This window comes from Dyadobacter subterraneus (genome assembly GCF_015221875.1).
In the GTDB taxonomy this organism is placed as follows: Bacteria; Bacteroidota; Bacteroidia; order Cytophagales; family Spirosomataceae; genus Dyadobacter; species Dyadobacter subterraneus.
The window spans coordinates 4,254,969-4,370,311 of sequence record NZ_JACYGY010000001.1 but is presented as its reverse complement, the minus strand read 5'-3'; the positions used below and the strand labels follow the sequence as shown (position 1 = coordinate 4,370,311).

Annotated in this window: 94 protein-coding genes; 45 read left to right on the top strand and 49 right to left on the bottom strand. The window is 42.7% G+C overall.

The window, feature by feature from the left end:
• The first annotated feature begins 332 nt into the window (after window positions 1–332).
• The 3 genes from IEE83_RS18220 (at window position 333) to IEE83_RS18210 (ending at window position 1,393) form a co-directional block, all read left to right on the top strand.
• Window positions 333–494, top strand: a complete 162-nt coding sequence (locus IEE83_RS18220; protein ID WP_194121950.1) for a TetR/AcrR family transcriptional regulator — start codon at window positions 333–335, stop codon at window positions 492–494.
• A gap of 159 nt (window positions 495–653) precedes the next feature.
• The gene (locus tag IEE83_RS18215; protein ID WP_194121949.1) at window positions 654–881 is read left to right on the top strand and encodes a hypothetical protein; all 228 of its coding nucleotides are present in this window, start codon (window positions 654–656) and stop codon (window positions 879–881) included.
• 326 nt (window positions 882–1,207) lie between these two features.
• The gene (locus IEE83_RS18210; RefSeq protein ID WP_194121948.1) at window positions 1,208–1,393 is read left to right on the top strand and encodes a hypothetical protein; all 186 of its coding nucleotides are present in this window, start codon (window positions 1,208–1,210) and stop codon (window positions 1,391–1,393) included.
• Between the two features lie 49 nt (window positions 1,394–1,442).
• On the opposite strand, the gene IEE83_RS18205 is transcribed toward IEE83_RS18210, so the two are convergent.
• From IEE83_RS18205 to bla, 4 genes are all read right to left on the bottom strand, one after another.
• Window positions 1,443–2,075, bottom strand: a complete 633-nt coding sequence (locus tag IEE83_RS18205) for a hypothetical protein (protein WP_194121947.1) — start codon at window positions 2,073–2,075, stop codon at window positions 1,443–1,445.
• A gap of 126 nt (window positions 2,076–2,201) precedes the next feature.
• The gene (locus IEE83_RS18200) at window positions 2,202–2,912 is read right to left on the bottom strand and encodes a LytR/AlgR family response regulator transcription factor (protein ID WP_194121946.1); all 711 of its coding nucleotides are present in this window, start codon (window positions 2,910–2,912) and stop codon (window positions 2,202–2,204) included.
• Window positions 2,902–3,993, bottom strand: coding sequence for a sensor histidine kinase (locus tag IEE83_RS18195; protein WP_194121945.1), 1,092 nt, complete (start codon window positions 3,991–3,993; stop codon window positions 2,902–2,904). The genes IEE83_RS18200 and IEE83_RS18195 overlap by 11 nt, the downstream gene beginning before the upstream one ends.
• 209 nt (window positions 3,994–4,202) lie before the next feature.
• Complete coding sequence (bla, locus tag IEE83_RS18190) at window positions 4,203–4,928, bottom strand: BlaB/IND/MUS family subclass B1 metallo-beta-lactamase (protein WP_379992196.1); 726 nt, start codon at window positions 4,926–4,928, stop codon at window positions 4,203–4,205.
• Window positions 4,929–5,294: 366 nt separating this feature from the next.
• Between bla and IEE83_RS18185 the strand changes: the two genes are divergently transcribed.
• Window positions 5,295–6,512 (top strand): serine hydrolase domain-containing protein, encoded by a 1,218-nt coding sequence (locus IEE83_RS18185; protein ID WP_194121943.1) that lies wholly within the window; start codon window positions 5,295–5,297, stop codon window positions 6,510–6,512.
• 69 nt (window positions 6,513–6,581) lie between these two features.
• On the opposite strand, the gene IEE83_RS18180 is transcribed toward IEE83_RS18185, so the two are convergent.
• On the bottom strand, window positions 6,582–7,007 hold the full coding sequence (locus IEE83_RS18180) for a hypothetical protein (RefSeq protein ID WP_194121942.1): 426 nt from the start codon (window positions 7,005–7,007) through the stop codon (window positions 6,582–6,584).
• On the bottom strand, window positions 6,988–7,578 hold the full coding sequence (locus IEE83_RS18175) for an RNA polymerase sigma factor (RefSeq protein WP_194121941.1): 591 nt from the start codon (window positions 7,576–7,578) through the stop codon (window positions 6,988–6,990). The genes IEE83_RS18180 and IEE83_RS18175 overlap by 20 nt, the downstream gene beginning before the upstream one ends.
• Before the next feature lie 157 nt (window positions 7,579–7,735).
• On the opposite strand from IEE83_RS18175, the gene IEE83_RS18170 reads away from it, so the two are divergent.
• The 5 genes from IEE83_RS18170 to IEE83_RS18150 all read left to right on the top strand — a co-directional run bounded on the left by IEE83_RS18170 (window position 7,736) and on the right by IEE83_RS18150 (window position 11,156).
• A complete protein-coding gene (locus IEE83_RS18170; RefSeq protein ID WP_194121940.1) occupies window positions 7,736–8,095 on the top strand; it encodes a DUF6249 domain-containing protein in 360 nt (119 codons plus the stop codon).
• An 11-nt stretch (window positions 8,096–8,106) separates the two neighbouring features.
• Window positions 8,107–9,243, top strand: a complete 1,137-nt coding sequence (locus IEE83_RS18165; protein WP_194121939.1) for a serine hydrolase domain-containing protein — start codon at window positions 8,107–8,109, stop codon at window positions 9,241–9,243.
• Window positions 9,244–9,394: 151 nt separating this feature from the next.
• Window positions 9,395–9,883: a RidA family protein gene (locus IEE83_RS18160; protein WP_194121938.1), complete on the top strand. Its 489-nt coding sequence runs from the start codon at window positions 9,395–9,397 to the stop codon at window positions 9,881–9,883.
• Window positions 9,884–9,938: 55 nt separating this feature from the next.
• Complete coding sequence (locus IEE83_RS18155; protein WP_194121937.1) at window positions 9,939–10,538, top strand: DUF6624 domain-containing protein; 600 nt, start codon at window positions 9,939–9,941, stop codon at window positions 10,536–10,538.
• A gap of 201 nt (window positions 10,539–10,739) precedes the next feature.
• Window positions 10,740–11,156: a BLUF domain-containing protein gene (locus tag IEE83_RS18150; RefSeq protein ID WP_194121936.1), complete on the top strand. Its 417-nt coding sequence runs from the start codon at window positions 10,740–10,742 to the stop codon at window positions 11,154–11,156.
• A 114-nt stretch (window positions 11,157–11,270) separates the two neighbouring features.
• Here IEE83_RS18150 and IEE83_RS18145 read toward each other — a convergent pair whose 3' ends face one another.
• Complete coding sequence (locus IEE83_RS18145) at window positions 11,271–11,975, bottom strand: LytR/AlgR family response regulator transcription factor (RefSeq protein ID WP_194121935.1); 705 nt, start codon at window positions 11,973–11,975, stop codon at window positions 11,271–11,273.
• Window positions 11,972–12,994, bottom strand: coding sequence for a sensor histidine kinase (locus IEE83_RS18140; RefSeq protein WP_194121934.1), 1,023 nt, complete (start codon window positions 12,992–12,994; stop codon window positions 11,972–11,974). Before IEE83_RS18140 ends, IEE83_RS18145 begins: the two co-directional genes overlap by 4 nt.
• 177 nt (window positions 12,995–13,171) lie before the next feature.
• Here IEE83_RS18140 and IEE83_RS18135 point away from each other — a divergent pair, with 177 nt between their 5' ends.
• Window positions 13,172–14,461 carry a vWA domain-containing protein gene (locus IEE83_RS18135; RefSeq protein ID WP_194121933.1) on the top strand — a complete coding sequence of 430 codons (1,290 nt, stop codon included), beginning with the start codon at window positions 13,172–13,174 and terminating at the stop codon, window positions 14,459–14,461.
• A gap of 237 nt (window positions 14,462–14,698) precedes the next feature.
• Here IEE83_RS18135 and IEE83_RS18130 read toward each other — a convergent pair whose 3' ends face one another.
• The 5 genes from IEE83_RS18130 to IEE83_RS18110 form a co-directional block, all read right to left on the bottom strand.
• Window positions 14,699–17,062 carry an outer membrane beta-barrel family protein gene (locus IEE83_RS18130; RefSeq protein WP_194121932.1) on the bottom strand — a complete coding sequence of 788 codons (2,364 nt, stop codon included), beginning with the start codon at window positions 17,060–17,062 and terminating at the stop codon, window positions 14,699–14,701.
• Window positions 17,063–18,361: 1,299 nt separating this feature from the next.
• A complete protein-coding gene (locus IEE83_RS18125; protein ID WP_194121931.1) occupies window positions 18,362–18,976 on the bottom strand; it encodes a DUF2306 domain-containing protein in 615 nt (204 codons plus the stop codon).
• A gap of 120 nt (window positions 18,977–19,096) precedes the next feature.
• Window positions 19,097–20,224, bottom strand: coding sequence for a helix-turn-helix domain-containing protein (locus tag IEE83_RS18120; protein ID WP_194121930.1), 1,128 nt, complete (start codon window positions 20,222–20,224; stop codon window positions 19,097–19,099).
• 483 nt (window positions 20,225–20,707) lie between these two features.
• The gene (locus tag IEE83_RS18115) at window positions 20,708–21,070 is read right to left on the bottom strand and encodes a nuclear transport factor 2 family protein (protein ID WP_194121929.1); all 363 of its coding nucleotides are present in this window, start codon (window positions 21,068–21,070) and stop codon (window positions 20,708–20,710) included.
• Between the two features lie 318 nt (window positions 21,071–21,388).
• On the bottom strand, window positions 21,389–21,997 hold the full coding sequence (locus tag IEE83_RS18110) for an NADPH-dependent F420 reductase (protein WP_194121928.1): 609 nt from the start codon (window positions 21,995–21,997) through the stop codon (window positions 21,389–21,391).
• A 211-nt stretch (window positions 21,998–22,208) separates the two neighbouring features.
• Here IEE83_RS18110 and IEE83_RS18105 point away from each other — a divergent pair, with 211 nt between their 5' ends.
• The 9 genes from IEE83_RS18105 to IEE83_RS18065 all read left to right on the top strand — a co-directional run bounded on the left by IEE83_RS18105 (window position 22,209) and on the right by IEE83_RS18065 (window position 29,469).
• Window positions 22,209–22,796 carry a Crp/Fnr family transcriptional regulator gene (locus tag IEE83_RS18105; RefSeq protein WP_194121927.1) on the top strand — a complete coding sequence of 196 codons (588 nt, stop codon included), beginning with the start codon at window positions 22,209–22,211 and terminating at the stop codon, window positions 22,794–22,796.
• 258 nt (window positions 22,797–23,054) lie between these two features.
• Window positions 23,055–23,633 (top strand): TetR/AcrR family transcriptional regulator, encoded by a 579-nt coding sequence (locus IEE83_RS18100; protein WP_194121926.1) that lies wholly within the window; start codon window positions 23,055–23,057, stop codon window positions 23,631–23,633.
• 37 nt (window positions 23,634–23,670) lie between these two features.
• Entirely contained in the window at window positions 23,671–24,288 is a 618-nt protein-coding gene (locus IEE83_RS18095) for a hypothetical protein (RefSeq protein ID WP_194121925.1), read from the top strand.
• A 46-nt stretch (window positions 24,289–24,334) separates the two neighbouring features.
• Window positions 24,335–25,120 (top strand): SDR family oxidoreductase, encoded by a 786-nt coding sequence (locus tag IEE83_RS18090; protein ID WP_194121924.1) that lies wholly within the window; start codon window positions 24,335–24,337, stop codon window positions 25,118–25,120.
• Window positions 25,121–25,383: 263 nt separating this feature from the next.
• Window positions 25,384–25,710: a nucleoside triphosphate pyrophosphohydrolase family protein gene (locus tag IEE83_RS18085; protein WP_194121923.1), complete on the top strand. Its 327-nt coding sequence runs from the start codon at window positions 25,384–25,386 to the stop codon at window positions 25,708–25,710.
• A gap of 1 nt (window position 25,711) precedes the next feature.
• The gene (locus IEE83_RS18080) at window positions 25,712–26,710 is read left to right on the top strand and encodes a saccharopine dehydrogenase family protein (RefSeq protein ID WP_228101860.1); all 999 of its coding nucleotides are present in this window, start codon (window positions 25,712–25,714) and stop codon (window positions 26,708–26,710) included.
• Window positions 26,711–26,833: 123 nt separating this feature from the next.
• Entirely contained in the window at window positions 26,834–27,739 is a 906-nt protein-coding gene (locus IEE83_RS18075; RefSeq protein WP_194121922.1) for a helix-turn-helix domain-containing protein, read from the top strand.
• A gap of 118 nt (window positions 27,740–27,857) precedes the next feature.
• Entirely contained in the window at window positions 27,858–28,454 is a 597-nt protein-coding gene (locus tag IEE83_RS18070; protein WP_194121921.1) for an FMN-dependent NADH-azoreductase, read from the top strand.
• 430 nt (window positions 28,455–28,884) lie between these two features.
• Window positions 28,885–29,469 (top strand): TetR/AcrR family transcriptional regulator, encoded by a 585-nt coding sequence (locus IEE83_RS18065; RefSeq protein ID WP_194121920.1) that lies wholly within the window; start codon window positions 28,885–28,887, stop codon window positions 29,467–29,469.
• Window positions 29,470–29,865: 396 nt separating this feature from the next.
• On the opposite strand, the gene IEE83_RS18060 is transcribed toward IEE83_RS18065, so the two are convergent.
• The 5 genes from IEE83_RS18060 to IEE83_RS18040 all read right to left on the bottom strand — a co-directional run bounded on the left by IEE83_RS18060 (window position 29,866) and on the right by IEE83_RS18040 (window position 34,864).
• On the bottom strand, window positions 29,866–30,621 hold the full coding sequence (locus IEE83_RS18060; RefSeq protein WP_194121919.1) for an SDR family NAD(P)-dependent oxidoreductase: 756 nt from the start codon (window positions 30,619–30,621) through the stop codon (window positions 29,866–29,868).
• 103 nt (window positions 30,622–30,724) lie between these two features.
• Window positions 30,725–31,453, bottom strand: a complete 729-nt coding sequence (locus IEE83_RS18055) for an SDR family oxidoreductase (protein ID WP_194121918.1) — start codon at window positions 31,451–31,453, stop codon at window positions 30,725–30,727.
• The gene (locus IEE83_RS18050; protein ID WP_194121917.1) at window positions 31,446–31,931 is read right to left on the bottom strand and encodes a nuclear transport factor 2 family protein; all 486 of its coding nucleotides are present in this window, start codon (window positions 31,929–31,931) and stop codon (window positions 31,446–31,448) included. The genes IEE83_RS18055 and IEE83_RS18050 overlap by 8 nt, the downstream gene beginning before the upstream one ends.
• Before the next feature lie 40 nt (window positions 31,932–31,971).
• Window positions 31,972–32,766: an SDR family oxidoreductase gene (locus tag IEE83_RS18045; RefSeq protein WP_194121916.1), complete on the bottom strand. Its 795-nt coding sequence runs from the start codon at window positions 32,764–32,766 to the stop codon at window positions 31,972–31,974.
• 1,357 nt (window positions 32,767–34,123) lie between these two features.
• Window positions 34,124–34,864: an SDR family NAD(P)-dependent oxidoreductase gene (locus tag IEE83_RS18040; RefSeq protein ID WP_194121915.1), complete on the bottom strand. Its 741-nt coding sequence runs from the start codon at window positions 34,862–34,864 to the stop codon at window positions 34,124–34,126.
• Window positions 34,865–34,963: 99 nt separating this feature from the next.
• On the opposite strand from IEE83_RS18040, the gene IEE83_RS18035 reads away from it, so the two are divergent.
• Window positions 34,964–35,332: a winged helix-turn-helix transcriptional regulator gene (locus IEE83_RS18035; protein WP_194121914.1), complete on the top strand. Its 369-nt coding sequence runs from the start codon at window positions 34,964–34,966 to the stop codon at window positions 35,330–35,332.
• A gap of 893 nt (window positions 35,333–36,225) precedes the next feature.
• Here the strand turns inward: IEE83_RS18035 and IEE83_RS18030 are convergent.
• From IEE83_RS18030 to IEE83_RS18020, 3 genes are all read right to left on the bottom strand, one after another.
• Window positions 36,226–36,693, bottom strand: a complete 468-nt coding sequence (locus IEE83_RS18030; RefSeq protein ID WP_194121913.1) for a response regulator — start codon at window positions 36,691–36,693, stop codon at window positions 36,226–36,228.
• A 468-nt stretch (window positions 36,694–37,161) separates the two neighbouring features.
• Complete coding sequence (locus IEE83_RS18025) at window positions 37,162–37,593, bottom strand: response regulator (RefSeq protein WP_194121912.1); 432 nt, start codon at window positions 37,591–37,593, stop codon at window positions 37,162–37,164.
• A gap of 392 nt (window positions 37,594–37,985) precedes the next feature.
• Window positions 37,986–38,951, bottom strand: a complete 966-nt coding sequence (locus IEE83_RS18020) for a helix-turn-helix transcriptional regulator (protein WP_194121911.1) — start codon at window positions 38,949–38,951, stop codon at window positions 37,986–37,988.
• A 105-nt stretch (window positions 38,952–39,056) separates the two neighbouring features.
• On the opposite strand from IEE83_RS18020, the gene IEE83_RS18015 reads away from it, so the two are divergent.
• The 5 genes from IEE83_RS18015 to IEE83_RS17995 all read left to right on the top strand — a co-directional run bounded on the left by IEE83_RS18015 (window position 39,057) and on the right by IEE83_RS17995 (window position 42,532).
• Entirely contained in the window at window positions 39,057–39,914 is an 858-nt protein-coding gene (locus IEE83_RS18015; protein WP_194121910.1) for an NAD(P)H-binding protein, read from the top strand.
• Window positions 39,915–39,925: 11 nt separating this feature from the next.
• Entirely contained in the window at window positions 39,926–40,351 is a 426-nt protein-coding gene (locus IEE83_RS18010) for a DUF6640 family protein (protein WP_194121909.1), read from the top strand.
• A 52-nt stretch (window positions 40,352–40,403) separates the two neighbouring features.
• A complete protein-coding gene (locus IEE83_RS18005) occupies window positions 40,404–40,631 on the top strand; it encodes a hypothetical protein (RefSeq protein ID WP_498070389.1) in 228 nt (75 codons plus the stop codon).
• 330 nt (window positions 40,632–40,961) lie between these two features.
• Window positions 40,962–41,585, top strand: a complete 624-nt coding sequence (locus tag IEE83_RS18000; RefSeq protein ID WP_194121907.1) for a DUF429 domain-containing protein — start codon at window positions 40,962–40,964, stop codon at window positions 41,583–41,585.
• A 362-nt stretch (window positions 41,586–41,947) separates the two neighbouring features.
• On the top strand, window positions 41,948–42,532 hold the full coding sequence (locus tag IEE83_RS17995) for a DUF4142 domain-containing protein (protein WP_194121906.1): 585 nt from the start codon (window positions 41,948–41,950) through the stop codon (window positions 42,530–42,532).
• Window positions 42,533–42,673: 141 nt separating this feature from the next.
• On the opposite strand, the gene IEE83_RS17990 is transcribed toward IEE83_RS17995, so the two are convergent.
• The 3 genes from IEE83_RS17990 to IEE83_RS17980 all read right to left on the bottom strand — a co-directional run bounded on the left by IEE83_RS17990 (window position 42,674) and on the right by IEE83_RS17980 (window position 44,679).
• Entirely contained in the window at window positions 42,674–43,456 is a 783-nt protein-coding gene (locus IEE83_RS17990; RefSeq protein WP_194121905.1) for a helix-turn-helix domain-containing protein, read from the bottom strand.
• 144 nt (window positions 43,457–43,600) lie between these two features.
• The gene (locus IEE83_RS17985; protein ID WP_194121904.1) at window positions 43,601–43,750 is read right to left on the bottom strand and encodes a hypothetical protein; all 150 of its coding nucleotides are present in this window, start codon (window positions 43,748–43,750) and stop codon (window positions 43,601–43,603) included.
• Between the two features lie 155 nt (window positions 43,751–43,905).
• Entirely contained in the window at window positions 43,906–44,679 is a 774-nt protein-coding gene (locus IEE83_RS17980) for an SDR family oxidoreductase (protein WP_194121903.1), read from the bottom strand.
• Between the two features lie 699 nt (window positions 44,680–45,378).
• On the opposite strand from IEE83_RS17980, the gene IEE83_RS17975 reads away from it, so the two are divergent.
• Window positions 45,379–48,687 (top strand): glycosyl hydrolase, encoded by a 3,309-nt coding sequence (locus tag IEE83_RS17975; protein ID WP_194121902.1) that lies wholly within the window; start codon window positions 45,379–45,381, stop codon window positions 48,685–48,687.
• 217 nt (window positions 48,688–48,904) lie between these two features.
• On the opposite strand, the gene IEE83_RS17970 is transcribed toward IEE83_RS17975, so the two are convergent.
• Window positions 48,905–49,648 (bottom strand): SDR family oxidoreductase, encoded by a 744-nt coding sequence (locus IEE83_RS17970; RefSeq protein ID WP_194121901.1) that lies wholly within the window; start codon window positions 49,646–49,648, stop codon window positions 48,905–48,907.
• A gap of 89 nt (window positions 49,649–49,737) precedes the next feature.
• Between IEE83_RS17970 and IEE83_RS17965 the strand changes: the two genes are divergently transcribed.
• Window positions 49,738–50,169, top strand: coding sequence for a winged helix-turn-helix transcriptional regulator (locus IEE83_RS17965; protein ID WP_228101859.1), 432 nt, complete (start codon window positions 49,738–49,740; stop codon window positions 50,167–50,169).
• Between the two features lie 519 nt (window positions 50,170–50,688).
• Here the strand turns inward: IEE83_RS17965 and IEE83_RS17960 are convergent.
• Window positions 50,689–51,522 (bottom strand): IS3 family transposase, encoded by an 834-nt coding sequence (locus IEE83_RS17960; protein ID WP_310588578.1) that lies wholly within the window; start codon window positions 51,520–51,522, stop codon window positions 50,689–50,691.
• Complete coding sequence (locus IEE83_RS17955) at window positions 51,519–51,818, bottom strand: transposase (RefSeq protein ID WP_138485262.1); 300 nt, start codon at window positions 51,816–51,818, stop codon at window positions 51,519–51,521. The genes IEE83_RS17960 and IEE83_RS17955 overlap by 4 nt, the downstream gene beginning before the upstream one ends.
• A gap of 116 nt (window positions 51,819–51,934) precedes the next feature.
• Here IEE83_RS17955 and acnA point away from each other — a divergent pair, with 116 nt between their 5' ends.
• Window positions 51,935–54,694, top strand: a complete 2,760-nt coding sequence (gene acnA, locus IEE83_RS17950; protein ID WP_194121900.1) for an aconitate hydratase AcnA — start codon at window positions 51,935–51,937, stop codon at window positions 54,692–54,694.
• 397 nt (window positions 54,695–55,091) lie between these two features.
• Here the strand turns inward: acnA and IEE83_RS17945 are convergent, their stop codons facing one another.
• Window positions 55,092–57,797 (bottom strand): PQQ-dependent sugar dehydrogenase, encoded by a 2,706-nt coding sequence (locus tag IEE83_RS17945; protein ID WP_228101858.1) that lies wholly within the window; start codon window positions 57,795–57,797, stop codon window positions 55,092–55,094.
• A 593-nt stretch (window positions 57,798–58,390) separates the two neighbouring features.
• Between IEE83_RS17945 and IEE83_RS17940 the strand changes: the two genes are divergently transcribed.
• The 7 genes from IEE83_RS17940 (at window position 58,391) to IEE83_RS17910 (ending at window position 70,590) form a co-directional block, all read left to right on the top strand.
• Entirely contained in the window at window positions 58,391–59,596 is a 1,206-nt protein-coding gene (locus IEE83_RS17940; RefSeq protein ID WP_194121899.1) for a n-acyl-d-glucosamine 2-epimerase, read from the top strand.
• A 1-nt stretch (window position 59,597) separates the two neighbouring features.
• Window positions 59,598–60,848, top strand: a complete 1,251-nt coding sequence (locus IEE83_RS17935; RefSeq protein ID WP_194121898.1) for a sugar MFS transporter — start codon at window positions 59,598–59,600, stop codon at window positions 60,846–60,848.
• The gene (locus IEE83_RS17930; RefSeq protein WP_194121897.1) at window positions 60,845–62,449 is read left to right on the top strand and encodes a DUF4127 family protein; all 1,605 of its coding nucleotides are present in this window, start codon (window positions 60,845–60,847) and stop codon (window positions 62,447–62,449) included. The genes IEE83_RS17935 and IEE83_RS17930 overlap by 4 nt, the downstream gene beginning before the upstream one ends.
• Before the next feature lie 120 nt (window positions 62,450–62,569).
• A complete protein-coding gene (locus tag IEE83_RS17925) occupies window positions 62,570–65,650 on the top strand; it encodes a SusC/RagA family TonB-linked outer membrane protein (RefSeq protein ID WP_194121896.1) in 3,081 nt (1,026 codons plus the stop codon).
• 4 nt (window positions 65,651–65,654) lie between these two features.
• Entirely contained in the window at window positions 65,655–67,349 is a 1,695-nt protein-coding gene (locus IEE83_RS17920; RefSeq protein ID WP_194121895.1) for a RagB/SusD family nutrient uptake outer membrane protein, read from the top strand.
• A gap of 154 nt (window positions 67,350–67,503) precedes the next feature.
• A complete protein-coding gene (locus tag IEE83_RS17915) occupies window positions 67,504–69,216 on the top strand; it encodes an FAD-dependent oxidoreductase (protein ID WP_194121894.1) in 1,713 nt (570 codons plus the stop codon).
• A gap of 165 nt (window positions 69,217–69,381) precedes the next feature.
• Window positions 69,382–70,590, top strand: a complete 1,209-nt coding sequence (locus IEE83_RS17910; RefSeq protein ID WP_194121893.1) for an ROK family transcriptional regulator — start codon at window positions 69,382–69,384, stop codon at window positions 70,588–70,590.
• Window positions 70,591–70,900: 310 nt separating this feature from the next.
• Here the strand turns inward: IEE83_RS17910 and IEE83_RS17905 are convergent, their stop codons facing one another.
• The 5 genes from IEE83_RS17905 to IEE83_RS17885 all read right to left on the bottom strand — a co-directional run bounded on the left by IEE83_RS17905 (window position 70,901) and on the right by IEE83_RS17885 (window position 75,880).
• Window positions 70,901–73,303 (bottom strand): S41 family peptidase, encoded by a 2,403-nt coding sequence (locus IEE83_RS17905; protein ID WP_194121892.1) that lies wholly within the window; start codon window positions 73,301–73,303, stop codon window positions 70,901–70,903.
• Between the two features lie 93 nt (window positions 73,304–73,396).
• Window positions 73,397–73,903, bottom strand: coding sequence for a DUF4252 domain-containing protein (locus tag IEE83_RS17900; RefSeq protein ID WP_194121891.1), 507 nt, complete (start codon window positions 73,901–73,903; stop codon window positions 73,397–73,399).
• 5 nt (window positions 73,904–73,908) lie between these two features.
• Entirely contained in the window at window positions 73,909–74,355 is a 447-nt protein-coding gene (locus tag IEE83_RS17895; RefSeq protein ID WP_194121890.1) for a PG0215 family putative anti-sigma factor, read from the bottom strand.
• Window positions 74,342–74,836 carry a GFO_1088 family ECF-type sigma factor gene (locus tag IEE83_RS17890; RefSeq protein ID WP_194121889.1) on the bottom strand — a complete coding sequence of 165 codons (495 nt, stop codon included), beginning with the start codon at window positions 74,834–74,836 and terminating at the stop codon, window positions 74,342–74,344. Before IEE83_RS17890 ends, IEE83_RS17895 begins: the two co-directional genes overlap by 14 nt.
• 618 nt (window positions 74,837–75,454) lie before the next feature.
• A complete protein-coding gene (locus IEE83_RS17885) occupies window positions 75,455–75,880 on the bottom strand; it encodes a VOC family protein (protein ID WP_228101857.1) in 426 nt (141 codons plus the stop codon).
• Between the two features lie 542 nt (window positions 75,881–76,422).
• Between IEE83_RS17885 and IEE83_RS17880 the strand changes: the two genes are divergently transcribed.
• The 6 genes from IEE83_RS17880 (at window position 76,423) to IEE83_RS17855 (ending at window position 86,188) form a co-directional block, all read left to right on the top strand.
• Complete coding sequence (locus IEE83_RS17880) at window positions 76,423–76,713, top strand: hypothetical protein (RefSeq protein WP_194121888.1); 291 nt, start codon at window positions 76,423–76,425, stop codon at window positions 76,711–76,713.
• A complete protein-coding gene (locus IEE83_RS17875) occupies window positions 76,694–77,035 on the top strand; it encodes a hypothetical protein (RefSeq protein ID WP_194121887.1) in 342 nt (113 codons plus the stop codon). Before IEE83_RS17880 ends, IEE83_RS17875 begins: the two co-directional genes overlap by 20 nt.
• Before the next feature lie 418 nt (window positions 77,036–77,453).
• Window positions 77,454–80,687, top strand: coding sequence for a TonB-dependent receptor (locus tag IEE83_RS17870; protein ID WP_194121886.1), 3,234 nt, complete (start codon window positions 77,454–77,456; stop codon window positions 80,685–80,687).
• A gap of 229 nt (window positions 80,688–80,916) precedes the next feature.
• Window positions 80,917–81,642, top strand: coding sequence for a hypothetical protein (locus IEE83_RS17865; RefSeq protein ID WP_194121885.1), 726 nt, complete (start codon window positions 80,917–80,919; stop codon window positions 81,640–81,642).
• Window positions 81,643–81,982: 340 nt separating this feature from the next.
• Entirely contained in the window at window positions 81,983–84,799 is a 2,817-nt protein-coding gene (locus tag IEE83_RS17860; RefSeq protein ID WP_194121884.1) for a TonB-dependent receptor, read from the top strand.
• Window positions 84,800–84,847: 48 nt separating this feature from the next.
• The gene (locus IEE83_RS17855; protein WP_194121883.1) at window positions 84,848–86,188 is read left to right on the top strand and encodes a beta-helix domain-containing protein; all 1,341 of its coding nucleotides are present in this window, start codon (window positions 84,848–84,850) and stop codon (window positions 86,186–86,188) included.
• Between the two features lie 326 nt (window positions 86,189–86,514).
• Here the strand turns inward: IEE83_RS17855 and IEE83_RS17850 are convergent, their stop codons facing one another.
• The 9 genes from IEE83_RS17850 to IEE83_RS17810 all read right to left on the bottom strand — a co-directional run bounded on the left by IEE83_RS17850 (window position 86,515) and on the right by IEE83_RS17810 (window position 105,276).
• Window positions 86,515–88,179, bottom strand: a complete 1,665-nt coding sequence (locus IEE83_RS17850) for a DUF8693 domain-containing protein (RefSeq protein ID WP_194121882.1) — start codon at window positions 88,177–88,179, stop codon at window positions 86,515–86,517.
• A 121-nt stretch (window positions 88,180–88,300) separates the two neighbouring features.
• Window positions 88,301–91,267, bottom strand: coding sequence for a hybrid sensor histidine kinase/response regulator transcription factor (locus IEE83_RS17845; protein ID WP_194121881.1), 2,967 nt, complete (start codon window positions 91,265–91,267; stop codon window positions 88,301–88,303).
• An 89-nt stretch (window positions 91,268–91,356) separates the two neighbouring features.
• Window positions 91,357–92,334 carry a ligand-binding sensor domain-containing protein gene (locus IEE83_RS17840; protein ID WP_194121880.1) on the bottom strand — a complete coding sequence of 326 codons (978 nt, stop codon included), beginning with the start codon at window positions 92,332–92,334 and terminating at the stop codon, window positions 91,357–91,359.
• Between the two features lie 640 nt (window positions 92,335–92,974).
• Entirely contained in the window at window positions 92,975–94,480 is a 1,506-nt protein-coding gene (locus IEE83_RS17835; RefSeq protein WP_194121879.1) for a RagB/SusD family nutrient uptake outer membrane protein, read from the bottom strand.
• 14 nt (window positions 94,481–94,494) lie between these two features.
• Window positions 94,495–97,464 (bottom strand): SusC/RagA family TonB-linked outer membrane protein, encoded by a 2,970-nt coding sequence (locus IEE83_RS17830; protein ID WP_228102040.1) that lies wholly within the window; start codon window positions 97,462–97,464, stop codon window positions 94,495–94,497.
• A 1,187-nt stretch (window positions 97,465–98,651) separates the two neighbouring features.
• Window positions 98,652–99,998: an alkaline phosphatase family protein gene (locus IEE83_RS17825; protein WP_228101856.1), complete on the bottom strand. Its 1,347-nt coding sequence runs from the start codon at window positions 99,996–99,998 to the stop codon at window positions 98,652–98,654.
• A 76-nt stretch (window positions 99,999–100,074) separates the two neighbouring features.
• The gene (locus tag IEE83_RS17820) at window positions 100,075–103,230 is read right to left on the bottom strand and encodes a TonB-dependent receptor (protein WP_194121877.1); all 3,156 of its coding nucleotides are present in this window, start codon (window positions 103,228–103,230) and stop codon (window positions 100,075–100,077) included.
• A 494-nt stretch (window positions 103,231–103,724) separates the two neighbouring features.
• Entirely contained in the window at window positions 103,725–104,459 is a 735-nt protein-coding gene (locus IEE83_RS17815) for an AAA family ATPase (RefSeq protein ID WP_194121876.1), read from the bottom strand.
• A 424-nt stretch (window positions 104,460–104,883) separates the two neighbouring features.
• Window positions 104,884–105,276, bottom strand: coding sequence for a winged helix-turn-helix transcriptional regulator (locus IEE83_RS17810; RefSeq protein ID WP_310588524.1), 393 nt, complete (start codon window positions 105,274–105,276; stop codon window positions 104,884–104,886).
• 110 nt (window positions 105,277–105,386) lie between these two features.
• On the opposite strand from IEE83_RS17810, the gene IEE83_RS17805 reads away from it, so the two are divergent.
• Entirely contained in the window at window positions 105,387–106,364 is a 978-nt protein-coding gene (locus IEE83_RS17805) for an NmrA/HSCARG family protein (RefSeq protein WP_228101855.1), read from the top strand.
• A gap of 208 nt (window positions 106,365–106,572) precedes the next feature.
• Here IEE83_RS17805 and IEE83_RS17800 read toward each other — a convergent pair whose 3' ends face one another.
• The 3 genes from IEE83_RS17800 to IEE83_RS17790 form a co-directional block, all read right to left on the bottom strand.
• Window positions 106,573–107,112 carry a DUF4833 domain-containing protein gene (locus IEE83_RS17800; protein ID WP_194121875.1) on the bottom strand — a complete coding sequence of 180 codons (540 nt, stop codon included), beginning with the start codon at window positions 107,110–107,112 and terminating at the stop codon, window positions 106,573–106,575.
• A 605-nt stretch (window positions 107,113–107,717) separates the two neighbouring features.
• Window positions 107,718–108,170 carry a response regulator gene (locus tag IEE83_RS17795; protein ID WP_194121874.1) on the bottom strand — a complete coding sequence of 151 codons (453 nt, stop codon included), beginning with the start codon at window positions 108,168–108,170 and terminating at the stop codon, window positions 107,718–107,720.
• A 482-nt stretch (window positions 108,171–108,652) separates the two neighbouring features.
• Window positions 108,653–110,416: a response regulator gene (locus tag IEE83_RS17790; protein WP_194121873.1), complete on the bottom strand. Its 1,764-nt coding sequence runs from the start codon at window positions 110,414–110,416 to the stop codon at window positions 108,653–108,655.
• 456 nt (window positions 110,417–110,872) lie between these two features.
• Here IEE83_RS17790 and IEE83_RS17785 point away from each other — a divergent pair, with 456 nt between their 5' ends.
• Window positions 110,873–111,208, top strand: a complete 336-nt coding sequence (locus IEE83_RS17785) for a hypothetical protein (RefSeq protein WP_194121872.1) — start codon at window positions 110,873–110,875, stop codon at window positions 111,206–111,208.
• Between the two features lie 75 nt (window positions 111,209–111,283).
• Here the strand turns inward: IEE83_RS17785 and IEE83_RS33780 are convergent, their stop codons facing one another.
• From IEE83_RS33780 to IEE83_RS17775, 3 genes are all read right to left on the bottom strand, one after another.
• Window positions 111,284–111,676: an AAA-type ATPase lid domain-containing protein gene (locus IEE83_RS33780; protein WP_452124550.1), complete on the bottom strand. Its 393-nt coding sequence runs from the start codon at window positions 111,674–111,676 to the stop codon at window positions 111,284–111,286.
• A 540-nt stretch (window positions 111,677–112,216) separates the two neighbouring features.
• Window positions 112,217–113,308, bottom strand: a complete 1,092-nt coding sequence (locus IEE83_RS17780) for a hypothetical protein (protein ID WP_194121871.1) — start codon at window positions 113,306–113,308, stop codon at window positions 112,217–112,219.
• An 11-nt stretch (window positions 113,309–113,319) separates the two neighbouring features.
• Window positions 113,320–114,135 (bottom strand): sigma-70 family RNA polymerase sigma factor, encoded by an 816-nt coding sequence (locus tag IEE83_RS17775; RefSeq protein ID WP_194121870.1) that lies wholly within the window; start codon window positions 114,133–114,135, stop codon window positions 113,320–113,322.
• Between the two features lie 89 nt (window positions 114,136–114,224).
• On the opposite strand from IEE83_RS17775, the gene IEE83_RS17770 reads away from it, so the two are divergent.
• The gene (locus IEE83_RS17770) at window positions 114,225–114,500 is read left to right on the top strand and encodes a helix-turn-helix domain-containing protein (protein WP_194121869.1); all 276 of its coding nucleotides are present in this window, start codon (window positions 114,225–114,227) and stop codon (window positions 114,498–114,500) included.
• 145 nt (window positions 114,501–114,645) lie between these two features.
• Here the strand turns inward: IEE83_RS17770 and IEE83_RS17765 are convergent, their stop codons facing one another.
• Complete coding sequence (locus IEE83_RS17765; RefSeq protein ID WP_194121868.1) at window positions 114,646–114,870, bottom strand: hypothetical protein; 225 nt, start codon at window positions 114,868–114,870, stop codon at window positions 114,646–114,648.
• 159 nt (window positions 114,871–115,029) lie between these two features.
• On the opposite strand from IEE83_RS17765, the gene IEE83_RS17760 reads away from it, so the two are divergent.
• Window positions 115,030–115,254 carry a helix-turn-helix domain-containing protein gene (locus IEE83_RS17760; protein ID WP_194121867.1) on the top strand — a complete coding sequence of 75 codons (225 nt, stop codon included), beginning with the start codon at window positions 115,030–115,032 and terminating at the stop codon, window positions 115,252–115,254.
• The last annotated feature ends 89 nt before the right edge of the window (window positions 115,255–115,343 follow it).

The window sequence follows — 115,343 nt, the reverse complement described above, 5'->3', positions numbered from 1 at the left end:
TTTTTTCACATTTCTTGTTTGCTGCAAAGAGGCTAACGAGGCTGTAGACCTATTAATCTCAAAACCATCGCCTTTTGCGGCGCTCAGTTGACAAAAGCTTAATTAGACCGGATGTATATTTAATCAATGAGATTGCAGGATCTTTGTCAATACTAGCTGGAAATGAGCATGATTTAGAAGCGAAAACGCATGCAGGCCATCGCTTAGATTGAACTAATTTTTTTATGGACGAAACCTATCAGTGAATGAGATGATTTATAAAATGTGCGTTATTTTCGCTGGAAATGAATTTAAATAAATAACCCGGAGGTAACAATCACTTTTTGACAAAAATGAGAAATAAAGAAAGAGTCCGTGACCGCCAGCGGACAGAGCAAAAAATCATCGTGGCAGTAGGTGAGATCATTAAGAAGCATGGTGTCGACCAGATAGGTATCAATGCAATTACAAAGACAGCCGGGGTAAATAAAGTATTGATATATCGACATTCATAACGGTCGATTCGCTAATCATCACTTATACCCAGTCACTGCTTGAGAACCGGAACGATTTTAAGGAAACTTTTTCAGGAAATATTGACCCAGCCAAAAAGGTAATTAGTATACTGCTGAATCTCACAGGAGCTACGCACAAATGACCACCTGCTGGATCTGATGCTATGGGAAATCCAGCACGGAAAAACATTTTTACTACCCGCATTGCTGCTGGTGGTCCAGCCCGAACTGGACTTGTTAAGGCAGTCCGGTGAAAATACCGACCGGAAGGCTCTGATTGCACTGCTGAGCACCGGCGTTTGCATGCTGAGTTTTGTAGCAAATATTCATTACCCGGTTTTGGGTATTAAAGTTCCCTGGCAGATCCGCCCGAAACGAACATTCTGATCATTTTTTGCTTGAACTCAGCGTCGTAGCTCCGACGACTTTTTTCAGATTTTGGGTCTTTCATTTTGCATCATGTCGTGCAAAAATATGTGCCGATTTTCGGAGCCAGCTCACTCACATTCAACGCTGTGTTACAAAATATATTAACTATCCGCAAGAGCAGTTGAAGCCAAGGTATATACACGATCAATTATATACGCCCATTTTTTTTAGACAAATGACAATGAGATAAAATCAAGCAGAGGATATATCCTTGTAATTCGAATTGCCTTGTTAGTCGAGGTGTTACTTTATCTGATTTATCAACAAAAAAACATTACATAGATTTGGAGACTATCCGGAATTTGAAAAATCAGGCAGTCTGGTTAAGAAGGGAAAATCTGCTGCTGATAGATCCATACCGGGTGCACATTATGTCCTTGCTTCAAACTGTACGCCGGGAAAGCGGTCTTGTTCAGGTAAATGATAAGTATTCAATCTGTGCCGTTAGTAACAATATGCCGGTGGGTTGATTTAATGATGAATCCGCCCACCGGACATCTGGCATTTCAGAACTGCTGATTATTTTTTGGTCTTGGGCAACTGAAGGATCTGGATTGAACCTCCCGAACTATATCCTGACAGCTGCACAAATATGTGGTCACCCTCTTTTCTTCGGATTGCGTAAACTTTCACCAAAGTGTTGGTATAATCAATCGATCCCTCCTCACCGAAGTAGGTGGCCTCGTCTTTAATACGGTCTAGTTCCTTCTGTGATACTTTTCCTTGAAATATCAGTGCGCCTCCGGCGGCCAAGATCAGGTCTTTATAACTTTTTTCAAAATAGGGCAAAGACCATTCTTTACCAGTGACATTCGTTAAAAATGCTTTATATACCTTTCCTTCCAAAGGTATCATCCCTTTTTGCGTTGGAAAAAAAAGCCGGTCGAAATCGCGCGTAAGTGGTTTATTAAGAGGAATTATATCAGCCGGAGGATTAAAAATGGGAAAGGCAGTCAACTCTTTTTCACTGAAAGGCAGTTTGCTCAAATCGATAGAATCAGAGAGCACAATTTTGGCTGTTTGCTGTGCCGGGGAGGCAGTGTCAGCTTGTATTATGGACTTTTCATGAAGGCTATCTGCCTTGCCAGACTTATTGCAGGAAAAAAACAAACCAGTCAGAAATAGGGACATTAGAACAGTTTTACTTTTCATTTCAATGAATTTTATGCGTTGGGTAATAGATAAAAATTTATTGCAAATAAAAATTCAGGCCAATTATGCTTTGGTGAGTTATAGCGCTACTACTTGGTCTGTATAACAAAGTGGCAGGTTCACTTTCTATTTATTGAGCCTTGTGTTTTCCAGCATCTTGAATACATATTCTTTATAACTGGCTCCGATCGGGATTTCGGTTCCCATAATTTGAATGCCTGTCGATGTAAAGGAGCCAATCTTATTGGTATTAACCAGAAACGACCGGTGAACACGCAGAAAAGAGTTGTCTGTAATCTCTGACTGCAAATCTGAAATTTTGTATTTCGCCTTGATCTTCTGATTTTGCAGGTGAAAGACAAGATAGTCTTTTACACTCTCTATATAACTGATCTGATCCACTTGTAGCCGGTGAACCCTGCCATCTGCACGGATGTGCAAAAACTGCGGGGAGGAAACAGGCTGTATAGCACTGGGCCCGGTTGAACGTGACAGATAACGCTCAACCGCTTTGAAGAACCTTTCAAACGTGATGGGTTTTAACAGATAATCAACCAAATCCAGATCGTATCCGTCCAGCGCGTATTCCCGGTAAGCCGTTGTAATAATGACAGCAGGAGGATTTTTTAGTGCCCGAAGAAACTCTAAACCGGTAATTTTCGGCATTTTTATATCCAGAAACAAAAGGTCCACTTGCGTTGACCGGAGTACTTCCAATGCTTTTATGGCATTCGCGCAGCTTGCCACAACCTGAAAGTTTTCGAGGTGTTCCAGATGATTTTTCAGTAGCGCAATGGCCAGCGGCTCATCATCAACTAAAAGGCATTTAATTTTCATGATGTTGGATTTTTTGCCTCAGATCAATTTGCAGCGTAACCATAAAACTGTTTTGCTCTGATGAAACTAAAAAAGAATGATCATCTCCATAAACCAGCTGCAACTGTTTTCGGATATTGGCAAGCCCAATTCTCTCACCTGGCACCTTTCCTGTCTCGTCTACAAAATCATTCGAAATTTTGAATTGAAAAATCTGCGTATTAAGTTCCAACACGATATCAATCACAGGGCTTCCCATATTTTCTCCTAACCCGTGTTTGAATGCATTTTCTACCAATGATAACAGGATCAGCGGTGCGATTTCAGCGTCCTGGTCGATGCTGTGCGTAAAACTTACCCGTAGCCGCTCGTCATATCTTAATCTTTCAAGGGTCAGATAATTTTCGATGAGTGCGATCTCTGAGCTTATACTGACAAATGGCTGACTGCACCGGTAGAGCACATGGTCCAGTATCTGCGACAAGCCTGCAATGGACTCAGAAGTCACTGGCGAATTAATCAGTGATAGACAGTAGATGTTGTTGAGGGTATTAAACAAAAAATGCGGATTAAGCTGCGCTTTCAGCGCATGAAGCTCTGTCTGTGCCTTTTGTTTTTCCAAAAGCAAGCTGTGCTTTTGAACCACATACTGATCTTTAATCAGCTTAGCCAGTGCGAAAAGCCAGGCCATTGAAAAAGATAGTGCAAAGTAGTGGGTAATTAGCTTTGGGATATCGGTCATAATTTCCCGGACGGATTCCTGTCCGAATGGCGGTGTTCTGATCAGGGGTTCGAGAAAATAAATCACCGCAATTCTTGAAACTACCGATATAAAATAACTTCCTGCAACAAATATGACTGAGACCACCAAGTAATGCTCTGGTCTGAGAAGTCTGGGAATAATCAGGTAAGCCAGAAAATAGGAAGATATCATTGTAATGGCCATATAAAAAAAATGCCTGTATAGCACTTTGTCAAGCGCTTCAAATTCTACCATATCGTACCGGTTCAGAAATATCAGTGTGACAACAAGCCAAAACAACACATGACTTAGCAGTCTGTGGGAAACGTTGAGATAAATTATTTTTTCAAGCAGCGGCATTAAACAATATTTGATTAGTACTTTATAGGCACACCGGCCGGAAGTTCCTATGGCATGTCATCACCTGCAGAAGGATATTTTTACCGAATTGATCTAACCTGTTGATCACCTGTTAGATACTGATCTGTCCCATTGAAAAAGAACAGGCTGATAATTTTGGAAAGTTATTCAGCAGTAATTAAACTTCTCGCCCTTTATTTACGGGAACCCTATTTATTAAGCTGCTGTGCCATAAATAAGGTATGTGCCAGTGCCTTGACATTGCTCCAATCCCCGTGACCCGGAATTACATATTTGGGCGCCGGACATTTCTTCTTAACATTTTCTACCGTGGCAGCATATTTTTTCACGTTTGCATCCCCCAGATAACCTAGGTCCTGATCTTGCATGCTTTTGATCAGACAGCCTCCGTAAAGAATCTTCTGCTTTCCGAACCATATGATAATATTGTCAGCCGTGTGTCCTTCCCCTGGAAAATAAGTCTGAAAGCTATACTGGCCTACGGTAAAAGAAGTATCGTTTTCCATAATAAGTTCGGCTCTTTTCATCCCTCTTTTTATGCTGGTCTGATCGATTCGTATGGTTGTAAAAGTTTTGATTCCTTTCTTTTTATAATACTCAAGTCCGGCAGTTCTGTCAGAATGGAAATCTGTGGCAATACACAGCGTGGCGGTTTTCTTGTGTTTTACCTTTATGCTATCAAGTAGTGGCTGAAACTGTGTTGTATCCCAGGGCGTATCAAAGATAACAACCTGCTTGCTGGTCACAAGATACATTCCATTTGCCGAAACCTGTTCTCCCTTGTAGGTATTATAAGTTGTATAGATGTAAAAGCCGCCTGTCAAATGAGAGATTTTAAGTTTTTTGTTTCCTGTTTGTCCGAAAACATTGCTTAGGCAAAAAAGAAATGTTGTGGCAAAAATAATTGTTCGCATCATGTTTGTGTAGGTTGTTGGTTCAGCTGTGAAATGTATGTTGGCTTTAGGTTCTGATGTCCGGGCCGAAATCTGATTGCAACGCCAAACAGACCACAAAAGTAGACAATTCGCTTTTTGCAACCATACCTATCGACAGGCAAGCCCAAAAAGGTGTCGAATACTGGTAAAATACCTCCCAAACCTTTGGGACGTGGGTTTTAGTGTATCTGTCATCAAACGCTTCGGGTTGGTCATCCTACCAATTTTTATCTTATTTTAATTCTTTTCTTTGAAAGCTTTAATGGGTCAGAACCCTGGAAGAAATTGGAAGCAAACAAGTTTAACCTTGTCAATTTCGGAATCAAAACGAATCTATAATTACCAATGAAATCATCTCTGCTGCTTGCTATTGCAATGTTTCTTCCGGCGTATGCCGCGCCCGGCTTTTGCCAGGCACCGATCGCCGGATCTCCACGGACATTAATCGCCCTGGATAGTCTTATTGAGACAAAAATGAACCTTGGGGGCATGGTTGGCCTTGGTGCGGCAATCATCGTCGATCAAAAGGTGGTCTGGATGAAGGGATACGGTTATGCGGATCTGGAAAACAAAAAGCCCTTTACGCCCAGTACCATTATGAACATCGGCTCGATTGGCAAAACCTTTACCGGTGTCTGTATGATGAAGGCGCTTGAAGATAAAAAGCTTTCTCTGGATCAGGACATCAACACTTATCTGCCTTTCAAGGTCATCAATCCATACTGTCCTAACGAGAAAATTACGCTCCGAAATCTGGCTACGCACACTTCGGGCATTACAGACCGTTCAGCCGTGTATGACAGCGCTTACTACTACGGTGGCGACCATCCAACGCCGCTTGGCCAGTTTCTGAAAAGCTATTTTGATCCGAAGGGAAGGTTCTACTCAAAAGATAATTTTCTAAATCAAAAGCCTGGCTCATACCGCGAATATTCCAATATTGCCGCAGGCCTTGCGGGCTATATCATCGAACAGGCCGTTGGTATGCCCCTGAATGAATACAGCAAACAGTGGATCTTCAAACCCTTAAAAATGAAAAACACCTGCTGGCTGCTTTCTGAGATTAACCCCTCTTTACACTCCAAACTATACGATAAGCAGACTGATACCTTAAAAACGATCCCGTTATACGGACTGGCGACGTACCCTGACGGCGGTGTGCGCACTTCGGTTGCAGAACTTACAAATTTTTTCATTGCGCTGCTTTCAGACGGGTCATTCCAGGGTAAACGAATTCTTCAAAAAACTTCTGTGGATACCATGCAGCGCTTTCAGTTTACACCGGAAAGCAAGCCCGCCAACATTAAGCTTAACGAGCTGAACTCCGGACTTTTTTGGGCCACCAAAATGGATGTAACCCAGATCGGCCACGGCGGAACAGACCCCGGAGTCAAGACAGAAATGCTTGCAAACCTTTCAAAAGAAGTGGCCGTGATACTGTTTACCAATACCTCCCTGACAGACGAAAACCTATTCAAATATTACTTCGGCATTTATCAGGATCTTTGGACTTACGGATCCGCGCTGAAGGCTGCACGGCAAATTGCTCCGCATAAAAAATGAAAAACGGGATCGCTACAGATGATTTTCCTGTGATTTTTTAGCCAACGCTTCGGCTTTTCACTGGCAGATTTACATTTCATGATGGAGCGCCGTAGTTTTCAACTTGTACTGAAAATATTTTTTCAGTACAAAAATCTGAACGAAAAACATAAGGGTCGCAAAAGCAGTGGTATAACTTGCCATTTTTGAAAATTTAAAAAATACCGGGCGGGCAAGATCGAAAAACGTGCTGAAACCGGTATATGACAACCAGACTTTGGTATGTGGCGGGCTATACTCGGGCAGAAAAATAAAGGCTGCCATAAAAAATGCGAGTAATAAGGCAAAGACCCAATTGGGAATCAAAGGTCTATAGACTGTCAACTGACTTTTTTTAGGGGCCAGAGCCTGCATCATCACTTTTGCGGTAAAGTTTTGGGAAGGTGATTGCAGTGCGGCTGATTTCATAATATGGCAGGTAAAATCCTCCAGCTGCTTATCTTTTTTCTCTTTCATAGTAAGCTATCATTTCGGGTCCTAAATGCTGGCGTAAAATACAGGCCAGGTTCTTTCTGCTTCTGAAAAGTTTTATTTTAATATTGTTTGCATTCGTAGCTATCACCTTGGCTATTTCTTCGATCGTCAGATCGTCAAAGTAATATAAAGTCAATAAAAATGCTTCCTGTGGTGGCAGCAGATGTAAACAGTCCTGAATTTTTTGATTTCTTTCGGCCTGATCAGTACCGTCTAAAATATTTTCAATTGTTTTCAGCTGTTCACCGCTGAGATCTTCAAAGGAAACAAGACTGTTTTTGTTATTATATTTTTTTAAATGATCAAGACAGGTATTATAGGTGATCTTGTAAACCCAGGTCGAGAATTTAGATTCCGATTTAAATGTATCAAGCGATCTGTATACTTTCACAAACGCGTCCTGGCATACTTCTTCTGCCTGCTCTCTGTTTTTGATCATCTTATAGCTTAGCGTAAAGACCATATTCTTATACCTGTTGACCAGTACGGCAAATTCGTCCGGATTTCCTGCTATGATTCTTTTGATATAGTGCTGATCGTCAATTTTGTCCATTGAAAAAACTTCTCTGTCTTTTGAACAGGTCTGACGACAGATGAGCCGGTATGGTTACAAGCTTCCGGTAAAAAAATCTATTAGATCTTTGTAACCTGCCGCAAGACCTTGTCGTCCAAGCCTGGGAACACATCAGAAAACCTAAATCAAAAAAGTGATGAATACGACCATATTAATTCCCATCAGCCTTTTTTTGTCGATTTTCGGCATTTTCTATCTTTTCCTATCCACCCGAAACAAAGAGCGCCTGGCGTTGATTGAGAAAGGTGTGGATGCTTCCATTTTCATGCATGGCCGCCGTCCCGGCAGTTTATTTTTCAGAATTGTTATTTTGAATCTGGCATTTCTGTTGATCGGTGTCGGGTTGGGCATCTTCATAGGCCTGTTATTGTCTTCCTATACAACTCTTAACCAGGACGCCTTGTACCCGGCCTGTATCTTCACCATGGCCGGACTAGCGCTGCTCGCAGCTTTTAAGGCTACCAAAACCCTGGATCAAGCAATCAGTAACAATTGATCAGTCAAATCATGAAAATGCAAATACCAAACATCTTTCTCGTTATCGGATTGATCGCAAGCCGATGCAAACGGCAATACTGTACGTTGTTAATTTTTATCGTTATATCAGGCATTACTCCAAATGCGCTTAGAGCGCAAACCCTGGAATCAAAAATAGACAGCCTGCTTTCAAACGTTTTTAAAGATAAAGAGGGACCTGGCGGCGTGTTTTTGATCTCCAGAGCCGGAAAGCCAATTTATCATAAGGCGTATGGGAAATCCAATATCGAACTTGGCACTGATCTATCCTGTGACAACGTCTTTCAACTCGGATCAATCACCAAACAATTTACCGCCGTGGCCATTCTGATGTTGGAAGAACAGGGTAAATTAAACGTAAAGGATGCTATTGGCCAGTATATACCGGATTATCCTTCTGGCAGCAAAATTACCCTACACCATCTTTTGACACATACCTCGGGGATCAAAGATTTTACGAAGATGAAATCACTTGGCGAGATTTCTCAAAAGGACCTGTCGCCTAAGGAAATGGTGGATTTCTTTAAAAACGAACCCGTCGATTTTTTGCCAGGGGAGAAATTTGAGTACAATAATTCAGGCTACATCGTGCTGGGCTACATCATTGAACTCGTATCTGGCATGAGCTATGAACAGTTTGTTACAAAAAATATTTTTGAGAAAACCGGTATGAATCATTCCAGATATGCCAGTGAAAGAGCCATTATTGGAAAGCGTGCTTACGGTTATCAAAGGAAGCAGTCTGAATATGTAAACAAGGCCCGGATTAGTTTTACCATCCCTTTTTCATCGGGATCACTCATGTCAACATCGGCTGATATGCTTAGGTGGCAAAATGCGTTAACCAACAACGTTCTGCTACCTTCGAAGACTTTAAATAAGGCTTTTACCGTTCACAAATTAAATAACGGAGAAGCGTTTAACTATGGATATGGCTGGCATTTAAAAGAAGTTAACGGAATAATGTTACGAGAACACGGAGGTAGTATATTTGGTTTTAAGACCATGGGGGTTTACATTCCTAGTGAGGATATTTATGTGATCGGAATGAGCAATTGTGACTGCAATTCACCAACCAAAGCAGCGGAGGATGTTGCTTTTACTGCCCTGAAAGAATTCAAAAAATAATAATAAAAAACAGGCAAAGGTTTAGTAGCCCTGCTTCGGCACAGTAGAACCGACCAGTTCCAAATGATAGTTTCAAAAAAAACGGAATCAAGTTACCTTTTTTAAATACCAGATGAGAATATCGTTTATAAATAATTTAAATCAGTTTCTTATGACCAAACCGGCAGTACTATGCTACTATCTGCTGTTTATTATTGCGGGTTGTGAAAATGTAGGTGAACAAAAAGAAACTTTAAGCAAACCCGCAAATAAAAGCACCGGTATCCTTAAAGAAAAGTGGCATTGGGACAGTAAGACAAATCAAAATGAGGATGCAGGCTATGCCCAGGTCGTTAAGGTTGGTAATACCTTGTACATTTCCGGTATCCCAACGCACGATTTGAGTCCTGTGGGCATAACAAGAGTTTATGATGCACTGGAAAAATGTCTGAATACCTTTGGTGCATCTTCCCAAAATGTTGTAAAAGAAAATCTGTACACTACCGATATCGAACAGGTGAAAAAATATAACGCTGCAAGGAAAGCATTTTATAAGGGTGATTTTCCTGCCGCAACCTGGGTGCAGGTAACCAGGCTGTATGAAGCAGATTCGAAATTAGAAGTAGAATTGATCGCCCAGCTTGAAGATACTAACCAGTAAAATTTATCCTCAGTAATAGCCAAAGGTTATCCATAACATTCAGTATTGCAACAAAATGAATTTCAACGATATTGCAGATAAAATCATTGGTTTAAAAACAAGAGATTTACAACTCAGAACCAAACTCATGGAAGAGGGAAAACTTTCTGATGGGTATGATAAGGCTATGGAAAAATTACATAACAGCAATGCGGAGAAATTAGATGAAATCATAAACAACATCGGTTATCCCACGATTGACAAAGTGGGCAAGGAAGCCAGTGAAGCAGCCTGGCTTGTAATTCAGCATGCAATTGGCCAGCCCAGCTTTATGAAGAAGTGCATGATCCTTATGGAAAATGCAGTTTATGAAAACAAAGCAGATCCAAAAAACTTAGCGTACCTGACCGACCGGATAGCGGTTTTAGAAGGAAGACCGCAGCTCTATGGTACTCAATTTGACTGGGATGAAAATGGGAAATTGAGTCCCAACCCTTTGGAAGATTATGTAATGGTAAATCAAAGAAGAAAATCGGTCGGTCTAAATTCGTTAGAAGAACAGACTCAAATCATGAGCACTTTGGCAAATAGAGAAAATCAATCCCCACCCCAAGATTCTCAAAAGAAGAAACAGGATTTTGAAGAATGGAAGAAAAGGGTGGGATGGACGAAATAAAATTGTTGCCGAACTTACGATAACCCAGATTGTTTGAAAGAATACAATTTACAACAATCCAAAGAAACTCTCTTGACATAGAAGTGTACCACTTTCTTTTGCGGACAATGGGCAGTAGAGAGTGATGATTGCTGGACTACTATGCTGTTGGCATGATATTTTCATCTAATCGGAAATCCTATATCAATTTTACTCTCAGCGATGGAATTTTGCCTAATTTATCTTAGCTCTTCAAATGACCTGTCTGCTAGTGACCTTTCTTCCCTGGCTATCAAAAGCCAGGAAAACAACCGATCACTAGGGATTACGGGAATTCTACTATACTGTAATGGCAGTATCATTCAAGTTCTGGAAGGCAAACAAGAGAAAGTTAATGCGCTCTATCAAACAATTCTTAGAGACTCTAGGCACAAACAGGTGACCAAATTATACAGCGGACAGATAGAAAAGAGGTCTTTCCCTGATTGGCTGATGGGTTACCGGACTTTAACGGAAAATGAAATAACTGGCTTACAGGAAGAGCTCCCTTTTATTAAAAATCCTTATCTACAATCAGGTCCGGAAAATATTGTAGTGTCATTGGTAAGGACGTTTTATAAGAACAACCATCGCAATTAACCTGATTCTTAACTAGATGCTAGGCTTTAATTAGGTAGATAGCAAGGAGTGTTAAAGCAGGCCATTTGAATGGTAGTCTGCCTGATGTGTATATTTCCTTATAGCTAACTTAAGTCACTTATCACGCTGGGCGACCTTCATAACTGAATTTTTGTTCGTCCTGCTCACAGGTAATTTAATGTTCCCAATAAGTAGATACTGCTGTTCAATCGCAGTTATAGCATCAATGGCCACCATATAAGACTTATGGATTTTTAACAATTTATGTGGAGGAAGGCTTTTTTCAATTTGTTTTAGACTGGAATAGACCGTGTATTTGGCCCTTTTAGTGATGATATTTACATAATTAAGCATAGCTTCAATATATAGGATATCGGCGATAAACACTTTTTCAAACCGGTGGTTATGCTTAACATAAATGAAATCCGGCTGAAAATCAATTGATTTTATAGCTTCGGACCCTCTTAGTTTTATTCGTGCTTTATCTATCGCCTTAGAAAAACGTTCAAAGGTTACCGGTTTCATTAAGTAATCTGTAACCTCTAACTCAAAGCCCTCAATTGCATATTCCGGGAATGCAGTTACAAAAATGACCTGCTGAAAGATATTGCTTTGTTTTATGAATTCAATTCCGCTCATGTGTGGCATCTTAATATCCAGTAAGATTAGATCTATGGGTACTGTGTCCAGGATTGCTTTTGCCGATAACGGGTTACGGGCGGTACCTGCCAATTTTAAAAATGGAATCCGCTGTACATAGGCTTCAATTTGTTGCCTGGCTAAAGGTTCATCATCAACTATCAAACAATTTAAAATCATGTCAAATCTAACGTTAATAACACTTCATATTTCCCATTTACAATTCCAGCATGTAATTCATATTTGTTTCTATAAATTAAATCCAATCTCTTTTGAACATTTACCAAGCCAATACCTTTATCATGAGCCGGCAGCAAGTTTAATTCCACTACATCCATGGTATTGATGCAGTGGAATCGTAGTTTATCCTCTTTAAAAGTAATGCTTGCCTTTATAAAATTTTCTTGGTTGTAGCTATCAGACACATACTTGAACGCGTTCTCAATAAAAGGAATCGGTAGCAGTGGGGCTATTAAAAAATTGTGTTTTGTTTCCTGCACTAACATCTCTGTTTTACAATTGTCTTTGCGAAGACTTTGCAAGTTAAAGTAATTCCTGAGGTAGGCGATCTCTTTTTCGACGGCGATAAAATCTGCTATACAGTCATAAAGCTGGTAGCGTAATAAGTCGGCAATCGATGCTAATGTGGCTTTGGCATCGCCACCCCCAAGCTCCAGTTGGGTATATAAACTATTTAAAGAATTAAATAGGAAGTGCGGATTAATTTGCGCTTTCAGGTAGTTTAATTCCGCTGCCGACTTTTCTTTCTCCATTACATTTAATTTTTTCCCGGCTTCCAGCCTGTCAAGCGCCAGTTTAACAGAACAACCGCCCAAAACACCTACCAATACGATAAAAAGGCGGTTGAGTTGAAGATCCTTATAGTTCCATGAAAAGTCAAAATGAATAGGTACCAGGTTATGCTGAAGAAAAATCAACATCATCCAAGAGAAAATACCTGACAGTGCCAAGATCAGGGCAATGGACCACATTGCGAATAACCAGATACTTTTTCTTCTGAAGTAATCTGGCATTAAATAGAGGTAAAAAATATAAAAAGCCAGTATGATCATACTGACGTCTAATGCAGAGAAATAAATACGGTTCAAATCACTGCTGATATAGAAATACATGATTCTGTTCCATATCGCGAAAAAAATTATCCAGAAGAGAAAATGCAGCAGTAGTTTACGCATCATGCAATTTACTCAAACCAAATTTAAACGCTTAGTTTTTATACCAATGGTGATCTTTTCAGGATGATTGGTAAGGCCGTTTATCAGCCGCTACTATTCATATAAAATTTCTTTCCGGTGGTATAATTCCTGGCCATCACTAAGCCCTGAATGGCGATTATTGGAGATTAATTAATAACAATGGAAAAAATACTGACCTTATTTCTATGCTGGCAGCTACTGATCTGCCACGCGCAAAAGATCAATACCCCGGTTAACTTGGCATCTGCTTATTTTAAAGAAGCCGAAATGGCAGCAGCAAATCAAAAATTCTGGTCTGTGAAGCTCTATGGCCCGATGTTATTTGTAGACCAAAAATCAAGAATTACCTACGCAAATATGCCAGATAGCGCAGGTATTTTGAGACAGGAAGGTGAAATTTACAAGGGGTTATTGCCAAAAGATGTGATGGTGGCAAATACTTCTGTTAAGTGGCAGGGGACTTTATGGTCGGTGATATTGTGGCCTTTGCCGCAAGATCATGATGATCGGTTGAACCTGGTGATGCACGAATTATTTCACAGTGTACAGCAGAAACTCGGGTTTCCCATGCATAGCCCAACAGCGGATCATTTGAGTACAATGAATGGGCGTATCTATCTTTTACTAGAACTCCAAGCCCTGAAAACCGCTTTAAGCAAACCTTTAAACCAGCGGCAAGAAGATTTGATTAGCGCGCTATTGTTCAGGGACAAAAGACAAAAGCTTTTCCCAAAAACATTCGACAATGAAAGAGTGCTCGAAATGAATGAAGGGCTTGCTGAGTACACCGGGGTAATGCTTGGCAGAGCAAAGGATAGTATAAAGCATCATTTGTACAAGATTATAACCCATGCCAGTGAACACAACTCGCTGATACGTTCTTTCCCATATATGACAGGGCCTATTTATGGCTATTTATTATATGAAAAGAACCCTGAATGGACTACTAAGATCGATTCCAGTGCCAATTTTCCGGAGCTTATCAAAAGGACTTATCAGTTTGATTTGCCAGGTAAACAATTGAATAAAGAAATAACATCACGTGCTGATCATTACGATGGAAAAGCGATCGTTAGATTGGAGCAATTAAGGGAAGAAGAACATCAAAAAATATTCAGCGACTACGTTGCTGTTTTTACAAAACAGCCTGTCCTGACCATAAAGTTGATAAAAATGGGAATCAGATTTAACCCCAGTAATCTTTTTGACTTGGGTGAATATGGTACCCTGTATCCAACGGCTGAAATAAAGGATGTCTGGGGACTATTAACAGTATCGGAAGGCGGGGTTTTGATGAAGGACTGGAGCCTAATTTCGTTACCTGCCGGTCAGGGCATAAGCGTTAACGGACAGGTGATTGAAGGCAAAGGATGGAAAATTACTTTACAGGCCGACTGGGAGTTGGTTAAAAAGAATTCCTCACACTATGTCTTGGCAAATAAAAAATAAACCTGCCAGTCAGTATGAGCTATACTATAAATTCTGTGTAGCGAACTGTGGGACTACTACACTTAAAGTAAACGTTGCAGGCAAAAACAAAGCCCTTACCCTCCATAAAGAAAACAGGAACTCAGCGAAATATAAAGTGGCACTTTTGATGGTTACTTAAAAAGTTGCGTTTTATACCCTATTCCTGAAGAGTCATCAACTTGCAAAATAATATTTGTAATATTCTGAAATTATTGACTATTGAGCCCGTCTTTTCTCATCAAAACGGATGTCCTTATTGTTTCCGGAAACCTTCGATCTACCGAATGAATACGACAGGCTAAGCGTAAAAGTATTATAATTATAATCTGTTTTTGTGGTTTGCACAAATTCACTGTAATGAAAATCATATTTGCTTACCGTACCAAGAAAATAAGCCGGGCTGATAATCAAATTGTTATCAAGCAACTTTATTCGGGCCCCCATTCTAAAACTGCGTTGCGTGTATGTGTAAACATTTCTATCGGTTGATGGAAGGTTTTGATTGTAATTCAGATAAAAACTTAACAGGGTGGTTGCATTAAAACTATTATTGATACTGAATGAGGCAGAAGTTCCGCTTGGTGTCCTGATGGCTGCTATTTTGGATTTTGGCGATGCATAGAGAAAAGAGACGTAGACGCTATTTTCCCACCATTTAGATAATGACCGATTAAAGGACAGATAAGCGCCCAGGTTATCCTGAGTTAAAAAATTCCCTCTGCTGGTAACCAATGACGGGCCATTAACCGTTGTGAGATTTGAAATGATATCGCTGGTATGTTGTGTAAATACAGTAAAAGAAAACATGCCTTTATACAGGTAGTTCACTTCGACATTGTTACTGTAAGATGGCAAGAGCAATGGATTTCCGGTGGAATAGGTATAAATATTTGTATAATAAGCGAATGGATTTAAGGAATTCAGGCTCGGCCGGTTAATCCGCCTGGAGTAATTTAACGAAAAGACATGATTCTTGCCAGCTTTGTAAACGATATAGGCGGTTGGAAACAAGGCACCATAATTACGTCTGTTACGCTGGTCTAAGGTAGGCGAATAACCGTCCATCAAAGTATACTCATAACGCAAACCTGCCTTGGCTGACCACCTTTCTGATAATTCAGATTCCATGCTGAAATAGGAGGCCAGGTTGCTTTCTGTATAGTTAAATTCATTGCTACGTGTTTTATCCAAGAAGAAGCCTTCACCGGTATAATTGTAGTATTCCACATTAGCATTGTTATTAAAATTAGCTAGTTTGATACCTGTTTCTATTTTAGCCCAGTTATAAGGTAAAGTTAAATCTGATTGTACAGACCAGATATTGTATTTTGATAAATTATTATTTTGAACCGAAACATAGGTATTTTCAGATTCAGAAATAAAATCATTTCTCATTTCAGGTTTGTTCATAAAAAAGTTAACGGAGCTACTCAATTTCTTTCCAGCGGAATCAAGCTTTAAATCATGGTATATATTTAATGTTTGTGCAAATAGTGGCCTGGAAAATTTTCCCGTAGTGTTTAAAACCGAGTCAATAATACTATCAGTAATAAAGCTATAGCTGTTACCAAAGGTAGTATTCGATTTATTGTCTGAAATATTATAGATGAGCCCGATGTTGTTGTGTTTGTTTAACTCATAATCGATACTTATGCCTGTTTGCAAGCCGGGTGAATTTCCTATACGTTTCTCATCGCTGATAATTTCGCTGGGGCGCCCGGTTATGTTGAAAGATTCTTTGATAATGTAGCGGTATTTTGATTGGTTAAACGTCAAAGAACTTCTAAGTTTTTTTGACCGAAAAAAAAGGGCCAGATTGTTAGCGTATGATGGATAGTTGTTCTGAGAATATGACGTTCCCAGTGAGCCTCGCCAGCCTAGGGACTGGTTTTTCTTTAGAACAATGTTAATCAGGCCGCCAGTCCCCTGGGCCTCATATTTTGCCGGCGGCGTGGTTATAATTTCAATTTTTTCTATATCATCAGATCTTAGTGTTTTAAGATAGTTGACGAGCTCATTGCCTCGAAGCTGCACTATCCGCTCGTTAATCATTACCGAAACACCCCCTTTGCCAATAATAGAAATTTCACTTTCCTGCACTTTCAACATAGGTAGCCAGGCCAGCGCCTGAATCAGATCTGTTCCTTTTGCTGCAAGTGAATTGGATAGGTTAAAAACCATGCGATCTATTTTTTTTTCGAGCAAAGGCTTATTGCCTTTTACGGTAAACTCGCTAAGGGTATTTGTACTGGTAATGAGCATCAAGGTACGGACAGTTAAATCTGTTGCAGATATTTCAAAAGAAGCTGATTTACCTTTTTCATAGCCTATAAAGGAAGCAGTAATCAGGTAGCTTCCTGGTTTTACGTCCTCAAACGCATATCCGCCTTCTCCATTGGTGAATTGTGTACTGACTGTAAGTGAATCGGGCAATCTAACTAATGAAACAGAAGCAAAGCCTAGCCCGGCTTCTTTGGTATTTTCAACAATCTTACCCCTAACTTTTGATGATTGAGCAGAAACAAACCCGCCACTATTGGTAAATAGATACCAAATGGAAATTAATACAAATAATCTCATATCTTTTTTAATAATTCATTATGATGAACTGAATCTATATACGTCTAAGTGATGCTACACTTATTGATGATATGTAATGGCTTCTTGTTCCCGCCTTGATAAATTCTGCTGACGCGTAGTGGATACCCTGGATACAACTTATCCTGCAGGCTGGCGTATATAAATCTGGTCCGAAAAAAGGATGCTGTTTTTTAGTGCCGCAGGTTTGGATGACGTCCCTTTAAGAAAAACCGGTGTTATCAGCGTAAACCAGCATAGCCACCGCGGCAAGTGCTAAAGCTCCCCCGTATGAAAGTTGGTCACTTTTAGTTGAACCTTTCCATAACGTGGGGTTGTACAGCTTGAATCGCCAAATAAAATCGGTGACTTACTGTCCCAGAAAGGCTTGTCTGAGCGGCGTTTCGTATTGGATGGTTTCTGCCTAAATAAGGTAGACTCATTTACGTTGTTGTCTGTTGGGCCCAGTAACTGAACGTTATATACTTTTGAATGGAAAGCCTACCATCCTTTCTGATGACAGTGTCAGACAGACGAAATGATTTTTGCACAGCTGCAGTCAGTAACTCAATTTTTAAAGACGTGATTGCCTGGGCTATTAAGTGACTGGCTCCACCGATGGGCGAAAATAAAATAGAACACATTTTTTCCATGACTAACAAGATTGGTATGTTGTTATTGTGGAAACTTTCGAAACGCAGAAAGGTTACAAGAAAATGAAAATAAAAAATTGGCCGGCTTCTGAATCAATAATTTTTTCAGCGGAAGAGCACAACAAAGTGAGGGTTGGAAGTGCTGTTTCGGCCAAATTAAAGCTACATTTATAATACTGAGGGGTCGGTAAAGCACTTTTCTGAAAAAATATCTCTAAGCCGGCCATGTAGCCTGAACCGGCTTCACCTGACTTCTGCACCTGTTGTTTATGAAAAGCAGAAGCGTTGCTTTTAAAGGGCGGCAAGAAAAGTCTTACATATGCTGATGGTGAGGTTAGAACACCTTACTTAATCCAATATAACGTACTTATAACAAAGAAAAATTGTTGCTTGGAGTAGTGTCCGACTCAATATCAAGAATGTTTGGGCTGATGCACGACCAAACCGGATCGGGCATTAGCATGACGCATATTTACTTTACTCTTTGGCCGCTCCGTAGGATGACTTGGGACCCATTAGGTTAAAAAAACAGCAGTAGTGTATCGCTAAAGTCGTCGATGATTAACAGGCGAAAGATCCACCAAAACTGCAAGTCAACTACCTGCCGCCGTCCCGCGGTTAAGAACTGGGATAATGTCCCTAAAAACCTTTATCTACTTTTTTGAACTGATTTCTTCGTGATCCAATGCGCAACAAGCATATTTGGTATCCAGCACAGCCAAGCTACTGCAATATAGGCCCTGCCATAGTTACCTATAATCAAAATCAAAACAGGTAGCCAGATTCTTAGTGTAACAGCCGCAAAACAGGCCGCATAACTATATATCATTAATACTTGATGTAGTACGATCCTTTGGTTCTTGATGGTTATGTAAGCCATTAAGGTGGTACAAAACCAGATTATACCTAAGATGCTAAATCCAAGCGATGCCCAGAAACCCCCATCTGCATACAGTGCAATATAAAAACCCGAGAAGGAACTCAATAAAGCCGAAAGAACATAAATTTGGCCGATATGCCTGTGTACTTTGACATTTGTGGACCTAAGCCTCGGGCTGAATTGAAGCCAGCCCACTAGCAACGAAATGCCTCCCAACGCAATATGTGTGTAAAAAGAAATACACCAGGCTCCATTGGTCAAAAGCCAGTTTGGTTTCGCATTCAGTATTCCTATCGTTTTATCTGTTAAGAAATATTTGAGTGGATACAGCCCAATGGTAATAGAAAAGAAGCCAAATAAAATCCAGAAAATCTTTTTTTTCATGTCAGCACTTAGTTAAAGTAACGGGCGTTGCGGTTAGAGCATAACCCAAATTGTTTCAACAAAAATGCTCAGTAAAGGGCTGAAAATAGTTTCACTTTGAAAGGTGGAACCTATTTTGGTCTATATTGTGGCTTGGAGTTGTATTTTCTGCTGTTTTAAATAGGCTGTTGGAGATAATCCTATCTTCTTTTTAAAATTTCTATTAAAGGAAGTTTTCGAATTAAAGCCGACTTCATAGGCCAGGGCTAACAATGTGAACCTGTGATTTTCTGGCCGCATCAAAATTCCCTTAAATTCTTCAATTCTAAGTTCATTGATATAATCGTAGAAATTTTTATTTTCTACTGTGTTGATCACCTGAGACAAAGCATTTGGATGGATGTTCAGTTGATGCGCAAGTTTATTTAAGCTCAGTTCAGGATCCTTAAATAGCTTTTCTTGTTGCATTAACTGTCTGACCTGCAAGTGTATTTCTGACAAAAGCAGGTCACCTATTGTCGATTTCTGGTATTTTACCCTCAAAGGTTCATCTCTAATAGCACCTACCAGTTCCATCTCCAAATTACCATTCGGCAAAGCAATAACCTTGTTGGTAAACAAGCCAAGTTGTTTGATGCCAAAATAGCCAATAAACAAAATAAACAGATCTACTAATGTAAAAGTGGAGATGTCATTGCCTAAGAGTATAGATAACCAGATTATGCACATACCCATTATAAGATTTCTTAACCAGTTCAGATTAATCTTTTCCGGATGAGAAACTAGGTTTGAAATATTTTGGCTATATTTTTCTATCAGATGAAGCGACATGATGATATAGGCGATACCAGAAGGTAAAATCGCAAAATGTATAATTTTTAATAGGCCCAGATAACCAATGCCATTGTTTTCATAAATAAATATCTTTTCGGCGGCTGATAACAGAAAGAACTTTGACAAAGCAAGATATATTAAGATAGAAGGAAGAAAATGAAAATACCAGGATAATCTCCTGATCGTCTTCCCGGTTAACAAAGTGGTATAGAAAAATAAAAATGGCCCATGGAGCAGTGGCATGGCAATCTCAAGGCCCAAAAAGTACGGAAATTCTAGAAATTTATCTGATGCAAGTAAATAATAGCAAAATAGGTGAGCAGCCATCAAAAGGAGCCAAAAAGCCAGTGTCAGATCCGCTCTAGATTTACCTCGTTTTGTAAAGAGTATTATGGAAAGAAATATTGAAATGACAATCCCGGTAATATGCAGCATAGCCTATAAAGTATGAGCCAAATATAAAAGAAAACGGCCGGAATCTGAAATCGTTGGGCACTCCAAATCAGAAACCGGGGCATATCATTTATTTTACAATTGACTATTCTAAATGGTTATCCGGAGCAGTTTAACACAAGAGTAAAAATAAACAAGAGTAAAAATAAATGGGTAGAGGATCTGCCCGAATGCACTGGTCAATCCTTTAGAATTCTCCTTGTGATCAACTATGCTAACTTTTATTTCAGATAACATACGATATCCGGGAAAGGCAGTATAATGCCTATATCCAGCTTATGTTAAAGCTGACTTTCTGGAACTGGAAAACCAAGGATGACCAGTTAGGCTTTTTTGATTTAACCTCCATATAAAACAAATGACCGTGTTTACCATCTGCGACGCTGACAATGACTTTGATCCATGTCAAATGGTGAGCCCCTTACAATTGCTGCAAGATACCTATACGAAAGAACTGGTAAAGTTTTATGAGGCGGGCTCCATAAATACGTACAGATGTGTGGCTTTATCATTTTCAATCAAAAAAAAGTCCATGCTATTCATTATGTCCGGTTTTTCCTTGGTTCCGATATTTCCGTACAAACGAGCTCCGTTCTGAGTGGAGTCAATTGTTTTGGCCACGCTGAAGTAAAAGTCAGGATCCTGAACTTGAAGCATCCCAATAAAATCCGAGACTTCCGCCAAGCTTTGTATGATGGAATTCGGATCGTACATTTTGATATCTTCTGCATAGATTGTCTTCAATAACTTGTCTCTTTTTTCACGGTTTCTTTCATTCCAGGCAGCAACGTGGTTTTCTTGAAATGTCTTCAAAAACTGGGCATCCATAATTTAGATTTTTTTATTTTAATTAATTTTTAACAAGAAATTATTAGGCAGACATAAATGGTTAAACGATATAACCATATGTTGCCATCGAGGAAAATGTTTTTTCCTCAGACTTATTGAGTCTCTCATTTTTCTCATACCGGGCATCAGGGTCAGGAGTTGCAAGGAAAGAAGATAAAAATGAGATCAATTTTGCGATTCCTCTCTTTAATGCTGATTTATCTATCGCTTTGATTTAACCTGTATTTGCAATCAGGCTGTTTTGTTGACAACTTTCCAGTGAGCTCATCCTTAATTTGGATATCCATTTGGGCAAACTTATTTAACCTTGATTAGTTCAACACCTGAAAGCGCGCCGCCAACATCCTGGAGCTTTCCAGCTTCTTTGAAGTTGCCTATATCAATTGGTGCAAATCCCATCGCTTCGGTGATTATTGATACCTGATTTTTTGCTTCGGTATCGTTGCCGCTTATAACAATTACGGTTTTACCAGCTGTACTTTGAGTAGGCTGGGCAAGCGTGGCTGCTGCAAGGGTGTTGAAGGCTTTTACTACCTTTTGGGCGGGAAACAGCGCTGATACGAACTCACCGGTTGATTTATTATTTACATCTGCCAGGCGAAATGGGCTGACAGATACGATATTGTTTGTAGCATCCACGATTATTTTTCCCTCATAACCGACAAATTCCTTGGCCAGATTTTCAAGACTTATCCACGGCGCAGCAATAAAAATAATATCGGATCTTTGGATCGTCTCCCTTAGTTCCCCAGCCTTTAAAGAACCTCCTATGGAACTGACCAGCCCCTCCAAGGACTCAGGACCCCTGGTGTTGGCAAGTAATACCTCGTAATGGGTTTTAGATAAATGCAGCGCCAGCCCGCGTCCGATATTTCCAGAACCGATAATCCCTATTTTATAATCCATGATGAATGTATTTGAAGTTTTAAAAAAAAACCTTGTCACCTTTTGACAGGTTGCTGACACGTTGATCACTTTATTTGTTGTAGTAACTAAACGCAAAGTTCGTACACGCAAAGTTTGCAATACGATGACCTATCATAACAAATAGTGTTGATATAGATCAATGAAATCTTTACCGAGATCGTATCTTTGTGAAAGATTTAAAAGAATGTCGATGCTTACGCCACTGTTGAACTATATAAAAGAGCGGTCGGTAACCGCACTTTCAAAAGAAGATATTGATTTGCTAAGCGAGGCTTTTATCGCAAAAAAATTGCGCAAAAGACAATTTTTTTTGCAGGAAGGTGAGATTTGCAAGTATATTGGGTTCATTGTGAAAGGTGCGACCCGGCAGTATACCGTTGACGCGAAAGGCTCCGAACACATACTGAACCTTGGTATTGAGAATTGGTGGGTATCGGATCGTGAAAGTTATCACAAACGAACACCCAGCATATATAATATTGATGCTTGGGAAGAGACTGAACTACTTTTATTACCAAAAATTAATGATTTTTATGAGCGGGTCAACAGCATTCCTGCCTTTAAGGAAATGCGCACCAAATTGGATGACAATAACCATATGGCCATTCAAAAACGGCTGCTTTCTTCTAAAAACCATATAGCAGAATACCGATATAAGGAACTGCAAAAAACGTATCCGGAATTCCTTGCAAGATTTCCGCAGCATATAATCGCTTCCTACCTGGGCATAACCAAGGAGACATTAAGCCGTATTCGCAATCAGTCACCAAGGGGATAAATTTCGGGTGCATCGATTGTAAGTCAATGCTGATCATTAGAGCCACACTGACCTTTACATGTCATTGAAGATGGAATTAATTATTTGAATTACACAATGAAGACAGGTCACTTTTGGAAGGGCTTTGGCGTTGCAATAGTAAGACAGAAATCTCACCTTTGGAATTTAGGCAACCTTTTAATAAAAATTAAAAACCCCTTATTGAAAACAAACGTTTCAGAATTGAACTAAATCTGTGTCTTATTTGTAAAATAAGGCATGGCAAGAAATGTAGAATTTGACGAACAGTTAGCAGTATCCAAAGCAATGGATGTCTTTTGGAGAAAGGGCTATAACGGCACTACGATGAGAGATCTGACAGAGGCGATGGGCATTAACAGTAGTAGCTTGTACAATACGATAGGGGACAAACACGAACTTTTTATCCGCAGCCTAAGGCATTATACGGAGTCGAGAATGAAAGCTGCTATAAAGCAGTTAGAACCTATCAAATCGCCGCTTAGGGCAATTGAAAAATTTATTCAATCATCCGCTTATGCCATTACAAATGAACCTAATAGCTGCTTAGCCATTAAAACGACATTTGAAGTAGCCGCAAGTGATAAGCAGGTGCAGCAGATCATAAAAGCGGACAATGATTTTACTTATAATCTGCTGATCAGTTTAGTGGAAAGAGCCATAGTTAAAGGAGAAATTAAAGTAAGCCAGGACGCAGCCATGTTGACAGATTATATCATCAACCATTTTACCGGATGGCACGAGTCGTTTATCATTCATAAGGATAAGACACGCATCAAGAAAATGGCAGCATTCCTGGTTCAGCAGATAAGCCTGTAAATTTTTTTAAAAAATTTGAAACAAATGTTTTAAAATTATGAATATATATGAGCAGTACAGAAGCTACTTCACGGCACAAGAAAAGCCCGAAGTTGTGCACATAGATAAAGCTAGCTATGTTTCCATTCTTGGGAAAGGAAGCCCGGGTACAACGATTTTTTATGAAAAGAAAGCGGCCCTTAAAGAATTTATCGTGGCATTAGAAAAGACGTCTGCGCTGACTGACCAAGCATTTACAAGCAGGATCGCGGAAATATTTTACTGGTTTGATCAGGACAAGGTTGGATTTGTAGATATCGGCCGCTTTTATACAACAGTCGATTTAGACTTACTTCATTACCGGATTTCGATCCGTATTCCTGATTTTGTAACCAGTGAAAGCATTACACAAACGGCAGCACAAAGACAAGATATTCCCTTTGTCAATGGCTTTGAACATTTTACTTACACAGCAGGAACTTGTGTGCAGCTCATGCATTCAGGACCTTTTGCCGGGGAATTACAAACGCTTCCGGTGCTCCAACGGTTTGCCACAGAAAACGGTTTTAAAAAGTCCGGCATGCATCATGAAATTCATCTGACCAATTTTGAGGTGGGGGAGAGTCAGGCACATCTTCAAACGATCCTTCGCGATCCCGTAGCAAAGCAAAAATAATTTTTAACCATATTTGAAACAAATGTTTCAATACTAATAAGCAATAATGGAAATAGCAACAAAAGAATTAACCGGGAAAGTGGCGCTGGTTACCGGGGGCACAAAAGGTATAGGCAAAGCAATAGCAGATGAGCTCAAAGGTCTGGGAGCCACTGTAATTATTTCAGCAAGGCGCAGGCCTGATGCAAATCCGGAGCACGCCTTTATCGCAGCAGATCTTACCAAGCCAGAGGATAACAAACAGTTAGCAGAGAAAATTATAAAAGAATACGGCGCACTTGATATTTTAATTAATAATGTGGGTGGTACATCGGCACCGGCAGGCGGTTTTAGTGTACTGTCTGATCAGGACTGGGAAAATGATTTGCAGTTGAATCTATTAGCAGCAGTCAAACTAGACAGGGCACTTGTTCCCCTAATGATAGAGCGTAATACCGGGGTGGTTATCCATATTTCCTCCCTTAACGGCAAGTTACCGCTTTATGCATCCAATTTCTCTTACGGTGTAACCAAGGCAGCCCTGAATAATTACAGCAAAGCATTGGCCAATGAACTTGCATCCAAAGGTATCCGCGTAATTACCGTCTCACCCGGTATGGTAAAAACCACTGCCATGGAAAATTTTCTTCAAAGCTATGGCTCTTCCATTGGAAAAAATCTTGACGAAACAGCCCAGCTGGTAATGGACAGTCTTGGAGGCGTACCATTAAATAGACTGGCCCAGCCCGAAGAAATAGCTCATCTGATAGGATTTCTGGTTTCACCCAAAGCCTCTTACATTACTGGGAGCAACGTGGTGATAGATGGCGGGACCATACCTACTGTTTATTAATAATGAAAGGTGTATTTTAAAAACAAACAGTTTAGAAAACTCTTTAACCATGTGAAACAAACTTTTCATTATGGTAGCAAAGCCGACCCAATTACTATGGCATAGATTAAGATGCAATTTGGTAAGATTGACATGCTGATCAATAATCTAAGAGAGACCACCCATCCAGTGGGACGCTTTGGTATTTTAACTGAAAGTTTTGGCCGTCCGGCTGATGGTTTTAGATAAAACCAGTCTGGAAATTAATATTAAACTATAAGACTATGAAAGATTTAAATCTAGACGAGGTGCTAACTCGTTCACTGATCATTAGGAAGTTATACCATGAGTTAGAACTCGAACACCATAGCAGTGAGTGGTCTGTTGAAGAAGATGCGCTGGCATTTATGACAGATGCCGCGCTTGTTGGCAGGTTAACGATGGCACAGCAAGGACGCTGGCCCAAAGGCGATAAGCCGGAAAATGAACTTTCGCACAAATTAGGTGAGAGTATCTGGTGGTTGATTATCCTGGCCGACCGCATGAATATTGATATAAAAACATCATTGGAAGGATTTCTGTCCCGAACCGAAAAGCTTTTAAAAAAATAGTATGGAAATATCAAATGAAGTTGCCGGCACAAAACTGCTCATATACGGCGCAACAGGATATACAGGATTAATGATTTGCCACGAGGCTGCCAGACGTGGCCTTGATTTTGAGATTGCGGGTAGAAATGAGGAAAAACTTTCGGCGTTATCACAACAGCTAAATGTTCCTTACCATGTATTTTCAGTGGCAGATAAATCGGGCTGGGAAAAAAGCCTTTTAGAAAAAACGTGTTTGCTGAACACCGCAGGTCCCTTTAGTGAAACCGCAGAACCGGCCATGGAGGCCTGTATTAAAAATCAGGTACATTATGTTGACATCGCGGCAGAAGTTGATATTTATCGCCTTGCCGAGTCTAAAAATTCAGCAGCGACAGCCTCTGGTATTATGATACTTTCCGGAGCCGGGCTTTTTTCGATGTATGATCCACTGATCGTTCACGCTGCCAAGCGGGTGAAAAATCCTGTTGCTTTAAGGTCAGCTTTTCAATACAGCGGCGGGTTTACACCGGGTTCTGTCGCCAGCAGTGCCAACATTATCCAGGCAGGTATTCTTGTAAGAATAAACGGGTTGATCCGGCAATTACCTGTCGCAGAACCTTCTGCGTTTGATTTTGGCAGTGGTCCACGGCAGTGCTTTCCAACACCACTGGGTGGGATTGTATTGTGTTACAAATCAACGGGCATCCCTAATATTGAAGAGTTTTTTCAAATGGCGTTGCCGGCAACCAAAGGGTCAGACCATTCAACGGTCATGGACGAAGAAATAAATCCAGATTCGGAAGAACCGAGCAGAATTTTGGCCGAGGTAACAGGAGCCGATGGATCTGTTGTAAGATCGATAGCCACTATGCCAGCGGGCTATATGCCAACTGTTACTGCGGCAATCGAGGTTGTATCGCGTGAATTAGACGGCTCTTATAAAGCAGGCTTCCAATCGCCGGCTTCTGTCTATGGAGAGCAGCTACTGCAATCATTACAAGTCGAGATTATCGACCTGTAGTATCATATTATTTTGGAACAGGACCAATTCAGTACATTACAATTATTCACCTGTTATTTAATAATTGCTACCGGATTTTCCACTTAGTTTTTGTGAAATCGCTGAGCCAAATACCAAATCAATATGGACATCCAGTTTTTAGTGCCCAGAACAAATATAACTTATGACAGAGCCAGGGCTTTGCAAAAAGAACTTCTAAAAGAAGATTTTCAAGTAGTCCGTGTTCCAGGTGGAGATCAAAAGTTTAGCTGTTTACCCTATAATCAGAAAGGCCTTTTCAAGATCAGCATTCATCATGGGGCTAACCGGATTTATTATGCCGACAAAATGTCGGAAATGAAAGAACAGGCTATTTTATTTTCCAGGCCGAATATGGTTTACCACTTCGAGCCGCTCGGTGAGCAGTATTCGGGCTATCTTTGTGTCTTTACAGAAAAGTTTTTTGATCAGTTTGTCAACATTAACGATTATCCGCTATTCATACCGGGAGCATCGCCATTGACGGAAATCTCAGCTGCACAAATGGAATCCTTTACGAAACTTTTTGAGAAAATGGAGCATGAAAACGAGCTTAATTTTACCTATAAATATGATACAATAAGGGTCCTGGTCCTTCAACTGATACTGGATACGCTCAAATTGCGGCCTACTCCTGATCTGAAATCAAGGGAATCCAACAGCTCGTTGCGGCTCAGCAACCACTTTAAGGAACTACTCGAAGGGCAGTTTCCTATTCTGAACCCGGCATACAAAATGATTTTAAGGCACCCGGCTGAATTTGCTGACGCATTATTTGTACACGTAAATCACCTTAACAGGTCGTTGAAAGAAGTAACAGAGAAAACAACATCACAATTAATTGCAGACAGAATTTTTTTAGAAGCTAAAATTCTCTTGCAAAATACAGAATGGAATATTAATGAAATAGCCTGGTGTCTGGGCTTTGAGGATCTGGCTCATTTTATTAAATTTTTTAAGAGAAATGCAGGTACAACACCTGGGGGGTTAAGGAAAGTGCTTACTGTTTGATTTTGCTATATTTTCGTTTGATTCTCACCATTTTTCGGGTGGCATCTGACCTAATTTTACACTGTTAAAGCTATTGGAATTAGCCACCAGCGGTATGCTGTATAATTAGGATTAAGCAATGAGAATATTTCATCTGATATCAAGTCCCCGTGGAGAAGCCTCGATCAGTACAAAACTAAGCAGTGCGATAGTTGAAAAATTAATACAGGCCAATGTAGGCAGTATAGTAACGACGCGCAACCTGTCCACTGAACCTTTTCCAAATCTGGAAGAAGTGCATATTGGTTCATTCTTTACCCCAGAAGAGGAATTTACCCCTGAGCTTGCCGCGGCTGCTAAAAAATCAGAGGATGCCATCGCACAATTGTTGGAAACGGATATAATTGTGATTGGCGCTCCAATGTATAATTTTACGATACACACGGCTTTAAAGTCCTGGATAGATCATATTGTACGAGCGAATAAAACCTTTGCTTTTACTGAAAATGGTGCCCAAGGTTTTGTTACCGGCAAAAAGTTGTACATCGGTTTATCATCGGGCGGCATTTTTACAGAAGGCCCGTTTAAACTTTATGATTTCGCAGAACCGTATTTACGTTTTATATTCGGCTTTATCGGGATTACAGACGTGACTATTTATCGCGTGCAAGGATTAAATGTTCCAATCATCAAAGAAACGGCTCTTCAACAAGCGATTGATAGCATAGTAATTTAAACTACAAAAGAACAGGCAATGCACCAGACGGTTTTACGACCTTGCAAGGCTACTGCATGCTGCCCCTCAAATACCTTCTGAAAGAAATGGTGGTAAGCGTATCAGTATTGTAGTATTGGATTACTGTCTTATTCAATGAGCTGCTATTGCCTATTGCAGTAGCTGCGTTGCCCTTTTAAACATAAGCCGGTTCTTGAGGCTGAAGATTTACTGCGAAGTTGTGCTCTGGCAAAGTTTGTGTGTGAGAAGTTGGGTGATCAGCTTTTAAAGTGAAACCGAAAATTACCTGGAAGTTTTACGGCCCACTCCAACTTTCTGCAAATGTGAACTACATTGGTTATCTAAAAAGATCAGCTTACAAAGATCTTTAATTAGAAATCGCTAAGTATTTGATTGAAGTAATTCAAAAATCAATTTAATATCGGGTATTATGGCCGGCAGACACAAATTATTTGACGAGAAGGAATTAATCAAAAAGGCGCTTACAGTATTTTGGAAAAAAGGATATCACATGTCATCTGCCGACGAGCTTATCACTGCGATGGGAGTAAGCACAGGCAGTTTTTATCTTTCATTCAAGGGGGGTAAGAAAGAACTTTATCAGAAAACCCTTGTGCAGTTTGCATCCAATTGCAACAATGATTTTCGAAACAAGCTCATGCAGCAGGAGAATCCAGTGCTTTACATTAAAGAATTTTTTTTGTCCATGACTGATACGCCGGCGTTCCTGCAAGCTGTCGGCTGTTATCTGGGAAATTCCTTGATTGAAATGTCGACCACCGATCAGCATTCAAGAGAATTAATCGTTACGCTCTTAAAAGAAATAGAAGCTGTTTTTTGCGAAGCACTACGAAAAGCACAGGTATCAGGATTCTTAAAAACTACCCAAAGTCCTGAATTGCTAGGCCGTCATTTAATTAATCTTTGGAATGGCATCAATGTAACAAGGCGGATGTATGGTCACGATGGTTTTACAAAAGAAATGATTGAACTGAATTTAAAAGTGTTGGAATGAATTTGCCGAAAAAAGAACCGATTATCCAGTAATGCGAAGTATCTGTTTAATGGTTATGTTGAATCTAACTGCGATGGCTAAGATTTGCGCTCAGACACTGAATTCTTCTGCTAACCGAGAAGATCCGTCCCAAAGGGTATCATATAGCACCGGAAAGTGTTTTTAAAATGTTTCGGGAAGCTCAAGTGGACCCTGTTAATCATCACTTTCCGGGCAACGCACTGAATGAAACAATCTCTGAATGGGCAATGTGGAAAGAGAATACATGTTATGTATATCAGGCAAATCCAGATTTTCAGATCAAAATCCAGGCAGGTGAGCGGTAAACTTGACGAAATTTTACCGCTCACCTGTTTTTTTACTCTTTTAACTTAATTTAAAATCCTGGAAACTCAGTTAAAGTCCGAAAATTCCTCCTGAAACAGAAATTTGTTCACCTGTAATCCATCCGGAATCATCCGAAGCAAGAAATAAGGCGACTTTTGCAACGTCTTCAGGCTGACCGGTACGGCCAAGTGATGTATTGGCGACTATTTTTGTGTGAAAATCACTGCCAATGAAACCATTGTTATGGGTACCTTCAGTTTCTATCGCCCCGGGTAAAAGAGAATTGATACGAATATTTCTGCCGCTAAATTCTTTCGACAAAGAAACAGTAACCGCATCAAGTGCCGCTTTTGATGCAGAATATATTGCTCCTGTTGGAACCGGCGTCCTACTCGCCCCCGAGCTAATGTTGATTATGTTTCCACCCCTAGTACCAAACAGTTTTAGTGATTGCTGAATAGCAAGTACAGATCCAAGGACATTAATGTTGAACTGTTGATGGAAAGAATCTGCTTTGACATCCTCAATGGGCGCATACTGAAAAATGCCGGCATTGTTCACCAGAATGTCTAATGTTCCAAAGGCACTTTTTGTTTCTTCAAAAATCCTGCTTACATCACTCTCTATCGACACATCGCCCTGCACCGCAATGGCGATACCCCCGTTATCCGTTATGGCTTTTACCACTTTGTCAGCTCCTTCTTTACTGGAAGCATAATTAACCACAACCTTTGCGCCTTCGGCTGCAAAATAGGTGGCAATTGATGCTCCAATTCCTTTAGATGCTCCTGTTACGATTGCAACTTTATCTATTAACTTATTCATTTCTATACTTTTTAAATAATGATTTGCCTTTTTTCTTCTACTGATTTCAGATCTAACCAGAGAACCATTCAGCGCTTTATTGAGAGCAATCCATATGGTCTGACTACCAGGGGAGGGCGCCTTCCGGTCCAAAAAAGCCTCCGTTTGTAACGTCCAGATTCCTCGTCGCATAGCGCAGCGGTACAGCTGCGCCTTCATGAGTACTTAGAGTTCCTGTATTTTCGTTGAGGTCAGTACGTATGTGTCCGGGCTCGACGGCATAAACTTTGATCCCTGAAGGTCCCAGTTCCTTGGCAAATGCAACGGTGACCATATTGAGTGCTGCTTTTGAACTGGAATAACCCATAAAATTGACCTGTCCGTAGATGATGTCGGGATCTGAACTCAAGCCGATAGAGCCAACAATACTACTTAACATGATGATGCGGGCCTGCTCAGCCGCTTTCAGCAAAGGCAGAAAAGCCTGAGTTACGCGGATTGGCCCGAAAGTATTCGTTTCAAAAGTTTCCCTGATCAGGCTCATTTTTTCATCGCTGGGAAGGCTTTTCAGGTTCAGCGCGACACCGGCGTTATTAATTAAAATATCCAGATGCGTTGTTTGTTTAGTTAAAAAGTATGCCGCTTTCGATACACTGTCGTCATCTGCGACGTCAATCGTGAGCAAGTGCACGTCCAGTCCCTTGGCGCGAAGGCTTTCAACAGCTGCCTGACCGCGCGAAAAGTCGCGCGATCCCAGCCATACTTTATAGCCGTGTCTGGCCAGCCTTTCTACTGTAGCAAGTCCTATGCCTTTGTTTGCTCCGGTTACCAGAGCAGTTTTTATGCTATTCATTTTCTTTCAGTATTTTTGCAGATGGGCCGTTTGGATTTGCATGGTGTGACAAGTCTCCGGCAAAACCCATAGAAAGACTTCTTTCTTTAAAATGCCATTTACCGTCGATGCGAACAAAGACATCGTCATAAGTACCTGTCATGACTGGCTGCAGCGGAAATGACCGCTCGGTATCCTGCTGATAGATAATAAGATAAGACTTCGCAGTAGCTAAGGTTTCATCATCGCTTATCCGTATAACCGTATTCGTTGTTACGTGGACTGTCTGTGGCGTACCGTTAGGATAAAGCTGAAGATTAGATTTAAGCATTGCTTCAATATTTACACCGTCTGTGAATTCGCCAAGAGAGCCTATTCTACCATTTGAAAACAAAGTACCTACTCCGGCAAAGTCACCCTTATCCAATAAATGTGTGTAATGTGCGATTAGATTTTCGATCTCTCTTTCACTGCTGATTTTATATTTTGGTTGACTCATTTTGTTTGATTTAAATAATTAATGGGTTGATTTTAAATAATTACACGGTCGGGTTTGTTCCACCGTCAATGATGTAGTTTGCTCCTGATAGGTAGGATGCTCTTGGTGAAACCAAATAGCCTACCAGTTCTGCGACATCCTCAGGATTTGCCATTCTACCCATAGGAATGCCGCCAAGGCTTTTCATTGCAGCATCTGTGCTGTCTTCTATGGTGATACCCGCCTCATCAGCGAGTGTTTGCAGGTAATTACTCATTGTTTCGGTTTTGACCATACCGGGTGATACGGTCAGCACACGAACGCCTTTGGAGCTAACTTCTTTCGAAAGGCTTTTACTATAATTGATCAAGGCCGCCTTGGCTACCGCGTAGGCGCCCAAAGACTCCCAAATAGGAATTATCCCGCTGACTGAAGATATATGGATAATAACACCATTTTTCTTTTCAAGCATTGTTGGCAAAACTTCCCTGTCTACACGTGCCGGAGCCAGCAGGTTGAGTCTCAGATCATTCTCCCAGTGCTCGTCTGTCAGAGTACTGAAACCGCCTGAAGGACTGCTTGATCCACCCATGTTGTTGATGAGAATATCAACAGTACCAAATTTTTGGAGAATTCCTGCGATAACAGGTGCTGCCTCTTCCGCCTTTACCAAATCTGCTTGGATAAAATGATGTCCATATAGATTGTCGACAGGCCCATTTCTAGCTATTATAATTACAGTTGCACCAGCTTGTCCCAATCTGTCGGCAATGGCTTTTCCTATACCTTTTGTTCCGCCCGTTACAAGAGCGACTTTACCCTTAAGTTCTGAATTGTTATTCTGATTATTTTCCATTTTAATGTTTAAGCTGTCACCATTGCGGTGTTTTTAACGATTCAAAATTAAGTAAGCCTGCATTCGCAGAATTGGCAGAATCAAACGGAAATATAGCAAAATCAAACAGCCGGCAGTTTGCGTGGTCTACGGATGTGGCAGTGCATTTCCTTAATAAATTTATAGGATGACACGGCCAGGTATATTGGCTGACTTTTTTGGAAAATCCTGCTTCATGTTAAGCAGGATAGGATATTTATGTTTCTGGATATGAAGTCTTCTACTGCAATTGCCAAAAATCAGGACAATGTCAGTTAATTCGAGACCTTACAAGAATTCCATTGATCTCTCAGTAACTGTCAAACGCCCTTTGAAAAGTCAGGCTGAAAATTGCAGCAGTAGATTCAGCCTTTTGCCGAAATTTAAAGCGGGACTGCATTCAAGATTGGTTGCTGCGGGAGAGATCGGATCGCTGAAAATTGAATCATCTTCACGGGCAATGTTCTCAATATCCTTACAAGGATTCAGGAACTTTGCACCCATTTGAAAGCTGCACTACGGTTATCAAAGGATCGGTGTATCGTCGTACAAAAGTTTACAAACAAAAACACTTCACCTTTTTCAGGCCACATACGTACTCAGGTCTGTTGGAGAATATCTGCTTAAAGGCCGAATTAAAACCATGGAGGTATTGCCACAGCGATCTCACAGATGTCAAGTAAAACATCTTCGATATAGCAGTTTAAAAGCAATATGCAGTCTATTTAAATTATTGGTTAAACATAGATGCCTGACGCTGAGGAAGTCCAAAAGGTTCGGCTGGTATGAGCGTGGCTTACAAATTTGCTTTGTGTAGGATAGGCTGACTATGGCAATAGTATCTTTTAGAGGTTTTGCTTGAAGATTTACGAATACGTTTACGCGCCGGGACGGGCGATATGTTTCGGATCATCCGCGAAGAGAGTTTTCTGGTCATTTACCGTTCTAAGCAGCGTGTTTATGCACAAAGAGATCTGACTTGACTGGTTCCCAGCAATACCTGCATTTTTACATATTTTTGAAATATATCCAACTGAACTGGTCTTTTTTTAAAGCCAAGGCTGTCGTTGACGATACCTATAAAGTTATACCCAAAATAATCCTGCGGTTTTTGTGAAATATTCCTATCGGTTCAATTTTTTAAATTTGATTGCAATTAAAACAGAATTAGGTCTTGTTGATACACAAATCAAAAATGGCGCCCGCCTTTAATTGTACGGTGAAATAACCTTTGTCTTCATCTAGACGCTCTGTATTGTTGATTGGGTTTTTGTGCCTACTACCGGGAAGCTATGTCGTTTCCAAAATAGCTTCCTGGTAAATAAGCGGAAATTTATGGTTATGCATTCAGTCCTCCGTCAATGGTAACCCACGAGCCGGTAATATATTTTCCTTCCTCACTGGCAAGAAAAGAGACAAGTCCGGCAATGTCTTCTCCTGTGCCGTAAGCCGGGATCGCCATTTTGCTGCGGAGGATGTTGGCCAGCTCGCTGTCAGCGGGGTTCATGTCTGTATTGACCGGGCCGGGCTGCACGAGCGTTACCGTGATTCCCTTCGGGCCAAGGTCGCGGGCCAGCCCGCGGGTCAAGCCTTGAAGCGCCGATTTGCTCATGGTGTACAAAGTGGTTTGCGCGCTCAGCGCATTGTCAGCCATATTGCTGCCAATAGTAATGATCCGTCCACCGCTTTTCAGATGCTTGACTGCTTCAAGGGCAGCTACAAATACGGCTTTTACATTAACATCCATTACCTGGTCATAGTCTTCAATGGTATGTTCACCAAAATCTTTTCCGATGTACACGCCAGCATTGCTAACCAGAATATCCAGCCCACCGAAGGTCTGCACTGTTGTGCGGACTGCCTCAATGACCGCTTCTGGTTTGACATTATCCGCAGCAATAGCCAGGGCATTGCCACCGCCGGCATTGATTTCGGCTGCTAACGCTTTGGCTTTATCGGCCGAGCTGGTGTAGGTAAAGGCTACTTTTGCGCCATCGGCCGCCAGTCTGCGCACAATGGCTGCCCCGATTCCTCTGCTGCCGCCAGTTACCAATGCTATCTTGTTTTCTAACTTTTTCATAAGAACAATTTGTTTTTTAAATGCGATGCAAACCTACGGCTGGCGCTTTATATTTGTAAGCAGGCAGCGAATTATTAGGTACTAACAAAAAAGTAAGAAATGAGAAAAGAGACTTCCACTAATGCTTTGAATGAAAAGATGATCAACGATAGCTGCGGTATGGCTTACACGCTGGGCGTATTAGGGGGGCGGTGGAAGCCCGCGATCCTTTGCCGCCTTATGCACGGGACCATGCGTTACGGCGAGCTTAAAAAATTAATCGAAGGTATCTCCGAAAGAATGCTCGTGACCCAGCTGCGTGAACTGGAAAGCGACGGCATTGTGCGCCGGAAAGTTTTTCCGGAGGTGCCACCTCGCGTCGAATATGAAATGACCGAACTTGGGCTTTCTATGCGATCGGTTATCGCCGCCATGTCAGATTGGGGCAATATGCACCGCGCTTTGGGTGAGCAAGGGGTTGGGGTTTGACTATCCTAACCCCTACAGTACCGCTCAGATATTCGTCGTTTTGCGGGTGAAAGAACGTTTGCATGTGCACGAATGTAATCTGCTTAACACAGCTTTGATTTTACATTAGGGGTCTTGTTCCGAAATAGCTTGTAATTGATGTTCAGAACGGTCCACTTATAAAAATTTTAGCCGGCTTCCAAGAATTAGATCGGGGTTGTGACCAGGTTATGATGCTAGCCCTGAGAGGTGACATAAATGCAGTCTCTTATTGGTCGTCCGCTTCCACATGGACGTGTATTAATATTCCGTAGTTTGTTTATTCGATTATGAAATTTACTTCTTCAAGTGGTAAATAACCACTTGTTCAGCTTATTGATAGGCTTCAAGTATTTTCTTAAATCATCCGTTGCATTCCTTGTTTCTGCTTCCGTCGATGCAGGCATACTTCTCACAGGACCATACAAAAAGGTTTCCCAAACTTATGCTAGTAGTTTTCGATTACTGCGCTGTTTTGTCGGAAAGCATCTTATTGGCCAGTCGCTGCACCTTCGCTTTCGACTCTTTCGTTTCAATTTTTTCAAGTCGCCCAAGTACTTCCATAACCAGAACTGGGATTGCATTATGGATAAAGTAATGGTCGAAGGGTTAGTTCTATGTCATTAAGTTACAGGAACCGGAATAGGATCGCTATATGTGAAAAGGAAATTAAAAATCATAGTGGCGACATCACTGCGAAAAGTCAGCCAAGGAAGGGCGCTACTTAATATATTTGTTTCAAAATAATATAATCCTGAAATCTTCTTGTTCCGGTTTGTTAAAGTATAGGCACATTTACGGACTACATCAAAATTTTGGGCCGCTCGATTTACCCTAGCAAAAGGTTGGAGAGTAACCCCTCAAATCCAATTAAACTAAAAGATGGAAACTCTTTTTGTGTTTAGTTGATCGATAACGGATAAATCAGTACAGCCTGCTTGATCTGGTCTACTGAAACGAAGTAAAATCTTGCGTGCCAAGACCAACAGATCATCCATGTTAACCGGCTTTGTAAAACAATCTACCGCACCTAGTCTTTTAGCTGTTTGAAATAAGTTGGGATCCTGAGAGGTGGTGATCATAATTGCAGGGACCACTTGCAGGGACGAATTGGCACCTAATTGTTTAAGTGTTTCAAGTCCGTTTAATTTGGGCATGTTCATGTCCAGGATGATCATACAGTCATTCTTTAGATCCACAGTGTTTAGTATAGTCAGAAGTTCATCTCCATTATCTGCTTCGAAAAATTCTAAATTCGAGTCAATTGCAGTTAGGGCATTCTTTAACAGTAAACGATCATCGAAATCATCGTCAGCAAAGTAGATCTTCTTTTTTGTATGCATTGACAAATGTAATGATTTTTGACACCTGCCCGCATATCCGAAATTGATTAAGAGATAAATTCTTAGATTTACAACCTCACTGTTTACGAAAAATGGGCTTTGCGTCTTTGATACTGGTTTTACTATAAGGTTTGTTTGAAATTAGTTTTCAAACAAACCTTTCAAACCATAAACGAAGTAAATAATTACAAATTTTCGGTGTAATAATTTCTTGATTTCTTAATCACTTAGATCTCTTCTCAGCGTATCGTCAGGTCTCAAAACTGTTTTATCATACCGCTGAATCAAATTTCCAATGAAGTAAGGCCATGTATTTTGAAAGGTGTCATTGAGATGATCTTTATTGGAAAAACCGCTTTGCGTAGTTTGATCAGCTAGTCTCTACACCTTTTTGTCCCATTAACATTTAAGTACACCTACAAGCGCATTAATAGCAACAATCACAAGTTTTTCTATCCAAATCAGTCCCTATGTTCTCCAATTATATCGGCCCGGTAAAATAGCTCTTTCCCAGTATCCACAAATAAAAGATAACTGATCTTTTAAGGCTTCAAAAGTGGGAGGTTTCAAATAAAAACCTTGTACAAGTGAAAGGTAAGCTTCGTCCACATCCTTTGGATTCACTGAGTCTGAAAGAAAAATAAACGGTATTGAGCGCTTCTTTAACTGCTCGTCAGCATTAATTTTTTCTTTAAGCTCAAGTCCGGAGATTTGAGGGATATTTAAATCACAAAGAATAAAAAAGGGCCTTTCGTCTGTCTCTCTCAGATAATTTATTAGCTGGTACCCATTTTCAAAATTTATGACCTCGCTTCCGCAGCCGATCTCAGACAGGGCACTCGCAACGAGATATTTGTCGTCAACATCTCCCCCAACATAAAGTATGGCATCTTTTCCCATCTTACTTCACAAATAAGTTATATTGCAGTTAGTTGAAAAATATTATGCCAAAAAACATTCAGATTCATTATTTGAAAGAAAGAGGGGGATAGGGAAGAATTAAAAGGCGAAGTGGTCATTTAAATGTTGGACCGGGCCGATGCCATGGGCATCCATGATAAGAAAAAGGTAATTAAAGCCGCTACCAACACAAAAGTAAGTCAAATCACATACCCCAACACTTTCTGTTGTATTATTTTAAAATCCTTGATCAAACTGGGATGCTTTTTCACCCCATGATTAAGATTAGTCGTTTTAGGAGTTTTTCTTGCCGACCGTACCAGCAATTTATTTATCATTTTGATTTTTAGTCGAAACTGTAAAAATATATCAGTATAAGAATATTCATTTTATTAAAACGAAGAGAATTTTTTAGGTTTCATGCCAACGTGCTCTTCAAACACCCGGCTGAAATGACTCAGGTTACTAAAACCCAGCGCATAGCCTACTTCACTTACTGAGCGTTGGTTGTCTTGCAGTAAAGAAGCAGCTTCTTTCATTCTTCTTGTTTGATAATAACTGTAAGGACCGCAGCCAAAGACCTGTTTGAAAAGCCGCTTTAACTTGGATAAACTCATACCGACAGACTTTGCCAGTTCTACAAGCGGCGGCGCCTGGGCAAGATTACCAATTAATTGATCCCTTACTGTATACAAGGCTTTCAAATCGGCAGCGTTGATCGAATGGAGGCTATGATCCTGCCGCTTGGTAAGCTCCATTAACAGACAACATATCAATTCTTCCGCTTTGACCTTGTAATAGAAACGTTGCAACGATACTGGGACCTGTGTACTGATCATCTCCAGGACTATCTCCTGAAGCCGCAATGAGACAAGCTCTTCAAAAACAAGAGGCTGGCGGTTTTCAATTAGTGTCTTCACCACTAAATTTTCAGCTTCGCCAGCCAGAAGTTCCCGAAGGTAGGCAGGATCTACCGCCAGTTTAATTAGGTTAAAGTTAATACCGCGTGGAATGTGCAGCTCAGAATCTAAACCCTGCGTGCTGATTGCAACGGATGGAAGGGTTTTGTGCTGTACATCTGCTGCCACCGGCTGATCTTCTTTCAGAATACCGCTTATAGCAATCTGAATCATCGTGTCAGGCACATTAAAGCTTTGCCGTTTAATCAGAAGATCATCATGCAGCGAATAATGCCTTACGATTAGCCGAAGATAATTGCCGAACAGGACGCCCATGACATACCCATTGCCATAAGACTCTGGGATTACCACACGTCCATTTTCGACAGGACTTCCAACTGTGCACGCGAATGCTTTCAGAAAGTGATCTCCATCGGGAGCAACGATTTGGTTAGACATAAATGGGCTTTTTCGACTATTGATGTAGCTAATATAGATATTTTATCAGTATAGTGTACCGGACCTTTGTTGTGTTCTTTTAAACCGCAATAAACAATTACAACTATGATCTTTATCACAGCAGCAACCGGAAGTATCGGCTCTGAATTGTGCCGTTTACTGGCAGGAGAAAATATACCCAGCCGTGTTATGTACCGGAGAGAAGGGCAGCAAACCCGCTTTCAGAATTTGAGTTTACAGGCTGTGCAGGCTGATTTTGATGATGCAGATTCAATGCAGCAGGCTATGCAGGAGTGTGACAAGTTATTTCTTCTCACCGCGCCAGATCAAAAGCACGCTGAGCGGGAAATTGCCATCATTGATCTGGCCGTTTCGCTGGGGTTTCAACATATCGTTAAGGTTTCGACAGCCAATACAAACCAAAGTTCGAAGTTAGCCTACGCCCGGTCCCATGCTCAGATCGATGCTTATTTGCGCAATCAATCCATCGACTGGACCATTTTGAGGCCAACTGGGTTTATGCAGAATTTTTTGGAATATGCGCACCCGATCGGAAAGGGAATTTTGCCGCATATGCTTGGCGAGGGGCAAATTGGTTATATCGATCTAAGGGATATCGCCCTGGTCGCAAAACATGTACTTATACAAACAGCTCACACCAAAGCGACCTATTATCTTACAGGACCAGCGCCGATGACAGCAGCGCAGGTTGCCTGCGAGTTAACAACAGGTTTAGGCAGTGCAATACAAGCAGTCAACCAGTCAGAGGCTGAAACGCGAAAAGCCCTGGTTTACAGCGGACTTGACGCCTGGCATATAGATGCCTTGATCGAGCAGTTCAAAATCGGAGCCAACGGCGGTGAAATTGATGTGACCGGGGAAGTGGCGCGCATAACCGGTCAAGCACCAAGAACATTCGCGCAGTTTGTCAGCGAGTATAAAAAGCAGTTTTTAAACCATTAAATCAGATATATATGAAAGCCTTGTCAATTGGTAAAGTCCTAATTACACTGGTAGCTATCTGGGCAACAGCCGGTTCCTACATCTTTGACTGGAATCATACCCATATTTATAATCCGGCCTGGCCGCCTCATGCTAAATTTCATAATGCCCAGACAATGTTGCTGGGTACGATCATAGGATTAAGCTCAATTTGGGTCTTATGGTCTGTGAAAGCTGATGCTTACTACAGGCTCCGGATTGCTTCGGCCCTGGCCAGCTACTACTGGATTACTCAGGCTGGCTCTCTTTTATTTCCGGGTACTGCTCTGGTGGACCCGCAATTCGCTTATTTAGGTCAGGCGCCGGCTCAAATCATTGTGGACATTGTCATGCTGTTAATGCTGACCATCGGTTTCACACTGGAAAAAAAACGAATATCATCTAATGCACGGTTATAGATAGCTAGTCCAGGTATTTTTCAGTCCATTATTCACTTTATAACCAGCCTTTCTGTTACCGAATCAAGAAGTTGCCAAACCCAGAATTTGGAAAATGATGCTTATTGGCTGGGTGTTCTCCTTTCTGGTTGTAAATGCAGTTTTCGCCTTGTTAGGGGTATATCTAAGCGGATTAAATCCGTTGTTAAGAAGCGCAGTAAAAACCACAATCTTAGTTCCTGCATTTGGTTTGGGATTGCCCGTAATTCAGCGGAAACCTTACCGGTGGACAATCAAATAGAAACTGCTAACAGTATTTATAAAAAGTGCCCTACGCTAAAACTGGTACAGGGTTTGCATCAGGGACAAGGATTGCGTTGTTCTAAAACGCTGGGTTTTGGGTAAACAATTTGGAATTCACTTTTGTAAAAAGTTGTTTTTATGCTGTCCACTTATCGGCGATTTCTTACAGTGAAAAAAAGATTACCAGAAAAACGTTTCATAGCAGTAAAAGTCAGGGCCAAAATTCATGCACTGAAATATATGGCAGAAAGTAAGAGCTATTTTATATCAAATAAACGTTGGTCTGTACGATAAGAGAAAATAAAATCCAGATTTTAACAATGCCAGCTTGCTGAAAATTCAGGAACATTCAAAAATTATCGGGATCGATCTGACAGGTTCCGAAAGCAAACCTTCGGGGTTTTGCTTGCTTGAAAATGCCCTGGCCATTACCCGGAAGGTCAGGGCGGACCAGCAGATACTCGAACTTGTTGATCATTTTAATCCGGATGTTGTTTCCATAGATTCTCCTTTGTCCCTGCCTTTCGGCAGGATTTCCCCATTTGATGATGATCCTGGCAGAAATCTTTACGGCATCAACCGCTCGTGTGAGAGGCAACTTCTTGCACGTGGAATAAGATCTTACCCTCCTTTGATTCCCAGTATGCAAAAGCTAACACAGAGAGGAATAAAGCTTGCAGATGCCCTGAGAACCAAAGGCTTCACAGTTATTGAAAGTTTTCCTGGCGGAGCTCAGGACATTCTTGGAATCCCAAGGAAAAGCAAGGGGCTTGAACAGCTGAAAAATGGACTGAGCTTGCTTGGCATTTCGGGTGAATATATTCAGGCCAAGGTGTCTCACGATGAAATTGATGCGATAACCTGCGCTTTGGTTGGACTTTTCTTTTTACGCGGACAATTTGAAGCATTAGGTAATGAGCAGGAAGGATATTTGATTGTTCCCAGGTTGTAAAAGAAATCCTGATTAATGGAATCATTTGAGTGCAAATTAGCTAATGGTCGACAGGGACGTTACCTTTCTATCCGCTGCAAGTATTGTTTTGCTGACTTTTGTGCAGTCAGTGCTTCTTTAAAAATAGCATTCGTTTATTTACCCCACTTGGTTGCAAAATTTGTGTTCTTCATCCCAAAACAATGCAGTTTCCGAGGCATTCACCTTCTCTCAAATAATCTTTTCTGAACGGAACTGCGCGTTAAACAAGCCTGTTTCCTTTAAAATAAACCGTGTAGGCATGCTTTTTTAGGTAAAGCGGTGAGCTATGCAGGTATTGTCTTGCATGGTAAATTTATCACCACTTAAACAAATCATTATCAATGAAAATTGCATCAACATTCATGACATTAGCTACCATTACCATGTTATGGAGCTGCGGGTCCAAATCGACCGAAACAACAGATACAACCGAGTTTGCCGACAGTACAAACAAGGCGACCGCTGACAGTGCTGCTACCGACTCGGCATCTTCCGCCATGGAAGACGACGCTAAATTTGCAGTAGAAGCAGCCAATGGCGGGCTTGCCGAAGTTGCATTAAGCAAAATCGCTGAGGAAAAAGCGACTGATCCGAAAGTGAAAGAATTTGCTAAGCAAATGATAAAAGACCATTCGAAAGCAAATGACGAGCTTAAAAAGCTTGCAGAGAGCAAAAATATTACCCTGCCTTCTGCTCCAAATGAGGAAAAGCAAAAGGCAGCTGCGGATCTTGGCGGCAAGAATGGAAGCGATTTTGACAAAGCTTATATATCGCAGATGAAAAAAGATCACGAGCAAACAGTGAAACTTTTTGAAGACGCGCAGAAAGATGTGAAAGACTCTGAACTGAAAGCTTTCATTGACAAGACTTTACCAGTCATCAAGGCGCATACCGAACATGTAAAAAGTCTTGATAAGACCAAATAGATTATAAAAGACGTTTTTTGAAGGCTGACGGTCACTTTGGTGTTCGTCAGCTTTTTTTTGCGCTTACCCAGATCTTGTGGAAACTTTGAGACTGTTTAAATGGATCATTACTCGCAGGAAAGCCGTAGGGCTACCGGATCGTCAGTTAGCCAGTTGTGTTGGCGTCATCCCGAATTGTTTTTTGAAGGCGGACGAAAAGTGCTGTAGGGTTTCAAAACCCAGATCAAGGTAAATGTCCGATGATTTGTGTTTTTTTTGTTCTATTAAAAAATAAGCTTCCTGCAGGCGTCTACGCACAAGCCAGCGGCTGGGTGAATCGCCGAACGTTTCCTTGAAATCACGTTTGAAGGCTGATAAACTTCTTCCCGTTAAATAGGCAAAGCGTTCCAGGCTCACATTAAATTTAAAATTACGATTCATAAATTCTTCAATGTTGATTTTTTCAGGAGTTCCGTAATTAAACAAGAGGCCTGCTAATTCGGGTTGCGACTTCAATAAAATCAGTAATAATTCCTCACGTTTCACATCAGCAAATGGCTCAGCTATTTTAAGGTGACTATAATAGGGTAATAATGATTGAATATAAGTAGGCAGCAAATCATTTCCCTTAATACCGATTAACGTTTCAGATGATTCAAATTTTGTCACCTGCCACTTATACCGGTCTTGAAACTGTCTGAGGAAAGCTTCATCAAAAAATACAAACACTTTTTCAAGTTCATCGTTTACTTTTGCCTTGTTGTAGCGCACCAGTCGGTTTTTTCTGCCGATACAGCAATCACCTGCTTTCAGCACTTGATGTTTGCTGCCATCATAGGTATTCATCAGCCCTTTTATAATATAGACGAAAGTGTGTTCAGCAATGAACTGCTCGGGTGAAATTTCCCTGCTGACGTAGTGCATATGTGCCGTTGAATCTTTCATATGGGTCAGTAACCGGTTAGGGTTCATCTATGTTTACGATAAGCTCAGAAATCAGTATTCCATGTCCAATATCCATGTTTTTGGGAAACTGAAAGCTTTTGTTGGTGCCGGTTTTGATCACAGCTATATGCTGCAGTACTACTTTTAAATTCTTTCGTCGGATTCTTTCCACTTACCCGCTCCAAAGTTTATAATCATATTCCCTGGCATAATTTGTTTTCCATCAAGCGAGTCTTTAAAACGCGCCTGGATACTGCCTTTTTCTGCCGCAAAAGCAGTATCGAGCCTTAGCATAACTGCATTGTCTGATTTGTTTTTTAAATACAACCTTCTGGGCCTGTTGCACGACTGGGTTAACAGCAAGATGAAAATTAAATAAATTTTATCAAGATGCTTAAAAGTATCCATGATCAGCTCAATTACTGTTAATAAGATTTACCAAAGAACATTCAAGGGTTTTTCATCCTGGCCTTTTCTATATTTGTGTTTATCAGGTTCGTGAAGAAACCCGGCGCAATCCGGCTCATCCATTTCATCAGATTTGCAATGCCCGGATTGATTTCAAACCTATCGTTTAATATTCCTTGGATTGCAATGCTTACCACTTTATCTATTTTCATTACGTTTCTGTCACCGCTTTCAGCAACAGCCGTTTGCATAGGTTTGTCGGTTTTAGGAGGAGCCACTTCAAAAACCTTTACGGCCGTCTTTTTCAGCTGGTGTCTTAGGGCTTGTGAATAGATATGAATTCCCGCTTTTGTTGCGCAATATATGGGTGAGGTAATAAAGGGAATATAAGCTAAACCCGATGTGACATTGATGACCGCCGAGGATGTTTTTGTCATTAAATGGGGCAGAAACTGGTGGATCATCCGGATGGTACCTATAAAATTAGTGTCAATCTCGCTGGTAATATTATCCAGATTAACACGCTCATCCAGCAGCTCAACACAATTCATTATGCCAGCATTATTGATAATGATATTAAGCTCAGGAAATTGTCCGGTCACCTGATTAGCCAGCGCTTCAATGGCTTTGGGATTATTGATATCACTTTGAATAATATTGATTTGGGGGTATTGTTTTTTGGTTTGGGTCAGTTTGTTAAGGTCTCTTCCCGTAACAATAACATTTGCTCCCTGATCGAGTAACTGTCTTGCAAATTCAAGACCAATTCCACTTGTGCCTCCTGTGATCAGGACTGTGCTGTTTCTTAGTTTCACTGTATTAAAATTAAAGTCCTGTGTAAACTCAATAAGGGCGATTCGGGCTCTTGCAGAAGCAAAGCTTTTTCTGGATCAGCACCCAATACTTTTTTATAGCCATCAGTACCGTGGCAAAAATTAAGATGATCATTTTATTGATATTTTGTAGTGCAAAAATGCAGACAAGAATCTTTACTGACTTACCTGTAAAGTCCAAATTTGGTTGTCTGTAAAGTCCAATTAATACTGGCCCTTGTTGGCGACTGTCGGTCCATGATAATTTTCAGAAAGCCCTCAAGCAAATCGCAGAGCCCTACCAGTAATTATCCAGAGCACCTTGCGGCTATTTGATCTCTCAGGGGCATGTTTTCTGCGGATGTACTTAATCAAGAAACGTGGGATTTGGTATTGAAAAGTTCAGGAAAAAGATTGTATATCTGGCTATTTAAGCAGCCATCATTTTGAAGGATATGAGATTGCAGCGCATTAAAGCAAAGCATTTTGCTTTATTCTGATAAGTTCATTGAAACCAGGAAATAAAGGGTTCAAGATTACTTTTCAAATTGTATAATGCATATTTATAATATAAAAATATCGATATATTTGTCAGGTCATCATTTGCCGGAATTATAGTGAAAGTAATCAGCTAAATGGTCGAAAAAACAAGCATAGTAAGATTGTAAAAGTTTAAATCGAATCGCCTAACCTTGGTTCTGTATGAGAAAGATATTTATTCTTGCCTTGATTTTTCCTGCCTTTTTGATGGCGCAGCCGTCTTCTTTCTTAACCGGTTTTCAAAGTCCGCCCAATGCGGCCAAGCCCCGTGTCTGGTGGCACTGGATGAATGGAAATATCACCAAGGAGGGAATAACAAAAGATCTGGAATGGATGAACAGGGTTGGAATAGGCGGGTTTCAGAATTTCGACGCAAATTTTGCCACACCACAGTTAACAGCTAAAAAATTGGTGTTTATGACCCCGGAATGGAAAGACGCATTCAGGCACACCACGGATCTGGCCAAAAAATTACAGTTGGAAATGACCATTGCTGCCTCCCCGGGCTGGAGTGTGACTGGTGGCCCCTGGGTCGCGGCGGCTGATGCGATGAAAAAATATGTGTGGAGTGAAACCAGGATTGTAGGAGGACAAGCATTTTTCGGAAAACTTCCGGAGCCGGCCAAAAATGCAGGCAAGTTTCAGAATGTGCCGGTGGCAGGAGATATTCTAGGAGGCCCGGTAGGACCGCTTCCTTCTTATTATGCCGATGCTGCCGTGATTGCCTACCGGGTTCCTGCGGCTGAAAGATCATTGAATGCATTAAACCCAAAAATTACTTCAAGCGGTGGCAGTTTTAGTTTGGCAGAGCTGACCGATGGCGATCTTGCCAAAACAACGACTCTGCCTCCCATGGAAGTCGGGCAGGACATGTGGATTCAGTACGCTTTTGATACGCCGCAAACCGTTAAGGCTTTCACGATCGTAGGCGCCAGCAGCGGTGGGGCCTTGGCCGAATTTAATGGCTCTCCTGACAACAGGAGCCTGAAAGTAAGCGATGACGGAACCACTTTCCGGGATGTGGTCATGATTAAAGGAAGTATGGTTCCACAAAACACGATCAGCATTCAAAGTACGACCGCAAAGTATTTTAGGTTTACGTTTAAGACATTGCCAGCTCCTTTCAATCCGTTTGCGGATATGACAGGTGGCAGTCAACAGACGCCAAAACCCGAAGGCGTTCAGGTAGCTGAAATTGCGCTTTATAATACAGACCGGATCGATTTATTTGAGGAAAAAGCAGGTTTTGCCGCCTGGAAAGAAAATACGCAGACTTTGGTTAAGAAGGATGCAGATGCTATTGCGGCCGAAGATGTCATAGACCTGACTTCAAAAATGACTGCTGATGGAAGTTTGAACTGGACGGCACCGGCAGGAAACTGGGTCGTTGTGCGCATGGGTTACTCAATCACCGGCAGACAAAACCACCCGGCTTCTCCTGAGGCCACGGGCCTGGAAGTTGACAAGCTCGATAAGGCCGCGGTAAGAAAATATATAGAAACCTACCTTGACATGTATAAGGATGCAACCGGCGGGCAGATGGGTAAAGAAGGACTGACGCACATGGTTTTGGATAGCTATGAAGCGGGTCTGATGACCTGGACGAAAGATATGCCCGGGCAGTTTAAAAAACACCGCGGCTATGAGATCATACCCTGGCTCCCTGTTCTGACGGGCCGCATTGTAAAGAGCGCGGAAGCAAGCGAAAAATTTCTCTGGGATTTTCGTAAAACGATAGGGGAGCTCATTGTTGAAAACCACTACGAGGTAATCGGTGAGGCGCTGCACGCTCGTGGCATGAAACGATATACAGAAGCGCATGAGAACGGGCGGGTTTATTTGGCCGACGGAATGGATGTCAAACGTCTTGCCGATATTCCTATGTCTGCCATGTGGACGCCGGGCAGTCTGGCGGGTGGTTCGGATGAGGAGGTAAGAAGCGAGGCGGACATTAGGGAAGCAGCTTCGGTGGCCCATATTTACGGTCAAAATCTGGTTGCTGCTGAGTCTATGACTTCTATCGGCAATGCATTTAGCTGGCATCCGGAAAAATTAAAGCGCACGGCTGATCTTGAAATGGCCAGCGGATTGAACCGTTTTGTAGTGCATACCTCGGTACATCAGCCGCTTGATGACAAAAAACCAGGTGTAACACTTGGGCCGTTCGGACAATATTTTACAAGGCAAGAGACCTGGGCCGAGCAGGCCAGGGTATGGATGGATTATCTGGGCCGCAGCTGCTATCTGTTGCAGCAGGGCAAACCTGTTGTGGATGTACTTTATTACTACGGTGAAAACAATAATATAACCCAGATTAACGCGCAGAAACTACCGGCCATACCTGCCGGATACGAATTTGATTTTGCTAATGCAACTGTTATTAAAAGTGCGCTCAAAATAGAAAACGGAAGGATCGTGACCACAACCGGACAGCAGTACAGACTTCTGGTACTGGATTCGACCGCAAAGTATATGACATTACCGGTGCTGAAAAAATTGGGAGAGCTCGTTGGCGCTGGTATGAAAGTAGCCGGAACAAAACCTGAAATTTCGCCAAGTCTGAGCGATAATGCACAGGAAGTTTCAGCTTTAATCGAAAAAATCTGGGGTAATGCAGGTGTTTCAACCAAGCCGGTGGAAGCTGTGCTAAATGAAATGGGCATCAAAAAAGATGTCGATATTTCAGGAGCCAAAGCAAAAATCCTATATGTGCACCGCCAGACTGCTGATGCGGATATCTATTGGCTGGATAACCGCAGTGACGATGAAAATCAGGCTACGGTAAGCTTCCGGGTGACTGGTAAAGCGCCCGAGCTGTGGAACCCGCAGACAGGCAAGACCGAAAAGGTCTCTTATCAGATGAAACACGGCCGCACCATAATTCAGCTCAAATTTGAGTCCTGGGGAGCTTATTTTATCATTTTTGGAAATAAAACTGCCGTGGCTTCCTATACCAAACCCGCAGAAGCAGAATCCGAAATTGCGGCTGTTAAAGGTGATTGGAAGGTTGCTTTTCAGCAGGGCAGAGGAGCGCCAGCACAAGTCGTCCTAAACAAGCTATCGCCGCTTTCAGAGCAAACTGATCCGGGCATTAAATACTTTTCTGGCAGTGCGACCTATGAAAATGTAATCACATTGCCTGGCGCTAGTAGGAACGCCTCCTACATCCTTGATCTGGGTGATGTGAAAAATATTGCAGAGGTTACTGTCAATGGAAAACAGATGGGCACAGTATGGAAGAAACCTTACCGAATCGATGTCTCAGGCGCACTAAAACCAGGCAGCAACTCGGTATCAATCAAGGTAACAAATTTATGGGTAAACCGCCTGATAGGCGATGCGCAGGCCGGTGTAACCAGTAAAATAACCTATACGACCATGCCATTTTACAAAGCCGATTCACCACTACTGCCATCTGGCTTGCTGGGTCCGGTGCGCGTCATGGAAGTCAAAATAAAGAAGTCAAAATAGTAATGGGGGAGTAATTGAAAATAACTATTCAGGAGGCTAAAACCTTACAAATTGAAGGAAAGCGTTTTTCAGCTTAGCCTAGAATCCAAACTGCGCAAAAACGTTGAAAAAACCTTTCTGGCTATGAATTTTCAACCATTGGCAGGGATTAGAAGGTACTTAAAAGGAAGAGAGCGGCATCTGCCGCTTTCTTCCCTCCGGTACAAAATGTTACCGCCTATTTTAAAGCGTAGCTATGGTAGCCGCCATCAACTGTAATCTCTGTTCCTGAAATAAAGCTTGCCGCGTCCGAAGCCAGAAACAGTACTGTTTTTGCAATTTCATCAGGATGGCCAAGCCTTTGCAATGCGGTTGCACCTGCCAGAAATGCTTTTGCTTCCTCAGGCACGACACTATTCAAACCTGGTGTTTCTACCGGGCCCGGACTAAGGATGTTGACGCGGATTTTTCTTGCCGCCAGCTCGTTGGCTGCAATCTGGGCGATTTTATTGAGGGCTCCTTTGGTTGCGGAATATATACTGGTTCCCAGATTCGCAGCCGATGCTACCGATGAAGAAGTGAACACCACGGAGGCTCCTTCTGCCAGATGGGGAAGTAATTTTTGCAGCGTGAAAAAATTCCCTTTTACATTGGTATTGAACTGCGCATCAAAGTTTACTTCGCTGACATTTTCTATTGACTCAAATGTCCCAATTCCTGCATTCAGAAAGAGCACGTCGAGTTTGTTTCCGTTTTCTGCAAATGCTTGTTCGAGAACCGAAATGTCTGTAAGTTTTGAAGTATCTGATACGACCGTGGTCAGCTTCGGGCTGTTTATTTCCGCGCTTGCCTTTTTTAGATTATCCTCACTTCTTCCCGTAATCCAAACATTTGCCCCTGCGCTGATAAATGCTTTTGCTGTTGCCAATCCTATTCCGGTTGTTCCGCCGGTGATTATGACGTTTCTATTTGTAAAGTCCATAATTAAATTTTAGCTACTTTTGTGATCTGTTTTATGAACTGCAAATCTATTAAAAGTAGTTCATAAAACAAACTACTTTTAGTTGTAACATGATGAAAACAATCGAGAGAAGATCAACCTGCCCCATTAATTATTCGGTGGAAATATTCGGTGATAAATGGATGCTTTTAATCCTGAGAGACCTGATGTTTAACGGTAAAAATTCCTTTCTGGAATTTCGGGCATCACAGGAGAAAATATCTTCGGCCGTACTTACGGAAAAGCTAAACACGCTTTTAAACGAAGGCATTGTCTCCAAGGTAACATCCCCTAAAAACGCCTCCAAATTTCTGTACCTTTTAACCGACAAAGGCATTGAGCTGGTGCCGGTTATGATGGAGATTCTAAACTGGGGTTCCAGCCATAACCCGGACGGCGGACCTAAACCATTGCTTGACCGCATGAAGCAGAATAAAAACAAAGCGGTTAGAGAGCTGCAGGATAAATTAAGAAGTCAGCGGCAACTACATGGGATAAATTAAAAAAGGGATAGCGGCCGCTGACCAAATTGAAGGCCCGGCGCAAAGCCGCCGTGACCTTCGTACTTGGATTTTGCTTTCCGCTTGCCTGGTGTATTGATTTAAAAAGAAATTTGGCGATCTTTAAAACGCAGCTCATAACCCTTCGTAATCATTTAGCTAGTAAAAAACACCACAGAGCGTTATGATGATTGAGGTAATGTACACCTGAATCCATGGATTTGACATTGAACATACCATCGAAGGCTTATATTTTTGTTGGCTATAATTTAGCTACGCATTGAAAGCCTATTGCCTTTGTGCTGCTGGATCTTTGCAGTGAAGGTGTGGAATTGCAACCTTTTGTTGGAGGAAGTTATAAGGCTTTTTTTTGATGTCTTTCCGGGGAATCTTCCATTCCCCAGACCCCTTGGAACCTATATTTAATTGATGTGCTTGAGGCACCCCAATTAAATATAAGGATTGATTTACCTCTTCGATTTAGTCCATCAGGCTGCTTTTTTCTTGTTTAGTATCGTTTCTTCAAAGTCCAGAGGGCTCAAATATCCTAGTGAAAGAGTGCCTTCTTTTTCTATTGTACCACACCTCAATAAATTCAAAAATTGCCAGTTTTGCCTCTTTCTTACTTTTAAATTCTTGATGATAAACCATTTCTGTTTTCAGCGTTTTAAAAAAGCTTTCAGCTGGTGCATTGTCCCAACAGTCTCCTTTTCGACTCATACTTTGGGTAACAGGTAGGCCAATCAACTGCTTACGGAACTCGCTGCACGCGTATTGAACGCCCCTATCCGAGTGAAATATTAACGGTTTTTTTATTGGATAGCATTTTAAAGCCATTTTGAAAGCCGCTACGCTGGTGTCTTCGGCTTTCATTGTCTCACTCAACGCCCAACCTACCACCTTACGATTTGCAAGATCAAGTATTGCTGTTAGATAGACCCAGCCTTCACCTGTCTTTATATAGGTCAGATCCGACACCCATTTTTCTCCAAGACCATCTGCTGTAAAATCTCTATTTAGATGATTTTCAGAAACTTGGTGAATATGATTGCTATCAGTAGTTTGTACCCGGTACTTCTTCCGGACAATGCTTTTCAGACCTATTTTTCTCATTACTCTGGCTATCCGTGGGCGCGATACTCGGAAACCTTTTGCTTGCAATTCCACTGTAACGCGCGGACTACCGTAGCATCCTTTACTTTCTTCATAAACTTCGCGGACATGAAGAGATAATTCTTGGTGTTCCTGCTGACGTTTACCTACTGGCTCTTTTAGCCAATAATAATAGCTGCTAACGCTCTCGCCGAGTATTTTACACATCTTTGCCACCGGATAGATTCCTTGATTAGCTTTTATAAATCGGAACCGTTCCGTTCGCCCCTGGAAAAGATGCGTACTGCCTTTTTTAATATCTCGTGTTCAAGTTTTACCTCCCGAAGCTCTCTTTCCAATTGCCGGATCCGTTTTTGCTCCTCTGTCAAACCTTCAACTTTTTCTCGAAAATCAGGTTTATTAAAACTTGCGCGCCATTTACTGATACGCCCTGCATCAAGCCCGAGCTCAGCCGCTGCCGCACTCACCGAGCCCTTAGCTTCTGACAGTTCTACTGCCATCCTTTTGAAAGATTCGTCAAACACCCGTCGTTTTCTCATAGTCAAATTTAGTTGAAAAATTAAATCTGCCTATTTCTGCCTCCAAACAAATGTAGCAACGTCAGTGTAATCAATTTAGAAGTCGTAGAAATTAGATAACAGAACAGTTTAGAAATATGCTTCAGGATTATTTAGGTATAAAAAGGGGATTAGAGGTTGAAGGCAAACACCTGGACTTTTATAGTTTAAGCGCCTTAAAGCAGAAAGGATTCAACATCAGCCGTCTGCCATTTTGTATCAGGATTCTGCTTGAAAATGTTCTTCGTAATTACGATGGTTATGTTATTACAAATGATCACGTGCAGACGCTTTTAAACTGGGCCCCCGAACCGGTAGACAAGGAAATTCCTTTTATGCCGGCCCGCGTTTTGATGCAGGATTTTACGGGTGTTCCCGCAATTGTCGATATTGCTTCGCTGAGGGCTGAAATGGCGCGGAAGGGAAAAGATCCTTCCCGGATCAACCCTTTGATACCGGTTGATCTGGTGATTGATCACTCTGTCCAGGTTGATTATTTTGGAAATAAAAATGCTTATCGACTTAACGTTGAAAAGGAATATGAGCGCAACAGCGAGCGCTACCGCTTTTTGAAATGGGCACAGACTGCGTTTGATAATTTTTCAGTGGTTCCGCCTGGCATGGGCATTTGCCATCAGGTAAATCTGGAATATTTATCCAAATGTGTGGTCGAAAGAAATGGAATCGCTTTTCCGGATTCTTTGGTCGGAACAGATTCGCATACGCCGATGGTTAACGGGCTGGGAATCGTAGCCTACGGTGTTGGTGGAATTGAGGCCGAAGCTTCCATGCTTGGGCAGCCGCAGTTTTTCTCATTACCTGAGGTAATTGGCTTGAAATTGTCAGGGGTTTTGCCGGTTGGCACCACGGCGACTGATATGGTTTTGACCATTACAGAGCTGCTGCGCAAAACCAAGGTGGTGGGCAAATTCGTGGAGGTTTTCGGGGAAGGGTTAGACTCCTTGTCTGTTCCTGACCGCGCTACAATCGGGAATATGTCCCCTGAGTTTGGATGCACGATTACTTACTTTCCAATTGATGGAAAAACCATCCAATACCTTGAAAAAACAAACAGACCTTCGGATGTGATCAGCCTGACTGAGCTATATGCCAGGGAAAACTTATTATGGAGAGAAAACGAAGAAGAAATAACCTATAGCCAGATAATTGAACTGGATCTGGCCTCGGTTGTTTCGACGATTTCCGGTCCAAGCCGTCCTCAGGATAAAATATTACTCACTCAGGCGAAAGATACCATCACAGACATTATTCAGACAAAATATTTTAGAAAATACATTCCGTTTCCGGACCGTCCGCTTAGCCGCTGGGATGATGAAGGAGGAAATGCGTTGCCGGAAGAAACAGTTGATGCCGATACATCTTTCATACGGTCTGTAAAAATCAGAAGTAATGGTGAAAAGTTTTATCTGAGTGACGGGGCCGTTGTGATCGCTGCGATAACAAGCTGTACGAATACATCCAATCCTGATGTGATGATCGGCGCAGGACTTTTGGCAAAAAAAGCGCTTGAAAATGGATTGACAGTCAAGCCCTGGGTAAAAACGAGCCTTGCGCCAGGGTCCAGGGTGGTAACGGATTATTTGAAGGAATCAGGTCTGCTGGCATGCCTGGAAGAAATGAAATTCGATGTCGTAGGTTACGGATGTACTTCCTGCATCGGGAATTCAGGCCCACTACCTGAGGCTATTTCCCAAGCGGTGGCAGACAATGATTTGATTGTAAGCGCTGCTTTGTCGGGTAACCGAAATTTTGAAGCCCGAATCCACCCGCAGGTCAGAATGAATTTTTTAATGTCCCCGCTGCTTGTGATCGCTTACGCCATTGCCGGTAGAATGGACCTAGATCTTGATACGGAACCTTTGGGTGTTAACAAAAACGGAGAACCTGTTTTTCTCGCAGACATCTGGCCAAGCCAGCAGGAAATACACCAGGTTGTAAACACAGAAGTAAAAAAAGAATTTTACAGAGCAACCTACAACACAATTTATGATGGGGATTCACAGTGGCAAAATCTTGAAGTGCCTCTGGGTCAGGCCTATAAGTGGGATCCTGAATCCACCTACGTAAAAGAAGCTCCTTTTTTTATAAATCAATCCGAAATTCCAAAATCAATTGAGCCAATTATTAAAGCGCGGGTTCTTTTAAAACTGGGAGATTCGATTACGACAGATCACATCTCTCCGGCAGGATCTTTTGGCGTGCAGTCGCCGGCTGGAAAGTATCTTCTTGAACGGGGCATTCCCTTCGAAGAGTTTAATTCCTACGGGTCCAGAAGAGGCAATGATGAAGTAATGATCCGCGGCACATTTGCTAATGTCCGAATAAAGAATGCGCTTGCTTCAAAAGAAGGCGGGTTTACGAAATACCTGCCGTCAGATGAAGAAATGACCGTCTATGAAGCGTCTCTTCGCTACAAAAATGACCAGACCCCGCTTATGGTTTTGGCCGGAAAGGAGTATGGAAGCGGCTCTTCCCGCGACTGGGCAGCGAAGGGAACATACCTTTTAGGCATCCGGGCTGTTCTTGCAGAAAGTTTTGAGCGTATACATAGAAGTAACCTGGTTGGTATGGGCGTGATCCCGCTTCAGTTTTTTGACGGAGAAAACAGCGAGAGTCTGGGACTGACAGGAACAGAACAATTCACGATTGGAGGGCTTAATGATTCGATAAAACCCAATCAGCATCTGGTGGTTTCGGCTCAATGCGGAGATGAGATCTTTAAAACCTTCAGTGTTAAAATCAGATTGGACAGTAAAATTGAGATAGATTATTACCGTAATGGCGGAATTCTGCAATACATGCTGCGGCAGTTTATTGCCAAAGATAACGGGCGGTAGATTGGGTTATAGTTATGATTGTATTTTTTCCCCTGAAATTCAATAGCAGAAACCTTCAAATGGCGTATTTTGAGGCAAATAAAAGGTATCTTCAAGAACGCCTGCCGGGCTTAGCAGGGAATCATCCTTTGCGCATGTCTGCAAACTCTCCCAGATAACAGTAGTAATTGACTTTTCGTTTTCTACATTTAATACCATTAATTTAGAAAGCTAGTCAAACCCAAGCGATCGTCATAATAACATTACCTAGTGTTACAGCAGAAATTGTTTTGATTTTGCAGAACCTGTAGATGACCTGCCTTAGTTTTGAGTCTTTCTCTGAGTATCACTCAACGCGCGGCCAATGGCTGGACGTACTCAATATTTGAATTAAAGGCATTCGGACAGCTAAGTTCTGTTACTGGTTTTGTTTTTCAAAATAAATCCAGTCCAGAAAGCATAGGCCGACTTTCGCCTTGTCAGGATTAGAAAAGGTAAAGTAGATATCGTGTATTCCAGAAGTTGGTTTTACTATCATATCGTATTCTATCCAGTCCGTTTTGGCATCTTTCACTTGGCCGGCAGCGATATTTAAGTTTCCTAGCACTTCGCCATGGTCCGAATCTTTTCGCAGCTCGATAAGGCCGCCTGCACCTTCGTGTTGAACCCTGATTTTAATTTTGGAAATATGGTTAAGATCGATTTTTTTAAAACTGACGAATTTTCCGTTTTTAGCCCATATAGAAGAAACGTAACCTGTATTTAGTGTGGCAATAACTACATTGGCACTGCCTTCTTCGTAATCTTCCATTTGTACCAAAGGATTTTTAAGTATGATGCTCGAGCTGCCGGATAAAGGTTCAATGCCATTGGCACCTTTATCGGTGTAAGCCGCATAAAGAAGATACGCGCCCTGGGTGCCCTGCCCGGTATGCTCTGTAAGTTTGATCTTTCCCTTTAAAGCCAGCTGCGTATTCTTTTCCGTAAGCGAAAAAATGTAACGTGCAATCTCTTTGGCCTCTTTCAATGGCAGGTCTGCATGGGGCGGCATGGGATAACTTCCCCAATTTCCACTTCCCCCTTTAATGATTTTTTCCGCCAGTTTCTGTTCATAGCCGTCTTTGTCTGAGTACCGTTTAGAAATTTCTTTGAGTGCTGGCCCGATCGATTTGTTATCCATCGTGTGGCATGCCTTACAATCCAGCGAGGCGTACAGTCTTTCAGTTGCCGCATATTTCAGGTTGCCGTGGCTGGCTCCTGTGAGCGCCGAGGCCAGATCTTTTCCAAACGGCAAATACGTAAATGAGGCCGTGATTTTAGACTTTTCAACGACCTTATCTTCCGCATCTTTAACGTGGATACTATAATCAAACTCGGCTCCGTCCCAATAAAAACTCTGGTTAGCGTTCGTTTTTATGAACATATCAGGCGGTGTATTACCGACTTTTACTTGGGAAGTGGCAACAGATTTTCCACCATGTTGGTCGGATACTGTCAAGGAAATATTGTAAATACCAGGCTTTGGAAAATGATATTTTATGGTTTTGCCCAGTAATATTTTGGATCCGATTTTCCATATAAAGCTTAGAGTATCGCCAGCATCATAGTCCTTTGATTTTTCCGATGAAATGCTCACCGTCAGCGGAGCGGCTCCGTAACTTTTATCAAGCGAAATATCTGCTACCGGATTTCGGTTACCCTCAGAATATTCAACGCGGATCAGGCCCGCATCTGTGTTTTTGGCAAACCAGTTCGTTCCGTAAGCCAGTATATAGATCGCTCCGTCGGGCGCTATTTTCATATCCATCGGTGCAACGACTTTCAGATGCTGTAAAAATGGTTCCATCGATACATAATTACCATCCTGATCCAACGTTACTGCCATGATCCATTTTCTGATCCAGTCATAGATCAGCAGTTTTCCGTTGTAATAATCGGGGAGTTTATATTGGGCGCCTGGATATCTATCGCTGTAATAAACCGGTCCGGCCATCGCACTCGCACCTCCTTTGCCAACCATTGGCCAGCGTCTGGATTCCTCTTTACCATACCAGATCATCGCAGGCTGCGCCGGTGGCAGCTGTTTAATACCGGTATTGTTCGGCGAATTGTTTATAGGGTGCATTGGATTCTGTTTTGGGCCTTCCTGTTTGGTAGCAAAGTCATACTTTGGAAAACCTTCGTTGTTTCCAAGGAAATACGGGTAGCCGAAGAATCCCGGTTTTCTTGCCTGGTTGATCTCGTCATAACTAAGAAAATTCTCTTCTGCGGGAACATTTGTATCCGGACCTACATCACCCCAATAAACGAAATTGGTTTTAGGATCGACTGACATGCGGAATGGGTTGCGGCAGCCCATTACATAGATTTCGGCGAATCCCTGCGATCCGTCTTTTGGGAAAAGATTCCCGTCCGGAATCGAGTATGTGCCGTCCGCTTCTGGTTTGATCCTAAGGATTTTTCCTCTCAGATCCCTGCTGTTGGCTGTTGTGCCCTGATCGTCGGATAATTGTCGGCCGGGACGCTCATCTGTCGGATTGTGGCCTTCGATTTCTTCTGCATTGGTGTTATCACCCGTCGACAGATAAAGAAGTCCGTCAGCACCAAAGGTCAGATATCCTGCCGAGTGGCAGCAGTAAGTTCTTTGCGTCGGAATTTTTAAAAGAACTTTTTTGGAGGACAAATCAAGCCGATCTTGCACAAGTTTATAACGTTCAAGCTGACTTACGTTTTGATTTCCACCTACACCATAATAAAAGTAGATCCAATGGTTTTTTTTAAAATCAGGATCTGCCACAACACCCAATAGACCATCTTCAATGCCGCTGAAAACATTTAGATTTGCTATGGTTTTAATCTGTTTCTCTTTGGCATTGTATAGTTTGACGGCTCCTTTACGTTCCACGATTACAACATTTAAATCAGGAAGGATCGCCATTTCCATTGGCTCGTCGAGTCCTTGGACAAGTTTCACGGGTGTAAAGCGGCTACTGTCAGGTGCGGATGTCTGCCTGTTTTCAAAAATGCCTTTTGACGCTGGACTGTTTTTCAAAACAGTTGATGTTCCTACAAACGCTGTAATGCCTGTTATTAGCAAGCTGCTGATCAGTTTAAATGATGTCAAGGTAAAGATGATTAAGAATTTGTGAAGGATGTGTCAAAAATAGCAAAACTTAATATTTTATTTTACTTTATCTAATATATTTAAATTCAAAATATATTAAGATTGATGAATGAATAAAATGTGCATATATTTTTCTAATTAAAGCTGCAAATGTATCGCAAATGGGAAACGAGCTTTTTAACTTTTTCTAACGTTCTTGATTTATGCCAGTTATCTGTTGATCGAGAAGTCGAGATGGGTAAAAGTATTGGACTTATGTTTTTACAGGGGATTTATATAGCTCGGCGGATTATATAGGTAAATGGACATTGTTATATGATTTAACCTGATTTTGTAATAATGTAATAGACCCCATTTGATTAAATAATAAAATATTTTCTTCGGATTTTTCTTGCTTACTTAATAATAATAATGTTATTTTGGAATCAACAAAATATTATAAATAATTAAGTAGGGTTTCGGAAACTAAATGGCGGGTATTATCTGATGCTATTCTCGAAGACTGTATGTATAATGTAGCGTTCTGGCATTAATGGAATTGTAGGTATTGATTCCCTGGAACCGTACCCCCGGATTTTAACGACATAAAATAAATGGAGCAAAACTCAATACAGTTTGAAAAGTACCTGACTTTGTATAGATCTACCTTGCTGGATGATGTCATACCCTTTTGGCTTGATCATTCGGCAGATGCTGAATTTGGAGGTTATTTTACTTGCCTGGATAGAATTGGGCAGGTTTTTGATACAGATAAATTCGTCTGGCTGCAGTGCCGGCAGGTTTGGTGTTTTTCCATGCTTTATAATAAAGTTGAGCAAAAGCAGCAGTGGCTGGACTTCGCCTTACAAGGCGCTGAATTCCTTGAAAAACATGGAAGTGACAGTGAAGGAAACTGGTATTTTTCTTTGGACAGAAAGGGGGCTCCGCTCACACAGCCGCACAATATATTTTCTGACTGTTTCGCCTCGATGGCTTTTGGCCAGCTTTATAAAGCAACCAAGAATGAAAGGCACGCAAAAATCGCTGTTGATACTTTCCATAATATTTTGGCAAAAAAAGAGAATCCAAAAGGACAGTATGACAAAAGTTTTCCGGGAACCAGGCCATTGAAAGGCTTTGCACTTCCGATGATCCTTTGTAACCTTGTTTTGGAAATCGAACATCTTTTGCCGGCTGATCTGGTTGAAAGTACGATTCAGAATGGAATTGAAACGATTCTTGGTAAGTTTTACCGCCCTGATCTGGGAATTATCCTTGAAAATGTCACGCCCGATGGAGCATTTTCAGACTCTTTCGAAGGCAGGCTGGTTAATCCAGGGCATGGCATTGAAGCGATGTGGTTTTTGATGGACCTGGCTGAGCGGGCAAAAGATAAGGCACTGGCACAAAAAGCCATGGAGATTACGCTGAATATTCTTGAATACGGATGGGATAAAAAGCACGGCGGTGTATTTTATTTTATGGACGCGAAAGGACTGCCGCCACAGCAGCTTGAATGGGATCAAAAGCTCTGGTGGGTACACGTCGAGACGCTGATCAGTCTTTTGAAAGGTTATCAGCATACCGGAGATCACAGATGCTGGGACTGGTTTGAAAAAGTGCATCAGTATACCTGGCAGCATTTTGCTGATCCGGAATTTGGCGAATGGTACGGATATCTCAACAGGCAGGGGGAAGTATTGCTACCTTTGAAGGGTGGAAAATGGAAAGGATGTTTTCATGTGCCGCGCGGATTGTATCAGTGCTGGAAAGCGCTGGAAGTAATTATGGAAAAGAAATCGGAAATTCAATACCAATAACATGGCAGCAATCCCTGCAAATTCGGTTTCTGTGGATGAGCCCCTGGGGGATCAGAAGCAAAATTATACGCCCGCTTTGATTACGCTGGCGGTACTTTATTTTATGATGGGTTTTATTACCTGTTTGAACGATACGCTGGTGCCTTTTTTCAAAAAGGGGTTCACACTAACCTATTCACATTCCTCGTTGGTGCAATTTTACTTTTTTCTTACTTATGGAGTTGCATCGATACCCGCTGGTAAGGTCGTTGAAAAGGTAGGATATAAAAAGGGGATGGTGCTTGGCTTTTCGATCGCTGCCTTTGGCGCGCTTCTTTTTTTTCCTGCTTCCGTTGCGCATCAGTATGCCCTGTTTTTGGCTGCCTTGTTTATTGTAGCCATCGGAATTGTTCTCTTGCAGGTGGCGGCCAATCCATATATCACGATTTTAGGGCCGGCAAAAACAGCTTCGTCCCGACTTACCCTGATACAGGGCGTCGGCTCGATCGGAACGACGACTGCACCGCTTTTTGGAGCATACTATATTTTGGCCCCGCTGCAAAATTCAGCCGCATCCAGTGACGCAGTGAAGTATCCCTATCTTGGTATTGCGGCGGTTTTGATCTTTATAGCACTGATAGTTAGTAGATTATCACTTCCTGTTTTAAAAGCAGGCGAGCAGACCGGGCAGCAGCCGGAAAAATCTTCGGCAGGCATTTTTGCCTTCCGTAATCTGAATTTGGGTATCATCGGTCTTTTTGTTTATGTGGGTGCAGAAGTTTCTATCGGTACTTTTCTTACCAATTACATCGCCGATTTATTGAAGATAACTGAAAGTGCGGCCAATACCTACGTTGCTTTTTACTGGGGAGGCATGCTTGTAGGGCGGCTGATCGGATCAGTTTTACTTAAATCCATAAAAGCGTCGCGGGTTTTGAGCGTCTGCGCTGCGGCTTCCATTCTTTTAATTTTGATTTCTGTAAATTCCATAGGAGCTCTTGCCGTATGGAGTATGGTCGCAGTGGGCCTTTGCAATTCGATCATGTTCGCGATTATTTTTTCACTTGCCGTTAACGGGCTCGGAAAATATACCACCGAGGCATCGGGTCTTCTGTCGACCGCCATTGCTGGCGGGGCTATCATCTCCTTTTGTCAGGGCCTTTTGATTGACAATTCAAGCTGGCAAATTGCATTTATGCTGCCGCTGGTCAGTTATGCCTACATCCTTTTCTATGGCCTGCATGGCTACAAGTCAAAATTTAGCACGCTATGAAAAAGTATATTTTCCTGACGTTTATACTACTCAGTTCCGCCGTAATTGTCCTTGCGCAGAAACAGTCAGCGTCGCGGCCAAAGATCTTATTTATACCGCTTGACAGCCGTCCACCCTGTCTTAAAATGACAGAAAAGATGGGACTGATCGCGGATGCCCAGCTCGTTTCCCCGCCAGCTGCGCTGCTTGGGGATTTTCAACAGCCAGGTCTGTCTGAAAAAATCAATGCCTGGATCATGTCTCAGGATTTGAAATCCTATGATGCGGCTATTATTGTTCTGGATATGATCGCCTACGGAGGCCTGGTTGCATCCCGCAAGTTTATGTGCGATTCTACGGTTGCAATCGCCCGCATAAATGTCTTGAAACAGATCAGAAGCAAGGCGCCAAAATTGAAAATTTATGGTCAGAATGTGATTATGCGACTGGCGCCAAGTGCGGATGGAAAAAATGAAGCTTACAGAGAGAAACTGGCAACCTGGGCTAAAATCTCGCCGGATAAAGATGAAAAAACCAAAGCCCAGGTTTTAAAACTTGAAGAAGATATTCCCGTTGCGGTGCTGGCCGATTACAAACTTGCCAGGGCACGTAATTATAGTATCAATCTGAAAGCCATCGATTTTGTCAAAACAGGTCTGGTTGATTATCTGATCCTTTCACAGGATGATGCATCACCCAAAGGTGTTCATTTGGTCGACAGAGAGAACCTGATCGGACGGCGTGACCAGCTGCATCTGACGGAAAAAATCGCTATTCAGCCGGGAGCAGATGAGGTTTCGATGCTGCTTTTGGCAAGGGTACTAAACAGACACTTTGATTTCACACCGAAAATCAAGGCCGTGTATTCTTCGCAGAAATTAAAGAATTCGGTCATGCCGTTCGAAGACAGAATGCTTTTTGAAACGGTCAGCCATCATATTAGAGCGGCAGGCTCTGTGGAAGTGCAAAATGAAAACCAGGCCGATATTTTATTTTATGTTTATCCTTCCCGTCATGAAAGCGACGTAGCTGAAAGTTTTGCCGAGCAGATCGAAAGGGAAGTTAATGCAGGCAAAAGAGTTATCGTAGCTGATATTGATCCTGTCGGAAATGTGCAGGGTGGTGACTCGGTTTTTACAAATGCTTTGGAAAAGCGGCAAGTTTTTTCCAGGCTTTATGGATATGCGTCCTGGAATACAGCTGGTAATACCATCGGAACAGCTTTACCGCACGGGGTCGTTTTTGATCTTGCGGTTTCAAAATTGTCAAAAAATAAAGCCGCCAGCCAGCGAATGAGAACTGCCCAAAACTGGTTTATGATCAACCGTGTTATGGACGATTATTATTATCATAATCTGGTCCGGGCCAAAGCGAATACCTATTTGTCGGGCAAAAAATTACCAAGTGCGTCCCTGATGAACACTGAGGATAATAAGCGCATCGAAGTGTATTGTCTTTCTTTACTGCAAAGTTATCTGAATGATTTTTTGAAAAGTTACCTGGCAATAAATGAAAATGAGAAGGGCGGTATAGACTGTCAGAAGCCAACGGGCCTGACTTTCACATTACCCTGGAACCGCACTTTCGAGGCAGATATTGATTTTAAGCTGACATGCCGTTAAACGACTAAAACCTGAATATTCCTAAATCCAAATAAATTTTAGTACCCAATGCCGATTGCCTTTCCGGTTTTTTAACCGGCCGGGAAAACTATGTCCAATTAAACCCCCAAACCTTAACCAATGCAAAATTTTACAAGTAAAAAACGGCGCATGAGCTGGTGGCTCTGTGTGCTCTTTATGATTTGTCAGCACTGTTATGTGGCTGCACAAAATCAGGATCTGCGTGGACAAGTGACAGAAATTACCGGAGCAACGCTTCCCGGTGTGACAGTCATGATCAAAGGAACCTCGAGTGGAACAACGACGGATGCGGAAGGAAATTACAAACTTTCTTTAACCCAGAATTCGGGGATGGCTGTGTTTTCCTTTATGGGAATGGTAACCCAGGAAATTGCTTTCAGCGGTCCGGGACAGATTGATGTAACGCTTGCCACAGATAGCAAAACGCTGAATGAGCTTGTTGTGGTAGGGTACGGGACACAGAAAAAGGTCAATTTAACCGGTGCTGTTTCTGTCATAGATGGTGCAAAATTGACCAGCAGACAGGTTGCATCTACCTCGCTGGCCTTACAGGGTGCAGCACCCGGTGTGACCATCACCCAGCAGTCAGGTGTTCCCGGTGGGGATGCGGGTACAATACGTATACGGGGTATAGGTTCAATCAATGCCGGGCAGAATCCGCTTGTGCTGATCGATAATGTCGAGATGAACCTAGACGCGATTGACCCAAATAATATTGAAAGCATCTCTGTTCTGAAAGACGCAGCGGCGGCAGCTGTTTACGGTTCCCGTGCTGCAAACGGTGTGATTCTGATCACCAGTAAGCGAGGAGCAACTGGCATTAATGTCAGCTATAATGCCTATGTATCCAATCAGAGCCCAACTGACCTGCCGGAAAAGGTAAACGCGCTGGAGCATATGAAATACTGGGATATTGCCCAGACAAACAGCGGTCTGCCGGCTGCTTTTACCAGCCAGATTGCAGCTTATGAAAAGAACGGACCGGATAATTTTTCACTATTTAATACAGATTGGAAAAAACTGGTACTGACCGGAAACGGCATGATGCAAAATCACAATCTGACTATTGCCGGTGGCACTGACCGTATCAAGGTTTTTGGTTCCGGAAGTTTTCTGGACCAGAATGGCCTCACAGCAAACACCAATTTTAAAAGGGCTGATTTTCGTTTCAATACCGATATTGCCATATCTAAAAAACTTTCCGCTTCCATGGACTTGGTTCTGAACCGGACGAACCGTTTATGGCCTGGGCAATCTTCTCCGCAGGCCATCATCCGTCAGATGCTTGGTTTGCCTGCTACAACGCCTGGCCGTTATGACAGCGGCGAATGGGGAGAAGGCTGGTCGAATGCCAACCCGGCTGCTCAGGCCGAAGATGGGGGTTTTGCCAAAAGCATTACCAACTCGCGGATCATCAAAGGGACGCTGACTTACAAACCGTTAGATGGGCTGGAGCTGCTTGCCACATACAGTTCTAACTATTATACAACGCACGGACGAACATTTACAGATCAATATAAAATCTATAACGCGGATCCAAGTACCAAAACCCTGGTTTTAGCCCGTCCCTGGCCAGCGCTGAATTCTTTGAGCGACAATAATTCTGAGAATACCCAGAACCTTTTCCGCGCCCAGGCGACTTACAACAAAGCTTTTGGAAAACACAATTTTTCAGTACTGGGCGGGTTTAGCACAGAGGATTTCAGTACTTCCAATGTAAATACGTTCCGCCAAAACCTTTTATCGCCAGACCGCCCTTACCTAGACAGCGGAGACCCGCTGGGGCAGACCATCAGCGGAGGTGCCAGCAAATATTCAATGGTTTCTGCGTATGGCCGGATCAATTATAACTACAACGAAAAGTATCTTCTGGAAGTAAATGGCCGCATGGATGCTTCCTCGCGATTCAGACAGGAAAACTGGTGGAAATTATTTCCCTCCGTTTCGGCAGGGTGGAGAATGTCACAGGAAAAGTTCTGGTCTGGCCTTACCAGTATCGTCGGTGATGCCAAGCTGCGCGCTTCCTACGGAACACTTGGGAATCAGAACCTGATCAGAAGTGACGTTCAGGATTATTATCCGAGTTATTCAACCTTTTATTCGGGTACAGCCTACAATTATTATTTTAACAATGTGGTCAATGCAGGTTATGCACTTACTTCTGCGGCCAATCCGAATATCAAATGGGAATCTTCTAAAATTCTTGATATCGGTGCGGATTTTGGCCTGCTGGCAAACAGGCTGACCGTCACGGCAGATTACTTCCAGCGGGATATCAGCGATATGCTTCAACTTGTTCCGATTCCTTCCTACGTAGGACTTGCTTCTCCTTTTGTGAATGTGGGATCAATGCGTAACAAAGGCTGGGAGCTGGCACTTGGCTGGAAGGACAAAATCAGCGATTTTAACTACCAGGTAAGCTTCAATATTTCGGATGTAAAAAACAGCGTGCTTAAAAATGGTGGCACGCCGATCATTAATGGCGCAACGATCCAGCAGGAAGGTTATGCGCTGGATTCCTACTACGGATATCAGGCGATGGGTCTTTTCCAATCGGATGAGGAAGTAAAAAATGCACCTTTCCAATATGGAAATACGGCTGCCGGTGATATCAGGTACAAAGATATCAGTGGTCCGAATGGTGTGCCCGACAACAAAATTGATAGTTACGACCGCACGATTCTGGGCAATTACTTCCCGCGGTATGAGTACAGTTTCAATCTGGCCGCCCAGTATAAGGGATTTGATGTGACAGCATTTTTTCAGGGTGTTGGTAAAAAAGATAATTATCTTTCCGGAACCGGATCCCAGCCTTTTTATTCTTCCGATTTTCAAGGGTCAATGTTCAAATACCAGGAAGATTTCTGGTCTCCTGAAAACAAAGGTGCTGCTTATCCACGTCTGACTGCCAATAGTATTCCAAATAATTACGTGACCTCATCTTACTGGGTACGTTCTGCCTCTTATCTGCGCATTAAAAACCTGGTGCTTGGCTATACAGTGCCGAAATTATTGACTGAAAAGGTGAAGATCAAATCGGCGCGCATCTTTCTGAGCGGACAGAATCTTGTAACCTGGACAAAGTTTTTTCCGGGCTTCGATCCCGAACAACGCGATACAGGCGGGCAGTTTTACCCGATCATGAAATCATACACAGTTGGTATCAACATCAAGTTTTAAGCACATGAAAAATAAACTTCTATACAGTATCGGCCTTTGCCTTTCATTGCAACTATTTTCTGCCTGCAAGGATTACCTCGAACAGGCGCCGCTGGCTGCGCCGGCAACCGGACAGTTTTTCAATAACCAGACCGAAATGAATGCAGCCCTGACAGCCGTTTACAAATCGGCTTACTGGAATACCGGCACTACGCCTTACCAGTCTATCATGGATGGCTGGACGGACATCGCGCTGCTTCGCGCACCGGACATGGGCGAGGGGAACTTTGATGTTTTCAATGCCAATGTTAAATCCATCTGGACTTTGGCATACACAACCATCCAGCGTGCCAATACAATGATCGAGGGTATGGAAACAGGAAAGGCCAATGTACAGGCTGCTGCTTATAACCGCCTTCAGGCCGAGGAGAGAGGGCTCAGGGCATTTGCGTATTTCTTTCTAGTTAACATGTACGGAGATGTCCCTTTGATTACAAAACCACTGCTGCCGGCTGAATTTTATACACAGCTGCGCTCATCAAAAGCCGATGTGATCAAGTTTATGAATGAGGATCTGGATGCGGCGGCGCAGGTTCTTGACTGGGCACCGGCAGACCGTGGTCGTATGTCAAAGGCGGTTGTTCTGGGCATTAAGGCGCGTACTGCTTTTTACAGTAAAGATTATAAAACAGCAGCCCAGGTTAGCAAGCAGATCATCGACGGGGCAGGACTTGGACTGAACCCCAAATTCCAGGATCTTTTTACCAAAGCGGGACAAGCGCCCAATGCGGGAAAAGAGATCATGTTTGAGATTTTATATACAGATGCAGATGCCAATTCGATCACATATCTGCCTTTGGGAAGTATTTCAAGAACCGCGGGCGGGCAGTCGGGCCGCTTTCCGCAGCAGCGTCTGGTTGATATGTTCGAAGCAAAAGATGGAAAGCGCATTGACGAATCCAAAGTGTATGACCCGAAAAATCCACGTTTGAACCGCGATATGCGTTTAAAATATACGGTCGCAATTCCTGGCGACACAGTCACGATGAATCAGGTCACATTCGTATATGATATCTATAAAAATACTACTTCGGTAAAAAATGCTGACGGGACATGGAGTACCAAAGCAAATGCTGATTTTGATAACGCTTACGGTCCGTCAAAAAGCGGTGTGGGACTTTTGCATGCAAAATACACGCTGACCGCAGAAAATGCTTTTGCTGCAAGGGTGAATTTTATACTGATGCGCTATGCGGAAGTTCTGCTCACTTATGCAGAATCAAAAATTGAACTTAATGAAATCGATGCATCGGTGATCAGCGCCATTAATCTGGTAAGAAAACGCGCCGGGCAGCCAGAGGTTGAAGCATCTGTTCAAAATGATCAAAACAAACTCCGGCAGCTTGTGCGCCGGGAGCGTACCGTGGAGCTCGCCATGGAAGGATTCCGCTGGTTTGATATCCGTCGCTGGGATATTGCGTCGGTTGTTATGCCTCAAAAGATTGTAGGGATTGCCAAGGATCCGGGCGCCGGAGCGGCGAGTCCGGATTTTAAAACGACTGCATTAAACGATCTGAACAATATTCCGGTTTATTCGGACAGTGAAGGTGCCAGAATGCTTCGAGAGATCCGGTTCTGGTATCCCAAATTAAATCTTCTGCCTGTTCCGCAGTCGGAACGGGACATTAATCCAAAGCTGACCCAAAATCCGGAATGGTGATCATACGAAGGTTTTACAGAGAGTCACAGAATTAAAAAAGAGAAGTGTAGCGTTTTAATTTGTCATAATGAAAAACTCGGTTTCTCCCTTTTAACGCTATGGCCCTCTGTGAAACCTAAATTAATTCCAGGCAAGCTTTCATTACATTTGAATTATGAATCGTAGAAATTTCATTGAAAATATTACTTTGACCGGTACGGCCATCGCTGCAGCTACCGGTTTTGCTTCAGCCCAGCCGCAGGTAGAAGGAATGAAAAGTACCGCTCAAAAAACGGATATTCAAGCCGATGTGGTCATCGCAGGTGGCGGGCTCGGCGGCTGCGCTTGCGCTTTTGCGGCGCTGCGAAATGGCCTGTCGGTGATTATGACCGAGCAGACAGACTGGATTGGCGGCCAGCTAAGTCAGCAAGGCGTACCACCTGATGAGCACGACTGGATCGAGACGCACGGCGCCACCGGGCTTTACCGCGATTTCAGAAATGCAATTCGTCAGTATTATATCCGTAATTATCCTTTGACAGAATCTGCCAAGACGCGTAAAAACCTGAATCCGGGTGATGGTTCAGTTTCCAAACTTTGTCATGAGCCCCGTGTGGCGGTCGCTGTTTTGCAGGAAATGTTTGCACCTTATATAAGTGCGGGAAAACTTACCCTGCTTCTTGAACATAAGATAAAAGCGGCAGTTGTGGATGGCAATCAGGTCAGGGCGCTTAATGCCATTGATTTAAAAACCAGCAGTGAATTTGTATTGACTGCACCATATTTTGTCGATGCTACCGAGATGGGTGAGCTTTTACCGATGACAGGGACGGAATTTGTTACCGGGGCGGAATCAAAAAGTGAAACCCAGGAGCTTCACGCGCCTGAAAAGGCAAATCCTAATAACAACCAGGCCTTCACAGTGTGCTTTGCGATCGATTACGTTCCGGGAGAAAATCATGTGATTGAAAAGCCCAGGGATTATGATTTCTGGAGAAACTTTGCGCCTAAAATGACCAAACCCTGGTCGGGAAAACTGCTTGATCTGTCCTATTCCAATCCCAAAACACTTGAACCCAAGCTGCTTGGTTTCCATCCCGAAGGCATTATGATGGGACAAACGCTGAACCTTTGGAATTACAGAAGGATCATAAATAAGCAAAATTTTAAAAGCGGATTTTATCGGGGAGACATTACGATCGTAAACTGGCCGCAGAATGACTATTTCCTGGGTAATCTGATCGGTGCCAGCGAAAAGGATTTTAAAAAACACTTTGAAGCAGGCAAGCAGCTTAGTCTATCACTTTTATACTGGCTGCAAACCCAGGCGCCGCGTCCGGATGGAGGAAAGGGTTGGCCGGGAATCCGTTTGAGAAAGGACATCATGGGAACGCAGGACGGAATGGCAAAATATCCCTATATTCGCGAATCCAGAAGAATCAAAGCCGTTTTTACTGTAAAAGAAGAGCATGTTGGCGCTGAGAACCGGGCGCTGATTACTGGAAAAAAGGACAATGCCGCCGCTGAATTCTATGATAGTGTCGGTGTGGGGTACTATCATATTGATCTGCACCCAAGTACGGAAGCAGATAATTATATCGACTTTGGCTCACTTCCTTTTCAGATTCCGCTGGGCGCTCTTTTGCCAAGAAGAATGGAGAACATTCTACCGGCGAATAAAAACATCGGAACGACACATATTACCAATGGATGTTACAGGTTGCATCCGGTTGAGTGGAGCATTGGAGAATCTGTTGGAATGCTGATCAAATATTCGCTGGAAAAAAAAATGATCCCTAAAGCCGTGCGTGAAAAGGAAAGTGCATTAAAGGAATTCCAATCTTTCATCCGTACACAGGGCATTGAAACGCAGTGGCCAAAAAACTGAAAATAGACCCAAGTGATTTTAAAATTAATTAAGTGATGATACTTTCGCTCTACTTACTAAAATAATTTGTGGAAATGACTTTCCGTTTTGCTATTTCGGCGCTTGAAATACAAATAGTATAAATGAAAGTAAGTAAGTTTGAAAGAAAGTATCAGTTTGAAATATATGAGTCGCACGATTCGGTTAACAGGTGTTGGAGGAAAAAAGGGAGATCCCAAAAAAATAATTCTTGGTTACTTTGCCAATCATGGAAATACCACGATTCCGGACCTGAGTAAAGATCTGGATGTAAGCGTTCCAAAGGTAACTTCGCTGGTAGGGGAGCTGATTCAGGAAGGGCTGATTAAGGATTTTGGAAAGATAGAATCCTCAGGAGGGAGAAAACCAAATTTGTACGGTATTGTGGCTGATTCGGCATTTTTTATAGGTGTGGATGTCAAGCAAAGTCACATCAATATTGGTTTGTCGGATCTTCAAAAGAATCTGGTAAAAGTTTCCGAGAAACTGCAGTACAAACTGGATAATACGCCCGATTCATTGGAAGCACTTTGCGGGTATATCCAGGATTTTATCGCTGAACTTGATGTTGCTCAGGGACGAATTCTTGGTATCGGAATTAATCTTTCGGGAAGAATCAATTATACAACCGGGCATAGTTACAGTTTCTTTCATTTTGACGAAAGTCCGCTGGCAGAAATTATCCAGAGCCGTGTGGGTATTCCTGTATTTTTGGAAAATGATTCCCGGGCCATGGCCTATGGCGAATTTTGTGCTGGTGTTGTACAAGATGAAAAGGATGTGCTTTTTTTGAATCTTGACTATGGAATCGGCGTCGGGATATTGTTCGACGGGCAGCTTTACTATGGAAAATCGGGCTACGCAGGCGAGGTGGGGCATATGCCTGTTTTTGACAACGAGCGGATTTGTCACTGCGGAAAAAAAGGATGTCTTGAAACCGAAGCCTCCGGCTGGGCACTTACCAGAATGTTCCGTGATAAATTAGCCGCAGGCTCATCTTCTGTTTTGACAGCAAAAAAAAATATAGCTCCCGAAGAAATCACGATGGACGATATCATCGAAGCAGCTTTAAATGATGATGTACTGGCGATTGAACTGGTTGCTGCGGTAGGAGAGAGTTTAGGACGTGGTATCGCTGCACTTATCAATATACTGAATCCTGAACTTGTCGTATTGGGCGGAAGCCTTGTCGCAACAGGCGATTACCTATATCTGCCTATCAAAACTGCCTTGAATAAATATTCTTTAAGTCTTGTGAACAATGACTCAGAACTTAAAATGTCAAAACTCGGAGAAAGGGCAGGTATTCTGGGGGCTTGTTTGTTGGTAAGAAACCGGTTGCTTGATATCGGTTGAATAAAGAAGGGAGGCAAGCATTGTAATAAAATGGGCCAAAATCCTTGTGTCGGCAGTTCAATTCTGTCCATCATCAAAAAAAGCAGTGAAGAAGTTAATTCTTGGGTGCTTTTCGTTTAATAAATTATTCGTAAACAAAAAAGATAATTTAAACCCAGAAATTGTTTTGATACTTAATATTAATGTACATAAAATGAGGTGCAAAATTGAGAAATAAACTTCGTTAACTAAATTGGACAACTTGGTATTGTATCAAAGTACATCCGTGATTTGCCATTAAGATCTGTAACGAAACTACAATATAGAAAAGTTACTGGTGCAGATACCTTTTATTTGGTTTTCTATAAAGATCTTTAAGAGTCTCGCTAACTGCTTTACTTAGTATTTCATCATCGCCGTTCAAATAACACTGAAGTGTTCTATTAACGGGTATATCAATCTTTATCCCTAATTTTTGGTTAGGTGTTCCATCGGGATAGTACTCTGCAAAACCGGAAAAGAACGAAAAATATTGCCCAGGAAAATTGATGGTAATGGCCATTCCGTTCGCACCGGCTGTTTGCGTGCCTAACGTAGTGGCACGTGTTACCCCCTGAAGAGCAATGACATTCCATTCTCCCTGGCTCTGAATCCCTTCATCGACCAGTATATAGTATTTTTTATTTTTTAGAAATGTGTTTGAATCGGGCCGAATAATTTCATATTCAACAAGTGATTGATTTTTTGCTAAATCCGGACTTGTAACAAACGGGAATTCGTTATATGCCACCGTATCGGGCTTCAAAGCTATGTAAGATGCCAGTTTGGTGCCAATTTGACTATCACGAGGATAACCTCTTGCATCCAGAATAATTGATTTGCAATCTTTCAGCATATTTGACAAACTATCCAGCTGATGCACATAAAGCCGGTTGATTCGCATATATCCGATACCAGGTGCGAGCATTCGACAAAATGGTTCTTTAAGAGTAAAACGGTTTGTTTTACCTCTCAAATTATAATAATGATCCCTTTTGATTCTGTTAAGCGTAACGTCTTTGATCTGGCCTTTACTGCGAACTGTGACCACGGCAGAACTGCCAGAATTACCATTTGTAAGCCAGGTGAAATAATACTCCCGGTTAAACCCTGATTTATTGGAAGCCAAGATCAGTTTCTCCCATTGCCTTGCCAGCGTTGTTACAGGGACCTTGTCAATGGCGATCAGTTCATCACCCTGCTGAATCTCAGACAAGTTGCGACGCTGCGTTGTATCTTCCAGGATGCTGGTCACAAATACTTTACCATCGACAAGATCCGTCCCAATGGGAAGATTTCCGTCCATCATTCCAACGGGTGATCTGCCACCTGGTTTGTTGATTAATATGCTATGCCCGTCCTGAATAAAGGTGGTCAGCTCCATTAACGCTAAAAAATATAGAGAGTCATTTTCGGCCTTTATAAATTTGGGAATAAAGTGCGAGAGGGCTTTATTCCAATCGTTTGGGATCAGGTTTTTGTTCGGAGAGAAGTAGTAAATGGCATTCCAAAAGTTGAAAAGTCCAAGTAAACGTAATTTCAGGTCAGGTACTTCTTTGGAAGGATAATCAAACTGTGGCTTACGGATATATACTGTATTCTCAACCTGGGTTGAAGCGGAGTGCTTAACGGGGTGACTTAACAGAAACCCAGCTTCTTTCAGGATAAGTTTTTTAGGATCTTCACCTGGTTGAAATCGGATATAGGTATCTGGTTCTGATCCGAGCGTTCCATCCTCGTATATCAGCTCTGATGTTCTGATCTTTACAGTAAGACCATCTGATAACTGCATGTGATGAAAATTCCCGTAAACATAGTCAGGCATTTCTCCCTGAAAGATGAGGCTGCACAAATTTCGATGACGTAAGGCCAGCAGCGCTTTAAGGGTGTTCACATTGACGTACCGGTTAACGATAAAGCAAAATCTTTTTGATTTCAGGGACAGGTCTTGACTGGAGAGAAGATAACTTCCTTCTGATATATTTCTCAGGCCATAGTGAACTTGCAGCATGCCATTTAAATCTCCCATTTTATCCTGTGGCAGTATGTTGATATCATGCGGAAAATCCTCGCGCATGAGTCCCTTGTAATAAAAGCTTCGCACGGTAGGCAATATCAAAGTCCGGTTAATCAACTTTCCAATCAAGGGCTGAACAAATTGGGTGTATTGCTTTAATCCCAAGTTATTGTCGATCGCGGAATTTCTTAAATCAATGATAAAGCAGCGGTTGGAAGGAATTAATTTGGCTGTTAAAACAGAATCCAGCACAAGGCCGTTTTTAAATATATGTTGTGAAGCTGTGATATATATGGATTCGGAATCCAAAGAAGTCAAAGTGAGCCCCTGTTCTGTACCGGAAGAATCAATAGACCGTGCTTTTTTACTACTAACTGCTGAATGGGGGTCATTGAGATTTGAAAGCATGGCTGAGATTGCAGTCTTAAAACCAGATGCACTTGGATCGTCCAGTAATCTGCCAATATTGGAAATTATCAGGCTGTCAGTGGATAGCACGCCTTTTCCAACGGCAGGATGAAAGTAATTGATTACGCCCCATACTCGGCCGAAGTCTGCAATTCTTGCTATTGTAACGGAGTCTGGATTTTGTTTTGCGTCTTGATCTCTGTGTGCATAGGCGCACACCGGTTGTAGCAAAGCCAAAAGGCTAAGCAGCATTTTAAAAATCAATCTCATGGCAATTAGTGGATATATTATAGGAATTGGGATTGTAGAAATACTGGTAAAATGCAGGATTCCAAAAGAAATAGAAGTGCTTTTTAATGGTCCTTATCTTCCCACAGCCAGCAGCCGCACACTTTCCAGATCAATGTCCTCGCCCAGAAAACTGCTGACCAGTAGTTTTTTTTTACCCACTGAGACATTCACGAGTTCGGTAATTTTATTTCCCTTACTGCGCGTGTAGATGATACCGGAAGTTACTCCGTTTAACTCCCAGCGGTAGTATTCTTTATAAGTGCTGCTTTTTTTTATTTCATCGTCCAGCTGGCTGATGACCTTCCTGGAATATTCCGGAGGGCTGTCAAAACTCAGGTATTTGTACGTTTTTACCTGCTTCATAATACGTGCAATGCTTGGGTGTGACCACATCCCGGTTTCATTGGATCTTTTTACCATGGCTTCCCCCATGGTATTTACAGCGTACTTGGGCAAGTCTTCATATTGTTTGAAGTACAGGTCAATAAAGGTTTGACTTTGCTGGGGCTCCACCTTGCCCTGACCGAAGGAGATGTAACTTGTAAATAATATGATGTAAATAAAGATGACCGGCTTCATAGTGCTTAGTTTTCTGTTACTGCATTGTTTGGTAGTTCGGAAGGTTCGTTAAGATGCTGGTATGCCTGATGAAGCGCATTTGACATGGACATCAGGCTTTCTTCGGCAGCCCTGCGCGCCAAAGCCTCAGTCTCGCGCTGGGTATTTAACTTCTGATTATAATCTACTCCCAACCAGCTCAGACCCCAAACCAGGACGGTGACCGCGGCTATTAGCCATACCGGATAACCCAGCATTACAAATTTCCTTTTCTTTTTTTCAATCGTAAAATGAACTTTGTCATGCCCTATGTCCCTAAAATCCTGGATGGCAGCAAACCAGTCCTTGTCTTCTGGGTGAATCTGATACGCTCCCTGCTTTGACAGATAGGCTTTGATCAACTTTTCTTCCGCTAATGTCGTCTCTGCGTTCCAGTATTTTTCAAGCAGTTTTTCCAGCTTATCTTTTTCCATGTACCTTCTCTTTTAAATATTGGCGGGCTCTGAACAAATACACTTTTACCTGTGCTTCTGAAATATCCATGACCTTTGCAATTTCTTTGTATTCCAATTCTTCAATTTCACGAAGGTGAAGAATATCTCGCTGCATCTTTGGCAGCTTACTGGTAAGCCAATTATAGCGCATCATTAGATGATCAGTAGTCATATCTGTTTCCGTCTGACTAGGTTCTGCAAATTCAGGAATGTCTTCCAGCGTACCATACGTTCGACTTTTCTGCACTTTTACATAATTCAAATACTCGTTACGTACCGTGCGCATCGCATATGCCTCAAAATTATCCCAGCTTTCCCACTTATCCCTTGCCTTCCATAACTTGAGGAGTGTATCCTGGAGGATATCTTCAGCATCGGTTACATCTTTTGTAAGCGATAACGCAAAGCGGTAAAGCTTTTGCTGGCTGCTTATAAAAAGATTGTAAAGCCTGGAATTCATAGGGTTTTGTAAGGGAGACAAAACGGATTGGCAAAAAGTTACAATTATTTTTAACGAAGCTTTTGCAATCGAAAACCCTGCGGTAATTTTTTAAACCAAAACCTATTTCCTAGTGAGAAGTGAGATGAAAAATATACGTTTCCAAGCTATACAAGCGGGCATACCCACCTGAGTAATTTGTAGATTTTGATACAAGTATTTAATCATATTTATCTATATTTCTGATCTAGGTGTTAGAAATTGATGATGTAAAGCAATATCAGTTTAAAAGAGATTATAATTGATTCCTATTATGGATCCATGTAGTTTCATGTCAGTTCTAACCCGACCATTGTATCAATCGACTTTGGGAAGCTGACATATACTTTTGTGCCATTTTCGCTTGCATGATCAAGAACAACACAGAGATTGGCAGATCACTACTGAAAACCAAACGAAAAATAATGTCAACGCGCCCCCCTATATTCTTGCTCGAAAAGAAGAGTGCAGACAACATGAAGTTAGGCCGATGTCAGATCCTTCCCGAATCTCAGACGGTCAAAAGTTGAATTTGCGGAGGTTTTCACACATTTATAATTAATAACGTACGAATCATCAGATTTTCAGATGTTCCACTAATTACCCGCCTAGTTGCTGGGCTAAACCGACTAAAATTCCTTCGGCTCCCCGGATGTAACAGAGCCGGTACGAGTTCTCGTACTGAACCACTTCACCAACCAGCTGGGCTCCATGCCTGCAGAGCCTGGATACCATTTCGTCAATATCTTCAACGGCAAACATCACACGCAAATAACCCAGGGAATTCACAGGAGCGACCCTGTGATCTGAGATCGCAGAAGGGGTCAAAAAACGCGAAATTTCAAGCCGGCTGTGACCATCAGGGGTGACCATCATCGCAATCTCTACATGCTGAGCGCCTAGTCCGGTAACTCGGCCAGCCCATTCTCCTTCAATCGTAGCACGCCCTTCAAGTTTAAGACCAATCTCTGTAAAAAAAGAGATCGCTTCATCCAGCGATTCTACAACAATGCCGACATTGTCCATGCGAAGCAGCTTATTTTTTTCCATAGCCTTCTTATTGTTGATTAAAGATGATAAGTTATAATTAAAATGTGGCCAGGTCAAATGTTGGTACCGCTTACCTGGAATTTTGCGGTAGCTTCCCAATTTTTTTAGTGAACATTTTATCTTATCAGCACTTAGTTTTTAGATAAGGTTGAACTAAATACAACATTTAAGCTTTCAGATCGAGCCCGGACCTTTGCGCAATTAACTTTTACAGGTTTTGACAGCAAGGACGATATTACCCTGGATTAATTTTCAAAACCAGGTGACTGTGGACCCTACGCGCTTATTGACACGGCCTTAACGCCACGGCGATCTCTGAGCTTGACCGGCAGGATAGAAAAGCTGAATTTTTTCTTTTTTCTCCGTTTTTTTGCGGCTTTGATTTTAGCGCCACCAGGGCTGCGGCCTATGATCAGAGCGGTATTGCCAATTACGGCTACCGGCCGACCTTCGAATTTGCCGGCGCGCGCACGCTGGGTACGGTCATAGCAATCTCAGGAGCTGCGGTCAATCCAAATATGGGTTACCATTCATCGGCGGCAACCGCTTTTCTTCTGAGTGTTTTTAAAGTAAAACTCGGCTGGTGGATCGGAAATCCGCGCGCAGAAAAATGGAAAAACCCAGAGCCCATTTTTGGTCTTGCCTACCTGGTGTCGGATCCGATTGGAAAATCGGATATGAGCTCCAAATACGTGAGTCTTTCTGACGGAGGGCATTTTGATAACATGGGCCTCTATGAGCTGGTGCGAAGAAGGTGCAGTCTGATTATTCTTTCTGACACTGAGGAAGATGATGATGCCTTATGTTGAAGGGCTTGCCATGGCCGTAAGACGCTGCCGCATTGATTTTGGCGTGGAGATCGAAATCGATACCAGCCCGATTACTCAAAGAAATGCTGCGACCACACTTTGCCTGTCGCATGTGGCAGAGGGTGTGATTAAATATCCGGGCGCTGCGCCTGCCGGAAGACGGATCTATGTTAAGACTTCGCTTAACGGAGATGAGCCGGTCGATATCAGGGAATATAAAATGCAGAACCCGAAGTTTCCACAGCAGCCGACTTGTGATCAGTTTTTTACAGAGGAGCAGTTTGAAAGCTACCGTAAGCTGGGTTATCATAGTCTGGGGTAGGGGACTGCAGCTCCCAGCGCTGTTAAGGACGGATGAACGCTGACCCTTCTTCAAATAGGGACTTTAAATTGATAATAATATGATAACACATAAAAAACGGCTTACCAGCTACTAGTCAATATATTTGGGCCTAGTTTTCAAGCTTCGCTAAATATTAAAAAGCTTATATAATTGGTGTCAGAATTTAAAAAGCCCGGAGGCCATTGGTTCCGGACTTTTTTTTATGCAGCTTATAGCATTTTATGCCCTTTCTTCTGCAAGCATTTTTCTCCGGGGCTATTGAAACAGCTGAGTTTGCCCTGGATAATATTAAGATAATATTTAGGTAACATTGAAACTTCTGATTTAATGTTGCCATAATATTCATTTCCTTCTATAGCGTGACTTTTGCATTATCAAATTAATAGTCACCGAAATAATGAAAATTTTATTTACTACTTTATCACTGTTGCTGTTTTTAGCAACGATTAGCAATGCCCAGATCACCACGAGTGGGATCAGCGGCCTTGTTAATGACTCAAAAAAAGAAAGTTTAATCGGAGCGACGGTTCAGGCTACTTATGTGCCAACCGGAACTAAATATGCAACCGTTACAGATGTGGACGGGCGTTTCCGCATCAACAGCATGAACGCAGGTGGTCCTTACCAGATCATGATCACTTATGTCGGGTTTCAAACCGAAACTATGAACGACATCGTTTTACAGCTTGGTGAAACGACAAACTTAAATGTGGTTTTGAAAGATCAGGGCCAGACGCTGACCGAGGTAACCGTGACAGGTTCACGCGGCGGTGAGCGCGAAGGCACAGGATCAAGCGTCAATGCTGAGCAGATCCGCCGTTTGCCAACGATCTCGCGAAGCCTGACTGATATGACCCGGACTTCCCCCCAGGTCAACAACAACAACTCTTTTGCAGGTACCAACTTCCGTTATAATAACGTGACCGTCGATGGCGCTGTCAATAATGATGCGATCGGATTTAGTCCGTCTTTGGGCGGTTCGACAGGTTCTACCGGCCAGCCCGGATCCAGTACCCGTACCAACCCGATCAGTCTTGATGCGATCCAGGATATCCAGATCGCCGTTGCCCCTTTTGATGTAAGACTGGGTAATTTCCTGGGTGGTTCTGTCAATGCAGTCACACGCAGCGGAACAAACGATGTGACAGGATCGGTTTACGGTTTTGGACGTAATTCAGCGCTTGTTACCAAATGGAACGGTGCTTCTGATGCCAAAGAAAAACTGCCAAGTACTTTCCACGAATACCAGACAGGGGTGCGCGTGGGTCTTCCTTTGATCAAAGACAAACTTTTCTTCTTTACCAATGAAGAGATCACAAACCGCCAGGATCCTGTTCAGTTCCAGGCCGGTACGGCTTCTTCTCTGATCAAGGATGTCGCTGTGGCTCAGCAGATCAGCGATTATGTCAAAACCAATTACGGTCTTGATGCAGGTTCTTTCGGAGATTATTCGATCAACTCAAAAAGTACCAAGTTCTTTAACCGCATCGACTGGAACATCAACAGCAAACACCAGCTTTCGATCCGTAACAATACCGTATTCTCGGAAGCGACCAACCTGGAACGTGATTCACAGAACTTCCGCTTCGGAAGTATTGACTACAAACAGCACAACAACCAGACAAGTACGGTTGCCGAGCTTAAAAGCCAGTTTGGAGGACATTCTTCCAACAGCTTGATCGTTGGTTATTCAGCCATCCATGATTACCGTAACACGCTTTCGAACGTCAGAACTTTCCCTCAGGTGGAAATTGGTTATAACGGCGGAACGATTTTCCTTGGAAATGACCGCGAGGCATCGGTTTTCAACCTGAAACAAAAAACGTTTGAATTGACTGACAACTTTACCTTTTATGTAGGTAAAAACACGTTCACGGTTGGAACGCACAACGAGTTTTACAACATCGATTACGGATTTGTAAACTCGCCCAACGGACGTATCTCTTACAGTTCCTTAAATAACTTTCTGGGCATTGGTACGCCAAACAACAAGTCGCTGCCAAACCGTGTGAGAGGTTCTTATCCCTTCGCTGACCCGACAAACAACCTGGATAGCCAGTTTGATAATCCTTACGCGCAGTTTAAGGTTAATCTTTTGAGCGCTTACATCCAGGATGATATCCAGCTGACAGACAACTTTAAGATCACGCCCGGTATCCGTCTTGATTACTCGGGACTTCCTACCAAACCGACATTGAGCCCGTTGGTATCAGGTGCTGCAACCGATCCTGGCTACGGCGGAACGTATTCTTACACGCCTTTGAACCAGATCAATAACAAATATCTGAACAACGTACAGGTTTCTCCGCGTCTTGGTTTCAAACTGGATATCAAAGGAGATAAAAGCATTATTCTTCGCGGTGGAACGGGATTATTTACAGGCCGTATTCCTTTCGCATGGCTGGGTTACGCGTTCTACAACAACGGTGTAGGGTATGGCGCATATGATTTCAACAACAATGCAACAGCGGCAACCAAACTGGTGGGTGATCCACTGGTGCCAAATGGCGGTGTTTTGATCAACAACAATCCTGCCAACGGAGGCGTAAAACGTACCCAGGTTGATTTAATCGACAACAATTTCAAAATGCCGCAGATGTTCAGAAGCAACCTGGCGGTAGATTATACTTTGGACGGCTACAAGTTTACTGTGGAAGCGTTGTATACAAAAGTGATCCAGGATCTTAAATTCCAGCAGGTTAACACCAAGGATGCGGTGCGTTATTACAGCTATGATACCGATCACCAGCAGCCTATTTATGTGGCGGCAAACGGGTCAGCCGGAGCGCAGCGGATTGATAATAACTTTGCCAATGCCTACATGCTTTCGAACACAAAACAAGGTTACCGTTACAGTTTGACTGGTCAGATCCAGAAGAACTTTTCAACCGGTTTTGGTTTCTCGGCAGCTTATACCTACGGAAAATCATATGATATCACCAACGGTATCAGAAACTCAATGGAATCCAACTGGCAGCTGAACCAGTCGCTGAACCCGAATAATCCGAAGCTGGCCTACTCCAACTTTGATATCAGAAGCCGCATTGTGGGCACGGTGAACTACCGCCATATCTGGAACCCGAAAAATGCAACGACGGTAAGTTTGTTCTATTCCTTCCAGTCAGGAACACCTTTCTCATGGGGATATGTGAACACCACAGTTGACGGAACAGGACAGGCAAACAGCCTGGCTTACATTCCAAAGGATCTTGCAGAAGCACAGAAACTACTTCCGACAGGAACACAGGCAGCTGATTTTATGGCCTTTGTTGATTCAAAATCATATCTGAAAGGTCAGAAAGGAAACTTCACCGAAAGAAACGGTGGCCGCACGCCCTGGAACAACACGATGGACCTTCGTTTTATGCATGAGTTCAAGATCAAAGGACGCAAATCGATCCAGGTTACTTACGACATTCTTAACTTTTTGAATCTGGTTGACAAAAAACTGGGCTACTCGTATTTCTCACCCAATACGTTTAACTCAACCGCTTCCATTGGCTTGACGCGCGCGACAAACCCAACCACAGGCGATCCGACATTTACATGGACAAAACCAGGTGCACCTTACTCGATTGATCCGCTGGGATCACGCTGCCAGATGCAGCTGGGGGCGAGGTATTCGTTTTAATTGAATGACGGATATAAGTTGATTGATATGTACAGAGGTCACCCGTCACACGGGTGACCTCTGGTATTTTTAGTGTGTGAAGCGTTAAACCAGGAGGGTATTCCACCTGGTAATTTTTACATTTTAATAAGGCCGGGGCTGCTGACTGACTTTAAGCAGCCTTGGTGTAGTTGCCATTTTTAAGCACTGTTATTTTAAATCCAGCCCATTACCGTTACAAAAGTAAAGTATGCTTATTTCTGAGAATTCCACACCTTTCGAAAAATCAATCGCAAAAAGAATTGCCAAAGCAGCTGAAATAAGAAGCATCGCAGCGAACAAAACCGGCTATACTTCTCAAACCGATCTGGAATCGGTGCAAATGCTGACCCTGGATTTATCAAGGCTTGCCGGGCTGAATGCGGATTTTTTTACAACCATCAACAGCTATTACCAAACCTCAATGAAACGCAAAGAGCTTTTTCAGGGCAAAGAAAATAGCATAAAACAGACTGCGCTGCTGATTAAAAATACGGTCTTTGAAGATGCAGCTTACTGCCCCAATAAAAGAAAGCAAATCAAACAAATTTATGAGGCTATCAAAGGCCAGAACCCTATTTCTCCGCCTATCGATCTGGCCGTAAAGTCCTCGGATAAAAATGTCGCAGCATTTCTTTCCTCTTACCAGATCTTGATTTCCAGCTTTAAAGCGATGAAAGCTGCCCTTGAAAAATTTGATTATCAGCCAAAATCAGAAGACTGCTCGCTGGCAAACTGCCAGGTACTGCTGCAAAGTGCAGAGCATCTTTCTAATCACATAGAAGCGCTTCTTCAAAAGCTTTTTGCAGCCAATGAGACCCGCACTGAATGTTACCTGATGATCCGCAGGCGCTGTCTGGCCATTCAAAACCGCTTCCGGTTTTTATACGGGTCAGGTGATGCGGATTACAGAAAAATCTGCAAACATAAGCTTTGATCTAATTTAAGGGCGTATTAAAAATAAATTAAGCGGACCGCTTCATATTAGAACAATCTTAAAACAGATTAAAAGCAACATCCAGATGTGCCAACGGGCAGCGCAATGAACATTTACCCATTGAAACGGCGCATTTAAGTTCATTTTAACCCATTTGAGTTGTTTGGCTGAAAGCCAGGGTGTTAATAAGTGGCTTCACTTTCTCTCTTTCTACCTTTGTTAAAATAATGTCAACAGGGTATCTGTAGTGATAACGATATGGTAATATTAAAAACACATTAAAGAAATAAGAGGCCGGTACATTTGTTGTCGAAATCAATCAGTTTCTGACACATTAAGTATGAACTCGAAAATTCTACCACTTCTCTTTTTAATACTCTCGTTCTCTGTTGCTAAAGCCCAGACCGGATCCATCAAAGGAACCATCGTAGATGCCGCCTCAAAGGAAGCCATCATTGGTGCCAGCGTTTTTTTAAAAGGTTCAACACCGCCGGTGGGAGCTGCCACCGATCAGGACGGAAAATTTGATATCACTGGCATTGCCACCGGAAAGCATACGGTTCTTGTCAGTTATATTTCCTATAAAAACAAAGAAATTGAGGTTACCGTTTATCCAAACCAGGCTGTGCTTATCAACGCGACACTGGAAGAAGATGTTGCCAACCTTCAGGAAGTTAAAATTGTCGGTCAGCGCCAAACCTTTACTGATGTATCGGTTATCACCGAAATAAAAAAGGCAGAGCAGATCGCGGTGGGTATTTCTGCCCAGCAGATACAAAAATCCCAGGACCGCGATGCTTCGCAGGTTGTTCGCCGCGTGCCGGGTGTATCGATCCAGGATGACCGTTTTGTGATCATCCGGGGTTTAAATGAGCGCTATAACACGGTGATGCTTAATGATGCGATCACGCCATCTTCGGAAGTCGATGTAAAATCGTTTTCATTTGATTTGATTCCAAGCTCTGCCATTGACCGCATTATGATCTATAAATCGGGTGCTCCTGAGCTTCCGGGTGAATTTGCGGGCGGGGTAATCAAAATTTACACCAAAACCGTCCCAGATGAGAATGGCTTTACGCTTAATTTATCCACTTCCTACCGAAGCGCAACCACATTCCGTGATGCGAAGGATTATAAGGGATCCTCACTGGACTGGCTTGGATTTGGCGCGAAGGACCGCGTTCTTCCATCAAATTTTCCAAAAACCCAGACCATTATCAATGAAAATACGCCGTCGGACAGAACGCTGAACGCTTTTCGTAACCTTACTGACTTTTATAATCTGCAAACCAAGACCATCAAACCGGATCTTCGCTTCTCGGTTGGATTTAACAGAAATATGAATATTGGAGACAGAAAGCTGACCACCTTTAACAACATCAATTATACCCATACAAACCAGTACATGCCAACCGAGCAGTTCCGGTATTTGGCCTATAGTGATAGTACAAAACGTTCTGAGATCCAGCTTAATTACAACGATCAGTTTTTTGGTCAAAACACAAGGCTGGGAGCAATGTCCAACTGGGGATATATTATTAACCCGAATCACAAAATAGAGTTTCGAAATCTTTTTAACCAGCTGACCAACAAGGAAACGACTTTCCGTCAGGGTTACAGCACCGACAATGGCCGGGAAGTGCAGAATTACGCCTTCCGTTATGAATCCAAAAGTATTTATTCAGGCCAGCTCAGCGGAACGCATGATGTATCGGATGCCACCACCATTAAATGGACAGGCGCTTTCGGCTGGACCCACCGTGATGAACCTGATTTTCGCCGCTTTGTTTCAAGCCGTAACATTGGTTCTACTGGTCCCTTCACGATTGAAACATTGCAGGGAAGCGGCGCGAGTCTAACGCGTAATGCACGTTTCTTTTCCAAACTTAATGAGTATTCCAGTTCGTTTAGAGCTGATATAGAGCACCGTATAGACAGGAGCGGTTATGAAGGGGATGAGAAAATGCAGATCAAGCTTCGCGCCGGCGGGATGGCTGAATACAAAGACAGGGTGTTTAGCGCCAGATGGTTTAACCTGAATAATCCCGGGGGCGTCTCCTCAGAAATACTCAACAGCGCGCCGGAGCAGTTCTTTAGCAAATCCAACATTGCCGCTGATAAACTGTATTATGTAGAGCACACCAATACGGATGATAAATACAAGGCCCAGAATTTTCTGGCCGCAGGTTACGTTGGGGCATTTATCCCTTTTTCGGCCAAGTTTAATGCTTCTGTAGGTTTCAGAGGCGAATTCAACCGCCAGAAGCTGCAAAGCCAGGAAAGAGGTTCAGGTGTTAATATCCGTGTGAACAACCCAATTTTCAGGGCCTTGCCTTCGGTTAACCTGGCTTATAATTTTTCAGAGAAATCACTGCTAAGACTGGCATACAGCATTACGCTCAACAGACCGGAATTCCGTGAGCTGGCCCCATTTAACTATTATGACTTTAATTTTGATGTATCACGCGTTGGTAACCCGAACTTAAAAACACCATCGATCCAAAATGTTGATCTGCGCTACGAGTTTTATCCAAAAGAGGGTGAGGTTATTTCGGTTGCCGGTTTTTACAAAGGATTTAAAAATCCGATTGAATCCCGCATCAGATATTCAGGCTCGGGGGTGACCTTTACCGTTGATAACGCGAAAAAAGCCTATGCCTACGGAGCAGAGGTTGAAATCAGAAAGTCTTTGAAAGAAATTACAACGTCAGCATTTATAGATAATTTGACTTTCCTTTTTAACGCCTCTGTCATTAAAAGTGATGTTTCAACAGGTTTTACAGGCCAGGAATCCAACAGACAATTGCAGGGACAGTCTCCTTTCCTGATTAATACCGGTCTGTATTATACGGAGCCCGCAATCGGTCTTCAAATCAATGCACTTTATAATGTGATCGGGAAAAGGATCTTTCTGGTGGGTGACAACGCTGTGCAGCCAACCGTGTATGAAATGCCGCGTAACGTCATTGACCTGAATATCATCAAAGCCATCGGGCGGCGGATGGAGCTGAAAATCGGTGTACAGGATCTTCTCAACCAAAAGTTCCGCTTGATCCAGGACAGCAACCTGGATGGCAAAATAACCAGCGTGGATGAGAGTTATCAGAAATACCGCCGCGGGACCTACTCGACAGTCGGCCTTACCTACAAATTTTAATTTCACCAGTATCTAACAAAAGCAACCAATTAGTAAACATCGAATTGTATGAAAAAAGTAAGCAAATTATTTAACCTGTTAATGATCGGGTTAGTTATGGCAGGTTTTGTAGCTTGTAACAGTGATGACGATGATGATCCGACACCACCGGTTGTTGTGGTGCCAGGGGCATTAAATACAGTAACAGGTAGTATCACTACCAACACAACCTGGAAGGCAACAGATCAGTATCTGATCTCAGGATTTGTTTACGTTGAAGCGGGAGCTACCCTGACGATCGAACCAGGAACCATTATCAAAGGAGACAAAGCGACAAAAGGCGCTTTATTTGTCAAACCAGGTGCTAAAATAATGGCTGTGGGAACAGCCGAAAAGCCAATCGTTTTCACATCGAACCAGCCTATCGGACAGCGTAAAGCAGGAGACTGGGGTGGACTTGTAATCCTTGGTAAAGCACCGGTTAACAAAACACCTGCTGTGGTTGAAGGTGAGGAAAAAACTACTTTCGGTGGCACTGACGTTGCTGATAACTCAGGTGAGTTAAAATATGTACGTGTTGAGTTCGCAGGGATTGCCTACGAAACCAACAAAGAGATCAACAGCTTAACATTTGGCGGTGTTGGATCAGGCACTAAAATTGAATACGTACAGGCTTCTTTCGGCGGTGATGATTCTTTCGAATGGTTTGGCGGAACAGTGAATGCAAAACACCTTATCGCATACCGCGGTTTGGATGATGATTTTGATACTGATAACGGTTTTAGCGGACTTATTCAGTTTGGCTACATCCTTCGTGATCCGGCTATTGCTGACCAGGCTGGGGATTCAAACGGGTTTGAATCTGATAACGATGCAAACGGAACGACAGCGGCCCCGCAAACGGCTGCAAAATTTGCAAATGTTACTGTGGCCATGGGTGATGGTACGCCTAACGAAAAATTTGCTTCTGCGATGCGTATTCGTCGTAACTCTGCGATCTCTGTTTACAATAGTGTATTTACAGGCGCATGGCCACGCTCAGGTCTTCGTGTTGAAAACGATCTAACGATCGCAAACTTCACATCGGGTCTGATGAAAATGGACGGCGTTGTGCTTGCAACGACTGCAAAAACACAGGTAGAAGGCGTTACCGAAGCAATCTTTAAAGCTGCGGGTGCAAAAAATGCAATCTCTGCGGCGGCTGACCTTAAAATGGATGCTACATTCAATAAATTAGGTGCTAAGCCAAACGCGCTTCCAGCTGCTGGTTCTCCTTTATTGACTGGCGGAGCAACCCTTCCAACAGGATTTGATGCTACTACCTATGTGGGCGCATTCAGCACTACGGACTGGACAGCTACCTGGGCTAACTGGGATCCTCAAAATACAGATTACGAGCTAAAAAAATAAAATTTCATGCGAAATTTTGGTGACAAAATTAGAAAGACCGGGGGCATTGCTCCCGGTCTTTTTGCTTTATGGCAATGTAATAAATTCAAACTATGACAAGACAAACGGATTTCCTGGCCTGTTTCGACTTAATAAAAAGCAGACTGCTGTTAAATCCGGAGACACTCCAAAATCGGGGATGAACCAATTTGCCACGAAATTAAATGGTGTGAAACACCGAATTCTCCAATGTATCACCAGTTAATGGCATTTAGCCAGGGTCTAAAAAAACCACCACCGTTACATTGCTCAAAACGATGGTGGCCAACTGATTTATAAGACAAAAGCTATTGGTAAACAAGCGCTTTGGAAGTGCTTGTTTTGCTGTTTTGAAACTGGACGATATTTGTGCCTTTAATCAGGTTGGTTAGTGGTACTTTATTGATCCCTTTTTGCAACATGATGCTCTGGCTTGCGATCATTTTTCCGCTGGTACTAAATACCCGTATCTGCCAGGCCTCGGATGCTTCGGCATAAACATCTACAAACACCGGTCCGCTGGATGGATTGGGGTAAAAACTGCCGACGAAGTCCTTATCAACGGCAGTAGAAATGGATATGATCTTGGAGAAATTATAACTCCCGTCGCGGTCGACCATTTTGAGGCGGTAGTAATTCATGCCAAGGGTATAGCTATCGGTAAATTCATAGGATTTTAATGCGCTGCTTTGCTGGGATGCCTGCACAGAGCCGATCGATTCAAAGGAGCGGGCATCATTAGAACGCTGTATTTCAAAATACGCAAAGTTCTTTTCATCCGAGGTAAGCCAGGTAAGTTTATTTTGATTGTTGCCGGTATTTTTTCCTGAAAAGTTCGTCAGTGTTACCGGCAAGGGCGGCGCTGTATAAACAAACGGAACAATATACTCACAGGAGTTTCCCGAAGAGGTAATTTTTGCATAAAGCGTAGTATTGCCGGCAGGCAGGCCCGAGGGCGAAAACTGATTGGGCGGGGTAAATGTACCAGCCGAAATGGTGCCCGCTTCATTACGATAAATGCCAACGATAACTGAGGTAGCAGCACTGCCAACCTGCACAATAGGATTTGTTTTGTCCTGAATAATAATATCGGTGCTTGTAAGCGTGCCACCCGCCGATATAAGGTTTTGATATTTCAGAACGCCATGGTTGCTAATGGTGCCTGAATTTTCAATCGACCAGTAAATCTGAATGAGTCCATTGTTATTTACAGTTCCAAGGTTCATAAGGTCATTGCCGGGAAAGTCTTGAAGAATTACTCTGCCGCAGGAAAGATTATTTAAAGTTGCATTTTCTTGCAGGCTTATCCCAAGACTTTCTGACAAATTTATTGATCCGCTGTTTGATAACAATCCTTGGGAAAGATAAATACCTGCTTCTTTCGAAGCAATATTGATGGTGCCACTATTTGAAATGTTTGAAACTGCACCAGGTGAAGAGTATTCGTAAACCCCAAGAACCTGTGCATTTACATTGATCGTTCCGGTCGGAAGGTTGTTAATTTCACATATTGATGAAAGCTGTATGGCATCATCCCCGTAGGTGTTAATGATTCCCGAATTTGTAATCGATGACCCGCCTGCGCCAATCCCAACTGTATATCCCGCCAAAGGAGGGTCTTTTATGGTTATCGTCCCGTGATTGATCAAGGAGCATTCTGTCATATCAAGTCCTGCCAAATATAGGTTCGAGGGATTAGCATTTGTTACCGTCAATGAAGCTCCGCTGTTGACAGTGAGCACCGCACCAGTTCGCATAAAAATCCGCTTAGCATTGGCATCAGTTCCCACGTAAATAACAGGACTATTGACAGCATTTGCGATCGTGAGTATGTCTTGGTCCGTTGGCACGCCACTGGGTGACCAATTGGAAGCCGTACTGAAGTTGTCGGTTGTGCCAACCCAGGTTCTGTTCACTGATAGTGCATGGTGACTAATTAAAATTGAAAGCAAAAAGTAAAGGTGTTTTTTCATTGGAAACTAAGTTGGTTTTAGCTGCAAAATTGAAAAAACGGTTCAGGAAACTGTTAGCTGAAAAACGACATTCTTTGGCTCATTTCGGACAAAACGAGCATTTTCGCAATAAATTCAGGGCTTAAACCCATTCGGAAGGTTTCTTTCCAAACCTTTCCTGAAAGACTTTCGAAAAATAGGAAAGACTCTCAAAACCCAGCATGTAGGCGGTTTCGGAAACGGTTGCTGCTTTATTTGCAAGAAGCGAGGCGGCTTTTTGCAAGCGATAGTTGCGCAGGTATTCAATGCCTGTCTGGCCAGTAATGGCTTTGAGTTTTCGGCGCAGCTGAACTGAGGTGATGCCCATTTCGGTAGCAAATTGTTCGATCGTAAAGCTACTATCGGAAAGTTTCTCCTCTAAGATCGAGTTGGCTCTTTGAAGAAATTTTTCATCAGCAGAACCTACTTTGGCGGCGTCTGCCGTCACAGACCCGGAAGCGATATGCTGAGCGTATTTTTGCTGGAGTAGTTGGCGCTGCTTAAAAAGGTTCTCCACCCTGACTTTCAGCTCATCGGTATCAAAAGGTTTGGCTATGTAATCGTCCGCGCCGAGCTGCAAGCCTTCCAGCCGATCTTTGAGGGCCGCTTTTGCAGTGAGCAGTATCACCGGAATGTGATCGGTGCGAAAATCTGTTTTAACAGCCTTACAAAAATCCAGTCCATCCATGCGCGGCATCATTAAATCGCTGATGATTACATCAGGTATGTGGCTAATGGCCAGCTCAAGTCCCTGCTGTCCGTCCTTGGCTTCCTCAATATGAAAAGTCCCTTCAAAAATGCTCCTTACAAATGCCCGAAGATCCACATTGTCTTCTACAATCAGAAGAACCGGAAGTTCTCCGGTATTTTTCAAATCAGACGGTTCGGTTTGCGCGTAAACTGGCTGCGAAGCGAATGGTGCTGAGTTGTCTTCGGGCTGCTGCACGGACACGTAGTTCGTCCAGCTGGCCAGATCGCAAGGCAGCACGACCGTAAACGTACTACCACTGCCGGGAGCGCTTTTAACATCAATAGTGCCACCGAGCGCACTTACGAGCTCCTTTACCAACGCAAGGCCAATACCTGTCCCTTCATGATCGCGCCTGCGTCCGCTGTCAATCTGATAAAAGCGGTCAAAGATCCTGGGTAGGCGCACAGGATCAATCCCAATGCCGTTATCAGTGATCGTAATACGTGCCGATGAAGCAGATAAGTCCGAAGGTTGGATCTGGTAGGTGACATCGACTTTAACCCGTCCGTTTTCAGGTGTAAACTTAAAGGCGTTTGATAGCAGATTGGTAACAATCTTCTCTATTTTGTCAGCATCGAAATAAACCATCTGAGTAAAATGGCTTTGTGGCTTTTCAAAAAGTATCTGCTTGCTTTGGGCCACCGATTCAAAGGAAGCAAACAAAGGGCTTAGAAAACCGGCCAGGTCGGCATACTGAACTTTAAGCTCCATCTTTCCTGCTTCGAGTTTGGAAAGGTCCAGTAACTGGTTGATCAGCGTCTGTAACCGCAGCAGATTTCGCTGCATCGTCGGGATCAACTGCTCAGTGGGGTACTTCTTATGACGCAGATTCACAGGACCTGTCAGCAGGGTAAGCGGTGTACGGAATTCGTGCGAAATGTTGGCGAAAAAATTATTTTTGATCATATCGAGTTCTGCCAGGCGCGAGGCCTCTTTGTCTTTATAAAGAAGCTGCTGCTGCAGCCGTACCCGTCTGAGCTGACTTTGGTTGGAGCGGTACCATAAATAAACCAGCAGGGTGCAGTAAATCAGATAAGCCCACCAGGTTTTGTAAAAAGGAGGGTGAATCCGGATGCTGAGCTTAGCAGGTGCACTCCATACCTGACCGTTGGTTGTACCGATAACCTTGAAAACGTACTTTCCGTGCGGTAGCTGGGCATAGTTGGCGAAATGATGGGTATTGGCTTCCACCCAGTCGCGGTCAATACCTTCGAGCTGGTAGCGGAAGCGATTCTTGACAGGATTGGTAAAATCCATCACAGCAAATTCCAATGCGATCTGATTCTGATCGTGCGAAAGATCAAGTTCGGCTGTATTTCCCAATGCCTGGGCAAGCAGATGGGTTTGGTCACCCGGTTGGATTTGCTCATTATTAATTTGTAAACCGATCAACCGGGTAACAGGCGGATTTTTATTGCTGCTAATGGCTGAGGGCCGAAAGATGTTAATTCCTTTGATGCCCCCAAAAAGAAGCTCACCATTGAGCGCTTTAAAGTAGGAATTGGTATTGAACTCATCGTCCTGAAGCCCATCGGATTTATTGAAGTTTGTAAAAATCAGTGTTTTGGGATTCAGCGAAGAAAGCCCCCAGTTGGTGCTCATCCACAGCATGTGATCATTACCCGGCAGAATTCCGTAAACGACTTTGTTAGGAAGTCCCTGGTTTTCGGTAAAGTGCTCAAATTTTCCCGTTTGTTTCTCAAAGCGCTCCAATCCGCCGCCTTTGGTACTTACCCAAAGGTACTTCCCAGGGCGTAGCGGATCGTTAATAACGCCCGACACAAAGTCGTTGCTCAGACTTTGCCGGTCACTTCTGCTATTTTTGTAAATGGAAAAGCTGGGCTTGGACTGAAAATTTTCAGCGCGTATCAATCCCTTCTGGGTACCGATCCACATGGTTTTACCATCCTGGTACATGCAAAAATTCTCTACCACCGAGCCGCTTAAAGGAAGAAGGTAGCGGTAGCTGTAGGCGGTAAATTTTTCAGCTTCCGGATTAAATCTTAAAAACGCACCATTGGAAAGCCCCAGCCAGAGAAATCCTTTTTCGTCTTCGTGTATTTTTAAAGTAAAATTCTTCTCATTAAAAAGAGCAAGCGGATATTGCCTGAGGATTTTCCAATCTTCTGATATCTTCATAAGCACCGCCCCGGGTTTGGCATCACTGTCGATGATCATCCAGATATTGTGCTGACGATCCTGATAGATGACATGGTGGCGAATGCCGCGGGCACCGATACCCGAGGGTAAACTTTGAATGGAATTATCTGATTTGTTGAGTCTGTATATCTGGTAGGATGGATTGTGATTGGCGTGCAAATACACATTTCCCTTAACGTCCTGGAAAAGCGCGGCCGGTGAGCTTGATGGCAGAAACGATTTGAACTGCTTGACGCGCGGATTAAATTTTAGCAGGCCGTATCCCTTGGTGCAGGCCCATAAGTTGCCTGTCGATCCTGGAAAAGCTGATTCACCGAATTCATCGTCAAAGGCATTGCCATGTAGGCGTTGCGGGCAGTGAGACTATCAAGCTTTAAAAGTTCGTCGGGTTTAAACAGCCATGTGAACCGTTGATTGCAAATAGCGATCGTGCCGTCTGAAAACTGGTTGGCGACACTTGCCCCGCCTTTGGGAAATGTGATTGTTTTGATCAGATTTTTTTTCCAGCAAACAATACTATCTTGTCCAACGCCCCAGAAACGCTGTGAAGCATCTTCCAGGATAGTATAAGAAGAAAACCAGGGAGAAATATCGGCCACCTTTGGATGCCGGTCTTTGGAACGATACAGATTTGTAGAAAATATAAAACCAATAGCGTGATGATCGAAAAGGAAGCGTTCGTGTTTTTCAGCTTTTGCAGTATGAGCTGCCGGCTGTATCAGGCCGGTAAAATCAGATTGGGTGGGGAAGGATTCCAGAGATGTGATTTTGTAAATTTTACCTGGTTTATCTGCTATGAGCCATATGGTGCCATCTACATCCTCTTTGATGAATATAATACCGTAATTACCCGCATTGGCCTGATCTTTATCGCTGATAGTTGCATGGTAAAATCGCTGGGACTTGGGATCAAAAAGGTTCAAGCCATCCTTTTCCGTCCCGATCCATATTCTTCCCTTACTATCCTGCAAAAGGGCAGTGCAGGTATTGCCCGAGATACTCTTGTCATTATAAGGATCATGGGTAAAGACCTTAAAATTATAACCGTCATAGCGGTTCAGTCCGTCTTTGGTGGCAAACCAAAGAAATCCTTCCTTATCTTCGAGAAGATCGTAAACCATGCCCTGTGAAAGTCCGTCCGAAATGGTAATGGGCTGCCAGGGACTTTCCTGTGCCGTGCAGATAAATGTGACAAACAGTAAAAGACTAACTAATCTTACTATCATTGAACTTGCATTTCACCAGACTGACGCCCATCTTCACATCTCCATCAAGCTATCAGGCTGCCGAATTTATGACGTTAACTTAATAAACAAAGGTTACAACGCCGAAATTATACTCACTCTTTGATTAGCCAGGTGAAATACTCTGGGTGCTAATTTCGCACCAGTCTGATGGAAATTAATGGCAGATCAGCCAAGCCTAGACTTTGGCCGGTTACTGACAACGATACACTGAAACCTGCCTGATCTGTGAAATGATAAAACATATGCCAACTACTATAATTTCTTTGTTTTTTAAATACGGTTGATCCCTAAAAATAACCGGTTACCAGTTTTTGCCTTTCAATGGCCTTATAAGAGCAGCTTAGGACTGGAAGTGTTTCATTATTTCCTTTTAGATCCTTTGTTATCTTCATGGCGTTTTCGCCGCTGAAAGCTCTTAGTACAGATTTTATCTGGTAATCGGCCCTCTTTATCTGTGTGTCGTCTATGTATTTTACCACAGATAGCAAATATCATCTTGTTTTCTATACCTCTGAATTAGCCGTAATAACCTGACAGATGGCAGACCAGTCCCTTAAACGTCTGAAAGCTGCCAAAATAGGCATCTTTCAGACGTTTATCTTATTGTGGCAATTCTGAATCAGGGATTTTGAATCAGGTTACTGTTTTGGTTAATTTCTGCCTGCGGTATATAATAGACGACCCTTGGATCGGTTGGCAAAACGGTCTGTCGTACATCCGTAGTCGGCGTATTGTTCTGCGCGTGTGTGCCAGGGTAATTTCTGACCATCGGAAGGTTGTTTCTAAAAAGATCATACACGCGGTGCCCTTCAAAGGCAAGTTCGAGATAACGCTCTTCCAAAACAAGATCAAGCGCTGTTTTACTTTGGGCAGACATACTGGCCTGCGTGTGAAGTGCGCTGCCTGAAAGACCTGCCCGGGTGCGGATCAGGTTAACATCTGCAAGCGCAGCCTGTGTGTTGCCAAGCTTTGCGTTGGCTTCTGCCCTAATGAGATAAATATCGGCAAGACGAAGATAAACCGGCGAGCTTGCATTAATTACATTTTCCTGAAGCGTGAATTTATCGATATAATACATCGGCGTAGCAGGCGTCAGTTTTTGATTGTACTGCAGCGATCCGCCGATTACATAGGGTATAACAAAAGATTTTCTGATATCCTCGGGATGCTGCCCGATAAAATCAACGTATTTTTTTGAAGCGTATAGCTCTGCCCAACCGCTTACACCCTGGCCAAGCGGGTTTCCAGCCTGATCGCTGCTGATGTACATCGTACCGATGCCTGCAATCTGAACGTTGGTATGCCGCACTGCAAAAATCGTTTCGGTATTGGTCTCCGGCGTCTTTTTAAAGTAGCTGGGAAGCTCAGAGGATGATACCAGCGTGTAACGTTTGCTATCCAGGACAAGATTGGCATACTTTAAAGCATTGGCATTGTCTTCCTTGAAAAGATATACCTTTGAAAGTAGGGCATAGGCCACCTCTTTTGAAGCGTAAATATTGGTTTTGGTCGAACCCATCAGCGAAGCTGCCAGCACCAGATCATTGATGACAAAGTCATAGACCTCTTTGACCGACGATCTTGAAATGGTCAGAAGCTGCTCATCACTCATGGCTTCATGAAGAATAGGTACGCCCGGGTTTGCGCCAGCGTTCTGCGGATATGGCCGGCCAAACATTCTTACCAGGTTAAAATGCACCATTGCCCTTAAAAACAGATTTTCTCCTTTCAGCTGTTTTAATTCATCCGAGGCATTATCCGGTACGAAGGCGATGACCTTATTGGCGGCCGCAATCACTTTATAAGCCTGACTCCAGAAAGCAGTTGCATGTGTGGAGGTATTGATATGTGTGTAGCGGTAAAGGCGTGTAAGATCATTGGAAGAGATCTGGCCCTGGGCAATCTCATCGCTTGGATACTCCATCAGGTAATGGCCGCTGGTTGTATAATTGGCATTGATCAGAAGCGCGTAAGTTCCGGTCGTCACAGTCTGCACATCGGACTCATTGGCCAGCGCGGTCGTCTCGTCGATTGTTGTGGTCGGCTGAAAATACTGCTCGCAGGAAACAGAGCAGAACAGCACCATTCCCAGTGAAAAAAAAAGTTTTATGGAATTGAGTTTCATAGCGGTTCAGGATTTTACAAAGTGAAATTGATGCCAAACAAAAACTTGCGGCTGATCGGGTACTTCATGTAGGAAGTGCCCAGTCCACCATTGTCTGCCTCGCGTGAAAGCGATACCTCCGGATCAGTGCCGGTAAATTTGGTGGCGGTAAAAAGATTATCAGCGCTGAGAAAAACGTTGGCTCTGGACAGGCCAATTCTTTTCACCGCGGCCGCAGGTATGGTGTAACCCAGTCTGACATTTCTTAAACGAAGGTAGCTGCCATCTTCCAGGTACCGTGAAGAGGATTGGTTTGAATCCTTGTTTCCACCGACGATTGGCTTGGGATGGGTGGCAATATCTCCTGGCTTTTCCCAGCGCGACCAGCCTTTGGCCAGCACCATCGCGTTGTAGCTCTCATAAAGTCCATCGTTATCAAAATAAAAACGGCTGTCGTTATAAACCCAGTTACCGTAGACGAAATTAAAGAAAGCCGAGAGGCTGAAACCTCTATAAGAAAATGTGTTCGAGAAACCTCCTGTGAATTTCGGTGTGGCAGACTTTTTCGTAAACTGTCTGGAATCTGCTGTCTGTACGCTGCTATAGACGTTGGTGAGCGTCTTGGTGATAGTGCCATCAGCGCCGGGCGTCAGCTTTTCCCACTGCGGATCCCCGTTGTCGGGATTGACCCCGGCCCAGATCGGCAGATTGTACTCGCCCATATCATGCCCTGCTGCCAGCGGCAGACGGTTTCCTGGGTTGAAGGTTGCTGCCCCGCCGCTGAGTTCAAGGATTTTGTTTCTGTTAAAGGCCATGTTCAGGTTGGTCTCCCAACTGAAATTACGACCCGTAATGTTGCGCGAGGTCAGGTTGAATTCAAGTCCGCGGTTTCTGACAGAACCTGCATTGACCCAAACGTAACTGTAACCTGTCACAGCAGCCAATGGTTTTTGATAGAGCAGATCCTTTGATTTTTTATTATAGACATCAACGCTCAGATCGATCCGGTTCCACAAACTGATATCGGCGCCCAGATTTGAGGACAGGATTTTTTCCCAGGTCAGATCCGGATTCCCCTTTTGAAAGGGTGATGCGCCGGGTAGTCCTGCATAGCTGGCTGACTGTGATATCGAATACAGCCCCAGTGAGGCAAAATTAGGGATAGTAGCATTGCCGACCGTTCCGTAGCTGGCACGGATTTTGGCAAATGTGAGCGTTTTATTTCCTTTCATAAATGCTTCGTTGCTTAGCACCCAGGAAGCGCCAAGCTGGTAGAAGTTCGCCGCTGAATTGTTTTTTCCAAAAAGCGAAGAGAATTCATTCACAAACGAGCCGACAAGAAAATAGCGGTTATCGAAGCTATAATCGGCCTGACCTAAAAACTTGCGGAAAGCGACCTGCTCGCTGTAATCTGTCGGAGAGGTCAAAATGTTGGTTGCCACCGACATGACATCATGGCCGGCAGGAAGACCTTTTCCTGAAACAGACGCGTACCGGTTGTAGGAAGTTTCCGCTTCTGCAGCGCCCAGAAGTGCCAGGCTATGTTTTCCGATCTCTTCATTATAACGGATGCGGTTTGAGCTCAGAAGCCTGTGCGCATCGGTGCTTCCAGTGTAGAGTTCTCCGCCGTTAGCGCCTCCCTGCTTGGTTCTTCTGTCGTAATACGTTACTGTATTGGCATTGGCAAAATTGACACGGTTATAGCTGGAAAGCGTAATCTTTTTAGTCAGCTCGTAGTCCAGGTTTACATCCAGGCTTGTTTTTAAGGATTTGCCGTTGGCATAGTTGTACAGCAGCGATTGCAGAAAATTTTCCCTGTCACGGCCCAGCCAGCCACTGTAGTAACGGCCGTCTACGGGTGCTCCGTTGGCATCGTAAGCAGGGTCAAAAGGAAGATTCACGTAGGCGTCGTAGAGGGTATTGCTGTTTTGCAGATTATCCTTGGTATACTGTCCGTTAAAAAGGATCATCGCTGTGAGCCTGTCTGTGAACTTTGTTTTAAGGTTTGCCCGGAAATTGTAACCTGTCCTATCGTTGTCAACCAAGGTTCCCTGCTCTTTATAATAGTTGCCAGACACATAAAAGGTAGTCTTGTCATTTCCGCCGGAAGCCGAAATATTATGGTTGTTAACAAAGGCGGTGCGGAAGGCCTGATCCCACCAGTTGGTGTTGGTCGAAAGAACAGCCGCGTTCCTTGGGTAAAAAGAGCTTTGGTAATCAAAGAGCTGCTGAGCGTTCATCAGCTTAAACTTTCCTGTGGTCGCCTGCGCAAAGCCCAGTGTATTATTCACGCTGATTTCGGTTTTTGAGGATTTACCCATTTTGGTGTTGACAATGATCACGCCATTCGCAGCGCGCGAACCATAAAGACCGGTGGCGGCCACATCTTTCAGCACCGTCACACTTTCCACATCAACCGGATTGTAAGTCCCGTCAATATTGCCATCGACCACATAAAGCGGTGCAGTTCCTGCCGAGATCGTTCCTGCTCCTCGGATCACAATACTGGCAGGTTTTGTCGGATCTCCTGAGCCGGAAGACACCACCACACCAGGAGCCTTGCCTTGCAAAAGATTGGGCAGTTCGTTGGAGGTGACATCACGCAGCTTCTCGTTTCCAATCGTTGAAACAGAGCTTGACAAATACCTCAGTTTTTTGGCTGAGTAGCCAACGACTACTACTTCGTCAAGCCCCCTTACATCTGATTCGAGTTCAATATTCAGGGTGCTTTGGCTATTTACTGTTATCTCTTTGGTGGCGTAGCCAATGAAGCTAACGGTCAGCACTGCACCTGGACCCGCTAAATTCAAGGTAAACTGCCCATCCGCATCTGTCGTTGTTCCCTGTGATGTTCCCTTAACGACGATGGTGACGCCGGGAAGTGGCTCTTTTTCAGCAGATGTCACTTTTCCTCTGATCGTAAACTCGCTGCGCTGATCAGTCAGGACCAGGGGCCTTTCAAAGGCTTTTGCATGTGCAGCTGCCGGCAGCTGCAACAATGCCATGCAGACCAAGCCAGCCTGGCAGGTAATTTTGTAAAAACACTTTTTCATAACGATTCATTAAAGTTAAATGGAATAGGTTAGAATAAAATTCTAAAAGTGGCACTAATAGCAAAATTAATGATTAAAATGAATTTTCCAAGTGGTTACAAAATAAAGTGCTCGAACACGCAGCGATTTTCCCACTGCGTGCACGTGCACTTTGCTTACCTAATTTATTTTATGGCTTTGAAGGGAATGTAAATTTTCTCTTATATAATTCGGGCGTTCTAACTCCATAGTGGCCCTGTGGCAAAGGTGAATGGATCAGGTCCATTGGGGCTTTTGCAATTCGCCAAGGAGTCAAATTTTTCTAATGGCTTAACCGCGGGATAATATAGTTTTTGATCTCAGCATGTATTTTTAGGGCCAAGTGTTTAACTTCAAGGGAATCTGAAAAATAATGCTGAATGTGTAATGATGAGGTAGTATGCTTACTTTTCGGCGCCTGGTCAAAGCATCTTGCCTAGTGCCTGTATGCAGGTGCTAATAAAAGTATTAGTTTACTAGTTTAGCGGCGGCAGCCTAACCAAGCGGGCTTGGAGCCGCGCTACAATCCGGTGCTTATTTTGCAGCTCAGCTGCCCATTTATTTTCTTTCAGCGACTGGCGCCAAGCAAGAAAAATTAAGTCTTGGCACCGCTGTGAGGGTATGCGCTGAGAAAATCCCTTGCTTAGGGTGGAAGATGCCGGATCTACTGATCTCATTTCAATGAAACGGTTGAAATCGGCCGGCTGCCTAAGATGCCCCAGAGACAACCAGCGGGCGGCGCTTTTTGGTTGTGAAAGCGATCAGATAGAAGCCTAAGAAGATTTAGGAAGAAAAAAGGCCTGGGCAGACACTGGAACACATTAAAAGGCGCCGGATTTGCCAAGCCCAGCCCGTGACATGACAGTGGGAAGCAGACCAAGGCTTGCCTTAGGCCCAGGGGAAAAATACTTGCACAGACGTGTCTATGCATGCTTTCCGGTTCTGAAATCCTGGCAGAGCGATGAGAAGACAATTCAGGCAAAAGATTATAACAGCAAAGCCAGTGCAAATCAGCCGGGCGGATGTTACATGAAAATATTTTGCTAAGCCAGAATGGTTTAAATGCATCACGCGAAGACCGGAAAGATGATCTGCCGCGTGGTGAAAGATTTGTCAGCTATTTACTCCTTAATGAGTAGTCCGGGATACAGTACTCCTTCGGCCGAAGGCATATCCAGTTTTAAAAGCTTTGCCACAAGTGGGGCAATGTCTTGCAAACTCATCTGCGGAACTACCGCGCCTTGTTTGATTCCATTTCCAAATGCTACAAAACCGGTTTGTATTTCCTTGAAATCAGGAAAAAAGCCGTGTGTTCCTCCGGATGCTGCGCGCATGAAATCACCGGTAGCGGCGCCACTAATGGTAATTCCCTGGACCGGGGCAATGGCAAGCGATGCGTTCGGATCAGAGCCTACCGCGTCCAGGGCCGAACGGTCTTTTACTGTAAAAAGGCTTTTTTGATTTGCAGGCAACTGATCTAAAACCTGCTTTACTTTTTCCAGTGTTTTTGTATCGTTCTTATCCTTTAAATGCAGAAATGCCGATCCGCCCGAGCTGTGGAAATAGGCTTTCCATCCTGCTTTATTGTTCGGGTCGTAAAGTCCGGCCTTGGCAAGAAGGATATTTGGGGCGATGGCTGTGTGAATGTCAACAAACCCGTGGTCCCCTGTAATGATAAATGTTGTTTTCTCTTTAATACCCGCTTTTTCAGTCGCCTCAATGATTGATTTAATACCTCTGTCGACACTGGAAAGCGCAGCTCTTACCAGCGCTCCATCACGTCCCTGTTCATGTTCAAAGTGATCCACCGCCACCAGGTGGACAGCCAAAAAAGATGGTTTGTATTGGCGGATTAGATAGCCGCTGATGCGCGACATATTCTCATCGATGCTCAGATAATCACTGTCAAAGTCAATTTCTTCAAGTTTGCCGGTTGCGTTCTGCTGGACTTCTTCATACAAACCCTTGGGAAATGAGTTTTCTGAAAGCGCTTTGCCCATGCTTCGTTTTGCTCCTTTTGTTTCAGGCAAATACCAAAACTCAGGGATGTTATAAGTGGCGGGACTGCCCAAAGATACCGGCCAGAACACCGAGGCTGTTTTGAGCCCTTTTTCTTTGGCGGCGCTGAAGATCGTTGGCACTTTGATGGTGTTGTAATCCCATATCCATTTCCCGGTTACTTCTAGCGGTTCGGACGGCGTGTTATAATAGACTCCATGCTTGATCGGTTTTACACCGGTGATGATGGTCGTGTGCGATGGGTAGGTCACAGTAGGAAAAACCCCTGTAACGCCGTCTGAATAAGCGCCTGACTGCATACCCTGACGAAGGTTTACCATTGACCAGTTTGCATCTTTATAAAATTCAGGTCTTAATCCGTCAATACTGATCAGGATCACGTGGGAATCCTGGGCAAAGCCGGAAAAGGAGAGAGCAAAAAAACCTAATGAGGCAAATATTTTTTTCATTTCAGAATTGGTTATTAAAAAGGAAATGTTGCCGGCCATAATGACCGGCAACATGTAATAAGAAACTCATTTTAAATTAAAAGCCGTATCTTAAACCAAGCTGAATCTGGTACGGGTTTCCATTTAGCGTCGATACACCAGTTCCGGCGCTCATATTGTATACAAATTGGTTTGTAGTCTTATCGAAGCTTTTGATCGAGTAAAGATTTTGTTTACCCAAATTCTTACCAACGCCCCAATCTTTGTTCAAAAGGTTAGTAACATTGAAAATATCAACCGAAGCTTCCAGACCGTGATCGCCAAACAGTTTAAAACGTTTTGCGAGACGAAGGTCAAATACGCCGTAGAATCCATTGATACCGCCATTACGTTCCGCCATTTTGCCTTTATCGCGATTGATGTAATCCTTGATACTTTGCTCAGCATCCGGATTGTCCAAAATAGCCTGAAGTCCTTTTTTGATATAATCAGGTGTAGAAGCGCTATTGGGGTCATAAATGTAAGCCAGGTCATTTGAGGATACAAAGTCACCGTTCATGTTTCCGTTCACAGCCATAGAATAGCGTGTCCCTCCGATTCCTGAGTAGCGAAGACCAATGGTCACACCATAGATGCTCGGCGCCGTACCATAGAAAACGATCTTGTTTTTGAACTGGTTGTTGGCATAAGCCATCTGACTCAAATTGCGCGGATCATCTGCCACCATCAGATCAAGTGTTGCAGTATTGGCTACGTTTCCGTTGTAAGAAGTATTGTCTTTCGAATCGTTCCATGTGTATGACGCCGTGATTTGTCCGTCTTTGAAATAACGGTATGTTCCGTCTATCACGACTGCATACTGATTTTTCCTACCCTGACTTGTCAGTTCAAGAACCCGGCCCACATTTTTCGTTTTACGGCCGTTCAGCCAGTTGGTTGCGCCATTGGCCGCATTGATTGATGAAGCAGGTACAAAAACGCCACGATTCGCTTCGGCTGCGATGCGGAAAAACGGATCTTCAACCATATTGCGGTCTACGTACATATAGTTGTTACGTGCCCATGAAGCATAACCGCTCACACCTACACGCAGACGGTCGCTAAAGAAGTGGTTATATGAAAGGTTCGTCTTGTAAAGAACAGGAATCTTGGCATCCACATTGTTCATGTTGATTGTCAAAAGACGCTCTACGCCAGGGATGTTGAACAAATCAGCGCCGGGAGCCGTCGAAGGATCTGCGCGGTAGCCCGGAAAGTTTGGTTTTGGCACCAGACTGCCCTGTAATTCTACCGAGGCAACTTTGGTTCCATCAAAAAGCATGTTGTTGATCATCGAGTACGGGTTTAGTTGTGAGCCAAAAATACCTGCACCGAAACGGACGATATCTTTGCTTTGCTCATTTACGTCCCAGGTAAACTGTACCCGCGGCTGCAGCTGCGTGGTATTAATCTTGTTATCCGTGCGAAGGTTTAGCTCGTCATAGACCACCTGGCTGAAATTCGCTTTATTCAGATACTGCGTATTGTCCAGACGTATTCCGGCCATCATTTCAAGACCGCGCGCCAGTTTGGTATCCATTTGGGCATAAAGACCCGTTGCCAAAGAGTTCACAATCGAGCTTGGATCAGAACGAAGATTGATCTCTCTTGCATAACGGTAAGGCGTCTGGTTATTGAAGTTTTCCAAACCTGTGAAGTAGAAACGTCCGTTCATTTCACTACCGTAAACCGACTTCATGCGGTTAAACATGATGTCAATACCGAAAGTGAAGTTGATTTTTCCGGTGTTGAAGTATAGGTTGTTGACGGCCTGATAAGTTTGCCCCTTGAACCATTCAGGCGAGAAACGCTGACCACCGATCTGGATGGAAGTGTTGTAGTTATTTGTTCCGGCAGTAGATGCTACGTTTTCAACAATCGCGCGTGGAATGCTGGCCGAAGGCAACTCCGCGCTTGGGATAACCGCTTCATCCTGATAGAAATGCTGCAATTTTAACTCGTTGGTGATTTTTGGACTCACAATCGTACGAAGTGAGGCCATAATGCTGTTATTGAAACGCTTACGGTCGATATAAGATTCGTAGGCGTTAATGGCCGTGTTGTCGCCTTCTGAGAGTCTGTCCATTTCTTTAATAAAGTTATTGCGGACCGTCAAAAGGTTTTTAGCATTCAGCTGCCAGTCAATTCTAGCGAAAATAGCATCTGTTCCTTTTTTCTTGGGAAACGAACCGAACTGCGGGTTGTTGGACACACCGTATTTTGTTCTTGCAATATTCAGGAAGTTATCCAGCGTCTGCTGTGTAACACGGTTAGCCGCAACATCTCCGTCTGATTGCAGGTTTGCAATTAACAAAGGACGCTTATCAGCCTGGTGATCCCAGGCTACAAAAAAGTGCGCTTTGTCTTTTTTCAGCGCGCCACCCAGCGACATGCCGAACTGATTCGTAGAAAAATCCTGTTTTCTTTTATTTCCTCTCAAATCATATGGACTCGAAAGCCAGTCCGCACGCATAAAGTTGAATACGCTTCCTGTCAGTTTGTTTGTTCCTGATTTGGTCACGGTGCTGATGGTTCCACCGCCTGCACGACCGAGTGTAACATCGTATTCATTGGTTACTACCTTGAACTCACGGATTGCCTCCATGGAAATTGCGTAGGCACCTCCGGTTTCACCACCGGCAATAGTGCTTCTTGAGCTCATACCATCGATGGTGTAGTTGGTAGAAGATCCCAACTGCCCTCCAAGGCTGTTACCGTTGCTCAGTGGCGAAAGCTCAATGAGCGTGGTAAAATTCCGTCCGTTCACCGGCAATTTGGTAAGATCCTTTGCGGTGATCTGTGTGGAAGCGCCCAGCGTTACGATTGTGTTTTTCAGTGAATTAGCCTTGATGTCAACAGCCTGCAATTCTGTCGCACTGTTTTCCAAAGCAAAATTTAGCCTGAGCTGATCGCCCTGGTTTAGTGAGTACCCCGTTTTCTTTTGCTCTCCAAAACCAACAAACGAAACAGTAACAGAGTAGGGAGAACCCAAAGGAAGCTGTTTGATAATGTAGTCACCATTTACATCGGTAACGGTACCGGCCTGAAAACCGGTCGATTCATTTCGGACCAAAACGGTCGCGCCCGGTATGGGGCCTGCATTTACTTCTGATACTTTTCCAATGATGGATGCTTCATTGCCCTGGGCGTTAGAGTCCGGCGAACAGAGCAGCATTGCAATGGTCACAATAAGTCCTGTAATAAATCGTTGCATTTTGGGTGAGTTAGATGAGTAGTAATAATTGTGATTCAAAATTTGATTTGCTTTAAACGCCGGTAGTTGCGCACCCACGTCGGTCTAAAGGCAGGAGGGTTTATGCCCGCAAAAGTAGACAGCTAATGTTAAGGCCTTGTTAAGGATAGGTTAACCAATAATTAATCTTCTCAGAAGCCAGCGGTGTAACGGGCACAGAAATGTTTAGGACCTTTGTGAATAAGCATCATTATAAAGGGAAGAAACAAGAACGCATAGTCTTGCGCGGCAACCCCACCAAAGCCTTACCATGAAAGCCGTTTCCCAAAAAGTCAAATGATTTTGGCCATGGTGTCAGGTGCCTATAAAAACGATGCATAGGAGCTAGCCGGATCAGTGCATGATAGAGCAGCATCTTTTGGAACCGTGTTCCAGTAAAATCGCCAGCTTTTTAAGCAGTGGCGACTTGGGTATTTTCAGTGGAGGGTGCAGTGCTTTGATGCTATACTGAAAATTCAGTGGGCTCTTCCCAGAAGCAGGTCCATCATACGTTTGTGGTCGTTTAGAAATCCCTTGGTAATCTGGTACTGGACTGTATCCTCATAAGCGATTTGTTTAATTCCGTCTTCGTCCAACTGGTAAATTACAGCATTGGGGTAGGCCAGCAGTATCGGTGAGTGTGTGGCGATGATCAGCTGAGACCGTTTTTGCACGAGCTGATCAATCGCGGCCAGTGCGCTCATTTGGCGGCTGGGGGATAAGGCGGCTTCGGGTTCATCAAAAATATAGAGCCCATCACCTTTCAATTTATGGGTAAGAACAGCAAAGAAAGCCTCGCCGTGTGATTTGCCGTGCAGTGAACCGCCATAACTTTCGAGATATTCCGTGGCATTAATCTCCATGTATGTGGCAACGTTATAAAAGCTTTCTGCCCGAAGAAAGAAATAATCTTTCGGCGACTTATAACTTCGAATCAGTTTCAAATACCCAAACAGCCCAGAGGCGTTATGGTGTGTTACTTCCTGGATGCTTTTAGGTCCCCCTTCAAGGCTAAAACCTGAGGCCAGGGCAATGGCCTCAATCAGGGTGGACTTGCCAGATCCGTTTTCACCAACGATGAAAGTCACATCGGGATGAAACTGTAAAGAGGAAAGGCTCCGTATCGCAGGTATGTCAAAAGGATACTGGTCATAGGAAGAAACCGCTTGACGCATTAATTGAATCTCTCTTAGGTAGGGCCTGCTTTCCATGTTTTATGAGATAATTGCAAAGGTGAGTGAAATTCAATAGCATAATAAAGAGGTGCCATGTTGTGCATTAAAAAGTAATCTTACAGGTGTGACAGCGGTCTGATTTGCTACTGATTATTGGAAAGCAAAGATAGTTGCAATCCATGATCACCCTATGAAGTCATGATGATGCTTTTTGAAAACTTAAGATGCTAAGCCCGCTTCAGCATTAAAATAGGCAGAGCCTGGCAAGTCGAATTTGGTGTGATCAAATACCTCGGAAACGTGTTTGTGGGCAGACTGATCCATGTCAAAACTTCCCTAAAACAGAAGATGAAGCGGCGGGTATCAATGAAATCACCCCACCGCAGTGTTTGGCACGGCAGGACGGATGTGTCATCTTAAAAATGAAAAATATCTTTTCTGTAAATGAAGGCGTCTCTTTTTAAACCCCGCTGTTAACCGAATTTGCAGTGATAAATTCAGCCTTCTGGCTGCTGATCTGATTTCCCCAGGCTGTGATGGCTTCCAGGGTGGGAATAAAGGTTTTGCCAAAATCCGTTAAACTGTAAACTACCCTGATAGGCGGCTTTTTGCCATATACCTTTCTTGAAACCAGGCCGTCTTTTTCGAGTTGTTTCAGCTGCAGGCTCAAAGTCATTTCTGTTACTGTCTGCATTTCTTTTAAAAGCTCACTGTATCTTTTGGGTCCTTCTTTCAAATGATACAAAATTACCGTTTTCCACTTTCCACCGATCAGATCCATGGCCAGACTTACGGAACATGGATATATTTTTCCGTTCATTTTTATAAGCTCACCAATGCATTCAGTTTTCACGGTCTTATCATTTTGTGACTATCAGAATTGATAGTTATTGCGAATTTAGGAAGCTAAATATAGTTTTGCAACTATAATTTTTATAGTTATCAAATTTATTAAAACTGAGTATGGTATCTAATGTAGATGGGAATGATAAGGTGGCACAAAAAGATAAACCACTGATCACGATCGTGGGTGTTTTAGGAAAACAGGGGCTGAGTGTTGCCCACTCGCTTTTAGAGAGCGGACTTTACCGTGTACGCGGCATCACCCGCCGCATTGATTCATCTCAGGCAACTGAATTGGCGCGTCTGGGTGTGGAATTGGTCAGCATACCGCTTGATCTGGGCTATAAAAAAGATTTTGTCCGGGCGTTCAGCGGCTCATACGGGGCCTTTTTGATGACACCGGGCATTGCACCCCCGATGACCCATGAACAGGCGCTAGGCATCGAACTGGCTGATGCGGCGCTTGAAGCGGGCGTACAGCACGTGGTTTTCAGTAGTTTGGAACATGTGGATAAAATTACAGCAGGGAAAAAGTTTGCCCCTCATTTTACAGACAAGGCCAGGGTGGAAGAGTATATCCGCGGGCTGCCGATGACAAGCTCATTTATTTACATGGCCTTTTTCTTCACTAATTTTGCCGAGTTTTACACGCCTGACTTAAGAGGAGACACACTTGAATTTCCCATTTATTTGCCAGAAGATTTTAAGGCGCCCTTTGTTGATCCTGTGACCGCGACAGGGCCGGCTGTCTTAGAAATTTTGTCAGACCCGGCGCAGTATTCGGGAAAGTCAATGCCAGTGATTGGCGATATAATATCGCCGCGGGAAATGGTCGAGGTTTTCATGCGCGTGACAAAAAGAAAAGCAGTTTACAGTTCAGCGTTCGAAAGAAAGAATTTTCTTAGGCATTTTCCGGATTATGCAGCCAACAAGGCTTTGGTGGATGAGATTTTAGGTATGGCAGCCTACGCGGTTGAGTATGGCTATTTTAGAAACGACCGGGATCTTATGTGGAGCCGCCGGATCAACCCGGGCACTCTAAGCTGGGAACAGTTTCTGAGGTCCACAGGCTGGCAAGGGCAAAGACAAGTTCTCTGATCGGTCCTATGAAAACTGTTAGGAATCCTGGTAACACTCAGGCTGCATAAAATAAGCCGCCGATTCGCTGCAAATTGGATACGGCAGACCCTTTAACAAAAAAGCCTGCCGGCGTCAGCCGGCAAGTTTCAGGGTTTGCAGGCCGGCCTGTCTTGAAGGAATTTTCCGCTGCCTACTTCGCTGACCACCTTAACTAATCTAGTCTAGCTCACCATTCTACCGACTTCTCAGTCAGGCTCTGTCCTGTGCTAAAATCCTTGCCTATAAAAAGGGCATAATCCAGGTTGATTCCCATGCCTGTTGAACCTTCTTTTAGCTTCAAAAAGATTCTGTCCAAAAACATTTTTTTACCGTTGACGGTGGTATAGGTCTTTGGTTTCCCGTTTTTATCGAGCATCAGATAAAATTTGACTTTCTTTGAAGCGGCCAGTTCCATTTCATAAAAGTTAGCTGATACCGGTGTTGTTTTAATGCCAAATGCAAGAGCCTTTTGTATAGCCGACAGCGGCACCTTTTGACCGCCCTCCGTGTAGGCAATCTTATAAATATCTACAGGTTCCTCAGTATCAATCACCCCATTTTTCAGGTTGGCGTTGTATACAAACGTGTTATGATTGTCGCTATGCTGGATATAAAAAAGACGTTTTTCATCTGGAGCCGGCACGGGATAGCCCTGCTGCGCATAGGTGCTGGTCCAGCCAGCCATTAAAAAGATAAAGAGAAGGTTTTTCATTTTTAGTTCTTTCATAAACTTTTCAGGCTGTTTCTTGTGTCAAAAAGGTCACTAAGTTACCCTTTGTAAAGTTCCTAAATTACAATAAAAAATTTTTGAAATTGAATTATTAATTCTGGTTGTTTATATGGATATAATGCCCTCTTCTACGGTTTTTCAAGCATTCTATATTATGCTATAAAATAGAAGATTGCTTAGTCGAGAGACTCTTTCGAAAATTTTAAGTTTAGACGGCCTTAGCCTCCGTTTTAAAGAGTAATAGGGGCTACTCCTCTCAGATTCTTCTGTGTAATTCTAATTAGCCAACAGTTGGGTTGCAGTCTTGCTCACCAAAATACAAAATTTTTCAGCTTACATTTTATAATACCGCTCTTAAACGCTTTGAAGGAGAGTTTGTTAGTGAAAGATATGTCATTTCAATAATTGAAATCCGGAAGATTAGGCCATTTTATAATAGCGTGCAATCTTCCGGGTCTTTGGCAGGAACTGTTTCTAAAATTGTGAAAAAGCTAAAAGGCTGTAAACGGGTTTAAAAAGACAACCTTCTGGCTTCAATGGGCATGTATTGAAGTCGGACTTGCGCTTTAAGATCAGCTTACCGGATGAATCTAAAATGTGTGTCAGGGGGTAGCCAGCACATTGTGATCGATCCAGTAATGACAGATCGTTTTTAGAAGCGCTTGCAGTTCCTGAGCATCAGCCGGTTTTACAAAGTAGGAGTCGGCACCGACCTGATAACATTTGTTGACTTGCTCCTGAGCAGTAATGTTGCTTAGAATAATGATGGGTATACCATTCCAGTTGGTATTCTTATTAGGTGGTGTTTGCCTTACCAGCGTAATCATGTCCGTGCCGCTGATGATGGGCAGATTCAGGTCCATAATTATCAAACCAGGAATTCTTCCGGTGTAGGTTTCAGAGGACTGCAGAATCATGAATTGATAAAGCTCGCTTCCCCCCTGGAAAAAACGAAGCGGATAATCCGGTAAAGATTTTGTGAAAATCATCCGGAGAAGCTGACGGTAGTCAGCCGAATCTTCAACAATGTAAATCTCTTTTTTATCAGTACTCATTTCGTCTAGTGATGGTCCCTTTCAAGCTTAGCAAATAGTGTTCCAGTTTTAATTACTTGTTCGTGGAATTTTTCTGCCTTTTTCACAGGAAACGATTAATCAATTGAATCTTCGCTCATCATTCTAGTTGTAGAAAAATTGTTTTTACCGGCAATACTTGACTTGGCTAGAATGTTTCCTTGTGATGTAGCTCATATTTCTCTCATTTTCATTACCGGCAGCAGTTCAGGACTCTTCGGTCTATTTCGATCAAATGAAGGTTGGGGTATTTGAAAACCAGCATGTATTACTTTTGATGCTCTGCGAGCCATATATAAGTCTTGTTTGTGCAGAATGCACCATGAATGATGTCGGGAAAATTTGTGAAATAGACCTGTCTGATGACAGATTTGTTAATGAGCATAATTTATTTTGACTTAGCGTATTTCTGAAGCAGGTAAAAACTACAGGTAATAGCATACCAAGGCCTGGATTTGACCCAATCAATTTTGCCAAGTGTTTTTTTGCATCAGAAAGGTTTGTATCTTTTGCCACAAATCATCTGGTTTAATAGGCTTCATCAGGTAATCATCTATATCAGAAGTTTTCTGATGGCCTTGAGTTATTGCCTCAGTCGAGGCAGTAACTGCTAAAATGGGGATCGATGCCTTTGAAGGGAAGGGAATCTTTCGTATCCGTTTGGAAGCTTCAAAACCGTCCATTTTGGGCATATTAATATCCATCAGTATGAGATCATAGTCAAAATTCTCAACTTTTTCAAGCGCCTGAATTCCATCGAAACAGGAATCTACTGTGATTCCCCAGCGCTCCAGCAATCTTCTCATGACCAAGATATTTAGGGGTTCGTCATCGACAACAAGGATGCGGAAGCCTGCTAATATCCGAATAGCGGGGACTAGAGAATTTTGCGACGGCAAATCCCCTTCAACAAGAGGATAAGTGAGACTAAAACTGACCTTCGTGCCATATCCCTCCTTACTTTCGATAATCAATTCCTGTCCATGTAAGCGAACAAGCTGATAAGCGATCGTTAAGCCTAATGTTCCATGACTTTGTCGCCTGCTCTCTGCGGGTGTTAGCTGAAAAGGGTCAATCACCCTCGCCAATTTTTGCTCTGATATTCCGATCCCCGTGTCACTAACACTTACTGACAACCGGATCGAATCTGAATCCCTCCTTTCAGCACGCAACCTTAGTGAGATCTGACCGATCTCGGTAAATTTAACAGCATTTTCAAGGAGGTGAAAAAGGATCTGTCCCAGCCGGAATGCGTCACCACTTAGCTTGATGTCCGTTATTGTCAGATCAGAACTGAAAGCAAATTTCAGTTTTTTCTGGTCCGCGCCAGGCCGAAAAGATTGATAAATATTATTGAACAGCTCGCCTGGGTAAAAGGGCTTGTTTATGAGCTGAATACCACCTCTTTCCAGATCTGTAAAATCAACGATTTGATCAATAGTTGCCAAAAGGTTAGTTGTGGAGAAATCAAGTATTTTGAAAGCCTCTTTCTGTTCTGGTAATTGAACACCGGTAAGAAGCATGCTTGTTGCACCCTGTACTACATTCAAAGGCGTTCGTAACTGGTGTGACATGGTTAACAGGAAGTTACTTTTGGCTGCTGTTTGCAGGCGTGATTGGGCCATAGCCTGCTCAAGATCGCTTTTGAGCGCGTGTTTCTTTTGATCAATGCTCAAAAGCGTCTGGAAGAAAGAATAGTGGATGTAGGCCAGTAGTAAAAAATTACTGACAATTAAAATTGTAAAAGAGAATTGATTAGGTGTAAAGTTGTTTCCTGGCAACTGATAATTGAAATAGTTTTTTAGGATGATCTTGCTCACCAAAGGGAGTATTGTCAACCAGGCATACAGAAAGCCCTTATGAGGACCCAGTAAATAGTATCCACAGGAAAGCACAATAAAACAGTATTGGGCAATCACAATATTGATCCATTCTTCAACAAGTAAGGTGCTCGACCAACTGATAAGCGTCAAAAAAATCAAAAAGAAATGTGCTGCGATTTTCCAGGATCTGGCAAATAAAAAAACACTAAGACAAATAAACCAAATAACTGGAAAAATTTGAGTAGCAAAAAACGGTTTAGCCGGAGCTTCTGTTTGCAGATGGATAGCCAGCAACGAAAGACGTATAATAAAAAAAGTTAGGATACAAATGAATAATATCTTCACTCGTGCCTTGTCTAAAAGGTTTTGTTGATTATGTAGAATAAACTTGTAACGACTTAACATATAATATGGTTGAGTAAGGCTTAATTTATTTGGACAATGCCGTCAAATTACGTTTTTTTAATATTAGTAACAGGCTTTAATCTAATTACTCACATGTCAATTATCAGTCTTAAAATTTATTTTGGGTCGTTTAAAAAATGGTATAAATTCTAATGTAGGATTTTCATTGGGGATTTGGACTTTTTTTAATAAATACACTGAAATAGGATTTGAAAGTCTGTTTTATTTCATTCAGCTTGTTTCTCCCACGCTTTCAGAATTGTGATAGCCAATAATAAGTTACAGTCAAAGCGCAATCCAGATTGGAGAAGATGAAGTTTTGATCCTTGATTTCATCAATCAGACAACACTTACCATGGATATATATATTATAGAACGATTATTTTGTGCATAAGGTGACATAATTTAGAACTTAGCGTATATTTGCCGATAGAAACCCTCAACGATAAAACTGCCGTGAATAAGTCAAATATTTTCGTCTATATCGAGCTATCCAAGCTCGTCGCAAACCTTACCGCCAACGTTCTGTTGTCCAAAGAAACACTAAAAGCACAAGCGGGCTATTTCAATATTATCAACGGAAAATATTTTTCGGATGTCTTATGTCCGGAATGGGAGCAAATTGCATCGGAGCTGAAGCAGAAAGGCCCTAAAAAAGATCAGGAAGGGAAAATAAAAAACAATGCCTTTGTTCATACTATCGATCAGATGTCTCAACAGGAATGTATTAACATGATCTTCCGCATAACGGCGCTTTATGAGAAGGTAAAGTTGGAACTGGAATTTCCTTAATAAAATGATATAGTTACCAATTGAATTTGTGGAAGTAGTTTCAAATATTCCTGACAAAGCTCAGGAATATTTTGTCTAAAAGAATTCTGTGACAGCAGCCCATACACAATGATAGTTAATCAGCCTGCCAGACAATAAAAACATTACTGTACTGATAGGGTTCGCTAGTCTGCTGCGACGGTAATTGAAATTTAAACCTAAGGGTGCGGTATAGGTAAAAGGTATTTTCAATAATAACCCTTTTGCCAAAAGCAGGTTTCTTTCTACTACATTTTTAAGTTCAAAGATATTTCCTGGCCGGTTATATTCAAAAAGGTTATTCAGTTCCTTTCGGGATAGACCAGAGCGTTTTCTTGCGGTTTTATACCCGTAATCCTTTATAAAGTGGTCGACTAGCAGAGCTATGCCCGCTTTTCTTTCAGCCAGCGCAAGGAGATGTATGGGAAAAACATTTAGTCTGTAATGCAAATGCAGTCGAAATCTTCCTTGAGTAATCTTTCCTTAAGGTCCTATTTGTCGAAACAATAACTCGATTGTTATTTTTGTTGTTACTTTGCCTCCAATAGGCATACCGCTCAGATACGAAAACGGATCCATATTAATTGGTCTTTTGAATTACTATGACCTTTTGTAAACGTTTTCATCTTTAAAATGAAAAGTTGTTGTGCCCATACTGTGGTTGATAGATAAATTTAATTTCTACAACGGTTCCGTGCCTTTCGTATTTCTAAGTGTCCATCTATGTCACTGCGGAGTCCTCTTATCAACGTGAGTCCGAAAGAATTTATCTTAATCAAATCCAGTTCTTCCTTCTTTATACCAATCTCATTTGTATAGGTATTGTGATCCCTATTGAAAGCCGAATTTACTTTAAGCCTAAGGCGGTATAAGCAGCCTCGCAATTCTTCTGGCTAAAATAAGCCGAACCCAGTTGTATATGTCCCAAAAGACATTTAATGAAACTATCTGAGTTTCATCCTGCGGCTTTACAAGAAGCCTCTAATGTTTTTATTCCACAATGACGGTAATGCCAGCGCCGGCAGCTTTGTTTTGAATTTTTTGTTTTAATCCGCCGTAGCCCCAGTTACGAAGAAGAAACGGATCTTCTGATGCATTCACTTCTTTCTGCTGCTGATCTACCAGAAGCAGTGTGGCTGCCTGATTTTTGATACATAAATCGATCAACCGTTTGCTATATACGTGCTGTTTCTGGTTTACATACCTTTTCTCTGCATTTCTTAAATTCTCGATTGTGTTTTCTTTGAATTTCTTTTTGGTTTGATTATTCATAAACGCCATGGCATTCTGCTTTCTTTGGATGGCCGCTTGTATCGCAAGTCGTTTGTAAAGAAATTCATCTTTGTTTCCAATCGCGTACCTGGTCTTACCAATGGAGAGCATAATGGGATAATCAAGCGAAAGCGATGCTTCGGCAATGATATCCTGCTTAAGCGTCTGTGGCTGATTCTCAGACTGAAACACAGCCCTCATAAAAATCTTTCCCTTTTCAATTATTAAAGAGCTTGTGCAGAGTTTAATTTCTTCTTTGACTAAACGATGCAGCAGACTTGCTTTGTCCGAAAAATCTTTTCCCAAATAGGTTTTAAAAGCGATATCAAAAAGTTTGAAATAAAATACATGGCCGTTATTATCGGTGCTTAGCGCTTTAAGATCCGATGCCTTAAAGGGGATGGGAATATCTTTCTTAAAATTCGGAAGCGTTTTTTCGCCTGTTAAATAGGAGACCAAGTTGGTATTAAAGGTGCTTACCAAGGTGCTATTCAATGAGCTCATGATATGCATCGGGACTTTTCCCTTAAAATTTTTTGCCAGGATCTGGTAGCTGGTGTTCATTCTGGAAGTGGTTAGAATACCCTCTTCGTCTATCTTAATATCGGCGAGTTTGACTTTTACTTCGTCGGTCAGATAGATCATTTCCTTAACCTGCTGCTGAAGATAGTGGTGCGTGAAAATCAGGTTCGATGCCCGGAAACAGATGTAACGCCAGTCGTATAAAGTTTTAAAGACCTGCGACTTATATTCAGAATCATCGCTGTCAATTTTAAGCTGGATTTTGCGGGTAAAGAATATCTTTTCCATTTTTCAAACAATTAAACATGCGAAAATTGATTGGCTCTTTTCTGTTTGGCCTGGTGTCGTAGCAATTGATGCGCCTGGATATACTGCTGCTGCACTTGAAGCTGTGATACTCCGAGTTTCTCTGCGATATCGCAAAAGGATAGTTTCTGCTGCTTTCGCAATTGATAGATTATTGACTGCTCACTGTCTAAAATTCCTTCGTGCGCTTTATTTACCAAGGCTGAATTTTTTTCGCTGCTTTTAGATGCAATATGGACCATGTTTTTGATTTGCTTGACGCTTTTATTGATTTGGTTAGAAACCTGAAAACTACTTTTTCCAAGACGTTCGCCGATTTGTTTATAGGTAAGACCTTTTTGAAAATGAAGTGAAATAATCTGCTGCGATTCGGCAGACAGGTATTTGATACTTTCCGTAGCCATTCGGAGTTTTTTGTGATCTTCTTCCGTAGATTCCTTTTCTTCTATGGGGTCATCAAAATCACCGATTGTGTTTTCCATTTGGTCTGAAAGCGGCGTTTGTCCGTATATGCTATGGCGAGATTTTTCGATGTGTCTGAGAATCTGCCAACGAAGATTCAACCGTATAAACCTGTAAATGTGGGGAAGGCTTTCCAATCTTTGTCTTTGATTCCAGGCTTTAAGATAGCATTCGTGCAACAGGCAGCTGACTGTAAACTCATCGTTTAATAGCTCTTTGCCAAAATATGTAAGGTTGTGAAAAGAATTACGATAAACATAGTCCATTCCCTTACTTTTTCCTTCCCGAAAAAGGAGCAGGTACTTGGTTGTCTCTTCACTGCTGACGGATGATTTTCGAACTCCCATTTCAATAAAGTTAATGTATTCCCATCGAATTCCTTATAGGCGTGACCCTTAGTCACAAAGTTAAAACTTTTAAATACATAGCCATAGCTATGTATAAATTTTTTGTTTTCTGGCTTGTTTCGTTCATGAGTAAATTAAGCCCCATTGAGCAATATGTTATTGACGAAGTCAAAAGAAGACGCGTACAACTTGGTATTAGCCAAAAGGAGCTTTCCTTTCTTTTAGATGTTTCGGAAGGATATGTGGGCTTGGTTGAAAGCGCAAAAACTGATGACAAGTATAGTTTAAAAAGAGTCAATGACTTGGCAGTTATACTGCAGTGCTCACCAAAAGATCTTTTACCGAAAGATGCCTTTCTGGAGTGAAAAGATAGTTTGGTGGTATTGTTCGTTCAATGGTTTCCCTCACATACTCCTAAGACTTCTTCCTTCTACCTGAAACATTAGTTTATTTACTTTCTAGCCAATGCAGACATATTTGAAAAATTTTTATTCGGTATCGTGTCTGCAATTAAACCCCATTAGGCCTGGTCGTTGATTCCATTTTTTCTTCTGTTAGATATTCTAAAAGTTCATAAACGGCTTTTAAGTCATCCTTAAAATCCGGTCGGCAGTCATCTATTCTTACCTCTGCCAAAAGCCTAAGTAGTCCTTTGCGATAGCGGCTGACGTCTCCAAAATCTTTATGAGGAATACTAATCTCTACTTGTGATAAAATTGAATTATATCTAACCATAATATTTAAGATTTTCTGTAAAAATATTCAGAAATTCTTAAATATCAAAAATTTATCCTAAAAATTTACAGGAGAGATTTAATTTACTGAATCGATCATTTTAAGAAAATCGTAAAAAATGTGCAACTTTGTTAAGTTTATTTTTAGCTTTTGGAAAATATGGTAACAAAACTCGGAGAATATTTCAAATTGAAGTCAGTGAATAAGGCTGATATTGCAAGAAAAGCAAAGTTGACAAGTCCGAGATTGACAGAATTATCCAATAATCCAACGGCGAAATTGCGAGCAGATGAACTTTACTTAATTGCCCTGGCGATGGATGTGTCACCTTGCGAACTTTTGGAATTCGTATGTGGAGATTTAAAAGTGAAGCCTCAATCCTAATTGATCTTTCTGTGTTATTAAAGGCTTCTGTTTTGCAGCATTGTTCATGGATTTTTCATTAGGCGAAAGCAGCAAATGATGCCAAATGA

Coding starts and splice junctions, on each gene's coding strand:
- IEE83_RS18220 (WP_194121950.1), top strand. CDS start 333: ATGAGAAATAAAGAAAGAGTCCGTGACCGCCAGCGGACAGAGCAAAAA.
- IEE83_RS18215 (WP_194121949.1), top strand. CDS start 654: ATGCTATGGGAAATCCAGCACGGAAAAACATTTTTACTACCCGCATTG.
- IEE83_RS18205 (WP_194121947.1), bottom strand. CDS start 2,075: ATGAAAAGTAAAACTGTTCTAATGTCCCTATTTCTGACTGGTTTGTTT.
- IEE83_RS18200 (WP_194121946.1), bottom strand. CDS start 2,912: ATGAAAATTAAATGCCTTTTAGTTGATGATGAGCCGCTGGCCATTGCG.
- IEE83_RS18195 (WP_194121945.1), bottom strand. CDS start 3,993: ATGCCGCTGCTTGAAAAAATAATTTATCTCAACGTTTCCCACAGACTG.
- bla (WP_379992196.1), bottom strand. CDS start 4,928: ATGCGAACAATTATTTTTGCCACAACATTTCTTTTTTGCCTAAGCAAT.
- IEE83_RS18185 (WP_194121943.1), top strand. CDS start 5,295: ATGAAATCATCTCTGCTGCTTGCTATTGCAATGTTTCTTCCGGCGTAT.
- IEE83_RS18180 (WP_194121942.1), bottom strand. CDS start 7,007: ATGAAAGAGAAAAAAGATAAGCAGCTGGAGGATTTTACCTGCCATATT.
- IEE83_RS18175 (WP_194121941.1), bottom strand. CDS start 7,578: ATGGACAAAATTGACGATCAGCACTATATCAAAAGAATCATAGCAGGA.
- IEE83_RS18170 (WP_194121940.1), top strand. CDS start 7,736: ATGAATACGACCATATTAATTCCCATCAGCCTTTTTTTGTCGATTTTC.
- IEE83_RS18165 (WP_194121939.1), top strand. CDS start 8,107: ATGAAAATGCAAATACCAAACATCTTTCTCGTTATCGGATTGATCGCA.
- IEE83_RS18160 (WP_194121938.1), top strand. CDS start 9,395: ATGACCAAACCGGCAGTACTATGCTACTATCTGCTGTTTATTATTGCG.
- IEE83_RS18155 (WP_194121937.1), top strand. CDS start 9,939: ATGAATTTCAACGATATTGCAGATAAAATCATTGGTTTAAAAACAAGA.
- IEE83_RS18150 (WP_194121936.1), top strand. CDS start 10,740: ATGGAATTTTGCCTAATTTATCTTAGCTCTTCAAATGACCTGTCTGCT.
- IEE83_RS18145 (WP_194121935.1), bottom strand. CDS start 11,975: ATGATTTTAAATTGTTTGATAGTTGATGATGAACCTTTAGCCAGGCAA.
- IEE83_RS18140 (WP_194121934.1), bottom strand. CDS start 12,994: ATGATGCGTAAACTACTGCTGCATTTTCTCTTCTGGATAATTTTTTTC.
- IEE83_RS18135 (WP_194121933.1), top strand. CDS start 13,172: ATGGAAAAAATACTGACCTTATTTCTATGCTGGCAGCTACTGATCTGC.
- IEE83_RS18130 (WP_194121932.1), bottom strand. CDS start 17,062: ATGAGATTATTTGTATTAATTTCCATTTGGTATCTATTTACCAATAGT.
- IEE83_RS18125 (WP_194121931.1), bottom strand. CDS start 18,976: ATGAAAAAAAAGATTTTCTGGATTTTATTTGGCTTCTTTTCTATTACC.
- IEE83_RS18120 (WP_194121930.1), bottom strand. CDS start 20,224: ATGCTGCATATTACCGGGATTGTCATTTCAATATTTCTTTCCATAATA.
- IEE83_RS18115 (WP_194121929.1), bottom strand. CDS start 21,070: ATGGATGCCCAGTTTTTGAAGACATTTCAAGAAAACCACGTTGCTGCC.
- IEE83_RS18110 (WP_194121928.1), bottom strand. CDS start 21,997: ATGGATTATAAAATAGGGATTATCGGTTCTGGAAATATCGGACGCGGG.
- IEE83_RS18105 (WP_194121927.1), top strand. CDS start 22,209: ATGCTTACGCCACTGTTGAACTATATAAAAGAGCGGTCGGTAACCGCA.
- IEE83_RS18100 (WP_194121926.1), top strand. CDS start 23,055: ATGGCAAGAAATGTAGAATTTGACGAACAGTTAGCAGTATCCAAAGCA.
- IEE83_RS18095 (WP_194121925.1), top strand. CDS start 23,671: ATGAATATATATGAGCAGTACAGAAGCTACTTCACGGCACAAGAAAAG.
- IEE83_RS18090 (WP_194121924.1), top strand. CDS start 24,335: ATGGAAATAGCAACAAAAGAATTAACCGGGAAAGTGGCGCTGGTTACC.
- IEE83_RS18085 (WP_194121923.1), top strand. CDS start 25,384: ATGAAAGATTTAAATCTAGACGAGGTGCTAACTCGTTCACTGATCATT.
- IEE83_RS18080 (WP_228101860.1), top strand. CDS start 25,712: ATGGAAATATCAAATGAAGTTGCCGGCACAAAACTGCTCATATACGGC.
- IEE83_RS18075 (WP_194121922.1), top strand. CDS start 26,834: ATGGACATCCAGTTTTTAGTGCCCAGAACAAATATAACTTATGACAGA.
- IEE83_RS18070 (WP_194121921.1), top strand. CDS start 27,858: ATGAGAATATTTCATCTGATATCAAGTCCCCGTGGAGAAGCCTCGATC.
- IEE83_RS18065 (WP_194121920.1), top strand. CDS start 28,885: ATGGCCGGCAGACACAAATTATTTGACGAGAAGGAATTAATCAAAAAG.
- IEE83_RS18060 (WP_194121919.1), bottom strand. CDS start 30,621: ATGAATAAGTTAATAGATAAAGTTGCAATCGTAACAGGAGCATCTAAA.
- IEE83_RS18055 (WP_194121918.1), bottom strand. CDS start 31,453: ATGAATAGCATAAAAACTGCTCTGGTAACCGGAGCAAACAAAGGCATA.
- IEE83_RS18050 (WP_194121917.1), bottom strand. CDS start 31,931: ATGAGTCAACCAAAATATAAAATCAGCAGTGAAAGAGAGATCGAAAAT.
- IEE83_RS18045 (WP_194121916.1), bottom strand. CDS start 32,766: ATGGAAAATAATCAGAATAACAATTCAGAACTTAAGGGTAAAGTCGCT.
- IEE83_RS18040 (WP_194121915.1), bottom strand. CDS start 34,864: ATGAAAAAGTTAGAAAACAAGATAGCATTGGTAACTGGCGGCAGCAGA.
- IEE83_RS18035 (WP_194121914.1), top strand. CDS start 34,964: ATGAGAAAAGAGACTTCCACTAATGCTTTGAATGAAAAGATGATCAAC.
- IEE83_RS18030 (WP_194121913.1), bottom strand. CDS start 36,693: ATGCATACAAAAAAGAAGATCTACTTTGCTGACGATGATTTCGATGAT.
- IEE83_RS18025 (WP_194121912.1), bottom strand. CDS start 37,593: ATGGGAAAAGATGCCATACTTTATGTTGGGGGAGATGTTGACGACAAA.
- IEE83_RS18020 (WP_194121911.1), bottom strand. CDS start 38,951: ATGTCTAACCAAATCGTTGCTCCCGATGGAGATCACTTTCTGAAAGCA.
- IEE83_RS18015 (WP_194121910.1), top strand. CDS start 39,057: ATGATCTTTATCACAGCAGCAACCGGAAGTATCGGCTCTGAATTGTGC.
- IEE83_RS18010 (WP_194121909.1), top strand. CDS start 39,926: ATGAAAGCCTTGTCAATTGGTAAAGTCCTAATTACACTGGTAGCTATC.
- IEE83_RS17995 (WP_194121906.1), top strand. CDS start 41,948: ATGAAAATTGCATCAACATTCATGACATTAGCTACCATTACCATGTTA.
- IEE83_RS17990 (WP_194121905.1), bottom strand. CDS start 43,456: ATGAAAGATTCAACGGCACATATGCACTACGTCAGCAGGGAAATTTCA.
- IEE83_RS17985 (WP_194121904.1), bottom strand. CDS start 43,750: ATGCTAAGGCTCGATACTGCTTTTGCGGCAGAAAAAGGCAGTATCCAG.
- IEE83_RS17975 (WP_194121902.1), top strand. CDS start 45,379: ATGAGAAAGATATTTATTCTTGCCTTGATTTTTCCTGCCTTTTTGATG.
- IEE83_RS17970 (WP_194121901.1), bottom strand. CDS start 49,648: ATGGACTTTACAAATAGAAACGTCATAATCACCGGCGGAACAACCGGA.
- IEE83_RS17965 (WP_228101859.1), top strand. CDS start 49,738: ATGATGAAAACAATCGAGAGAAGATCAACCTGCCCCATTAATTATTCG.
- IEE83_RS17955 (WP_138485262.1), bottom strand. CDS start 51,818: ATGAGAAAACGACGGGTGTTTGACGAATCTTTCAAAAGGATGGCAGTA.
- acnA (WP_194121900.1), top strand. CDS start 51,935: ATGCTTCAGGATTATTTAGGTATAAAAAGGGGATTAGAGGTTGAAGGC.
- IEE83_RS17940 (WP_194121899.1), top strand. CDS start 58,391: ATGGAGCAAAACTCAATACAGTTTGAAAAGTACCTGACTTTGTATAGA.
- IEE83_RS17935 (WP_194121898.1), top strand. CDS start 59,598: ATGGCAGCAATCCCTGCAAATTCGGTTTCTGTGGATGAGCCCCTGGGG.
- IEE83_RS17930 (WP_194121897.1), top strand. CDS start 60,845: ATGAAAAAGTATATTTTCCTGACGTTTATACTACTCAGTTCCGCCGTA.
- IEE83_RS17925 (WP_194121896.1), top strand. CDS start 62,570: ATGCAAAATTTTACAAGTAAAAAACGGCGCATGAGCTGGTGGCTCTGT.
- IEE83_RS17920 (WP_194121895.1), top strand. CDS start 65,655: ATGAAAAATAAACTTCTATACAGTATCGGCCTTTGCCTTTCATTGCAA.
- IEE83_RS17915 (WP_194121894.1), top strand. CDS start 67,504: ATGAATCGTAGAAATTTCATTGAAAATATTACTTTGACCGGTACGGCC.
- IEE83_RS17910 (WP_194121893.1), top strand. CDS start 69,382: ATGAGTCGCACGATTCGGTTAACAGGTGTTGGAGGAAAAAAGGGAGAT.
- IEE83_RS17905 (WP_194121892.1), bottom strand. CDS start 73,303: ATGAGATTGATTTTTAAAATGCTGCTTAGCCTTTTGGCTTTGCTACAA.
- IEE83_RS17900 (WP_194121891.1), bottom strand. CDS start 73,903: ATGAAGCCGGTCATCTTTATTTACATCATATTATTTACAAGTTACATC.
- IEE83_RS17895 (WP_194121890.1), bottom strand. CDS start 74,355: ATGGAAAAAGATAAGCTGGAAAAACTGCTTGAAAAATACTGGAACGCA.
- IEE83_RS17890 (WP_194121889.1), bottom strand. CDS start 74,836: ATGAATTCCAGGCTTTACAATCTTTTTATAAGCAGCCAGCAAAAGCTT.
- IEE83_RS17885 (WP_228101857.1), bottom strand. CDS start 75,880: ATGGACAATGTCGGCATTGTTGTAGAATCGCTGGATGAAGCGATCTCT.
- IEE83_RS17880 (WP_194121888.1), top strand. CDS start 76,423: ATGGGTTACCATTCATCGGCGGCAACCGCTTTTCTTCTGAGTGTTTTT.
- IEE83_RS17875 (WP_194121887.1), top strand. CDS start 76,694: ATGATGATGCCTTATGTTGAAGGGCTTGCCATGGCCGTAAGACGCTGC.
- IEE83_RS17870 (WP_194121886.1), top strand. CDS start 77,454: ATGAAAATTTTATTTACTACTTTATCACTGTTGCTGTTTTTAGCAACG.
- IEE83_RS17865 (WP_194121885.1), top strand. CDS start 80,917: ATGCTTATTTCTGAGAATTCCACACCTTTCGAAAAATCAATCGCAAAA.
- IEE83_RS17860 (WP_194121884.1), top strand. CDS start 81,983: ATGAACTCGAAAATTCTACCACTTCTCTTTTTAATACTCTCGTTCTCT.
- IEE83_RS17855 (WP_194121883.1), top strand. CDS start 84,848: ATGAAAAAAGTAAGCAAATTATTTAACCTGTTAATGATCGGGTTAGTT.
- IEE83_RS17850 (WP_194121882.1), bottom strand. CDS start 88,179: ATGAAAAAACACCTTTACTTTTTGCTTTCAATTTTAATTAGTCACCAT.
- IEE83_RS17840 (WP_194121880.1), bottom strand. CDS start 92,334: ATGATAGTAAGATTAGTTAGTCTTTTACTGTTTGTCACATTTATCTGC.
- IEE83_RS17835 (WP_194121879.1), bottom strand. CDS start 94,480: ATGAAACTCAATTCCATAAAACTTTTTTTTTCACTGGGAATGGTGCTG.
- IEE83_RS17830 (WP_228102040.1), bottom strand. CDS start 97,464: ATGGCATTGTTGCAGCTGCCGGCAGCTGCACATGCAAAAGCCTTTGAA.
- IEE83_RS17825 (WP_228101856.1), bottom strand. CDS start 99,998: ATGAAAAAAATATTTGCCTCATTAGGTTTTTTTGCTCTCTCCTTTTCC.
- IEE83_RS17820 (WP_194121877.1), bottom strand. CDS start 103,230: ATGCAACGATTTATTACAGGACTTATTGTGACCATTGCAATGCTGCTC.
- IEE83_RS17815 (WP_194121876.1), bottom strand. CDS start 104,459: ATGGAAAGCAGGCCCTACCTAAGAGAGATTCAATTAATGCGTCAAGCG.
- IEE83_RS17805 (WP_228101855.1), top strand. CDS start 105,387: ATGGTATCTAATGTAGATGGGAATGATAAGGTGGCACAAAAAGATAAA.
- IEE83_RS17800 (WP_194121875.1), bottom strand. CDS start 107,112: ATGAAAGAACTAAAAATGAAAAACCTTCTCTTTATCTTTTTAATGGCT.
- IEE83_RS17795 (WP_194121874.1), bottom strand. CDS start 108,170: ATGAGTACTGATAAAAAAGAGATTTACATTGTTGAAGATTCGGCTGAC.
- IEE83_RS17790 (WP_194121873.1), bottom strand. CDS start 110,416: ATGTTAAGTCGTTACAAGTTTATTCTACATAATCAACAAAACCTTTTA.
- IEE83_RS17780 (WP_194121871.1), bottom strand. CDS start 113,308: ATGGAAAAGATATTCTTTACCCGCAAAATCCAGCTTAAAATTGACAGC.
- IEE83_RS17775 (WP_194121870.1), bottom strand. CDS start 114,135: ATGGGAGTTCGAAAATCATCCGTCAGCAGTGAAGAGACAACCAAGTAC.
- IEE83_RS17770 (WP_194121869.1), top strand. CDS start 114,225: ATGTATAAATTTTTTGTTTTCTGGCTTGTTTCGTTCATGAGTAAATTA.
- IEE83_RS17765 (WP_194121868.1), bottom strand. CDS start 114,870: ATGGTTAGATATAATTCAATTTTATCACAAGTAGAGATTAGTATTCCT.
- IEE83_RS17760 (WP_194121867.1), top strand. CDS start 115,030: ATGGTAACAAAACTCGGAGAATATTTCAAATTGAAGTCAGTGAATAAG.